The organism is Rhodococcus sp. AC861, from assembly GCF_979256035.1.
In genome coordinates, this window is the sequence record NZ_CEEDMW010000001.1 from 340,176 (window position 1) to 455,189 (window position 115,014).

Annotated in this window: 112 protein-coding genes and 2 riboswitches (2 of these 114 running past the window's edge); of the genes, 69 read left to right on the top strand and 43 right to left on the bottom strand. The window is 67.7% G+C overall.

From position 1 onward, the window contains the following. Positions 1-483 carry the beginning of an MMPL family transporter gene (locus tag AC0IX4_RS01600; RefSeq protein WP_471827801.1) on the bottom strand. 1,698 nt of this gene lie to the left of the window's left edge, so the window shows 483 of its 2,181 coding nt (coding positions 1-483); it begins with the start codon at positions 481-483; the stop codon falls past the left edge of the window. A gap of 102 nt (positions 484-585) precedes the next feature. On the opposite strand from AC0IX4_RS01600, the gene AC0IX4_RS01605 reads away from it, so the two are divergent. The 4 genes from AC0IX4_RS01605 (at position 586) to AC0IX4_RS01620 (ending at position 4,879) form a co-directional block, all read left to right on the top strand. Beyond that, a complete protein-coding gene (locus AC0IX4_RS01605) occupies positions 586-1,989 on the top strand; it encodes a guanine deaminase (protein ID WP_471827802.1) in 1,404 nt (467 codons plus the stop codon). A gap of 4 nt (positions 1,990-1,993) precedes the next feature. After that, positions 1,994-2,938, top strand: coding sequence for an antibiotic biosynthesis monooxygenase (locus AC0IX4_RS01610; protein ID WP_471827803.1), 945 nt, complete (start codon positions 1,994-1,996; stop codon positions 2,936-2,938). A gap of 64 nt (positions 2,939-3,002) precedes the next feature. Beyond that, the gene (locus tag AC0IX4_RS01615; protein WP_471827805.1) at positions 3,003-3,674 is read left to right on the top strand and encodes a GntR family transcriptional regulator; all 672 of its coding nucleotides are present in this window, start codon (positions 3,003-3,005) and stop codon (positions 3,672-3,674) included. Next, a complete protein-coding gene (locus AC0IX4_RS01620) occupies positions 3,671-4,879 on the top strand; it encodes an MFS transporter (RefSeq protein ID WP_471827806.1) in 1,209 nt (402 codons plus the stop codon). Before AC0IX4_RS01615 ends, AC0IX4_RS01620 begins: the two co-directional genes overlap by 4 nt. A gap of 16 nt (positions 4,880-4,895) precedes the next feature. On the opposite strand, the gene AC0IX4_RS01625 is transcribed toward AC0IX4_RS01620, so the two are convergent. Together AC0IX4_RS01625 and AC0IX4_RS01630 are read right to left on the bottom strand one after the other, a co-directional pair. Further along, the gene (locus AC0IX4_RS01625) at positions 4,896-6,215 is read right to left on the bottom strand and encodes a M1 family metallopeptidase (protein ID WP_471827807.1); all 1,320 of its coding nucleotides are present in this window, start codon (positions 6,213-6,215) and stop codon (positions 4,896-4,898) included. After that, entirely contained in the window at positions 6,212-10,072 is a 3,861-nt protein-coding gene (locus tag AC0IX4_RS01630) for a Pls/PosA family non-ribosomal peptide synthetase (protein WP_471828322.1), read from the bottom strand. Before AC0IX4_RS01630 ends, AC0IX4_RS01625 begins: the two co-directional genes overlap by 4 nt. A gap of 154 nt (positions 10,073-10,226) precedes the next feature. Then, positions 10,227-10,343: riboswitch (SAM riboswitch) on the top strand. 56 nt (positions 10,344-10,399) lie between these two features. Here AC0IX4_RS01630 and AC0IX4_RS01635 point away from each other — a divergent pair. Next, positions 10,400-11,656: an aminotransferase class V-fold PLP-dependent enzyme gene (locus AC0IX4_RS01635; protein ID WP_471827808.1), complete on the top strand. Its 1,257-nt coding sequence runs from the start codon at positions 10,400-10,402 to the stop codon at positions 11,654-11,656. 123 nt (positions 11,657-11,779) lie between these two features. Further along, positions 11,780-12,220, top strand: coding sequence for a hypothetical protein (locus AC0IX4_RS01640; protein WP_056071783.1), 441 nt, complete (start codon positions 11,780-11,782; stop codon positions 12,218-12,220). On the opposite strand, the gene AC0IX4_RS01645 is transcribed toward AC0IX4_RS01640, so the two are convergent. Beyond that, positions 12,221-12,703, bottom strand: coding sequence for a YbaK/EbsC family protein (locus AC0IX4_RS01645; protein WP_471827809.1), 483 nt, complete (start codon positions 12,701-12,703; stop codon positions 12,221-12,223). 72 nt (positions 12,704-12,775) lie between these two features. Between AC0IX4_RS01645 and AC0IX4_RS01650 the strand changes: the two genes are divergently transcribed. Continuing rightward, positions 12,776-13,627 (top strand): crotonase/enoyl-CoA hydratase family protein, encoded by an 852-nt coding sequence (locus tag AC0IX4_RS01650; RefSeq protein ID WP_471827810.1) that lies wholly within the window; start codon positions 12,776-12,778, stop codon positions 13,625-13,627. An 18-nt stretch (positions 13,628-13,645) separates the two neighbouring features. Here AC0IX4_RS01650 and AC0IX4_RS01655 read toward each other — a convergent pair whose 3' ends face one another. After that, the gene (locus AC0IX4_RS01655) at positions 13,646-14,098 is read right to left on the bottom strand and encodes a nitrogen regulation protein NR(II) (RefSeq protein WP_056071777.1); all 453 of its coding nucleotides are present in this window, start codon (positions 14,096-14,098) and stop codon (positions 13,646-13,648) included. A gap of 163 nt (positions 14,099-14,261) precedes the next feature. Further along, on the bottom strand, positions 14,262-14,753 hold the full coding sequence (locus AC0IX4_RS01660; RefSeq protein WP_042574218.1) for an inorganic diphosphatase: 492 nt from the start codon (positions 14,751-14,753) through the stop codon (positions 14,262-14,264). A gap of 146 nt (positions 14,754-14,899) precedes the next feature. Between AC0IX4_RS01660 and dacB the strand changes: the two genes are divergently transcribed. From dacB to AC0IX4_RS01775, 23 genes are all read left to right on the top strand, one after another. Continuing rightward, positions 14,900-16,291 carry a D-alanyl-D-alanine carboxypeptidase/D-alanyl-D-alanine endopeptidase gene (dacB, locus tag AC0IX4_RS01665; protein ID WP_471827811.1) on the top strand — a complete coding sequence of 464 codons (1,392 nt, stop codon included), beginning with the start codon at positions 14,900-14,902 and terminating at the stop codon, positions 16,289-16,291. A 35-nt stretch (positions 16,292-16,326) separates the two neighbouring features. Beyond that, positions 16,327-17,358, top strand: a complete 1,032-nt coding sequence (locus AC0IX4_RS01670) for a zinc-dependent metalloprotease (RefSeq protein ID WP_471827812.1) — start codon at positions 16,327-16,329, stop codon at positions 17,356-17,358. After that, positions 17,355-18,353, top strand: a complete 999-nt coding sequence (tilS, locus tag AC0IX4_RS01675; RefSeq protein WP_471827813.1) for a tRNA lysidine(34) synthetase TilS — start codon at positions 17,355-17,357, stop codon at positions 18,351-18,353. The genes AC0IX4_RS01670 and tilS overlap by 4 nt, the downstream gene beginning before the upstream one ends. Before the next feature lie 10 nt (positions 18,354-18,363). Continuing rightward, complete coding sequence (hpt, locus tag AC0IX4_RS01680) at positions 18,364-18,918, top strand: hypoxanthine phosphoribosyltransferase (RefSeq protein WP_042574214.1); 555 nt, start codon at positions 18,364-18,366, stop codon at positions 18,916-18,918. A 5-nt stretch (positions 18,919-18,923) separates the two neighbouring features. Further along, entirely contained in the window at positions 18,924-20,270 is a 1,347-nt protein-coding gene (locus AC0IX4_RS01685) for an amidase (protein ID WP_471827814.1), read from the top strand. Positions 20,271-20,498: 228 nt separating this feature from the next. Further along, positions 20,499-23,102, top strand: a complete 2,604-nt coding sequence (ftsH, locus tag AC0IX4_RS01690) for an ATP-dependent zinc metalloprotease FtsH (RefSeq protein WP_471827815.1) — start codon at positions 20,499-20,501, stop codon at positions 23,100-23,102. Between the two features lie 113 nt (positions 23,103-23,215). After that, positions 23,216-23,794: a GTP cyclohydrolase I FolE gene (folE, locus tag AC0IX4_RS01695; protein ID WP_042574283.1), complete on the top strand. Its 579-nt coding sequence runs from the start codon at positions 23,216-23,218 to the stop codon at positions 23,792-23,794. A gap of 47 nt (positions 23,795-23,841) precedes the next feature. Continuing rightward, on the top strand, positions 23,842-24,669 hold the full coding sequence (gene folP, locus AC0IX4_RS01700) for a dihydropteroate synthase (RefSeq protein ID WP_471828323.1): 828 nt from the start codon (positions 23,842-23,844) through the stop codon (positions 24,667-24,669). Then, on the top strand, positions 24,666-25,031 hold the full coding sequence (gene folB, locus AC0IX4_RS01705) for a dihydroneopterin aldolase (protein ID WP_471827816.1): 366 nt from the start codon (positions 24,666-24,668) through the stop codon (positions 25,029-25,031). Before folP ends, folB begins: the two co-directional genes overlap by 4 nt. Further along, positions 25,028-25,516 carry a 2-amino-4-hydroxy-6-hydroxymethyldihydropteridine diphosphokinase gene (gene folK, locus AC0IX4_RS01710; protein WP_042574210.1) on the top strand — a complete coding sequence of 163 codons (489 nt, stop codon included), beginning with the start codon at positions 25,028-25,030 and terminating at the stop codon, positions 25,514-25,516. Before folB ends, folK begins: the two co-directional genes overlap by 4 nt. Then, complete coding sequence (locus AC0IX4_RS01715) at positions 25,513-25,980, top strand: DUF3180 domain-containing protein (protein ID WP_042574209.1); 468 nt, start codon at positions 25,513-25,515, stop codon at positions 25,978-25,980. The genes folK and AC0IX4_RS01715 overlap by 4 nt, the downstream gene beginning before the upstream one ends. A gap of 59 nt (positions 25,981-26,039) precedes the next feature. Then, positions 26,040-27,218, top strand: coding sequence for a DUF6779 domain-containing protein (locus AC0IX4_RS01720; RefSeq protein ID WP_042574208.1), 1,179 nt, complete (start codon positions 26,040-26,042; stop codon positions 27,216-27,218). 114 nt (positions 27,219-27,332) lie between these two features. After that, on the top strand, positions 27,333-28,247 hold the full coding sequence (locus AC0IX4_RS01725; protein ID WP_042574281.1) for a Rossmann-like and DUF2520 domain-containing protein: 915 nt from the start codon (positions 27,333-27,335) through the stop codon (positions 28,245-28,247). Further along, entirely contained in the window at positions 28,244-29,173 is a 930-nt protein-coding gene (gene panC / locus AC0IX4_RS01730; RefSeq protein ID WP_471827817.1) for a pantoate--beta-alanine ligase, read from the top strand. Before AC0IX4_RS01725 ends, panC begins: the two co-directional genes overlap by 4 nt. Before the next feature lie 28 nt (positions 29,174-29,201). Next, positions 29,202-29,642 (top strand): aspartate 1-decarboxylase, encoded by a 441-nt coding sequence (panD, locus tag AC0IX4_RS01735; protein ID WP_056071759.1) that lies wholly within the window; start codon positions 29,202-29,204, stop codon positions 29,640-29,642. Continuing rightward, positions 29,642-30,436: a type III pantothenate kinase gene (locus tag AC0IX4_RS01740; RefSeq protein WP_471827818.1), complete on the top strand. Its 795-nt coding sequence runs from the start codon at positions 29,642-29,644 to the stop codon at positions 30,434-30,436. The genes panD and AC0IX4_RS01740 overlap by 1 nt, the downstream gene beginning before the upstream one ends. Positions 30,437-30,610: 174 nt before the next feature. Beyond that, positions 30,611-31,123 carry a cysteine dioxygenase gene (locus AC0IX4_RS01745; RefSeq protein WP_471827819.1) on the top strand — a complete coding sequence of 171 codons (513 nt, stop codon included), beginning with the start codon at positions 30,611-30,613 and terminating at the stop codon, positions 31,121-31,123. A gap of 11 nt (positions 31,124-31,134) precedes the next feature. After that, positions 31,135-31,557, top strand: a complete 423-nt coding sequence (locus tag AC0IX4_RS01750; protein ID WP_042574279.1) for a rhodanese-like domain-containing protein — start codon at positions 31,135-31,137, stop codon at positions 31,555-31,557. 47 nt (positions 31,558-31,604) lie between these two features. Further along, a complete protein-coding gene (gene lysS / locus AC0IX4_RS01755; protein WP_471827820.1) occupies positions 31,605-33,122 on the top strand; it encodes a lysine--tRNA ligase in 1,518 nt (505 codons plus the stop codon). Positions 33,123-33,232: 110 nt separating this feature from the next. Beyond that, on the top strand, positions 33,233-33,586 hold the full coding sequence (locus AC0IX4_RS01760; RefSeq protein ID WP_042574278.1) for a histone-like nucleoid-structuring protein Lsr2: 354 nt from the start codon (positions 33,233-33,235) through the stop codon (positions 33,584-33,586). 357 nt (positions 33,587-33,943) lie between these two features. Next, complete coding sequence (locus AC0IX4_RS01765) at positions 33,944-36,478, top strand: ATP-dependent Clp protease ATP-binding subunit (protein WP_042574203.1); 2,535 nt, start codon at positions 33,944-33,946, stop codon at positions 36,476-36,478. 102 nt (positions 36,479-36,580) lie between these two features. Further along, positions 36,581-37,330 carry a VOC family protein gene (locus AC0IX4_RS01770; RefSeq protein ID WP_471827821.1) on the top strand — a complete coding sequence of 250 codons (750 nt, stop codon included), beginning with the start codon at positions 36,581-36,583 and terminating at the stop codon, positions 37,328-37,330. Positions 37,331-37,396: 66 nt separating this feature from the next. Continuing rightward, a complete protein-coding gene (locus tag AC0IX4_RS01775) occupies positions 37,397-37,834 on the top strand; it encodes an OsmC family protein (protein WP_042574201.1) in 438 nt (145 codons plus the stop codon). Here the strand turns inward: AC0IX4_RS01775 and AC0IX4_RS01780 are convergent. Continuing rightward, positions 37,831-39,219, bottom strand: coding sequence for a serine hydrolase (locus AC0IX4_RS01780; RefSeq protein WP_471827822.1), 1,389 nt, complete (start codon positions 39,217-39,219; stop codon positions 37,831-37,833). The two genes, AC0IX4_RS01775 and AC0IX4_RS01780, sit on opposite strands and share 4 nt — an antisense overlap. A 118-nt stretch (positions 39,220-39,337) precedes the next feature. Beyond that, positions 39,338-39,649 carry an antibiotic biosynthesis monooxygenase family protein gene (locus AC0IX4_RS01785; protein ID WP_042574200.1) on the bottom strand — a complete coding sequence of 104 codons (312 nt, stop codon included), beginning with the start codon at positions 39,647-39,649 and terminating at the stop codon, positions 39,338-39,340. 40 nt (positions 39,650-39,689) lie between these two features. On the opposite strand from AC0IX4_RS01785, the gene AC0IX4_RS01790 reads away from it, so the two are divergent. Then, positions 39,690-40,481: an alpha/beta fold hydrolase gene (locus tag AC0IX4_RS01790; protein WP_471827823.1), complete on the top strand. Its 792-nt coding sequence runs from the start codon at positions 39,690-39,692 to the stop codon at positions 40,479-40,481. Here AC0IX4_RS01790 and AC0IX4_RS01795 read toward each other — a convergent pair. Beyond that, complete coding sequence (locus AC0IX4_RS01795) at positions 40,410-41,282, bottom strand: HhH-GPD family protein (RefSeq protein ID WP_056071750.1); 873 nt, start codon at positions 41,280-41,282, stop codon at positions 40,410-40,412. The two genes, AC0IX4_RS01790 and AC0IX4_RS01795, sit on opposite strands and share 72 nt — an antisense overlap. Before the next feature lie 70 nt (positions 41,283-41,352). Between AC0IX4_RS01795 and AC0IX4_RS01800 the strand changes: the two genes are divergently transcribed. Together AC0IX4_RS01800 and AC0IX4_RS01805 are read left to right on the top strand one after the other, a co-directional pair. Continuing rightward, complete coding sequence (locus AC0IX4_RS01800; protein ID WP_042574198.1) at positions 41,353-42,045, top strand: carbonic anhydrase; 693 nt, start codon at positions 41,353-41,355, stop codon at positions 42,043-42,045. A gap of 42 nt (positions 42,046-42,087) precedes the next feature. Beyond that, entirely contained in the window at positions 42,088-42,798 is a 711-nt protein-coding gene (locus AC0IX4_RS01805; protein ID WP_042574197.1) for a hypothetical protein, read from the top strand. Between the two features lie 320 nt (positions 42,799-43,118). Here AC0IX4_RS01805 and disA read toward each other — a convergent pair whose 3' ends face one another. The 3 genes from disA to AC0IX4_RS01820 form a co-directional block, all read right to left on the bottom strand. Beyond that, positions 43,119-44,213: a DNA integrity scanning diadenylate cyclase DisA gene (disA, locus tag AC0IX4_RS01810; RefSeq protein ID WP_042574275.1), complete on the bottom strand. Its 1,095-nt coding sequence runs from the start codon at positions 44,211-44,213 to the stop codon at positions 43,119-43,121. 76 nt (positions 44,214-44,289) lie between these two features. Then, positions 44,290-45,732, bottom strand: a complete 1,443-nt coding sequence (radA, locus tag AC0IX4_RS01815) for a DNA repair protein RadA (RefSeq protein WP_471827824.1) — start codon at positions 45,730-45,732, stop codon at positions 44,290-44,292. Positions 45,733-45,788: 56 nt separating this feature from the next. Further along, the gene (locus AC0IX4_RS01820; protein ID WP_056072904.1) at positions 45,789-46,370 is read right to left on the bottom strand and encodes a copper chaperone PCu(A)C domain-containing protein; all 582 of its coding nucleotides are present in this window, start codon (positions 46,368-46,370) and stop codon (positions 45,789-45,791) included. A gap of 260 nt (positions 46,371-46,630) precedes the next feature. Here AC0IX4_RS01820 and AC0IX4_RS01825 point away from each other — a divergent pair, with 260 nt between their 5' ends. The 8 genes from AC0IX4_RS01825 to AC0IX4_RS01860 all read left to right on the top strand — a co-directional run bounded on the left by AC0IX4_RS01825 (position 46,631) and on the right by AC0IX4_RS01860 (position 52,941). Continuing rightward, complete coding sequence (locus tag AC0IX4_RS01825) at positions 46,631-47,119, top strand: CarD family transcriptional regulator (RefSeq protein WP_042574195.1); 489 nt, start codon at positions 46,631-46,633, stop codon at positions 47,117-47,119. Between the two features lie 9 nt (positions 47,120-47,128). After that, a complete protein-coding gene (ispD, locus tag AC0IX4_RS01830) occupies positions 47,129-47,800 on the top strand; it encodes a 2-C-methyl-D-erythritol 4-phosphate cytidylyltransferase (protein WP_471827825.1) in 672 nt (223 codons plus the stop codon). Between the two features lie 11 nt (positions 47,801-47,811). Further along, positions 47,812-48,306: a 2-C-methyl-D-erythritol 2,4-cyclodiphosphate synthase gene (gene ispF, locus AC0IX4_RS01835; protein ID WP_042574194.1), complete on the top strand. Its 495-nt coding sequence runs from the start codon at positions 47,812-47,814 to the stop codon at positions 48,304-48,306. 11 nt (positions 48,307-48,317) lie between these two features. Continuing rightward, on the top strand, positions 48,318-49,724 hold the full coding sequence (cysS, locus tag AC0IX4_RS01840; protein WP_471827826.1) for a cysteine--tRNA ligase: 1,407 nt from the start codon (positions 48,318-48,320) through the stop codon (positions 49,722-49,724). Beyond that, the gene (rlmB, locus tag AC0IX4_RS01845; RefSeq protein WP_042574192.1) at positions 49,724-50,707 is read left to right on the top strand and encodes a 23S rRNA (guanosine(2251)-2'-O)-methyltransferase RlmB; all 984 of its coding nucleotides are present in this window, start codon (positions 49,724-49,726) and stop codon (positions 50,705-50,707) included. Before cysS ends, rlmB begins: the two co-directional genes overlap by 1 nt. Before the next feature lie 150 nt (positions 50,708-50,857). Further along, positions 50,858-51,406: a dihydrofolate reductase family protein gene (locus AC0IX4_RS01850; protein ID WP_471827827.1), complete on the top strand. Its 549-nt coding sequence runs from the start codon at positions 50,858-50,860 to the stop codon at positions 51,404-51,406. Between the two features lie 19 nt (positions 51,407-51,425). Then, positions 51,426-52,262, top strand: coding sequence for a DUF4436 family protein (locus AC0IX4_RS01855; RefSeq protein ID WP_471827828.1), 837 nt, complete (start codon positions 51,426-51,428; stop codon positions 52,260-52,262). Between the two features lie 49 nt (positions 52,263-52,311). Beyond that, positions 52,312-52,941, top strand: coding sequence for an SOUL family heme-binding protein (locus AC0IX4_RS01860; protein WP_042574190.1), 630 nt, complete (start codon positions 52,312-52,314; stop codon positions 52,939-52,941). Here AC0IX4_RS01860 and AC0IX4_RS01865 read toward each other — a convergent pair whose 3' ends face one another. The 7 genes from AC0IX4_RS01865 to AC0IX4_RS01895 all read right to left on the bottom strand — a co-directional run bounded on the left by AC0IX4_RS01865 (position 52,942) and on the right by AC0IX4_RS01895 (position 59,037). After that, positions 52,942-53,787: a 5-oxoprolinase subunit C family protein gene (locus AC0IX4_RS01865; RefSeq protein ID WP_056071724.1), complete on the bottom strand. Its 846-nt coding sequence runs from the start codon at positions 53,785-53,787 to the stop codon at positions 52,942-52,944. Then, on the bottom strand, positions 53,787-54,374 hold the full coding sequence (locus AC0IX4_RS01870) for a 5-oxoprolinase subunit B family protein (protein WP_442971129.1): 588 nt from the start codon (positions 54,372-54,374) through the stop codon (positions 53,787-53,789). The genes AC0IX4_RS01865 and AC0IX4_RS01870 overlap by 1 nt, the downstream gene beginning before the upstream one ends. A 2-nt stretch (positions 54,375-54,376) precedes the next feature. Beyond that, entirely contained in the window at positions 54,377-55,135 is a 759-nt protein-coding gene (locus tag AC0IX4_RS01875; protein ID WP_056071718.1) for a LamB/YcsF family protein, read from the bottom strand. A gap of 90 nt (positions 55,136-55,225) precedes the next feature. Next, the gene (locus tag AC0IX4_RS01880) at positions 55,226-56,320 is read right to left on the bottom strand and encodes a Fic family protein (protein WP_042574186.1); all 1,095 of its coding nucleotides are present in this window, start codon (positions 56,318-56,320) and stop codon (positions 55,226-55,228) included. Between the two features lie 104 nt (positions 56,321-56,424). Next, a complete protein-coding gene (locus AC0IX4_RS01885; protein ID WP_042574185.1) occupies positions 56,425-57,294 on the bottom strand; it encodes a metal ABC transporter permease in 870 nt (289 codons plus the stop codon). A 5-nt stretch (positions 57,295-57,299) separates the two neighbouring features. After that, a complete protein-coding gene (locus AC0IX4_RS01890; RefSeq protein ID WP_042574184.1) occupies positions 57,300-58,109 on the bottom strand; it encodes a metal ABC transporter ATP-binding protein in 810 nt (269 codons plus the stop codon). Positions 58,110-58,122: 13 nt separating this feature from the next. After that, positions 58,123-59,037 carry a metal ABC transporter solute-binding protein, Zn/Mn family gene (locus AC0IX4_RS01895; RefSeq protein ID WP_042574271.1) on the bottom strand — a complete coding sequence of 305 codons (915 nt, stop codon included), beginning with the start codon at positions 59,035-59,037 and terminating at the stop codon, positions 58,123-58,125. A gap of 184 nt (positions 59,038-59,221) precedes the next feature. On the opposite strand from AC0IX4_RS01895, the gene AC0IX4_RS01900 reads away from it, so the two are divergent. Beyond that, the gene (locus AC0IX4_RS01900) at positions 59,222-60,310 is read left to right on the top strand and encodes a LacI family DNA-binding transcriptional regulator (protein ID WP_471827829.1); all 1,089 of its coding nucleotides are present in this window, start codon (positions 59,222-59,224) and stop codon (positions 60,308-60,310) included. Here AC0IX4_RS01900 and otsB read toward each other — a convergent pair. Further along, positions 60,307-62,859 carry a trehalose-phosphatase gene (otsB, locus tag AC0IX4_RS01905; RefSeq protein WP_471827830.1) on the bottom strand — a complete coding sequence of 851 codons (2,553 nt, stop codon included), beginning with the start codon at positions 62,857-62,859 and terminating at the stop codon, positions 60,307-60,309. The two genes, AC0IX4_RS01900 and otsB, sit on opposite strands and share 4 nt — an antisense overlap. Positions 62,860-63,145: 286 nt before the next feature. On the opposite strand from otsB, the gene AC0IX4_RS01910 reads away from it, so the two are divergent. Both AC0IX4_RS01910 and AC0IX4_RS01915 read left to right on the top strand, forming a co-directional pair. Next, the gene (locus AC0IX4_RS01910; protein ID WP_042574181.1) at positions 63,146-63,439 is read left to right on the top strand and encodes a WhiB family transcriptional regulator; all 294 of its coding nucleotides are present in this window, start codon (positions 63,146-63,148) and stop codon (positions 63,437-63,439) included. Positions 63,440-63,568: 129 nt separating this feature from the next. Further along, complete coding sequence (locus tag AC0IX4_RS01915) at positions 63,569-63,826, top strand: DUF2277 domain-containing protein (RefSeq protein WP_471827831.1); 258 nt, start codon at positions 63,569-63,571, stop codon at positions 63,824-63,826. Positions 63,827-63,833: 7 nt separating this feature from the next. On the opposite strand, the gene AC0IX4_RS01920 is transcribed toward AC0IX4_RS01915, so the two are convergent. Then, entirely contained in the window at positions 63,834-65,000 is a 1,167-nt protein-coding gene (locus AC0IX4_RS01920; RefSeq protein WP_471827832.1) for a globin domain-containing protein, read from the bottom strand. A 193-nt stretch (positions 65,001-65,193) separates the two neighbouring features. On the opposite strand from AC0IX4_RS01920, the gene clpB reads away from it, so the two are divergent. After that, complete coding sequence (gene clpB / locus AC0IX4_RS01925; protein ID WP_042574178.1) at positions 65,194-67,740, top strand: ATP-dependent chaperone ClpB; 2,547 nt, start codon at positions 65,194-65,196, stop codon at positions 67,738-67,740. A gap of 1 nt (position 67,741) precedes the next feature. Here clpB and AC0IX4_RS01930 read toward each other — a convergent pair whose 3' ends face one another. Genes AC0IX4_RS01930 through AC0IX4_RS01940 form a run of 3 tightly spaced genes read right to left on the bottom strand, consistent with a single transcriptional unit; the run spans position 67,742 to position 72,375 of the window. Further along, positions 67,742-68,914 carry a GTP-binding protein gene (locus tag AC0IX4_RS01930; protein ID WP_471827833.1) on the bottom strand — a complete coding sequence of 391 codons (1,173 nt, stop codon included), beginning with the start codon at positions 68,912-68,914 and terminating at the stop codon, positions 67,742-67,744. Between the two features lie 22 nt (positions 68,915-68,936). Then, positions 68,937-70,724 (bottom strand): EAL domain-containing protein, encoded by a 1,788-nt coding sequence (locus AC0IX4_RS01935; protein ID WP_471827834.1) that lies wholly within the window; start codon positions 70,722-70,724, stop codon positions 68,937-68,939. A 46-nt stretch (positions 70,725-70,770) separates the two neighbouring features. Then, entirely contained in the window at positions 70,771-72,375 is a 1,605-nt protein-coding gene (locus AC0IX4_RS01940) for an MFS transporter (protein WP_471827835.1), read from the bottom strand. A 129-nt stretch (positions 72,376-72,504) separates the two neighbouring features. Here AC0IX4_RS01940 and AC0IX4_RS01945 point away from each other — a divergent pair, with 129 nt between their 5' ends. Next, positions 72,505-73,071 (top strand): TetR/AcrR family transcriptional regulator, encoded by a 567-nt coding sequence (locus AC0IX4_RS01945; protein ID WP_471827836.1) that lies wholly within the window; start codon positions 72,505-72,507, stop codon positions 73,069-73,071. Positions 73,072-73,798: 727 nt separating this feature from the next. Here the strand turns inward: AC0IX4_RS01945 and AC0IX4_RS01950 are convergent. Beyond that, positions 73,799-75,205, bottom strand: coding sequence for an amino acid permease (locus AC0IX4_RS01950; RefSeq protein ID WP_471827837.1), 1,407 nt, complete (start codon positions 75,203-75,205; stop codon positions 73,799-73,801). Between the two features lie 136 nt (positions 75,206-75,341). On the opposite strand from AC0IX4_RS01950, the gene AC0IX4_RS01955 reads away from it, so the two are divergent. Then, positions 75,342-76,178: a DUF5666 domain-containing protein gene (locus AC0IX4_RS01955; RefSeq protein WP_471827838.1), complete on the top strand. Its 837-nt coding sequence runs from the start codon at positions 75,342-75,344 to the stop codon at positions 76,176-76,178. Positions 76,179-76,226: 48 nt separating this feature from the next. Here the strand turns inward: AC0IX4_RS01955 and AC0IX4_RS01960 are convergent, their stop codons facing one another. Continuing rightward, positions 76,227-81,692: an ATP-binding protein gene (locus AC0IX4_RS01960; RefSeq protein ID WP_042574173.1), complete on the bottom strand. Its 5,466-nt coding sequence runs from the start codon at positions 81,690-81,692 to the stop codon at positions 76,227-76,229. A 214-nt stretch (positions 81,693-81,906) separates the two neighbouring features. Between AC0IX4_RS01960 and AC0IX4_RS01965 the strand changes: the two genes are divergently transcribed. The 4 genes from AC0IX4_RS01965 to pyrE all read left to right on the top strand — a co-directional run bounded on the left by AC0IX4_RS01965 (position 81,907) and on the right by pyrE (position 84,590). Then, positions 81,907-82,536 (top strand): type III secretion system chaperone family protein, encoded by a 630-nt coding sequence (locus tag AC0IX4_RS01965; protein ID WP_471828324.1) that lies wholly within the window; start codon positions 81,907-81,909, stop codon positions 82,534-82,536. A gap of 55 nt (positions 82,537-82,591) precedes the next feature. Further along, positions 82,592-83,389 (top strand): SDR family NAD(P)-dependent oxidoreductase, encoded by a 798-nt coding sequence (locus tag AC0IX4_RS01970; protein ID WP_056071676.1) that lies wholly within the window; start codon positions 82,592-82,594, stop codon positions 83,387-83,389. 69 nt (positions 83,390-83,458) lie between these two features. Further along, entirely contained in the window at positions 83,459-84,043 is a 585-nt protein-coding gene (locus tag AC0IX4_RS01975; protein ID WP_042574171.1) for a hypothetical protein, read from the top strand. Positions 84,044-84,053: 10 nt separating this feature from the next. Further along, positions 84,054-84,590 (top strand): orotate phosphoribosyltransferase, encoded by a 537-nt coding sequence (pyrE, locus tag AC0IX4_RS01980; protein WP_042574170.1) that lies wholly within the window; start codon positions 84,054-84,056, stop codon positions 84,588-84,590. Positions 84,591-84,593: 3 nt separating this feature from the next. Here the strand turns inward: pyrE and thiD are convergent, their stop codons facing one another. From thiD to AC0IX4_RS02010, 6 genes are all read right to left on the bottom strand, one after another. Further along, positions 84,594-85,382: a bifunctional hydroxymethylpyrimidine kinase/phosphomethylpyrimidine kinase gene (gene thiD, locus AC0IX4_RS01985; protein ID WP_471827839.1), complete on the bottom strand. Its 789-nt coding sequence runs from the start codon at positions 85,380-85,382 to the stop codon at positions 84,594-84,596. 68 nt (positions 85,383-85,450) lie between these two features. Then, positions 85,451-86,914, bottom strand: coding sequence for a hypothetical protein (locus AC0IX4_RS01990; protein WP_471827840.1), 1,464 nt, complete (start codon positions 86,912-86,914; stop codon positions 85,451-85,453). 190 nt (positions 86,915-87,104) lie between these two features. Continuing rightward, positions 87,105-87,713, bottom strand: coding sequence for a class F sortase (locus tag AC0IX4_RS01995; protein WP_471827841.1), 609 nt, complete (start codon positions 87,711-87,713; stop codon positions 87,105-87,107). Continuing rightward, positions 87,700-89,541 (bottom strand): hypothetical protein, encoded by a 1,842-nt coding sequence (locus AC0IX4_RS02000; RefSeq protein ID WP_471827842.1) that lies wholly within the window; start codon positions 89,539-89,541, stop codon positions 87,700-87,702. Before AC0IX4_RS02000 ends, AC0IX4_RS01995 begins: the two co-directional genes overlap by 14 nt. Before the next feature lie 154 nt (positions 89,542-89,695). Beyond that, positions 89,696-90,943, bottom strand: a complete 1,248-nt coding sequence (locus AC0IX4_RS02005) for an MFS transporter (RefSeq protein ID WP_042574165.1) — start codon at positions 90,941-90,943, stop codon at positions 89,696-89,698. Then, entirely contained in the window at positions 90,940-91,401 is a 462-nt protein-coding gene (locus AC0IX4_RS02010; RefSeq protein WP_471827843.1) for a MarR family winged helix-turn-helix transcriptional regulator, read from the bottom strand. The genes AC0IX4_RS02005 and AC0IX4_RS02010 overlap by 4 nt, the downstream gene beginning before the upstream one ends. 55 nt (positions 91,402-91,456) lie before the next feature. Here AC0IX4_RS02010 and AC0IX4_RS02015 point away from each other — a divergent pair, with 55 nt between their 5' ends. Continuing rightward, the gene (locus tag AC0IX4_RS02015) at positions 91,457-92,083 is read left to right on the top strand and encodes a lysoplasmalogenase (RefSeq protein ID WP_471827844.1); all 627 of its coding nucleotides are present in this window, start codon (positions 91,457-91,459) and stop codon (positions 92,081-92,083) included. Here AC0IX4_RS02015 and AC0IX4_RS02020 read toward each other — a convergent pair. Both AC0IX4_RS02020 and AC0IX4_RS02025 read right to left on the bottom strand, forming a co-directional pair. Then, a complete protein-coding gene (locus tag AC0IX4_RS02020; RefSeq protein ID WP_471827845.1) occupies positions 92,067-92,570 on the bottom strand; it encodes a methylated-DNA--[protein]-cysteine S-methyltransferase in 504 nt (167 codons plus the stop codon). The two genes, AC0IX4_RS02015 and AC0IX4_RS02020, sit on opposite strands and share 17 nt — an antisense overlap. Further along, entirely contained in the window at positions 92,567-92,992 is a 426-nt protein-coding gene (locus tag AC0IX4_RS02025; RefSeq protein WP_471827846.1) for a hypothetical protein, read from the bottom strand. The genes AC0IX4_RS02020 and AC0IX4_RS02025 overlap by 4 nt, the downstream gene beginning before the upstream one ends. Before the next feature lie 98 nt (positions 92,993-93,090). Between AC0IX4_RS02025 and AC0IX4_RS02030 the strand changes: the two genes are divergently transcribed. From AC0IX4_RS02030 to AC0IX4_RS02040, 3 genes are read left to right on the top strand one after another with little or no spacing between them, the layout of a single operon-like run. Next, positions 93,091-93,879, top strand: coding sequence for an SDR family oxidoreductase (locus AC0IX4_RS02030; protein ID WP_042574160.1), 789 nt, complete (start codon positions 93,091-93,093; stop codon positions 93,877-93,879). A 1-nt stretch (position 93,880) separates the two neighbouring features. Beyond that, complete coding sequence (locus AC0IX4_RS02035) at positions 93,881-94,555, top strand: TrmH family RNA methyltransferase (protein WP_471827847.1); 675 nt, start codon at positions 93,881-93,883, stop codon at positions 94,553-94,555. 32 nt (positions 94,556-94,587) lie between these two features. Further along, entirely contained in the window at positions 94,588-95,697 is a 1,110-nt protein-coding gene (locus AC0IX4_RS02040) for a glycoside hydrolase family 76 protein (protein ID WP_471827848.1), read from the top strand. Here the strand turns inward: AC0IX4_RS02040 and AC0IX4_RS02045 are convergent. Together AC0IX4_RS02045 and AC0IX4_RS02050 are read right to left on the bottom strand one after the other, a co-directional pair. Then, the gene (locus AC0IX4_RS02045; protein ID WP_082518211.1) at positions 95,694-96,371 is read right to left on the bottom strand and encodes a DedA family protein; all 678 of its coding nucleotides are present in this window, start codon (positions 96,369-96,371) and stop codon (positions 95,694-95,696) included. The two genes, AC0IX4_RS02040 and AC0IX4_RS02045, sit on opposite strands and share 4 nt — an antisense overlap. Before the next feature lie 14 nt (positions 96,372-96,385). Next, a complete protein-coding gene (locus AC0IX4_RS02050; protein WP_471827849.1) occupies positions 96,386-97,147 on the bottom strand; it encodes a VTT domain-containing protein in 762 nt (253 codons plus the stop codon). Positions 97,148-97,316: 169 nt separating this feature from the next. On the opposite strand from AC0IX4_RS02050, the gene fbaA reads away from it, so the two are divergent. Beyond that, positions 97,317-98,357 (top strand): class II fructose-bisphosphate aldolase, encoded by a 1,041-nt coding sequence (fbaA, locus tag AC0IX4_RS02055; RefSeq protein ID WP_042574156.1) that lies wholly within the window; start codon positions 97,317-97,319, stop codon positions 98,355-98,357. Between the two features lie 9 nt (positions 98,358-98,366). Here fbaA and AC0IX4_RS02060 read toward each other — a convergent pair whose 3' ends face one another. Further along, on the bottom strand, positions 98,367-98,888 hold the full coding sequence (locus AC0IX4_RS02060; RefSeq protein WP_471827850.1) for an Rv0361 family membrane protein: 522 nt from the start codon (positions 98,886-98,888) through the stop codon (positions 98,367-98,369). A gap of 58 nt (positions 98,889-98,946) precedes the next feature. Between AC0IX4_RS02060 and AC0IX4_RS02065 the strand changes: the two genes are divergently transcribed. The 7 genes from AC0IX4_RS02065 (at position 98,947) to AC0IX4_RS02095 (ending at position 105,369) form a co-directional block, all read left to right on the top strand. Further along, a complete protein-coding gene (locus AC0IX4_RS02065) occupies positions 98,947-99,363 on the top strand; it encodes a DUF3151 domain-containing protein (protein ID WP_042574155.1) in 417 nt (138 codons plus the stop codon). Between the two features lie 15 nt (positions 99,364-99,378). Beyond that, positions 99,379-100,551 carry an FUSC family protein gene (locus AC0IX4_RS02070; RefSeq protein WP_082042991.1) on the top strand — a complete coding sequence of 391 codons (1,173 nt, stop codon included), beginning with the start codon at positions 99,379-99,381 and terminating at the stop codon, positions 100,549-100,551. A 1,133-nt stretch (positions 100,552-101,684) separates the two neighbouring features. Then, positions 101,685-102,596, top strand: coding sequence for a cation diffusion facilitator family transporter (locus tag AC0IX4_RS02075; RefSeq protein ID WP_042574153.1), 912 nt, complete (start codon positions 101,685-101,687; stop codon positions 102,594-102,596). A 6-nt stretch (positions 102,597-102,602) separates the two neighbouring features. Further along, positions 102,603-102,741: riboswitch (cobalamin riboswitch) on the top strand. Positions 102,742-102,771: 30 nt separating this feature from the next. Continuing rightward, a complete protein-coding gene (locus AC0IX4_RS02080) occupies positions 102,772-103,455 on the top strand; it encodes an energy-coupling factor ABC transporter permease (RefSeq protein ID WP_042574152.1) in 684 nt (227 codons plus the stop codon). After that, the gene (locus AC0IX4_RS02085; RefSeq protein ID WP_471827851.1) at positions 103,448-103,774 is read left to right on the top strand and encodes an energy-coupling factor ABC transporter substrate-binding protein; all 327 of its coding nucleotides are present in this window, start codon (positions 103,448-103,450) and stop codon (positions 103,772-103,774) included. The genes AC0IX4_RS02080 and AC0IX4_RS02085 overlap by 8 nt, the downstream gene beginning before the upstream one ends. Then, positions 103,775-104,527: a cobalt ECF transporter T component CbiQ gene (gene cbiQ / locus AC0IX4_RS02090; protein ID WP_471827852.1), complete on the top strand. Its 753-nt coding sequence runs from the start codon at positions 103,775-103,777 to the stop codon at positions 104,525-104,527. It abuts the gene before it with no gap. Then, on the top strand, positions 104,524-105,369 hold the full coding sequence (locus AC0IX4_RS02095; protein WP_471827853.1) for an energy-coupling factor ABC transporter ATP-binding protein: 846 nt from the start codon (positions 104,524-104,526) through the stop codon (positions 105,367-105,369). The genes cbiQ and AC0IX4_RS02095 overlap by 4 nt, the downstream gene beginning before the upstream one ends. Before the next feature lies 1 nt (position 105,370). Here the strand turns inward: AC0IX4_RS02095 and AC0IX4_RS02100 are convergent, their stop codons facing one another. Next, complete coding sequence (locus AC0IX4_RS02100) at positions 105,371-106,033, bottom strand: hypothetical protein (RefSeq protein ID WP_042574148.1); 663 nt, start codon at positions 106,031-106,033, stop codon at positions 105,371-105,373. 292 nt (positions 106,034-106,325) lie between these two features. Here AC0IX4_RS02100 and AC0IX4_RS02105 point away from each other — a divergent pair, with 292 nt between their 5' ends. The 3 genes from AC0IX4_RS02105 to yczR all read left to right on the top strand — a co-directional run bounded on the left by AC0IX4_RS02105 (position 106,326) and on the right by yczR (position 109,594). Next, entirely contained in the window at positions 106,326-107,615 is a 1,290-nt protein-coding gene (locus AC0IX4_RS02105) for an adenylosuccinate synthase (protein ID WP_042574264.1), read from the top strand. A gap of 137 nt (positions 107,616-107,752) precedes the next feature. Beyond that, on the top strand, positions 107,753-108,115 hold the full coding sequence (locus tag AC0IX4_RS02110) for an LGFP repeat-containing protein (RefSeq protein ID WP_042574263.1): 363 nt from the start codon (positions 107,753-107,755) through the stop codon (positions 108,113-108,115). A 15-nt stretch (positions 108,116-108,130) separates the two neighbouring features. Next, positions 108,131-109,594, top strand: a complete 1,464-nt coding sequence (gene yczR / locus AC0IX4_RS02115; RefSeq protein WP_056071634.1) for a MocR-like transcription factor YczR — start codon at positions 108,131-108,133, stop codon at positions 109,592-109,594. 26 nt (positions 109,595-109,620) lie between these two features. On the opposite strand, the gene AC0IX4_RS02120 is transcribed toward yczR, so the two are convergent. Beyond that, positions 109,621-109,770, bottom strand: a complete 150-nt coding sequence (locus AC0IX4_RS02120; RefSeq protein WP_156388287.1) for a hypothetical protein — start codon at positions 109,768-109,770, stop codon at positions 109,621-109,623. Between the two features lie 189 nt (positions 109,771-109,959). Here AC0IX4_RS02120 and AC0IX4_RS02125 point away from each other — a divergent pair, with 189 nt between their 5' ends. After that, the gene (locus AC0IX4_RS02125; protein WP_042574262.1) at positions 109,960-110,187 is read left to right on the top strand and encodes a DUF3072 domain-containing protein; all 228 of its coding nucleotides are present in this window, start codon (positions 109,960-109,962) and stop codon (positions 110,185-110,187) included. Here the strand turns inward: AC0IX4_RS02125 and AC0IX4_RS02130 are convergent. Then, positions 110,184-110,573, bottom strand: a complete 390-nt coding sequence (locus AC0IX4_RS02130) for a winged helix-turn-helix transcriptional regulator (RefSeq protein ID WP_042574146.1) — start codon at positions 110,571-110,573, stop codon at positions 110,184-110,186. The two genes, AC0IX4_RS02125 and AC0IX4_RS02130, sit on opposite strands and share 4 nt — an antisense overlap. Before the next feature lie 129 nt (positions 110,574-110,702). On the opposite strand from AC0IX4_RS02130, the gene AC0IX4_RS02135 reads away from it, so the two are divergent. Both AC0IX4_RS02135 and AC0IX4_RS02140 read left to right on the top strand, forming a co-directional pair. Next, a complete protein-coding gene (locus AC0IX4_RS02135; RefSeq protein ID WP_056071632.1) occupies positions 110,703-111,560 on the top strand; it encodes an SDR family oxidoreductase in 858 nt (285 codons plus the stop codon). A gap of 199 nt (positions 111,561-111,759) precedes the next feature. After that, on the top strand, positions 111,760-112,098 hold the full coding sequence (locus tag AC0IX4_RS02140) for an STAS domain-containing protein (RefSeq protein WP_471827854.1): 339 nt from the start codon (positions 111,760-111,762) through the stop codon (positions 112,096-112,098). Here AC0IX4_RS02140 and AC0IX4_RS02145 read toward each other — a convergent pair. The 3 genes in view from AC0IX4_RS02145 to AC0IX4_RS02155 are tightly spaced (at most 39 nt apart) and all read right to left on the bottom strand, a layout consistent with a single transcriptional unit that may run on beyond the window. Then, positions 112,082-113,263: a zinc-dependent alcohol dehydrogenase gene (locus AC0IX4_RS02145; RefSeq protein WP_471827855.1), complete on the bottom strand. Its 1,182-nt coding sequence runs from the start codon at positions 113,261-113,263 to the stop codon at positions 112,082-112,084. The two genes, AC0IX4_RS02140 and AC0IX4_RS02145, sit on opposite strands and share 17 nt — an antisense overlap. A gap of 12 nt (positions 113,264-113,275) precedes the next feature. Then, positions 113,276-114,190: a glucose 1-dehydrogenase gene (locus tag AC0IX4_RS02150; RefSeq protein ID WP_042574261.1), complete on the bottom strand. Its 915-nt coding sequence runs from the start codon at positions 114,188-114,190 to the stop codon at positions 113,276-113,278. 39 nt (positions 114,191-114,229) lie between these two features. Further along, a protein-coding gene (locus tag AC0IX4_RS02155) for an NAD(P)H-binding protein (RefSeq protein WP_056071623.1) crosses the window boundary here: on the bottom strand, positions 114,230-115,014 show its 3' portion. It continues 274 nt past the right edge of the window; 785 of the gene's 1,059 nt are visible here — the last part of the coding sequence; its start codon lies beyond the right edge, outside the window; it ends in the stop codon at positions 114,230-114,232.

Genomic DNA, 115,014 nt, shown 5'->3' on the forward strand with positions numbered 1-115,014 from the left:
GCCGGCGGGGAGGACGTCGAGTTTCTCACCGGCTGCTGTCGTCGCGGTGTCGAGAACCTCCTGCTCGGTGGCGGCCAGTTCGTCTCCCGCTACCTCCGCACCGTCCTTGTTCGCCACCAGCGGGACGTAGAGCGCGGCGGTGCGACCGTCCTCGGAGTACTGCGGCGGAGTCATGGCCGTCGCATCGACGCCCTCGATTTCGGTGAGCGCCTGCCGCGCCGCCAGGACGGTGGCTCGGTCGTCGTCCGTGAGGGGTTCGGGGCTGTCGAACATGACGAACCCGGGGATGGTCTGTACCGACAGGAACCCTGCACTCTCGGTGTTCACGCGGGTCGATTCGGCGGACCCGGGCAGGTACGACGCGTTGTCGTTCTTCTGCACCTCGGAGAGTTTTCCTTGGAAGGGTCCACCGATGAGTCCGCCGAGGAACACCAGCACGGCGACGATCACGACGGAGATGACGGGGCGACGCGCAGAGGTCATGGACGAGTACACCACCGCAGGCTCGTGATGGCGAGCACAGTCGGGGATCGATCGCCCGACCGCCGCCGTGCGGGAACGGCTCGGATTTGTTTCACTATCGCTGTGACTCACCACATACATCGGGGCCGGATATTCCACATCGCCGGTCAGCCGGTAGTGACAGGTGCTCGAGAAGCTCTGGTCTTCGAGGACGACGGTGCTCTCGTCCTCGATCCCGACGGTCTCGTCGCCTGGTGCGGAGACCACTCACAATTGCCGACCGAGTACGAGTCGGCCACGGTGACCGACCACCGGCCGGGCTTCGTGCTGCCGGGTTTCGTGGACACCCACATCCACTTCCCTCAGACCTATGCCGGCGATTCCTACGGCGGTGGGCAGCTGCTGGAATGGCTCGAGCGGTGCATCTTCCCGTCCGAGTCGAAGTTCGAGGACCCCGCGTTCGGACGCGCCGCGGCAGTCGAATTCACGAACCAGCGTGTGCGGGCGGGCACCACCGCCGCCATGGTGTTCGGCTCGGCCTTTCCGCCGGCGCAGGACGCGTTGTTCGAGGAGACCAGGCGCCGCGGCCTGCGCATCGTGAGCGGTCGCGGGATCCAGACGCGGGGCCCCGACTCCGCCGGACCTCTCTGCACCAGCGAGCAGGCTGCACTCGACCTGACGGCCGCGGAGGTCGAGAAGTGGCACGCGGCGGATACCGGCGACGTGGACACCGCGCTGTTGCACGTCGCTCTGGTACCCCGGTTCTCGCTCTCGGTGACCACGGCGACGCTTGCGGGTCTCGGCGAGATGTACAGCGATCTGCGTGGTCGCGGCGTGTACGTACACACCCACCTCAACGAGAACAATCGCCCCGGAACCGGTGAGGTCGACGCCACGAAGGCCGACTACGAGGTCGACTCCTACCTGGACACGTACGACGGAAAGTTCCTGCCGGGGTCGAGGATCGGCGGTGAAACCCTGCTGGGTCGGCGCACGATCATGGCGCACGCGGTGCACTGTCAGGACGGCGAGTTGGCGCGTATGGCCGAGACGGGTACGTCCATCTCGCATTGCCCGGTGTCACAACTGTTCCTCGGCTCGGGAACCATGCCGTGGAAGCGCACCGTGGCGTCCGGGGTCAACATCTCGCTCGGAACTGACCACGGAGGTGGCGACGAGTGGTTGATCTCCCGAGTCGCGAACGATGCCTTCAAGGTGCACATCACCGAACCGGGTGACGACGGTGTGTCCATGCACCCCGCGGAGATGTTGTTCGTGGCCACCCTCGGCGGTGCTCGCGCTCTCGACATGGAGAACCGATTCGGCAACTTCGACGTCGGCAAGGAAGCAGACTTCGTGGTGATCGATCCCGAGCGCTGGCCCGCCCTGAACAACGCAGTGACGCACGGAGCGCGTGCCGACGACGCCGAGATGGCTCGCGATCAGACGTTGTTCGCTTTATTGATGCAACTACGCGAACCGGCGATCGCGCACGTGTACGTGCAGGGCCGGAAGATCGACGCGTAGAACAGTGAGCACTGCAACGGTTCTGGTGGTCTGTCACCCCACGTCGGTCGACGAGATGCGCGCCTGGGCCACGGAGGTCGAGGCCGTTGCGGCGTCCGCAGCGGGATTCGTCGGACTCCATCTCGCGCAGGAGGGTGCTTCGGCAGTGGTGCTGAGGTTCGACGGTGCCGACCGGCTGACGTCGTTCCTCGACTCCCCGGAATGGACGCGACTGGTCGAAGCCGGTGCCGCGCACGGGGTGATGCGCAGGTTCGGCGACGTGGTGATCGTCGACGGGGGTGCACCCCCGACCGGAGTCGAGGTCTTCGTCCACGAGGTGACAACGTCCTCCCGAGACGAATTCCTCGCGGCTCAGCGTCATCTGACGACGATGGGGGCCGATGCGTCCGGGCACGAGTTCTCGCTGGTGTACGGCCCGGATGCGCTGCCCGGTGGAACGGAGGCATGGGTCTCCGTCGTGAAGTTCCGCACCGATACCCAGCTCGCGACGTGGTTGAGCTCCGCCGATCGCGGCTCCGCGTTGTCCATGGTGCGACCGCATCTCACGCGGGACTTCTCGACCTCCGCCGATATCGATCGCTTCGGATCGATCGTGCGCGTGCGGGACGGCGAATCCGAGGTCACGCCGAACTGGAAATCGGCCATGATGGTGCTCCTCGTGCTGTATCCGACGGTGATGCTGCTCTCGCGTTTCCTCGGCCCGCACCTCGACGCCGTGGGGATCGACCCGTGGCTGTCGATGTGGCTGAGCCAGATCGTGTCCGTCGGCGCCATGACGTGGTTCCTGATGCCGTGGGCGACCCGCGGCTTCGCCTGGTGGCTCGACCCGGAGCGCGGGGCCGGCCGGCGCGTGTCGGTTCTGGGTGCGCTGGTGGTTGCCGGCGTGTATGCGGTGACGCTGACGCTCTTCGCCTCGGTGCAGTGGCTGCAGTTCTGGGATTACGTCTGACTCGACTGTGTGGTCGGCCACTCCGGGGTGGTCGACCAGCAGGAACACTGCTTAGATACAAGACGTGCGCAACACAGATGCAACCGTCTCGTCGTCCGATCGGGCGTACGCGACGGTCAAGGAACTCATCGTCTCCGGCGAGCTGCCGGGTGGTGAGCTGATCAGCGAGGGGCAGATCGCCGAGCGCACCGGCACCAGCCGCACCCCCGTCCGCGAAGCGTTCCTGCGACTCGCGGCCGAAGGATGGATGCGGCTCTACCCCAAACGCGGTGCCCTGGTCGTTCCGGTGGCACCGGACGAAGCGACACACCTGGTCGCCGCTCGACGACTGGTCGAGACCGGGTCACTCGAGGCATTCGCCCAGGACGCGGGGAGCCGAGCCTCCGCCACCACGCAGATGCGGGAGAGCCTCGACCGGCAGCGCGTGCTCGCCGACGCGGGCGACTCTCTCGGCTTCGCCGCCGAGGATGCAGACTTCCACACCGTCGTCGTCACGCACGGGGACAACCCCCTGCTGTCGACCTTCTACTCAGGATTGCGTGACCGGCAGCGCCGCATGACCGCGAACTCCGTGGCTCGCAACCCGGACGTGCTGTCGTCGATCATCGACGACCACACACGTCTCACCGAACTCGTCGAGCAGGGAGACGTCGCCGGCTACGACGCCGCCCTCGTCGACCACATGGCCGCAACGCACTCTCTGGCGTCGCGGCGGACAAGGACAGAATCCCGATGACCGTTCTGGATCGCGGAACCACCACCCGCACGTGGCTGCCCGTCGCACTGGGCATGCTCGCCGTCGCGTGGGGTGGCAACGAATTCACGCCGCTGCTCGTCATGTACCGCGAGGGCCACGGCTTCTCGCCCGTCATCGTCGACGTGTTCCTCTTCGCCTACGTCGTCGGCATCGTTCCGGCGCTGCTGATCGGCGGCCCGCTCTCCGATCGCTACGGTCGACGCCCCCTGATGCTCCCCGCGCCGGCCATCGCGGCGGCCGGGTCGATCATCATCGCCCTCGGATCGCACACCGCCCCGCTCCTGGCCACGGGCCGCGTGCTCAGCGGTGTCGCTCTCGGGTTGGGCATGGCGGTCGGCGGAAGCTGGCTCAAGGAGCTCTCTACCGACACGGTCGGAGCGGGTGCTCGCCGCGCCGCGATGTCGCTGACCGGCGGATTCGCCGTCGGCGCCGGTGTCGCCGGAGTGCTGGCGCAGTGGGCGCCGTGGCCCGAAGTCCTGCCCTACCTGGTGCACGTCGCTCTCGCGGCGATCGCCACAGCCGTCCTGATCGGTGTCCCGGAAACGCGGATGCGCAGCGAGAACACCAATTCGCTGATCGACGACCTGAAGATCCCGTCGGCGGGTCACCGCCGTTTCCTCACCGTGGTTCTCCCCACCGCGCCCTGGGTCTTCACCGCGGCCAGTGTCGCCTACGCGGTGCTGCCCGGCCTGATGGCGGATCATTCGGGATCGTTCCCCATCGCGTTCTCCGCACTGCTCGGTGTCGTCGCCCTGTCGTCCGGCTTCGCCATCCAGGCAGTGGGCCGACGGATCGACACCCCGCACAATGCACGGGCGATCATGGTTGCGCTCGCGATCATCGTGGTCGGAATGACACTGGTCTCCGTCGCGGCGGACGTTCTCACCGTGCCGATGGCGCTGCTCGCTGCGGCGGTGCTCGGTTGCGGGTACGGCATGGCGATGGTGTCGGGACTGCAGGAGGTCCAGCGCATCGCCGGACCGAACGACCTGGCCGGACTGACCGCCGTGTTCTACTCCGTCACCTATCTCGGCTTCGCCGTCCCGGCCATCCTGGCGGTGGTGGTCGAGCAGTTCCCCGGTTCGGTCACCTACCCGGAACTCTTCGTCGCCGGCGCAGTCCTGGCGGCGTTGACCCTGGTGTTCGTGGGTCTGAAGGACGCCAGCTGGAGAAAGGCGCGCTGATCGGGGTCGACCCCGGTCAGGGCAGGCGGGGAAGCCGCTTCTTCCGCAGCCACGACTCCCAGAAGTCGTCGTCGCTGCCGTACTTCTTCGCCAGAGCGACGAAGTCGGCAGTGGCCACGGTCGAGTGCCGGAACGTGGTGGTCCACTCACGCAGCAGATCGAAGAACGGTCCGTCGCCGAGAGTGCGCCGAAGAGCATGCAGCGCAAGGGCTCCGCGCTTGTAGACACGGTCGTCGAACATGTCGTCCGGTGTCGGATCCGCCAGGACGAGGTCCTGCGGAAGCGACGACAGCCGACTGTGCGCACGCGTGGCTTCCTGATGCGCGGACGGGCCGTTCGAGTTCTCGGACCAGATCCACTCGGAGTAGCAGGCGAATCCCTCGTGCAGCCAGATGTCGCTCCACCGACCGATGGTGAGGCTGTTGCCGAACCACTGGTGCGCGAGCTCGTGCGCGACCAGACGTTCGTACCCGCGGTCACCGGCGCAGTGGTTGGCGCCGAAGATCGACAAGGTCTGTGCCTCGATGGGGATTTCGAGTTCGTCGTCGGTGACGACGACGGCGTAGGAGTCGAACGGATACGGCCCGAACGACTCGACGAAGGTCTCCATCATCTGCTGCTGGCGACCGAAGTCGTGGTCGAAGTTGCGCCGCAGACGCGCGGGCAGGACGGCGTCGACGGGAACCGGTGTGTTGCAGACCCGATGCCTCTCGTACAGGCCGATCTGAACCGTGGCCAGGTAGGTCGCCATCGGCTCCGGCTGCTCGTAGACCCACGTGGTGCGCGAGGACTTCACGTACGTGTGCGTCAGAGTTCCGTTGGACACGACGTGGTACGGCGAATCGGTCGTGATCGAGATGGTGTATGCCGCTTTGGAACTCGGGTGATCGTCGCACGGGAACCACGACGCTGCGCCGTTCGGCTGACTCGCGACGATGGCACCGTCGGTCAGTTCCTCCCAGCCGACTTCGCCCCAGACGCCCTTGATGGGTGCCGGGTTGCCGCTGTAGGCCACGGTGAGAACGAACGGGGTGCCCTCGGCGATCGGTCGCTGCACCTTCACGGTGAGCTTCGCGCCGCGGTGGGTGAAGCGCACACCGCGCATTCCCGCGATCCCGACCTTCGACGGCGACAACGCCGGACCCATGTCCAGGGAGAATTCGGAGATCTGTCGAGTGGTCACCGCGTGGACGACGGCTTTGCCCGACAATCGATTCGAGTGCACCTTGTATTCGAGGGACAGCTCGTATCGATCGACGGAGTAGCCCCGGTTGCCGTTCTGCGGCAGGTACGGGTCGATCGGGGAATCCCGTGCCGCGCCGACGTCCTGGGTCATTTCTCGGTCCAGGGCGCGATGGGGTTGCCCTGCCACCGGCTGGACTCCGGCACGGTGTCACCGCGCATGACCAACGACGCCGGACCGACGGTCGCTCCTGCGCCGATTCCTGCCGCGGGGAGTGCGACGCAATGCGGGCCCAGAGTGGCGCCCGCCCCCAACGTGACCGTGTCCATGCTCATGATCCGATCATGGAACAGATGTGTCTGCACGACGCACCCTCTGTTGACGGTTGCGCCGTCGCCGAGTGTGATGAGGTCTGCCTCGGGCAACCAGTAGGTCTCACACCAGACTCCCTTCCCGATGTGTGCGCCGAGCCATCGGAGCCACAGGTTCAGAACCGGTGTTCCCTCCGCTGCCCGAGCGAACCACGGCGCCGCGACGACCTCCACAAATGTGTCGGCAACCTCGTTGCGCCACACGAACGAGCTCCACAGCGGGTGTTCCACCGCACCGATCCGACCGACCAGTGACCACTTCGCGGCGGCCGAGACGATCGCGGCGACAGCTCCCGCCACCAGTAGGACAACGCCGCTGAGGAGCGCGGCCGCCCAGTAACCGATCTCGCCGGCAATGGCGGTGAGGGCCGCGAGGACGCCGAAGCCGACGGCGAACGACACGACGACCGGGACGAGGCGACATGTCTCGACGACGGCGCGCGCGATCTTCAGCTTCCGCGGCGGATCGAAGGTGCGCGTGGTGTCCGACGAGTTGGGGGCGCGGCGCAGGCGTACGGGCGGGCTGCCCAGCCACGACGAACCGGACTTCGCCTTGGCCGGCGCCGCGGACAGCACCGCGACCAGACCGTTCTTGGGCACTCGACGTCCGGCGGCCGCCATCCCCGAGTTGCCGAGGAACGCACGCTTGCCCACCTTGGCTTCACCGAGGTGCATCCATCCGCCACCGAGTTCGTAGCTGGCGATCATCGTGTCGTCGGCAAGGAAGGCGCCGTCTCCGACGGTGGTGAACTTGGGAACCATCAGCACCGTCGACGCTTCGACGTCCTTGCCGATGTCGGCACCCAGCAGTCGCAGCCATCCCGGTGTCAGCAGGCTCGCATACAGCGGGAACAGGAACGTCCGAGCGGAGTCCATCAGGCGTTCCGTCGCCCACACCTGCCACCCGATCCGGCTGCGGACCGCGTGGTGCCCCGGTACGAGTCCGATGGACAGCAACCGGACCGATGCCAGAGTGATCGCCGCGAACACGATCAGCGAGATCAGGGCCGCCGGAGCGACGAGCGCGAATCCGAGACCGACGGCCCCGAGTCCCGTTCCGGCGTCCGAGATGCCGACGACGACGAGCAGCAGACCCGCGGCGATCGACACCAGGGGCAGCCCCGACAGCAGCAGCGAGGTGAATCCGTAGACGGGCACCCATCCCCGTCCGCGCGGGGGCGCCGCGTCGGGCCACGGATGGGTGGCCTTGCCGACCTTCGCGGCCGGGGATCCCGACCACTGCTGACCGGCCTTGACCTTGCCCGAGACGGCGGACCCGGCGGTGATCTCGGCGTTGCGGCCGATGCGCGCCCCGGGCAGAAGTGTCGAACGCGCCCCGACCGTCGCGCCGGCTCCGACCTCGATCGAGCCGATGTGGACGACGTCGCCGTCGATCCAGTACCCCGACAGGTCGACCTCCGGTTCGAGCGCGCACCCGTCACCGAGAGTGAGCATGCCCGTCACCGGGGGCAACGTGTGCAGGTCGACGTCGCGCCCGACCGTCGCACCGAGAGCCCTTGCGTAGTAGACCATCCACGGTGCCCCGGACAGGTTCGATGCGCCGCTGGCGTCGGTGAGGCGATTGGCCGCCCACAACCTGAGGTGGACGCTCCCGCCGCGCGGGTGCGAACCCTCGGTCACGCCGCGCATGAGCGCGCGAGATCCGACGACGGACACAGCCATGCGTCCGACCGGGGTGACGAACAGCAGGAAGCCGAGTGCCAGCCACCACCACGACAGGGTGGGCAACCACGCGTGCGGGGAGACAGTCGACGCAAGGTTGGCCACGACGCCGAGCCAGGTGACCCATTGCAGCCCGGTCAGCGTCGTCAACGGCAGGGTGGCCAGTACCTGCGCGAGTTGCGCCGACCGCGGGGTCGGCGTCACGATCCGCTTCTCCGTCACGGGTGGCGGAACCAGTGAGTCGAGCAGCGCCACCAGCGAACCCAGCCGCGGGTGGTCGTAGAGTTGGGCCACGGTGATCTCGGGGAACCGCTCGCGCAGGCGAGTCACGAGCAGAGCCGCGGACAGCGAGCCGCCACCTGCTGCGAAGAAGTCGGCGTCCAGTGACCCGATCTCGGAGCCGAGCACGTCGCTCCACAACTCGGCCACCCATCCGGCCGTTCCGGCGAGAGCCGAGTCCTCGACGGGACCTCCGCGTCGGGGTAGCGGCCAGGGGAGCGCGGCGCGGTCCACCTTGCCGGACGTCCGCGTCGGCAGCTCGTCCACCAGTGCCAGTCGCGGAACCATCGCGGCCGGAAGTTGCTCTGCCAGAAGCTCTCGCGCGCGGACGGTGTCGAAGTCGGGGTCCGTGCTGACGAGGTACCCGACCAGGACAGGCGTGCCCGATCCGGTGGTGCGTACCGCTGCCGCCGCGCCGCTCACGCCGGGCAGGGACTGCAGCGCGTTGTCCACCTCACCCAACTCGATGCGTCGTCCGCCGACCTTCACCTGGTCGTCGGCACGGCCTTGGAACAGCAGCCCCTCCAGCTCGAGGCGCACGAGATCGCCACTGCGGTAGGCGCGTTCCCAGCCGAGGGACTCCATGGGTGCATACTTCTCGGCATCCTTCACCGGATCGAGGTAGCGGGCGAGCCCGACACCTCCGATCACGAGTTCGCCGACATCGCCGATCTGCACGGGTCGATCGTCGGGACCGATGACCGCCAGATCCCAACCGTCGAGGGGCAGGCCGATGCGGACCGGGCCGACGCCGTCCATCAGGGCGGCGCACGCGACGACGGTCGCCTCGGTGGGGCCGTACGTGTTCCACACTTCACGACCCGGAACAGCAAGGCGCTCAGCAAGATCGGGTGGGCAGGCCTCACCGCCGAAGATCAGCAGTCGAACGTCCTCCAATGCCTCGCGTGGCCACAGTGCGGCCAGCGTGGGCACCGTCGACACGACGCTGATGTCGCGGGCGACCAGCCACGGGCCGAGGTCCATGCCGCTGCGCACGAGCGAGCGGGGCGCGGGCACCAGGCAGGCGCCACTACGCCACGCCAGCCACATCTCTTCGCACGACGCATCGAAGGCCACCGAGAGCCCGGCCAGGACGCGGTCACCCGGACCCATCGGTCGATCCTGGAGGAACAGCCGTGCCTCGGCGTCGACGAAGGCAGCGGCATTGCGGTTGCTCACCGCGACGCCCTTGGGCTTACCCGTCGACCCCGAGGTGAAGATGACCCACGCATCGTCGTCGGGAGTGGGACGACCGACGTCGCGACCGGTACTCGGCGCGCCGGTGCTGGTGACTCCACCGGCGGAGATGATGGCCGTGACGCCCGCCTCGGAGAACACCATCTCGGCGCGCTCGTCCGGATCGTCGACATCCACGGGCACGTACGCGGCACCGGCGGCGATCACCGACAGGATCGCCGCGTACAGGGAGTAGCTCCCCGACGGCATCCGCACGCCGACGCGGTCCCCGGCGCAGACGCCGTGGCGCGCGAGCCAGCCCGCCCCCTCGTCGATGTTGTCCATGAGTTCGGCGTAGCTGACCGTGGTCGTGCCGTCGTCGAGTGCAGGCGCATCGGGCCAGGAACGCGCGGTGGCCTCCAGGATGTCCACGAGGGTGCGCTCCGGCGCGGCCAGATGGGAGCGGACGTACTCCTCGGGAATGCTGATCTGCAGGGACAAGTCGGGCGGCCTCTCGGGGTGAACAGCACTTCTCACATTCGTGACGACACGTTATTGCACGGCTAGTTTGCGGGTTGGTGAACAACTCCGCTGTACGGCCGACACGACGAGAACGAGTTGACAACTCGCGCTCCGCTTTGCCATTCTGCTCTCAGGTCACGAGTACCAGCATCAAGCCCCGGCTAGCTGGTCGGCAACCCTCCTCCGCGGTGGGGTGCTCCGGGTGACGACCAGGCTGCGTTCCGAGCACGGAACGCCGCAAGCGCGGATCGACGCTCACCTACTCGGCTATCGCCGTGCGTCGATCCCTCGACGGAGGGATTTCTCATGACCAGCACCCTGCAACGCCCGATCGCGTCGATCCACGGCAGCGAGCACGAGGTCACATGCACCGACGGACGTGTCGTCCGCTGTGCGGACTTCGATTACGCGGCGAGCGCCCCCGCACTGGACAGCGTCGTCGATCGAGTGCGAGAAGTGTTGCCCTACTGCGCAAGTGTGCATCGAGGCGCCGGATACAAGTCGCGTGTCTGCACCGCGGAGTACGAGGCCGCTCGGAACACCGTGCACGCGTTCTGCGGAGCGGACGACGACGATGTCGTGGTGTTCACCCGCAACACGACCGACGCTCTGAACTTGTTGGCGCGCTGCGTCCCCGGTGACACGGTGGTGCTGGACATCGAGCACCACGCGAACCTTCTTCCCTGGCGCAATCGCCGTGTCGTGCGGTCCGCGACCACGGTGCGCGAAACCCTCGACCGGTTGCGAGTGGAGTTGGCAACGAAACCCGCTGCGCTGCTGGCGATCACCGGCGCGTCCAACGTGACCGGTGAAGTGCTTCCGCTGGCGGAACTGGCGTCGCTCGCGCATTCGTTCGGCACACGGATCCTCGTCGACGGTGCTCAGCTGGTTCCGCACCGTCCGGTCGACCTCACCGCGACCGGAATCGATTACCTTGCCTTCAGCGGTCACAAGCTGTATGCACCGTTCGGTGCCGGAGTGCTTGTGGGACGCCGTGATTGGCTCGACGTAGCAGAGCCCTACCTGGCGGGTGGGGGAGCGACGCAGCACGTCGGAATCGACGACGCCTCGGCTCGGGAGAGCGTCGACATCCGGTGGGCCCCGTCGCCGGAGCGACACGAGGGCGGCACGCCGAATCTGCTGGGAGCGGTAGCGCTCGCCGCAGCGTGCGACGAGATCGAGCGCATCGGTTTCGACGCCGTCGCCGACCACGATCACGAGTGCACCGCGGCGCTGATCCGCGGCCTGAGCGCGGTGGACGGGGTGCAGGTTCTGCGTGTCTGGTCCGACTCGGAGGACATCGTCGGCATCGTCTCCTTCGCAGTGGCCGGCGTCGATCCATCCGTTCTGGCCACGGCGCTCGCCGACGATCACGGCATCGCGGTGCGAGCCGGCAAGTTCTGCGCGCATCCGTTGCTGGATCGTCTCGGTGTCTCCGGCGGCGCCGTCCGCGCGAGCATCGGCCTGGGTACGACGCAGGGAGACGTCGACCGAGTCGTCGAGGCGGTCGCTGTGACGTGCCTCTCACTGCGGCGCCGCGTCACCACGGGGTCGTTAGCATGAGCAGCGTGATGAGAGGTGGGTTGTGGCATCGGCGACACGTCGACTACTGCCGCGCCACGTCGAGTGCGTGTCCGGTCCGCTGACCACCCGACACGCTCTCCTCATCGACTGACTGGATCTCCCATGACCACCGTTCCACTCGACGCCCTCGTCGCTCTCGACCCGTCCGTAGCCGCGCAGGGAGCCGACATCGCGCCGCTGCAGTCGGACATCGTGCGCTTCTCTGCGGCGGACTTGTCCGAGGCGCAGAACAAGTACGCGCGCCTCAAGGCGGACCACCCCGACTCGCGCGTGTTCGTCGATCTCGACGTCCACATCGCATCCGACGCCCGTACGGCGCGTCGAGACGTGCTCGCGTCGGAGACGAAGCCCCGCGACGGCGTGCTGCAGTACGTCGGAACCGCGTCCGGGCTCGCAGGTCTGATCGCGGACATCGTCGCGGTCGACGTCGCGGACGGCGTGATCCTGCGGCCGATCGTCGATCGGTCGGCCGACGATGTCGTGCGGTCCATCGACGCCGATGTCGTTCCTGCACTGGCGATCCGGCGCGTTCGAGCGTCCTGATCAGACGTCCGGGCCGACGTCCACGGCAAGCCCGGCGGTGATGCGCAGCAATTCCGAGTACGTCGTACGGAACGTCGTGTTCGGGTGGCCCGCTGCCGCCCACAACTGCGGGAACGCCGCGAGGGCGGTGTCGACGTAGGTGGGCAGATTGGTGGGGTGACCCACCGGAGCGATACCGCCGACGGGTTGGCCGGTGGCGTCCTCGGCCACATCCCGAGGTGCGCGGGTGAGGATGCCGTCGACGCGTCGGCCCGTGGCGTCGAGGTCGACGTTGTGGGCGCCGGACACCAGGAACAGCACCGGATCGTCGTCGAGAAGCATCACCAGTGACTTGGTCACGGCACCCAGCTCGATCCCGCTCGCCGCAGCCGCCTGACGTGCGGTGTGCATCGGTTCCGGCCGGGTCACGACGACGCCGTGGTGACCGCGCGATATCAGGACGTCCGCGACGTGGGCCGCGCCGGGATGAGGAATCCGGGTCATGGTCGAAGGATATCGGCCGCGGCGGCCCGTCACCGGGTACTGGCCGTCCGGTGTGCTGTCTATCCTTCGAGGATGACTACTGCCTATTCGACAGCCCCGTCCGGTGACGCGTGGAAAGCCTTCACCGTGTCAGCCGAGAACCACGTCGCGACGGTGACTCTCGTCGGTCCCGGCAAGGGCAACGCGATGGGGCCCGACTTCTGGTCCGAACTACCGCTGATCTTTTCCGCGATCGATGCCGATCCGGAGGTTCGAGCAGTCGTACTCGCGGGATCGGGACGCAACTTCAGCTACGGCCTCGACCTGCCCGCCATGGCCGGCGACTTCGGAGCCGTCATGGGTGACAAGGCTCAGGCCGGTCCGCGCAGCACGTTCCACGACATGATCAAGCGGATGCAGGCGTCGATCAACGCTGTCGCCGATTGCCGCAAGCCCGTCGTCGCCGCCGTGCAGGGGTGGTGCATCGGAGGTGGCATCGACCTGATCTCGGCGGCCGACATCCGATACGCCAGTGCAGATGCGAAGTTCAGTGTCCGCGAGGTGAAAGTGGCCATCGTCGCCGACATGGGGTCCTTCGCGCGACTGCCCGCCATCATCGGCGACGGTCATCTGCGGGAGCTGGCACTGACGGGCCGCGACATCGACGCGGCGCGCGCACTGCACATCGGCCTGGTGAACGACGTCGTCGACGACGTCGACGCGATGCTGGAGCATGCGCGTCGCACCGCGGCCGAGATCGCCGCGAACCCGCCCCTGGTCGTGCACGGGATCAAGTCGGTGTTGGATCACAATCGCGTTGCGGCCGTAGATGATTCGCTGCGGTACGTCGCAGCGTGGAACGCCGCGTTCCTGCCGTCCGAGGATCTGGCCGAAGCGATCACATCCGTCTTCGAGAAGCGCCCCCCGAAGTTCGAGGGCAAGTAAGCGCCCGGAACGGCCCGATCAGCGGAAAGCGCTCTTCGGGTCGTTCCACAGCTGGTCGGTGAAGTCTTCGAGAACGACCAGCACGACGGAATCCTCCGCGCGACGCAGGATCGACTTGCTCGCGCGCACCTGCAGGATGTCGCCCTTCGAGTCGCTCATCCGCCACAGCGAATCCGCGCGGGTAGCGACGGTGGTCAGGAAGGTCTCGGCGATGTTGACGCCGAGCGGCTCGCTGGCCGGAAAGATGTCCTGGAGCGACAGTGCGTCGTCCGAGCGTGGGTTCTCCTCGTCGAAGCCCATGAGCTCGTCGAAGGCCTCGTTGGCGAACACCACGGAACCGCCGGGCTCGACTGCCAGCACCGGGACGGGAATGCGGTCCAGCACCACGGTGACCGGCAGTGACGGGAACTGAGTAGGGGTGGAGATAGCCTCCGAAGAGGAGTTTCTCCGGTCGCTGACAGCGTCACTCATCGCTCGTACCGCACCCTATCGTCGTCGATCGCGTCGTCGGTGTATCCGTCGATGTCTCTCGTGCACATCTCCGCCGGAGACGTCCGGGAGCGATGCTATCAGCGGAGCATGCAACCCGGACCGAAGAACAGCCAGGGTCCGGGTTGCCTGCGCGAACGGTGGATCAGTGGGCGCCGTTGTTCTTCAGACGCTCGATCGACGCGGTGACCTCGGCTTCGGCTTCCGCGCGGCCGACCCAGTCGGATCCGGTGACGTGCTTGTTGGGCTCGAGGTCCTTGTAATGCACGAAGAAGTGCTCGATGGCGTCGAGTTCGAACTTGGAGACGTCCGACAGATCCTGGATGTGATCCCACCGCGGGTCTCCCGCGGGAACGCACAGCACCTTGTCGTCGCCGCCGGCCTCGTCGACCATCTTGAACATCGCGACCGGGCGGGCCTCGACGAGGACGCCGGGGAAGACCGACTCCGGCAGCAGGACGAAGGCGTCCAGCGGATCGCCGTCCTCACCCAGGGTGTTCTCGATGAATCCGTAGTCCGCGGGATATCCCATCGCCGTGTAGAGGTAGCGGTCCAGGCGCAGGCGCCCGGATTCGTGATCGACCTCGTACTTGTTGCGCTGACCCTTGGGGATCTCGATGGTCACGTCGAACTTCACGTGCTCTGTCCTTTGCTCGGTGGCCACGTTCGTCTGGCGGCGCCCTGTTCACAGGCACCGGTGGTCAGACAGTAACCGTCCGCCCAGTCTCGGTTCGAGTGAAGGGTCGATAGGCTGCAGCGAGTGACCGACGAGCGAGGAGTGACGTGAGTTCAGGTAAGCGTCCCACCGGGCCGAGGCTCCGCACGCGGATCGGACTGGTCGTCGCGGCGCTCGCGATCCTCGTCGCGGCCGTGGTGGGCGTCGCTCTGATCACCCCGACGTTCATCGACGACACCGGTACCGACGTGGCGCTCGCACCGGAACCGGCGCCGATTCTCCCCGCTCCCGCGGTGGTCCCCGTGTCGCCGGACGCTCCCGCGCCGAGTCCTGCGGGACTGCAAGCGGTATTGACGCCGGCGTTGCAGAACCCGGACCTCGGCCGCTTCACCGGCACCGTCGCCGATGCCGCCACCGGGCAGGTGCTGTGGAGCGTCGACGCGGACTCCCCGATGACTCCGGCGTCGACGACGAAGATCCTGACCGCCGCCGCAGCGATGATGGCTCTACCGGCCGATCACCGTGTCACCACGAAAGTGGTTGCCGGTGATGCGCCCGGCCAGGTCGTCCTGACCGGCGAGGGAGATCCGACCCTCACCGCGGAGCCTGTCGGCCGACCCGGTTTCTACGACGGCGGTGCGCGTATCGACGATCTGGCCGAGCAGATTCGCAAGACCGGGACGGCGGTCACCTCGATCGCCGTCGACGGCAGCGCGTACACCGGGCCGTCGTCCGCACAGGGCTGGTTCCCGGCAGACGTCGCCGCGGGATACATCGCTCCCATCGAACCCGTCACGCTCGACGGTGGACGCAGCGTTCCCACCGTGGACGAATCGCCGCGCAGCGCGACTCCAGGCCTCGATGCGGGCCGAGCGCTCGCGCGCGCCCTGGGCCTCGACCCCGCGATCGTGACGGACGGGCGAGCTCAGCAGGGAGCCGGATCGCTCGCGACCGTGCAGTCGGCGCCGCTGCGGCAGCGACTCTCCCAGATGCTCGGGTTCTCCGACAACGTCCTCGCCGAGGCCGTCGGCCGCGAGGTGGCGGAGTCGCAGGGCGGCCCGGCCTCGTTCGACGGCGCGACGGCAGCCGTGCTGAGCGTGCTGACGAAGAACGGCGTGGACGTGTCCGGTGTCGTCCTCGAGGACACCAGCGGTCTGTCCGTCGACAATCTGATCCCGTCGCGCGTCCTCGGGCAGATCGTCACGACGGCAGCCGGCGGCGGCGAGCAGACGCTGCGTCCGATGCTCGACTACCTCCCCGTGGCCGGCGCCACCGGCACTCTCGCCGCCCGGTACGCCTCCGGCGACCGCACCGCGGCCGGCTGGTTGCGGGCCAAGACGGGAACGCTCTCGACCGCCAGTGCGTTGGCCGGATACGTCGTCGATCAGAGTGGTCGCGTCCTGACCTTCGCTCTCATGTCCAACGATCGGCCACCCGAGGTCGGTCGACCCGCGCTCGACGCGCTCGCGTCGACGCTCAGGTCGTGTGGATGCACGTGAGCGAGCAGGCGATCCGAAGAGGGTAGGTACGCGGTATGGGTGATTCCGGTGTGATCGATTGGGGTTTCGCCGCGCGGTCGGGAGCCCGGTTGGCTCCGAGCGGTCCGAAGATGACGCAGTACACCGAGGACGCCGCGCTGGCCGAGTTGGCCGACGCGTCCGTTCGAGCGGAGGGCCCTGTCCGTGAGGTCACCGGACTGGCTGACGGCCTCCCCGTTCCCGCTGCTCGGGTCATCGACCGGCCGGAGTGGATCGAGGCGGCGTCGGAGTCGATGAGACACCTGGTGAGCGTCACCGACGGGGGATCCGACGAGGGGTCGTCCTTCCTCGGCGGCAAGCCCGGCGGACTCCAGGCAGGTGCGATGCTGGCCTTCCTGTCGACGGCGATCCTGGGGCAGTACGACCCGTTCACCGGTCCCGACGGCACGCTGCTGCTGGTGGCGCCGAACATCGTCGCCGTCGAACGATCCCTGCGACTGCGACCCAGTGACTTCCGCCTGTGGGTGTGCCTCCACGAGGTGACGCACCGCGTCCAGTTCTCGTCGTCGCCCTGGTTGGCGACGTACATGAAGGACACGGTCGGAGTGCTCCAGGACGGTGCCGACGAGCCGATGTCCGACGTCGTCGCACGGTTGACCGAGGCGGTCCGCGCCCGAGGTCGCAGCGGTGGTGACGGCGGCATCATCGGGCTGCTCCGCGCGACGCAGGCACCGGCGCAGCAGGAGGCTCTCGACCGACTTCTGGTGCTCGGAACGTTGCTCGAGGGCCACGCCGACCACGTCATGGATGCTGTCGGTCCCGCCGTCGTGCCGTCGGTGACGGCCATCCGGCAAGCCTTCGACCGCCGCCGGACCCGCAAGCAGAACCCGGTGCAGCGCATCCTTCGCGCCCTCCTGGGTATGGACGCGAAGATGGCGCAGTACGTGCGCGGCAAGGCGTTCGTGGACGCCGTGGTCGAGCAGGTCGGGATGGAGCAGTTCAATACCATCTGGACCGATGCCGACACGCTGCCGTTGATGTCGGAGATCGAGTCCCCCGAGCGGTGGACGGCGCGCGTACTGGGATGACGGGGCAGCCGCCGCACTTCCCGGAGGGGCCGAATCTACTGCTCGTCCGGCACGCAGTCCGGTCGTGGATCACCGATCGATCGGTGAACGATGCTGTGTGCGTAGGCCTTTCGGGAGGAGCGGATTCCCTGGCGCTCACCGCCGCGTGCGTCGCGGAGGGTATTCGAGTGCGAGCGCTGGTGGTGGATCATGCTCTGCAACCCGGGTCGGCCGACATCGCGGAGGCCGCTGCGGTGCGTGCGCGCGACCTGGGATGCGACTCCGCGGAGGTCGTGACCGTCGTCGTCGACGGTCCCGGCGGACCCGAGGCCGCCGCGCGACGGGCGCGGTATGCGGCGCTGGACTCCGTTCGCGGCGAGTCGCCGATCCTGCTGGGACACACGCTCGACGACCAGGCCGAAACGGTTCTCCTCGGTCTCGCCCGCGGATCCGGTCCGCGATCGCTGCGCGGGATGGCCCCGTGGGATGCGCCCTACGGCCGCCCCCTGCTCGGAGTGCGGCGGAGTGCCACGGTCGGTGCGTGCGCGGAGCTGGGACTCGACCCGTGGCAGGACCCGCAGAATACCGACCCGTCGTTCACCAGAGTCCGGCTGCGCCACGAAGTGCTCCCTTTGCTGGAGGACGTGCTCCGGGGCGGGGTCGCCGACGCGCTCGCCAGAACCGCCGAGCAGCTACGGGAGGACGGTGACGTGCTCGACGCGCGAGCTGCCGAGCTGCTGGACCTGACCGTCGACCACGGGGCGCTGGAACTGGCGCCGTTGTCCGACGTTCCGGCCGCGATACGCCGTCGTGTCGTCCGGGACTGGTTGGGTACCCACGAGGTGCCGGTGCGCAGCGACGGACAGCTGCGAGCGGTGGACGATCTGATCGGGCGGTGGCGCGGGCAGGGCGGCGTCGCGGTGGCCGGCGGCACTCACGGCGAGAGGTTGGTTGCGGTGAGGCGACGTGGCAAGCTCCACCTTGTCCGGCAGACAGACCGAACCAGGCTCGAATGAAGGGACACCCGTGTACGAGGGCGACATCGCATCGATCCTGATCTCCGAAGAGGAGATCGAAACGCGTATCGCCGAGCTGGCCGAGGAGATCGCCCAGCGCTATCCCGTCGGTGGGCCCGAAGGCGATCTGTTGCTCGTCGGAGTCCTCAAGGGCGCCATCATGTTCATGACGGATTTCGCACGCGCCCTTCCCATTCCGAGCCAGCTCGAATTCATGGCGGTCAGCTCGTACGGGTCGTCGACGTCGTCGTCGGGCGTCGTGCGGATCCTCAAGGATCTCGACCGCGACATCCACGGACGCAACGTGCTCATCGTCGAGGACATCATCGACTCCGGGCTCACGCTGTCCTGGCTGATGAAGAACCTCACCACCCGGCAGCCCGCCTCCCTCGAGGTGGTCACCCTGCTGCGCAAGCCCGACGCGGTCAAGGTCGACGTCGAGGTCGCCAACGTCGGCTTCGACATTCCCAACGAGTTCGTCGTCGGCTACGGCCTCGACTACGACGAGCGGTATCGCGACCTTCCCTACATCGGACTACTGGAACCGCGGGTCTACGGAGGCTGACTGCCATGGTGGCGACAGGTGGAGCACGGACGGCGACCGAGATCGCGGGGGACGTCAGGTCCGGCCGCGTCCAACCGGCTGCCGTCGCGCAGCAGGCGCTCGACGCCATCGCCTCTCGCGACGGCGCGATCGGAGCGTTCGTCGAGGTCCGGCCCGACGAGGTTCTCCGTGAGGCCGACGCCGTCGCGGTCCGGGCCGATCTGCAGTCGCTCCCGTTGGCCGGTGTGCCCGTCGCGATCAAGGACAACGTCTCCGTCACCGGCTACCCGATGCGCAACGGATCCGTTGCCACCTCACCGGATGCCGCGACGTCGGACCACCCCGTCGTGGCACGCCTGCGCGCGGCCGGCGCCGTCGTCGTCGGACTGACGTCGGTCCCGGAACTCTGCCTCTGGGGCGCGACGGACGGCGCGGGCGGTATCACCCGGAACCCGTGGAACCTCGACCTCACACCCGGCGGATCGTCCGGTGGTGCCGGCGCCGCGGTGGCGTCGGGAATGGTGCCGATCGCGCACGGGAACGACGGTATGGGCTCCGTCCGCATCCCCGCCGCGAACTGCGGCCTCGTCGGTATCAAGCCCGGGCGCGGGGTGGTCCCGTCGCAGCTGGGGCGCAACTCGTGGTTCGGGATGTCCGAGAACGGTCCGCTGACCACGACGGTCGCCGACGCGGCCCTGATGCTGTCGGTGATGGCCGACGATCCGTCGTTGGCCTACGTCGACCGGCCGGAGTCCGTCCGGATCGGTGTCGCGGCCGGCTCACCGTCCCCGGTGGTCCGGGTCGACGAACACTTCCGCCGGGCGACCCTGGACACCGCACGACTTCTCGACGGCGACGGTCACCGCACGACGACCGCGGAGCTCCCGTATCCGGCGAGCCCGCTCGGGCAGATCGCGAGATGGACCGCCGGCGGCGCCGACGACGCGACAGGACTCGACCGCTCGGCCCTGCAGAAGCGGACGCGTCGTCACATCGCGGTGGGGCGCCGGTTGGAACGGTTCGTGAAGCCGTCGCAGATCGCATCTCTGGAACGGCACATGCGGACGTACTTCACGGACGTCGACGTGGTCCTGACGCCCGCCCTGGCGACACCGCCCATCCGTGCGATCGACTGGAGCACCCGCGGCTGGCTCGCCAACATGGCGGCCAATATCCGGTACGCGCCGTTCGCCGCTCCCTGGAACCTGCTCGGGTGGCCGGCGATCAGCGTTCCTGCCGGTATCCACCCGGAGTCGGGCACTCCTCTCGCCGTGCAACTCGCGGGGCCGCCGGGGTCGGAGCGCCTGTTGCTGGCGTTGGCCGCGCAGATCGAGCTGGCCCGTCCGTGGCCACGGACCGCCCCTGTGAGGTAGCAGTCACCACGCCTGCGACATGGTCGCGGCGGGAACCGAGGGGGCTCCCCGGTCGTTGTCCGGATATCGCGCTCCGCCGAGCCGTCCGCATCCGCGGTAACCTGGCTTGTCCGGTGCGCAGTCGGCGTGCGGCTCTGCCGCGTTCGTCGACGTCCACAGTTCGATCCGAATATTCGACTACGACTAACACCTGTTCGTGAGTCCTACTGCCATCGAGGGCGACGCTGTATGAATCGCAAGACTTTGTTCCGCAACCTGGCGATAGTCGCCGGCATCCTGCTGGTGATCTTCGCCTTCAGCTACTTCGGCGACGACACCCGTGGCTGGAAGGGCGTCGACACCTCTGTCGCGATCGCGCAGCTCGACGACCAGAACGTGTCGTCGGCGCAGATCGACGACCGTGAGCAGCAGGTTCGCCTCACGCTGAAGAGCGGCAACGCGGCCACGGACAACTCGACGCAGATCATCGCGCAGTACCCCGATGCGGTGTCCCAGCAGGTCTTCGACAAGGTCGCTCAGTCCGGTGCCGAGAGCTACGACACCCAGGTCACCCAGGAGAGCTGGTTCACCTCGATCCTGGTGTTCCTGCTGCCGATGATCATCCTGCTCGGCATCTTCGTGTTCGTCATGTCCCGCATGCAGGGCGGCGGTCGAGGCGGTGTCATGGGCTTCGGCAAGTCCAAGGCCAAGCAGCTCACCAAGGACATGCCCAAGACGACGTTCGCCGACGTGGCAGGGGCGAACGAAGCCGTCGAGGAGCTCTACGAGATCAAGGACTTCCTGCAGAACCCGGCTCGCTACCAGGCTCTCGGTGCCAAGATCCCGCGCGGTGTGCTGCTCTACGGCCCTCCCGGAACCGGTAAGACGCTGCTCGCCCGCGCTGTCGCCGGTGAGGCCGGTGTCCCCTTCTTCACCATCTCCGGCTCCGACTTCGTCGAGATGTTCGTCGGTGTCGGTGCGTCGCGTGTGCGTGACCTCTTCGAGCAGGCCAAGCAGAACAGCCCGTGCATCATCTTCGTCGACGAGATCGACGCCGTCGGACGTCAGCGTGGCGCCGGTCTCGGTGGTGGCCACGACGAGCGTGAGCAGACCCTCAACCAGCTGCTCGTGGAGATGGACGGGTTCGGTGAGCGCACCGGCGTCATCCTGATCGCCGCGACCAACCGTCCCGATATCCTCGACCCCGCGCTGCTGCGCCCCGGCCGCTTCGACCGACAGATTCCCGTCGGTGCTCCCGACCTCGCCGGACGCCGCGCGATCCTGGCCGTGCACTCGAAGGGCAAGCCGATCGCGCAGGACGCCGACCTCGAGGGTCTGGCGAAGCGCACAGTGGGCATGTCGGGCGCGGACCTCGCGAACGTCATCAACGAGGCCGCACTGCTGACCGCTCGTGAGAACGGCACCGTGGTCACCGAGGCTGCTCTCGAGGAGTCGGTGGATCGCGTCATCGGCGGACCTCGCCGCAAGAGCCGCATCATCAGCGAGCACGAGCGCAAGATCACCGCGTACCACGAGGGTGGTCACACCCTCGCTGCGTGGGCGATGCCCGACATCGAGCCGATCTACAAGGTCACCATCCTCGCCCGCGGCCGCACGGGTGGACACGCGATGACGGTGCCGGAGGACGACAAGGGCCTGATGACGCGATCCGAGATGATCGCTCGACTCGTCATGGCGATGGGTGGCCGCGCCGCCGAGGAGCTCGTCTTCCACGAGCCCACCACGGGAGCATCGTCCGACATCGATCAGGCGACGAAGATCGCTCGCGCGATGGTCACCGAGTACGGCATGAGCAGCAAGCTCGGCGCCGTCCGCTACGGCCAGGAGCAGGGCGATCCGTTCCTGGGCCGGTCGATGGGCGTGCAGTCCGACTACTCGCACGAGGTCGCTCGCGAGATCGACGGCGAGGTGCGCAACCTCATCGAAGCCGCGCACACCGAGGCGTGGGCCATCCTGAACGACTACCGCGACGTCCTCGACATCCTGGCCACCGAGCTGCTCGAGCGCGAGACACTCACCCGCAAGGACCTCGAGAAGATCTTCACCGGCGTCGAGAAGCGTCCCCGCATCACCGCGTTCAACGACTTCGGTGATCGAGTTCCGTCGTCCAAGCCGCCGGTGAAGACGCCGCGTGAGCTCGCGACCGAACGCGGCGAGCCGTGGCCGCCCGTCTCGACGGTGAAGCAGCCCAGCTACGCCGGCAACGGTCAGGGCAGCTCGGAGCCCGACGCGCATGCGCGCAACGGGTCCAACGGTCACGGACAGAACGGCCATGGCCAGAACGGTCAAGGTCAGAACGGTCAGGGCGGTGCTCACCGCGGTGGGCGTCCGGGACCGTCGCTTCCCGACTACGGCGCACCCGCAGGGTGGTCCGCACCCGGTTGGCCTCCGCGTGAGAACGACGCTCCGCACTACCCCGAGCCGCAGGGCTACGGCCAGCCCCAGCCCTACGGGCAGCCGCAGGGGTATGGGCAGCCGCAAGGCTATGGCCAGCCGCAGGGCTACGGGGAACCGCAGGGTTACGGGCAGCCGCAGGGCTACTCGGAGCCGCGCTACCCGGAGCCGCAGTACCCGGAGCCGCAGTACCCGGAGCCGAGGCCGTACCAGGAGCCCGAGCCGCAGCCCTATCAGGAGCCGTTCGGCCAGCAGCCCGATCAGGGTTACGGGAACCAGGGATACGGAACACCGGCCCAGCCAGAGCCCCGGTACCGCAACCCTCAGAATCCCGAGGGCCAGTACCAGCCTCCGCGTGGAGAGTCCGAGGATCCTCAGCCTCCGCAGGAGAACCGACCTCCCGAGACCCAGCGGTGGGAAGGGCCGGACGCGCGCTAAGGTCTGCGCTCGCTCCTTCCCGACAACTATCGCGCCTCCCCGAAGGGACCCCCGTGTCCGTCAACCATGCCGATCAGACCGATGCACCCACGAATTCCGAGCCGCTGTCGGTCATGTCGGGTCGAGCATTCGACCAGGCGCGTGCCGAAGCAGCCGTGCGTGAGTTGCTGCTCGCGGTGGGTGAAGACCCCGAGCGCGAGGGACTGCGCGACACACCCGCTCGTGTCGCCCGCGCGTACAAGGAAGTATTCGGCGGACTGTTCGTGGATCCGGACGAGGTCCTCGGCACCACGTTCGACGAGTCGCACCGTGAACTCGTCCTCGTCCGCGACATCCCCATGTACTCCACGTGCGAACACCACCTGGTGTCGTTCCACGGCGTCGCGCACGTGGGCTACATCCCCGGCAAGTCCGGCCGGGTGACGGGCCTGTCCAAGCTGGCGCGCGTCGTCGACCTGTACGCCAAGCGTCCCCAGGTCCAGGAGCGACTCACCTCCCAGGTCGCGGACGCGATGATGCGCAAGTTGGAGCCACGGGGTGTCATCGTCGTGATGGAGGCCGAGCACCTGTGCATGGCCATGCGAGGCATCCGGAAGCCGGGCGCCAGCACCACCACGTCCGCGGTGCGCGGTGTGTTCCAGTCCAGCGCGGTCTCACGGTCCGAAGCGCTGGATCTCATCCTTCGCAAGTAGGACGTCGGCACGTGTTCACGCTTCCGCGTCGCGACGGCCCCGTCGTCATGGGCGTCGTCAACGTCACCGCTGATTCCTTCTCCGACGGTGGCCGCTACCTCGACGTAAACGCAGCGGTGCAGCACGGCCTCGACCTGCATGCCGCCGGTGTCGACATCGTCGATGTGGGCGGAGAGTCGACCAGGCCCGGCGCAGATCGTGTCGACCCGGTCGTCGAAGCGCGACGTGTAGCACCGGTGATCGCGGAACTCGCGGCACAGGGCGTGTGCGTCAGCGTCGACACGATGCGGGCGTCGGTCGCGGAGTCCGCGATCGAGGCCGGGGTGTCCATCGTCAACGACGTGTCCGGTGGGCGGGCCGATCCGAACATGGCGGGAACTGTCGCCGACGGCGGTGTCGCGTGGGTGCTGATGCACTGGCGATCGAATGTCGACTGGACTCACCGGCCCGGTGCGGCCGAGGAACACGACTACGGCGACATCGTCGAGGACGTGCGGGCCGGTCTGCTGCACCAAGTCGACGCAGCCGTCGCGGCAGGAGTCGACAGTGAGCGCATCGTGCTCGACCCGGGCCTGGGATTCGCGAAGAACGCCCATCACAACTGGGCTCTGCTCGGTCGGCTCGACAGGCTGATCGACACCGGGATCCCGGTCCTGGTCGGGGCGTCGCGCAAGAGATTCCTGGGCACCCTGCTGCAGGAGGACGGGGTACCGAGACCTCCGCACGAACGAGATGCCGCGACCGCCGCCATCTCCCTGCTCTCGGCCGAGGCCGGCGCGTGGGGAGTCCGGGTGCACGATGCGCGGAGCACACTGGACGCACTGGCCGTCCATCGCCGGTGGCACACCGCGACCAGGAAGGAAGGCACGACATGACGGATCGGATAGAGCTGCGCGGCTTGACAGTTCGCGGCAATCACGGTGTCTTCGATCACGAGAAGCGCGACGGACAGGATTTCGTCGTGGACCTGGTGGTGCACATGGATCTGGCGCCCGCCGCGTCCTCGGACGACCTCGCCGAGACGGCGCACTACGGCGAACTGGCGGAGGCTGCCGCCGCTGTCATCGCGGGACCGACGCGCGATCTCATCGAGACCGTGGCGGGGGAGATCGCCGACGGTGTCCTGAAGGATCCACGCGTCGAACGCGTCGAGGTCACGCTCCACAAGCCGTCCGCGCCGATCCCGTTGACGTTCGCGGACGTCGCGGTGGTGCTGACGCGGTCGAGGCCGGCGTGAGTCGGGCAGTGCTGTCGATCGGCAGCAACATCGGCGATCGTGAAAGTCACCTCCGCGGCGTGGTCGACTCGCTCGGCGACGCCGTCGTCGGTGTGTCGTCCCTGTACTCCACCGCGCCGTGGGGTGGTATCGATCAGCAGGACTTCCTCAACGCGGTCGTCGTCGTCGACGATCCGGACCTGGACTGCTGGGGCTGGCTGCTGGCCGGCCAGGAACTCGAGCGCATCGCCCACCGCGAGCGGATCGTGCGGTGGGGTCCGCGGACCGTGGATGTCGATGTGATCGTGTGCGACGACGTGTGCAGCGACGATCCCGAGTTGATACTTCCGCATCCCCGCGCTCACGAACGGGCCTTCGTCCTGGTTCCCTGGCTCGACGTCGAACCCGATGCGACTCTCGGTGACACGCCCGTCCGCGAGCTGCTGGAGAAGTTGCCGGAGTCCGAACGCGTCGGCGTTCATCCGACGGACCTGCGCCTGACGTGACGGCTACACGCGTGCGAGACCTGCTGGCTCTCGCGGTCCTCGCCGGGGTGGCGACCTGGATCCTCGTCTCGACCTTCTACGGGTCGGTCCCGCCGGTGTCACCGTTCGCGGGGGCGTCGCTGTATCCCGTCGCCGCGCTGCTGGTCGGAGTCGGACTCCTGGTCCGATCGCGCGTTCGCGGTCGACGGGTCGGCCCCGGCCCCGGTCAGCTGCATCCGATCACGGTGGCGCGTGCCGCTGCCCTCGCGAAAGCCGCAGCACTGGTCGGCGCTGCTGCCGCCGGAGTGTGGGCCGGTTTCCTCGTCCACCTGCTGCCGCTGCGGTCGACATTGCGCGCTGCGAGCGAGGACACACCGGGTGCGGTCGTCGGTTTGGTGGCCGGTATCGCGGCCGTCGCCGCCGCGCTCTGGCTCGAACACAGCTGCCGGACACCCGACGACACACCCGACGAACCTGCACAGTGAGACACCCCGGTCATGCTTGGTGAAGTCCGACAGCACGTCGAGCCGTTACCCTGGGAATCATGACGGACACAGGGCGACCCAAGGCCAACCGTCGCACGAAGCGCGGCGAGAACCACACAGCGCTCGCCGGTCTGGTGCTTCTCGGTGTCATCGCCAGCGTCCTGCTCATTCTCAGTGACAGTGTTCCGCTTCTGCGAGTAGGTATCGTCGCCGCCCTCTGGGCCGCGATCCTCGGTGCGTTCGCGATGACCAAGTACCGACGCGACGCCGCCGTGGACCAGATGAAGGCCCGCGATCTCCAGACCGTGTACGAACTCCAGCTCGAGCGTGAGATCGCCGCCCGCCGCGAGTACGAGCTGGGTGTCGAGTCACGCGTGCGGGGTGAGATCGGCGCGGATGCGGACGAGATGCGCGCTCTCCGTGCGGAATTGGCGTCGTTGAGGCGCAGTCTCGAGATGCTGTTCGACGGGGAGCTGCCCGATGACCGCGCTGCCATCGCCGGCGAGGCGCTGCGCATGCGCGAGTTGGCCGACCGTTCGTACAGTGGGTACGAACCCGCTCCGTCGGGTCTGTACGTCCCGGGTTCCCGCGGACGTCCCCCGAGTTTTGCGCCGGACCCCTCGTACGGACCGGCCGGCTTCGCGACGCCGTTCGACGACCCGGTCACCGCGGAGACCTCGGTCATCGGTGGCGAGTTCGACCACGACGGAACGTTCCACCCCATGCCGCAGGCCGGCCGAGTACCTCAGAACGCGCAGACGGAGGCTCGCACCCAGCAGGCGCCCGTTCCGCAGTGGATCCCGTCGAACCATCGCGCCGACAGCGTTCCCGCCGCCCCCGAGCCGGAACCCCTACCCGAGCCCGAACCTCTGCCCGAACCGGAACCCACGCCCGAACCGGAGTCCACGCCCGAACCTTTGCCGGAACCCGAGCCCACGCCCGAGGTGACGCCGCCGGTCGAGCTTCCCGCCGACGAGGAGCCGGCTGAGGTCGTCCCGGTGGACGACACCCCTGTACTCGACAACCCTGTGGACGACACGCCTGTGGCCGAGCCCGCGAACGACGCGCCGGCGGCAGGTGGCCGACGCCGCCGCGCCGAGCCGGACGAGGACTCCGACGCTGCGGACCCCGGTTCGGGTGCCCATTCGAGCGGTCGGTCCGTCGCCGACATTCTTGCCGGCATGGGAAGCGGCGACGCGTCCCCGTCGGCCGGACGCCGTCGTCGTCGAGCGGACTAGTCACCTGCCGGTGTGACCGGCGTCGCATGGCGACAGCTCGGGTTCGGCCGCTACTGTTGGCCCCGTTGGTCCGGTACCCGCCGAGCGGGACTGGAACGAACCCCCGAGAGGACGATCTTGACCTCCGATCCTGCTCCCGCGCGCCTGTCCGTGGGTGTCGTGTCCGCGGGCCGCGTCGGTACCGCCATGGGCGAAGCGCTCGAGCGCGTCGGCCACGTGGTGTTCGGATGTGCGGCCGTCTCCGACGCGTCCTTGCGCCGTGCCGAGTCCCGACTGCCCGACGCCGTGGTGATGCCCGCCGTCGATGTCGCTCGCCGCAGCGAACTGCTGCTTCTCGCCGTTCCGGACCAGGAACTCGACGCCCTGGTGCGGGGGCTCGCGAGCACCGATGCGGTCTCGCCCGGAACTCTGGTGATGCACACGTCGGGCGCCAACGGCGTCGACATTCTCGCGCCGCTCGCCGGACGCGGTGTCGTCACGATGGCCGTGCATCCGGCGATGACGTTCAGCGGACAGCCCGAGGACACCGACCGGTTGTCGTCGGCCTGCTTCGGTATCACCGCCGGTGACGAGATCGGTCAGGCCATCGCGCAGGCGTTGGTGCTCGAGATCGGCGGCGAACCCGTCGGGGTGCGGGAGGACGAGCGGACGCTGTACCACGCTGCCCTCGCGCACGGTTCGAATCATCTGGTCACCTTGGTCGCCGACGCGCTCGATGCTTTGCGCAGTGCGTTGTCGGCCACGGAACTGACCGGGCAGCAGCCGATCGAGCAACGTCCCGGAGGCGTCGCGGAGCGCGTCATGGCTCCACTTCTGTCCGCAGCTCTGGACAACGTGCTGCGCAGTGGGCAGAGCGCGCTCACCGGCCCGGTGGCGCGAGGGGACGGAGCCACCGTCGAGAAGCACCTGGACGTCCTGACGGCTCTGGACCCGAGGATCGCCGCCGGGTATCGAGCTCTGGCACTCCGGACCGCCGAGCGCGCCGGGGCGGATCAGTCCATCGTGAACATCCTGAGGAGGAACTCGTGAGCACACTCGACGGCGCCTATGTGCCGGGGGAGACGACGGTGCACCACTCGCCGGCCGTCGTCGGCGCCGTGACGCGTGCGCTGCGGTCCGCTGGTCGCCGCGTCGCCTTGGTGCCCACGATGGGCGCGCTGCACGCGGGACACGTGCAGTTGATGGAGATGGCGAAGCGCAGTGGCGCCGTGGTGGTGGTCTCGATCTTCGTCAATCCGTTGCAGTTCGGTGCGGGCGAGGACCTGGACGCGTATCCGCGCACCCTCGACGCCGATCTCGACATCCTCCGCCGGGCAGGTGTCGAGCTGGTCTTCGCTCCCAGCGTCTCGGACATGTACCCGAACGACCCGCGCACCACCGTTCATCCCGGACCCCTGGGCTCCGAGCTCGAAGGTGCTTCGCGCCCCGGCCATTTCGCGGGCATGCTGACAGTGGTGGCCAAGTTGCTCAACATCGTTCGTCCGACGGCGGCCTACTTCGGCGAGAAGGACTACCAGCAGTTGGTGCTCATCCACCAGATGGTCCGTGACCTGGACATGGACGTCGACATACTCGGTGTTCCGATCGTGCGGGAGTCGGACGGGCTCGCGCTGTCCTCGCGCAACCGGTACCTCGACGAGAACCAACGCTCGATCGCCGTGGCGTTGTCGGCCGCGCTGGTCGCGGGCACGCACGCTGCGGAGGGCGGGTCCGATGCCGTTCTCGCTGCGGCGCAGTCGGTTCTGGACTCGGTACCGGAGATCGACGTCGACTACCTCGAGGTGCGAGGCGCGGACCTGCGTGACGCGCCGGAGGAGGGCGACGGACGACTGCTCGTCGCTGCGCGCGTGGGCAGCACCCGGCTCCTGGACAACGTCGGCGTGGCCCTGGGAACCGGCTTCCAGGGCCGCGATCCCGAATCAGCCGATGCCCAGCGCCATCTCGGCCATTCCTGAACCCCCGACTCGAACAGGACCCACACCCATGCTCCGCACCATGATGACGTCGAAGATCCACCGCGCCACCGTCACGCACGCCGATCTGCACTACGTCGGGTCCGTCACCATCGACCAGGACCTTCTCGACGCCGCCTCGTTGCTCGAAGGCGAGCAGGTGACCATCGTCGACATCGACAACGGTGCCCGCCTCGAGACCTACGCGATCGCCGGACAACGCGGCTCCGGTGTCATCGGGATCAACGGTGCCGCAGCGCATCTGGTGAAGCCGGGGGACCTGGTCATCATCATCGCCTACGGCATCCTCGATCCTGTCGAACTCGAGTCGTACGCGCCGAACGTCGTGTTCGTCGATGCGGACAACCGGCCTGTCCATCTGGGGTCCGACCCGGCGGACAGCCCCGCCGGATCCGGGCTGATCTCACCCCGCACTCTCGGACCCGCGACGCGTGACACGGTCACCGTCTGATGTTGCTCACCGTCGACGTCCGCAACACCAACATCGTGCTGGGGGTGTTCACGGGTAGTGGGGTCCATGCACGTCTGACGCGTCAGCGGCGGATGCGGACGGACGCATCGATGACCGCGGACGAGTTGGCGTTGACGTTCGGCGGATTGCTGGGAACCGACGTCGAGACCATCACCGGGGTGGCCGCGCTGTCGACTGTTCCGTCGGTGCTGCGCGAGATCCGCACGATGCTCACCCGGTACTGGTCGCATGTTCCGCACGTGGTCGTCGAGCCGGGTGTCCGCACGGGTGTGCCTCTGCTGGTGGACAATCCGAAGGATGTCGGGGCGGACCGCATCGTCAACAGCCTCGCCGCCCACCACCTCTTCGGTGCGCCGTGCATCGTCGTCGACTTCGGGACGTCCGTGTGTGTCGACGTCGTCTCCGCGAAGGGCGAGTTCCTCGGGGGGTCCATCGCTCCAGGCCTCGAGATCTCCATGGACGCCCTTGCGTCGCGGTCCGCCGCTCTCCGGAAGGTCGAATTGCTCAGGCCCCGAGGGGTTCTGGGTAAGAACACGGTCGAGGCCATGCAGTCGGGTGCGGTGTTCGGCTTCGCAGGTCTCGTGGACGGCATCGTGGACCGCATCTGCCGCGAGGTGCCGGGATTCGACGGGGACGACGTCGTCGTCGTGGCCACGGGGGACAGTGCTGCGTTGATCATGGACGACTCGTCGTCCATCGACCGACTCGAACCCGATCTCACGCTCGAGGGTCTGCGTCTGGTCTACGAGCGCAACCAGGCACGCAGGCGCTGAGGGGTCGGATCGGTGGAGGTGGCGCGTCGTCACGAGGTGTGCCACACTTTCCACGTGACTCATCGCACGGGAACTCGGGAGTGTTGTCGGGGCTGACGCCTGCCCTGATTCGTCACCACACCTTCCTGGAGTTCTGCCGTGCTGTCCCCTTCTGTTGCTGTACCCGTCTCTCTCGTGTCCCCGACGCCTCTGCGTCCGGCGGACCTCCTGCGCCTCACCGATCAGGGTGCGGCCGACGTCCTCGACGGCCGCCACGATGCTCTGCTGCCCCCGGGCGGAGTGTTCCCCAGATCCGAACGATGGTGCGTCCGACTACATTCGGACGATCTGGTCGATCTCTGGTTGATCAGTTGGGTCCCCGACAAGTCGACCGAACTGCATGATCACGCCGGCTCCCTCGGCGCCCTGACCGTGCTCAGCGGGTCCCTGAGCGAATATCGCTGGAACGGTGACGGGTTGCATCACCGTCGCCTCGACGCGGGGGACCAGGCGTCGTTCCCGCTGGGCTGGGTCCACGACGTCACCCACGCTCCCGCCGGCGATCCGATCACGGTTACCGGTCCGACGCTGAGCGTGCACGCCTACTCGCCGCCGCTCACGGCCATGTCCTACTACGGCATCTCCGACGACGGCGGTCTGCGTCGTGTCCGCTCCGTTCTGACCGATCTTCCCGAGGGAGACGCCTGATGAGTACCGCGATCACCATCGACGACATGCTCGCCCGCGCTCGATCGACCTACCGCCGCACCGAGGTGTCCGAACTTGCCGACGCGGTCGCCCGCGGCGCGGTCCTGGTCGACATCCGTCCGCAGGCCCAGCGGGCCGTCGAAGGCACGATGCCGGGTGCCTTGGCCATCGAGCGCAACGTCCTGGAATGGCGCTGCGACCCGACCAGCAGTGCCCGCCTGGCCACCGCTGTCGACCACGACGTCGAGTGGATCATCCTGTGCTCCGAGGGATACACGTCCTCGCTGGCGGCCGCCGCGCTCCAGGAACTGGGCCTGTGGAAGTCGTCCGACGTCGTCGGGGGATACCGAGCCATCGTCGCTGCCGGCCTGACCGGCGTCGTGAGCAGTGCTCGGCATTGCCTCCGTGAGGGTCGCGCGCTCGTCTCGCATTGACGCCGTGAAGTTTGTCGCCTATCGCGGTTTCTATAGGCTGACCATTCGTGACCGACGCCCAGCCTGCACATGATCAGCACGACGACATCCCCGAACAGGTCCGCATCCGTCGCGAGAAGCGCGCGCGGCTGATCGAGTCCGGGCGCGAGGCCTACCCGGTGTCGGTGGGGCGGACACACTCGCTCGCCGAGGTCCGGGCCGCCCACCCGGCACTCGAGCCGGACACGCACACCGGCGACCAGGTCGGCGTCGCCGGGCGCGTGATCTTCCTGCGCAACACCGGCAAGCTGTGCTTCGCGACGCTGCAGGACGGTGACGGAACCCAGCTGCAGGCCATGATCTCCCTGGCGGGTGTCGGTGAGGATGCGCTGGCCCGGTGGAAGTCGGACGTGGACCTCGGCGACATGATCTTCGTCCGCGGTGAGGTGATCAGCTCCCGTCGCGGTGAGCTGAGCGTGATGGCGGACGACTGGGCGATGGCGGCGAAGTCGCTGCGGCCGCTGCCGGTCGCCCACAAGGAGATGAACGAGGAATCGCGGGTTCGTCAGCGCTACGTCGATCTGATCGTCCGCCCCGAAGCGCGGGAGAACGCCCGTCGACGCGTCGCGGCCCTGCGCGCGCTGCGCGACGGACTCGAACGGCGCGGGTTCCTCGAGATCGAGACGCCGATGCTGCAGACGTTGCACGGCGGCGCCGCGGCTCGGCCGTTCACGACGCACTCGAACGCGCTGGACATCGACCTGTTCCTGCGGATCGCACCGGAGCTGTTCCTCAAGCGTGCCGTCGTGGGCGGGATCGATCGCGTCTTCGAGATCAACCGCAACTTCCGTAACGAGGGCGTCGACTCCACGCACTCGCCGGAGTTCGCGATGCTCGAGACGTACGAGGCCTACGGAACGTACGACGACTCGGCCGTGATGACGCGCGAGCTCATCCAGGAGGTCGTGCAGTCCGTGTACGGGACTCTCGAGGTGACATTGGCAGACGGATCGTCCTACGACTTCTCCGGCGAGTGGACCACCATCGAGATGTATCCGTCGCTGTCGGCGGCCATCGGGACCGAGGTGACCCCGCAGACGTCGCTCGACGACCTGCTGGCGTTGGCCGACCGCGTCGGCCTCGCGGTGCCGTCGGGCAAGGGCTGGGGCCACGGCAAGCTCGTCGAGGAGTTGTGGGAGCACAGCTGCGGCGACCAGTTGCACACTCCGACCTTCGTGCGGAACTTCCCGGTGGAGACGTCCCCGCTGGTGCGTGCGCACCGAAGCATCCCTGGTGTGGTCGAGAAGTGGGACCTCTACGTTCGCGGCTTCGAGCTGGCGACGGGCTACTCCGAGCTGATCGACCCCGTCGTCCAGCGGGAACGGTTCGTCGACCAGGCCAGGTTGGCGTCCGCCGGCGACGACGAGGCGATGGTTCTGGACGAGGACTTCCTGACGGCGATGGAGTACGCGATGCCGCCGACAACGGGTACCGGAATGGGCATCGATCGGCTCCTGATGGCTCTGACCGGCCTCGGTATTCGCGAGACCATCCTCTTTCCAATGGTGCGTCCGGACCGAAGTTGACCTTCCGCATTTAACATTCCGGACCGCGGGTGGTCGACTTGCCGGAATGCGCGCTATATTTAGGTCTCGGCGAATCGGGTCGCCGTGTCCTGAGGGGGGGAATGCGTCGAATGGTCAAAAAAGTGACGGTCACGCTGGTCGACGATGTGGATAACGTGCCGGCCGACGAGACGGTGTCCATCGGTCTGGACGGCACGTGGTTCGAGTTGGACCTGTCCAATTCCAATGCCAATGAGCTGCGGAAAGTCATGGACCAGTGGATCCAGCACGCCCGGCGTGTGTCGACCAGGTCCACCGGGGGCGGCGCCGCGTCCGCCACGGCGAGCGGCGCGCGTACGCGTGGGGCGGCGGACCGCGCACGCAGTGCGGCGATCCGCGAATGGGCGCGTACGCAGGGATTCGAGATCAGTGCTCGCGGCCGCATTTCCTCGGAGATCGTACGGGCCTGGGAACTGTCTTCCTGATTGCAATCGGTCATCACTGGCGTCATTGTCATTCAGATGAATGACAATGACCCCAATGAAACGGACAAATGTGCATGACATCTCATGGTCGGCAGCCATTGCATACGAGTCTCCACGGATGTAGAGGACGCTCGACCGAGGCTCCTGAGCGCAGCTCCACCGCCTGGTAACGAATCCGCGCTCCGGCGCGTTGACTCCACATGACACCGGTGCCGGACTTTTCGAGTCCGTTCGCCGTCGGATGAACTTCCCCGGCGGAGCGGCACTCGGCAGTCACGGCAACTAGAGTGGGACTCGGGCTCGAGGTTCGGACTAGAGGGTCCGACGCCTGCCCCGTCATCAGTGTGAGGGAGAGCGATGTTCGAGAGGTTCACCGACCGCGCACGGCGCGTCGTCGTCCTGGCCCAAGAAGAGGCCCGGATGCTCAACCACAATTACATCGGCACGGAGCACATCCTGCTGGGCCTCATCCACGAGGGTGAAGGCGTAGCGGCGAAGTCTCTGGAGTCGCTCGGGATCTCCCTCGAGGGTGTTCGCAGCCAGGTCGAGGAAATCATCGGCCAGGGCCAGCAGGCACCGTCCGGGCACATCCCGTTCACTCCGCGTGCCAAGAAGGTCCTCGAGCTCAGCCTGCGTGAGGCGCTGCAGCTCGGACACAACTACATCGGCACCGAGCACATCCTGCTCGGCCTCATCCGCGAGGGTGAGGGCGTGGCCGCCCAGGTGCTGGTCAAGCTCGGCGCCGACCTCAACCGCGTGCGCCAGCAGGTCATCCAGCTGCTGTCGGGCTACCAGGGCAAGGAGCCCAGCGAGTCCGGGAGCGGACGCGGCGAGGCGGGCACTCCGTCCACGTCGCTGGTCCTCGACCAGTTCGGCCGCAACCTCACGCAGGCCGCACTCGAAGGCAAGCTCGACCCGGTCATCGGTCGTGCGAAGGAAATCGAGCGCGTCATGCAGGTGCTCAGCCGCCGCACCAAGAACAACCCGGTGCTCATCGGTGAGCCCGGCGTCGGCAAGACCGCCGTCGTCGAAGGTCTCGCGCAGGCCATCGTCAACGGCGAGGTCCCCGAGACACTCAAGGACAAGCAGCTCTACACCCTGGACCTCGGTTCACTGGTGGCCGGCAGCCGGTACCGCGGTGACTTCGAGGAGCGCCTGAAGAAGGTGCTCAAGGAGATCAACACCCGCGGCGACATCATCCTGTTCATCGACGAGCTGCACACGCTCGTCGGCGCAGGTGCTGCCGAGGGCGCCATCGACGCTGCGTCGATCCTCAAGCCGAAGTTGGCTCGTGGTGAGCTGCAGACCATCGGTGCGACCACGCTCGACGAGTACCGCAAGTACATCGAGAAGGACGCCGCACTCGAGCGTCGTTTCCAGCCCGTCCAGGTGGGCGAGCCGTCCGTCGATCACACCATCGAGATCCTCAAGGGTCTGCGTGACCGGTACGAGGCGCATCACCGCGTCTCGATCACCGACAGCGCGCTCGTCGCCGCGGCGACGCTGGCCGACCGGTACATCAACGACCGGTTCCTGCCCGACAAGGCGATCGACCTCATCGACGAGGCAGGTGCGCGCATGCGCATCCGCCGGATGACTGCACCGCCGGACCTGCGCGAGTTCGACGACAAGATCGCCGATGCCCGTCGTGAGAAGGAATCCGCGATCGACGCGCAGGACTTCGAGAAGGCCGCGAACCTGCGCGACAAGGAGAAGCAGCTCGTCGCCCAGCGTGCCGAGCGCGAGAAGCAGTGGCGCAGCGGTGACCTCGATGTCATCGCCGAGGTGGACGACAACGAGATCGCCGAGGTTCTGGGTAACTGGACCGGCATCCCCGTCTTCAAGCTGACCGAGGAGGAGACCACCCGTCTCCTGCGCATGGAGGACGAACTCCACAAGCGCATCATCGGCCAGGTCGAAGCGGTCAAGGCCGTCTCCAAGGCGATCCGTCGTACCCGCGCCGGTCTGAAGGACCCCAAGCGTCCGTCGGGCTCGTTCATCTTCGCCGGCCCGTCCGGTGTAGGTAAGACCGAGCTGTCGAAGGCGCTGGCAAACTTCCTGTTCGGCGAGGACGACGCGCTCATCCAGATCGACATGGGCGAGTTCCACGACCGGTTCACCGCATCGCGACTGTTCGGTGCGCCTCCCGGATACGTGGGCTACGAAGAGGGTGGCCAGCTCACCGAGAAGGTGCGCCGCAAGCCGTTCTCCGTGGTGCTGTTCGACGAGATCGAGAAGGCTCACCAGGAGATCTACAACACGCTCCTGCAGGTCCTCGAGGACGGCCGTCTCACCGACGGTCAGGGTCGCACGGTCGACTTCAAGAACACCGTGCTGATCTTCACCTCGAACCTCGGTACCTCGGACATCTCCAAGGCCGTCGGCCTCGGCTTCTCCTCGGGTGAGGGCAGTGGCTCGAACTACGAGCGCATGAAGCTCAAGGTGCACGACGAGCTGAAGAAGCACTTCCGCCCCGAGTTCCTGAACCGCATCGACGACATCGTCGTCTTCCACCAGCTCACCAAGGACGAGATCATCCAGATGGTCGATCTCATGCTGGCGCGAGTGGAGGTTGCGCTCAAGAACAAGGACATGGCCATCGAGGTCACGGACAAGGGCAAGTCGCTTCTGGCCAAGCGTGGATTCGACCCGGTGTTGGGTGCGCGGCCGCTGCGTCGCACCATCCAGCGCGAGATCGAGGATCAGCTGTCCGAGAAGATCCTGTTCGGCGAGATCGAGCCGGGTCAGATCGTGCTGGTCGACGTCGACAACTGGGACGGCGAAGGACAGGGCGAAGACGCAGTCTTCACCTTCCGCGGCGAGAAGAAGCCGATCAGCCTTCCCGACGACTTGACCGTCGACTTGGCGAAGTCGGGCGAGAGCTCCGAGTAGTACATACGCACAGCGACGGGCGGGACCTTCACGGGTCCCGCCCGTTCTGCGTTCGTGGTGTCTTGGCGATGACTTCGGAGGCCGGCCGGAGTCGGTACCGGTATGGCTACAGCAAGCGTGAACAGCATCCTGCTCTCCAGCGACGACCCCGCGGCGCTCGCGCGGTGGTACGGGGAGGTCTTCGAGGCGCCCGTGAGCGACGACGCGGGTCCCTACCCGGTCGTCGACCTCGATGGCTTCCTCATCATGTTCGACCGACGCGACGACGTGTCGGGGCCGAACCGCGACGGCGCCCGCACGATCCTGAACGTCGAACCCGACGATCCCGCCGCGGTGGCCGAACGCATCGACGCTCTCGGCGGCGAGTGGGTCAGCCCCCTCGAGAACCGGGACGGCCACCTCTTCGCGACGGCGAAGGACCCCGATGGGAACTGGATCCAGCTGGTACGTCTCAGTGACGAGGCGGAGGTCGAGATGGGTCAGCCGACGACACCGTTCCCGGGTTTCGCGGTACGCGACATCGACGAGACCGCCGAGTTCTACTCGACCGTCCTGGGGATGCGGGTGATGCGCAACAGCATGGGCATCCTCATGATCCGCATCGACCGTCGCACGACGGCGATCGCGTACCCGAAGCCCGATCACGAGCCCGCGGCGTTCACCATCCTGAACATCCCGGTGACCGACATCGACACGGCCGTCGCGGAGCTCGCGGCGAAGGGCGTCGCCTTCCTGCGATACGACGGTTTCCCGCAGGAGGAGAACGGAGTCATGAAGAACAACGGCCCGTCGATCGCCTGGTTCACCGACCCGTCGGGGAACGTGATCTCGGTGATCTCTCGCGAAGGCTGACCCCCTGTCGGGTCGAGCTGTCTACGCTGGTGATCGACAGTGATCCGACTCGATACAAGGACGGCAATGCCTACACGCACAGCACGGACAGCATGGAACGGTTCGCTCGAGGAGGGCTCGGGACAGGTCGAGCTCTCCAGCTCCAAGGTCGGCACGTACGACGTGTCGTTCCCCAAGCGTGCGGCGGACGACGCCGGCGGCACGACCAGCCCCGAAGAGCTCATCGCCGCGGCGCACTCGTCCTGCTACGCCATGCAGCTCTCGGCCGTCATCGCCGAGGCCGGTGGCACCCCGCAGAGCCTCGACGTCACCGCCGAGGTGTCGCTCGGACCGGACGAGGTCGGCTTCAAGCTGACCGGCATCAAGATCACGGTGCGCGGTGAAGTCGACGGTCTGGACGCCGACGGTTTCGCCAAGGCTGCCCAGAACGCCAAGGAGACCTGCCCGGTGAGCAAGGCGCTGACGGGTGTCGAGATCACGCTCGACGCCGCTCTCGAGAGCTAACGCAACAGCTCGAACGTCCCCTGGACGACGGCGAACGCATAGGCGTTGTCCAGGGGGCCGACGGTCTCGTCCGAAGCCAGCTGCGTCGCCACGACCCAGTCCTGACCCGATGCGTCCGTCAGCAACCACGACCCGGACACGTCGCCCGCGGCGTTGCCGTTCTTGTAGCCGACATACGGCCAGCGAGCGGGATCGACCTCGGCGCCAGGGTTCAGCGCGAGAATCTGTCGCACCACGTCGCTCTGCGGGCCCACGGTCAGCGCTGCGTATGCCCGGCAGATGTCGTTCGCGCTGCCGAACCATTCGACTCCGTCGGGAGTGCCGGGCCGAGTGACGATGCCCTCGTAGTCCAGATCCGCCGTTGCAGCGTCGACCGGCTGACTGTCGATCGTGCGAGACTCGATGCTCGCGAGGATGTCGCGCCGTGTCTGTGTATCGGCCCCGCGCCACTGCTCGCGCAGATCCGGGAGACCCCACCCGAGCAGGAAGAACTCGCGGGTGGTGGGGAACGGTGTCAGCGCCGCCGGATCCGAGTGACCCATGGTGCTCACCTCGGCTTCCACCGCGTCCCGCCCGATGCGGTCGATGATCAGGTCGGTGGCGGTGTTGTCGCTGATCGCGATCATCGCCTCTGCCGCCTCGCGGACGGTGACCGGAGTTCCCTCGGGCGCGAACTGCAACTGTCCCGACGGGGCGGACTTGCGCGCGTCGGTGACGGTGAGCTGCTCGTCCCACGACACCGACCCGTTGCCGACGGCCCGTGCGAGTGCTCCCAGGACGTACAGCTTGGACACCGACGCCAACGGCAGACTCTCGTCGGCGTTCAATTCGTGAACGGGGGCGCAGCGCCCGTCCGTCACGCGTGAGGCGACGTAGGACGTCCGGGCGCCGAGAGAGCCGAGGGCGGTGTCGGCGGCGGCGAACGAGGTGACGGTCGACGCGTCGGGAAGCGCCTGGATGCCGGACAGTAATCCGGTCTCGGTGGCGCGCAGGCGCAGCGTCAGCGGTGCCCCGCGGCCCGTGGTGAGGGCGACCGTCGACTCGAGTCCGTTCTCGGACCGCTCGCCGACAGTGATGGGGCCACTGGAGATGATCTGCGCGACGGGCCCGACCAGGCCGCCCACCTGGGCGAGTGCCTCCGCCAACTCGGGCGCGGCCAGCGCGTCGATGGCGGCCGGATCGAGCGCAGTGGGATCCGGGGCCGTGATCCACCCGAGCATCGTGTCGGTGACCGTGGTGATCGGAGATGCCGCGTCGGAACCGTCGGCGGGCGCGGTGCTCGCCTCGGTAGTCGGCGCACTGTCGCGTGCCGCGCCGGACTCGAGAAGGGGATCGACTCCGCCGCAGCCGGCGAGAGACAGAGTGACTGCGACGGCAGCGGCCACGATGGCGTACCTGCGTGGCGTGTGCTGCAAAGCCGTGCCTCGTTTCGGGTCGGATGCCGGTATCGCGACCCTACCGGGCACCTGTGGTCGGTTTGCCGGGGCGTCGAAATGGGGTCGGTCAGTCGCGACGAGCGGGCACGTCGAGAACGACGTCGAACTCGAGCAGGGACGCACCCGAGGACACGGGCTTCGCGCGCTCGCCCGAATGAGCGGCGCGCGCCGGTCCGGCGGCCCACGCCTGGAAGGACTCCTCGTCCTCCCACTGCGTGACGACGAAGTACCGGCTCTCACCCTTGACGGGGCGGAGCAGCTGGAACCCCAGGAAACCGGGCGAGCCGTCGACGGACTGCGCGCGTGCGGCGAACCGCTTCTCGAGTTCTGCACCGGCGCCCTCGGGCACCTCGATGGCGTTGATCTTGACCACTGGCATGGCTCGAGGCTACCTGCGTGGCTCGCGATACGGTGGCGGCGTGCTGCGCGACGAAGGCGGTTCCGGTGTTCCCGTGATACTTCTGCACGGGCTCATGGGCGGGCCCGACACGTGGCGACGACAGATTCCGTGGCTGCGAGATCACGGCCGTGTCTTCACCGTCCGAGCCGCGGGACACGGTCGCCCGGCTCCGGCGGACCTGTCCACCGAGGCGTTCGTCGACGAGTTGTCCACGGCACTGGCCGGATTCGACTCGCTGGTGCTCGTCGGTCATTCGATGGGCGCACTCCACGCCTGGTGCTACGCGGCCCGCGAGCCCGGTCGTGTGCGCGGACTCGTCGTGGAGGACATGGCGCCCGACTTCCGCGGGCGCACCTCCGACGCGTGGGCCGCCGTCATCAGGGCGTGGCCGCACCCGTTCGCCGACGAGGATGCCGTGAGGGGTTACTTCGGAAACGTTGCGGGACAATACTTCCTGGACTCGTTCGAGCGCGGTGACGACGGGTGGAGGCTGCACGGCGACGTCGATACGTTCCAGGCGATCTCCGACGAGTGGGGACGGCGGGAGTTCTGGCAGCAGTGGCGCGACGTGCGCGCCCCGACTCTGGTGCTGGAGGCCGAGCACACGGTGACTCCCACCGGTCAGATGCGGGAGATGGCCGCGGTGGCAGCAGATTCGAGGTATGAGCTGATCGGCGGCGCCGGTCACCTGATCCACGACGAGCGTCCCGTGGAGTACCGGCTCGCGGTGGAGAACTTCCTACGAGCCCTCCCCGGCGAGCGTGAACTCGCCACCGGCCGTCTGCTCGACCAACCCGTCCGTGAGCAGTGAGGCCAGGGCCCGCTCGCGCTGTCCCGGATCGGTGAGCCACACCAGGTCCAGGGTCTGCTTCGGCACGGGGACCGTCGTCGACCGCAGTACGTCCATCAACTTCCCACGCACCTGACGGTCGGTGCCGGCGAACTTCTGCACCTTCTTCGCAGGTCCCTCGTGCGCCGGACGACCGGCATCGACCCAGGCGCACGACGGGAGGGGGCACAGCGCGCAGGCAGGCTTGCGAGCCGTGCAGATGACCGCGCCCAGTTCCATCAGCGCCGCACTCAGCGTCGCCGCCGTCGCGACGTCGTCCGGCAGTAGAGCCTCCACGTCCGCGAGATCCTGTGTGATCCGGGGGTTTCCGGGTTCTGCCAGGCCGTGCACCGCGCGGGCGACGACGCGTCGCACATTGGTGTCCACGACGGGAACCCGCTGGCCGTAGGCGAAACAGGCGACGGCCCTCGCCGTGTAGGCGCCGACGCCGGGAAGGGTCAGCAGGGTGTCGACGTCCCGGGGTGTCTCGTCACCGTGGCGTTCGGCGAGGACGGCTGCGCACTCGTGCAACCTCGCTGCACGGCGCGGGTACCCCAACTTCCCCCAGGCGCGGATGACGTCGGCGCGTGACGACGCGGCCATCGCCGACGGCACCGGCCACCGCTGCACCCACTCGAGCCAGATCGGCGCCACCCGCACGACGGGCGTCTGCTGGAGCATGACCTCGCTCATCAGGATCTGCCAGCCGCTGACGTCCGGGCGTCGCCACGGCAGGTCGCGGGCATCGCGCGTGAACCAGTCGACCAAGACATCGGTGTCCACTGTCTGTGATTCCTCCCGGAAGTCGGGGCCGCCACCGGCGGGTGACTCATATTTCGGTAACAATGACTACATGCCTAACTCGAGTCCCCGCTCAGCATGGAACGCGCTCGTCGAGGGTAATCGCCGGTTCGTCGACGGCCGCCCGGAGCATCCCAGCCAGGGGGTGGATCACCGCGCGTCGCTCGTCGACGGCCAACACCCCACCGCGATCGTCTTCGGGTGCTCCGATTCCCGCGTCGCGGCCGAGATCATCTTCGACCAGGGCCTCGGCGACATGTTCGTCGTCCGTACAGCCGGCCAGGTCGTCGACTCGGCCGTCCTCGGTTCCCTTGAGTTCGGCGCCGAGGTCCTCGACGCGCCCCTGATCGTCATTCTCGGTCACGACAGTTGCGGCGCCGTCAAGGCGACCATCAACGCGCTGGACGAGGGAACCGTCCCCGGTGGCTTCATCCGCGACATCGTCGAGCGGGTCACGCCGTCCGTCCTCAACGCCCATCGCCTGGGGTACACGCGCGCCGACGACGTCGAGGCGCGCCACGTCCTCGAGACCGGGAAGCTGCTGATCGATCGGTCGTCGATCCTCGAGAAGCGCGTCGCCGCGGGCAAGCTCGCCATCGTCGGCCTGACGTACAAACTGGCCGACGGCAAGGTCGAATTCCAGGGCGCGCTGGGCGACATCGGACACGTCGAGATGGGGTCGACCGACCGGACCGACGCGAGTGATCTGCTCACCTCGTCGGCGACGGCGAGCGACACGCCGTAGTAGGTGCCGCTCGGTCACCGCGTCGGCACATACGGTTGATCTGTGCTCGAGCCGAACGGACCCCTGCCTCCCGAGATCTACTGGCGACGCCGCGCGCTCGCGATCGGTGGCGCAGTCGTGGTCATCGGGCTGGTCGTGTGGCTCATCGTCTCTCTGACCGGCGGGGGATCCCAGGATTCCCAGTCCGCCGCAGCATCGGCGTCCCTCGCGCCGTCCGCAGCCACCACGTACCGCCCCGATGCTTCTGCCACGGGCGGTTCGGCTCCGGCCGGCGGCTCGGGTGGCGGCGGGGGAGGCGGTGCAGCAGCACCGTCGGGATCCACCACTCCAGCCACGACGACATCTGCCGCTCCGGTCGCCCCCGGCCAGTGCGCCGACCAGTCACTTGCCGTGAAGGCGTCGCCCGACCAGCCGACCTACCCCGCGGGCCAGGAGCCGGCGTTCACCGTCGTCGTCACCAACATCGGCACCTCCGCCTGCGAGCGCGATCTGGGATCGGGCCTGCAGCAGGTGCTGGTGTACACCCTCGAGGGTCAGCGTCTGTGGTCCAACGTCGACTGCTTCCCGACCACCACACCCGACCTCCGCACCCTGCAGCCCGGTGAGCAGGCCCCCTTCTCGGTCAAGTGGTCCGCCACCACCTCCGAGCCGGGTTGCGCCGCACCGCGTAACCCGGTCGGCCCGGGCGGGTACAGCGTCGTCGGTCAGCTGGGTCAGCTCCGCAGCTCCCCGGAGACGTTCAACATCACCTGAGGCTGAGCACCGTCGCTGTATTCGCGAGCAAGTTCTGTTCCCGCGGGAGTTTCCCTTTCCCGCGGGTGCTGCAGTTGCCGCGGGACCACGAAACGCCCGCGGTAACCGGGTAGCGCTGGCACTGCAACGTCCGCAGAACTGCTCGAGGTCACCCGTAGTAGCGAACTGTTCCCTGAATCGGGTCGAACACCGGCGGCTCATCGAAGTCGGCTTGTGACGTCTCGGACTTCACTCCGTCATCGGTCGGCTGCACGACCGCGGGCAGCACTCGCCACCGAGCGCGTGGATCGTCGTCACCGACGCCTGTCTCCGGCATCAGCTCAGTCGAACGGGCCGGAGATGCTGGCTTCTGCCATGCGGGACAGGCCTTCTCGGATGTGTCGCGCCCACAGGCCGCCGATGCCGTCTACCGACTGCAGGTCCGCTGCAGTCGCGGCCAGCAGTGTCTGCAGCGTGCCGAAGTGCCCGACCAGTTTGTGGACCTGATGGAACTGCAGCCGAGGAACCCGCGTCAACAGTCGGTAGCCGCGGGGGCTCATCGGTGCGTCGAGGGCTTCGATGGTGGCCGGGTAGCCGAACGCGCGCGCGAGGACTGTGAGGTCGAGCAGGTCGACGTCCGTGAGCCGGTCGAGCGCTGCGAGTGATCGTTCGACGGCAGCGGTGGTAGGTGTTTCGTTGCCGGCGAGGTAGTCGCGGACGACGAGCTGCCGGGCAGAGTCGTTGTCGCCCACCAACTCTTCGAGCTGGAGCGCCAATTGTCTTCCATCGGTACCGAGTTCGAGGACGTTCTGCTCGATCTCCACCGACACCCGGCGCACCATCTCGAGACGCTGGGCAACGGTCAGCGCGTCGCGCAGCGTCACCGAATCCTCGATCTCCGTCAGCGACAGTTGACGGGTGACCTCGTCGAGCCGGGCGCTGTACCGCTCCAGTGTCGCGACGGCCTGATTGGCGCGCGAAAGGATCGTCGCCGACCCCTCGATCACGTGGCGGGTTCCGCCGACGTAGACGCTGAGAATGCTCATGGACTGGCTGACGGAAATCACCGGGTACCCCGTGTGGATGGCCGTACGTTCGGCTGCGCGGTGCCGGGTTCCCGACTCGACGGTGGGGATGGTGTGGTCCGGCACCAGTTGGACGTTGGCTCGCACGATGCGCGATCCGTCGGTGGACAGGACGACGGCGCCGTCCATCTTCGACAGTTCGCGCAGGCGGGTGGGTGCGAACTCGACGTCGAGCACGAAGCCGCCGTCGCAGATGGCTTCGACGTGCTCGTCGTATCCGAGGACGATGAGTCCACCGGTGCGTCCACGCAGGATCCGTTCGAGCCCGTCGCGCAACGTGGTGCCCGGCGCGAGATCGGCGATGGCGTCACGAAGCGAGGTCAGGGGAGCCGCTGCCGCGGAACGCGGGATCGTGTCGGGGGTGGAAACGGTATCGGTCACCGAGTCGAACCCCCCTGCCGTCGTTCCGGATTTCACGCGTGCAGAGTCAGGGTACCGGCACGTCGGCCGACTTTCTCCTGCGGTCGAATGCGCCCTGCATGGCACCGAAGACATCGGTGACCCGCGTGACCCGCATTCCGGGCGGATCACCGGCCGTGTCGTCGCGGGCGCCGCGGCGCTGGTCGGCGGGAACGATGGCCGAGGTGAAGCCCAGGCGCGCGGCCTCTGCCAGCCGGCGATCGACGCCGACGACGCGGCGCACCTCACCGGCGAGGCCGACCTCTCCCAGGACGACCATGCCGGCGGGGAGGGCCGTGTCCTTCGCGGCGGATGCGACGGCCAAGGCCAGCGCCAGGTCGACCGTCGGCTCGGTGGTTCTCATTCCGCCGATGGTGGCGGCGTAGACCTCTTTGCTGCTCAGCTGCACCGAGCATCGTCGTTCGAGCACGGCCAGGATCATCGACACCCGAGCCGCGTCGAGACCGCTGACGGCCCGCCGTGGCGTCGGCATGTGCGACGGGGCGACCAGGGCCTGGACCTCGGCGAGCAAGGCGCGCTTGCCGTCCATCGTGACCGTGACAGCGGTGCCGGGCACCGAATCGGCGCGGTGATGGAGGAAGAGGCCGGACGGGTCGCTGACCCCGTGGATGCCACCTTCGCGCAGTTCGAAGCAGCCCACCTCGTCGGCGGCGCCGAACCGGTTCTTGACTCCTCGGACCATCCGCAGGGTCGAGTGCTTGTCACCCTCGAAGTGCAGGACCACGTCGACGAGGTGTTCGAGCGAGCGCGGACCGGCGACTGCGCCGTCCTTGGTGACGTGCCCGACGAGGATCACGGCCGTGCCGCTGCCCTTGGCGAGCGAGGTCAACGCGGACGTGATGGCTCGGACCTGGGTGACACCGCCGATGACGCCGTCGACGTCGGACGCCTGCATCGTCTGCACCGAGTCGACCACGACGAGGGTGGGAGCGACCTGCTCGACGTGGCCGAAGATGGTGGCCAGGTCGTTCTCGGCGGCGAGATAGACGCGTTCGTGGACGGCGCCCGTACGGTCCGCCCGCAGACGCACCTGACCCGCGGATTCCTCACCGGTGACATAGAGAGCGATGTCCTGCGGGCTGCGCTCGGCCCATTGCTTCACCACCTCGAGCAGCAGCGTCGACTTGCCGACGCCGGGTTCACCGGCCAGCAGGACGACCGAACCGGGAACGATGCCGCCGCCGAGTACGCGGTCGAGCTCGTCGACCCCGGTGGGGCGAGCGACCGACGCGGTGCTGGAGACCTGCGTGAGCGGGAGCGCGGGGGACGTCGGCACCATCGACGAGGAGCCGGCCCTGACACCGCTCGAACCGGGCCGGGCGCTGACGGGTGCGAGAAGGGTGACCTCGTCCATCGAGCCCCACGTCTCGCACTCGGGGCAACGGCCCACCCACTTGGCGACGGTGTGCATACACGCCGAACAGCGATAACTGGTGCGAGGTCTGGCCACGATTCGAGAGACTAGAGGGAGCTACCGACAGGTCGCGTCGTGCGACCCGAGCGGACTCAGCCTTCCGCTTCGCCTTCCATGCGCGGGGTGGTGCCCGGATCGACCGGAACGTTGACGACGACGTCGCCCGCCTCGGCGAAGGTGAAGGTGACCGGCACCGTCAGGCCCGGGCGCACGTTCTCGGACAGGTCCTCGAGCACGGCGGTGACCGACTGCGAGCCTTCCTCGGCGGTGGGGTCCTGCTCGGCGGAGACACCGGAGGCGACCGATGCCTGCGCGGGGATCTCGATGGAGGTACCTCCGGTGGCGCCGGTGACGGTCACCTCGGACGCCCCTTCGGTCTCGATGCCCGTCAGTCGGTCCGCCGTGGTCTCGCTGGTGTTGATCGCGGTGAAGATCAGTTCCGCGCGGCCACCGGGCTCGAGGGAGAACTCACCCGAGCTGGGGTAGGCGACGTGCACGTTGCGCATGGAGATCGTGCCCTGGTCCGTACCGTTGCCGTTGACGGCGGCGACCTGCATCGCGGTCTGTGAGACCTTGCCGGCGCTGCAGGCGGACAGGCCGATCACTGCGCCGAGGGCGAGAGCGACCGCCGTCGCGACTCTGGCAGGCCGAAACGGGGCGTTGGTTGCGGTCACTGGGTCGTCCTCCACTGGTCGTTCACGTCGGTTGTGCCGGCGGGCGGCTACCACTACAGCAGCGTAGTAGTTCGATGCCGGGGGTCGTAGGTCGGGTGACGAGTGTCGCGGCCGGGGGCACCTAAACCCCTGCTCGATACATGTATCGCGGCCGCTGTCAAGTACGCGCCGAAGTGCCCTGTGCCCCTGACCTGCACCGTTGGAGCGACCCTCCCGGGAGAGCGTGTTAAACTGGCCATATCGAAAGGGGCACCGAACACATGATTTTCAAGGTCGGAGACACCGTCGTTTACCCGCACCACGGAGCGGCGCTGATCGAAGCTATCGAGACGCGAACCATCAAGGGCGAGGCCAAGGAATATCTCGTTCTGAAGGTTGCGCAGGGTGATCTCACCGTTCGAGTTCCTGCCGACAATGCCGAGTACGTGGGCGTCCGGGACGTCGTCGGCCAGGAGGGTCTGGACAAGGTGTTCCAGGTTCTCCGCGCGCCGCACACGGAGGAGCCCACCAACTGGTCGCGTCGGTACAAGGCCAATCTGGAGAAGCTCGCATCCGGTGACGTGAACAAGGTCGCCGAGGTCGTTCGTGACCTCTGGCGTCGTGAGCAGGACCGCGGACTCTCCGCGGGCGAGAAGCGCATGCTGGCGAAGGCTCGTCAGATCCTGGTCGGGGAGCTCGCACTGGCCGAGGGAACCGACGAGGTCCGCGCGGACAACATGCTCGACGAGGTCCTGGCCGCGGCTTCCTGACGGCCGCGCGTGACTGACGTCGTCGCGCTCGTTCCGGCTGCCGGAATGGGCGTGCGCCTCGGTGAGAACATGCCGAAGGCGTTCGTGGAACTCGCGGGACGCACATTGCTCGAGTGGGCGCTGGACGGTCTCACGACCTCCGGCGCCCTTTCTCGTGTGATCGTGATCGTCCCGGAGGTGTTGCGCGAGCGCACGATCGAGCTCTGCGCCTCCGTCGCGGTGGAGGTCGACGTGGTCGTCGGCGGCGCCGAACGTACCGACTCCGTGCGCGCCGGACTGGTCGCCGCAGGTCACGCCGACATCGTGCTGGTGCACGACGCGGCGCGATGCCTCACACCGCCGTCGTTGATCCTTCGCGTGGTGGACGCTGTCGCAGCGGGCGCTCGGGCCGTCGTGCCCGTCCTTCCCGTCGTCGACACGATGAAGTCCGTCGATTCCGCCGGCGTCGTCACCGGGACCGTCGACCGAGCGACGTTGCGCTCGGTGCAGACACCGCAGGGGTTCGACGGGGACACGCTGCGTCGGGCATACGCCGAATTCCCCGAATCGGCGACCGATGATGCCGGGCTGGTCGAACGACTGGGTGTCGACGTGCACACCGTGCGCGGCGACGCCGACGCTTTCAAGATCACCACCCCCATGGACCTGATTCTGGCGCGGGCGCTCATCGCTCGCCCGTGAGAGGACGAGCAATGCGAGTCGGCATCGGATCCGACGTCCACCCCGTCGAGGCCGGACGGGACTGCTGGATGGCCGGACTGCTGTTCGAGGACGCCGACGGTTGTGCCGGTCACTCCGACGGTGACGTCGCCGCGCACGCGCTGTGCGATGCGCTGCTGTCCGCGGCCGGCATCGGCGACCTGGGATCGGTCTTCGGAACCGGCAGGCCCGAGTGGGACGGCGTCAGCGGAGCGACGATGTTGATGCATGTGCGCCAACTTCTCGCCGAGAACTCTCTCCGCGTCGGCAACGCTGCCGTGCAGGTCATCGGCAACCGTCCGCGAATCGGTCCTCGCCGCCTCGAGGCGCAGACGTTGCTGTCGAACATCCTCGGCGGACCGGTGTCGGTGTCCGCCACCACGACCGACGGCCTGGGACTGACAGGGCGCGGTGAGGGCGTCGCGGCCATCGCGACGGCCCTGGTGCTGGACCAGCACGTGGTGCTCGATCAGCAGAATCCCCGGTAGGATCGGCCGTCGTGACCCTGCGCTTCTACGACACCGCGACCAGGGCCGTGCGTGAGTTCACTCCGCTGGCCCCCGGACACGCATCGGTGTATCTGTGTGGCGCCACGGTCCAGGGCCACCCCCACATCGGTCACGTCCGCAGTGGTGTGGCGTTCGACGTGCTGCGACGGTGGCTCACCGCGTCGGGATACGACGTCGCCTTCGTCCGCAACGTCACCGACATCGACGACAAGATCTTGAACAAGGCAGCCGACGCCGGCCGGCCGTGGTGGGAATGGGCGGCGACGTACGAGCGCTCATTCACCGCCGCCTACGACGCGCTGGGTGTCCTTCCCCCGTCCGCTGAGCCGCGAGCGACCGGACACATCACGCAGATGGTCGAGCTCATCGGCCGCCTGATCGACGCGGGTCACGCCTACGCCGCTGCCGGCGACGTCTACTTCGACGTCCGCAGCTACGACGCCTACGGAGCACTGTCCGGGCACAAGCTCGACGACGTGCATCAAGGCGAGAGCATCGGTGCGGGCAAGCGGGATCCGCGCGACTTCACGCTGTGGAAGACGGCCAAGCCCGGCGAGCCCTCGTGGCCGACGCCGTGGGGGCCGGGCCGACCGGGGTGGCACATCGAGTGCTCCGCCATGGCCGAGACGTACCTGGGATCGGCGTTCGACATCCACTGCGGCGGACTCGACCTGGTGTTCCCGCACCACGAGAACGAGCTTGCCCAATCACGTGCTGCCGGTGACGGTTTCGCCCAGTACTGGTTGCACAACGGCTGGGTCACGATGAGCGGCGAGAAGATGTCGAAGTCGCTCGGCAACGTCGTCTCCATCCCGACCATGCTCGAGACGGTGCGCCCGCAGGAGCTGCGCTACTACCTCGGCAGCGCGCACTACCGGTCGATGCTCGAGTACTCCGCGGAGGCACTTCAGGAAGCTGCTGCCGGTTACCGCAGCATCGAGTCGTTCGTGACCAAGACTGCCGAGCGGGCAGGCGAGGTCCCCGTCGGCACGTGGACGCAGGCGTTCGCAGAGGCGCTCGACGAGGATCTGTCGGTGCCCAAGGCGCTCGCCGAGATCCACGGTCTCCGTCGCGAGGGCAACAGCGCCCTGGCCGCGGGAGAGCTGGACAAGGCCGTCGAGGCCGCGTCGTCGATACGCGCGATGACCGCGATCCTCGGCGTCGATCCCCTCGATCCGCACTGGGCGGCCGGTTCCGCGGACGCGTCGGCGGAACGCGCGGCACTGGACCTGCTGATCGCGGACGATCTGGAATTGCGCAGCGCGGCGAAGGCCGGCAAGGACTGGCCGACGGCCGATCGTATTCGTGACCGCCTCGCCCGCGCGGGCGTGGAGGTCACCGACACCCCGAACGGCCCGGAATGGTCGATCGCACAGCCGGAAGGCACGGAGAAGTAATGGCAGGCAATTCGAGTCGGCGTGGCGCAGTGCGCAAGTCCGGCACCAAGAAGGGTCAGGTCGTCGGATCCGGCGGCAAGCGTTCCAAGGGACTCGAGGGTCGCGGGGCCACCCCGGCTGCAGCGGACCGCACCAAGGCCGCGCGCCGTGGACGCACCACGACTCGCGACACGACCTCCGGTGGTGGGCGGGGTCAGTCCGCCGGCGGTGGACGCGGTCGTCCGCCGGTGCGCAAGCCCGAGGACGGTCCCGAGAACGTGCTGGGCCGTAACCCGGTGCTCGAATGTCTGCGCGCGGGAGTGCCGGCGACGGCGCTGTACGTCGCATCCGGCACTGAAGCCGACGACCGGCTGAAGGAGAGCGTGCAGATCGCTGCGGACAACGGCATCTCGATCCTCGAGGTGTCCCGCATCGATCTGGACCGGATGAGCGCCAACGGCATGCACCAGGGCATCGCGCTGCAGGTGCCGCCGTACCGCTACGCGCACCCCGACGATCTCCTCTCGCAGGCGCGTCAGCGTCAGGAGCCGGCTCTGTTGGTTGCTCTCGACAACATCACCGACCCCCGCAACCTCGGCGCCGTCGTCCGGTCCGTCGCAGCGTTCGGTGGACACGGCGTGGTCATCCCGCAGCGGCGCAGTGCGTCCGTCACGGCCGTCGCGTGGCGCACCAGCGCCGGCGCGGCAGCGCGTCTCCCCGTCGCCCGCGCGACCAATCTGACTCGCACGCTGAAGGATTGGGCCGACAAGGGTGTCATGGTCGTCGGTCTCGACGCCGACGGCGACACCTCGCTGGACGACTTCGACGGCACCGGGCCGATCGTGGTGGTCGTCGGTTCCGAGGGCAAGGGTCTGTCCCGCCTGGTCCGCGACAACTGCGACAGCATCCTGTCCATCCCGATGGCCGGGCCGGTGGAGTCGCTCAACGCTTCCGTCGCAGCGGGAGTCGTACTCGCAGGGATCGCACGCCAGCGCCGAGGCTGATCCGACTCAGCGGACGCGGATGGGGGGCGCACACCCCTTGCCTGAACCGCACACCCTCTGCAGTCGGCGGTGAGGGGTGTGCGCTCACCGGAGAGGGTGTGCACACTCCGCAGCGCGATCGGTGTCGGTGGGCGGGTGCAGAATGGCCCCGTGACCAGGACCACCTACTTCACCGCCAGCACCCTCGACGGTTACCTCGCCGACGAGAACGACTCTCTCGAGTGGCTCTTCCGCCAGGACATCGACAGCGCCGGCCCGATGAACTACGACGACTTCATCGCCGGCATCGGCGCGATCGTCATGGGTGCCACGACGTACGCGTGGATCCTCGAGCACAACGCGTCGACCGGTGAGGCGTGGACGTACGACATGCCGGCCTGGGTGGTGACCCATCGAGACTTCGAGGCCTCCGAGCACGACGTCCGGTTCGTACAGGGTGACGTGGCCGACCTGTGGCCGGCGATAGAGGAGTCCGCCGGCGGCAAGGACGTCTGGATCGTGGGTGGCGGTGATCTGGCCGCACAGTTCGCCGAGGCCGGCCACCTGGACCGGATCGTCGTCTCGATCGCACCGGTCACTCTCGGTGCGGGCAGGCCGCTGTTCCCGCGTCGGTTCGATCTCCGACTCGTGGACTTCGCGCGCAACGGCGCGTTCCTCTGCGCGGAGTACGACGTGCTGGAACCGCACGCGCAGACCTGAGTCCTGTCATCATCTGTCCATGACGACGGTGGGTCGCAGAGCGCGCGGTGTGGTCCTGGCAGTGGTCGTGGTCGCCGCCTACGTCGCGGTGATCCTGACCTACGCGCTCGGGAGTTCGACGGGAGCGCCGGACCTCCGCGAGCCCGCCCCCGGAAGAGCCCTCGTCTACCTCGACGTCGACACCGTCTCCGGTGAGAAGTTCTCGCTCGACGCGCGGGTGTCCGTCTATCCGGGTGAGGGGTTGACCGATGACGACGGCAACCTGGTCGACGACCTGATAGTCGACGTCACCCCGACGGCGAGTGCCGGGACGCTCACCTTCCCGAGCGGGACCAGGGTGGGTCCGCTGCCGGTCTCCCTGTACGCCGACGGCGACATCCGGCACTGGCCGTTCGACACCTACGACGCGTCGTCGATCCAGGTGCGAGTGTTCTCGAACGCAGCCACCGGACGGGTGGCCGTGCCGTCGGAGATCGTGGTGACGGACTCCCTGACATCGTGGAGTGTCGAGGCCGTCGATATCGACGCGTCGTCGGCGCAGGCCTTCGACATCCGGGTGTCCCGCACGGTCGGAACCACGATCTTCGACATCGCGATCTGCGTTGTCCTGGTGGTGCTTCCGATGTGCACGCTGTTCGTGTCGATCCAGACTCTGCGCCGCCGCAAACAGTTCCTGCCGCCGATCATGACGTGGTTCGCGGTGACGCTGTTCGCGGTGCTCCCCATCCGGAATCTGTTCCCCGGCGCTCCGCCGATCGGGTCGTGGGTGGATTACACGGTGGTCCTGTGGGTGGTGGCGGGCCTGGCGACGGCAATGGTGCTGTACGTCGTCGCGTGGTGGCGGCAGGGGCCCTAGGGGTGGGCGGCGACCGGGAGTCGGGCCGGTCCGCGCGTACCGTCGAGTCATGATCGAACGGCTGAGGACGACGGTGACGCAGGTGGCCGATGCCGCACTGGGGACCGTGGGGATTCGTGTGGGTACCGAGGAGCCACCGCACACCACCGAGACGCTCACGGGTGCTGTCGAGATCCGCCGATACGAACCCCGCATCGCCGCGGAAACCGTCGTGGACGCCGACGAGGAGCGTGCGCGCAACGAGGGTTTCCGCCGACTCGCGGGATACATCTTCGGAGGAAATCGGGGTGCCGACAGCATCGCGATGACGGCGCCCGTGGCCCAGTCGGCCTCGCGCGGACAGAGCATCGCGATGACCGCACCTGTGTCGCGCGAGGCGAGCGACGAGGGGTGGGTGGTCCGCTTCTTCATGCCGTCGCGATGGACGATGGACACTCTTCCGGCGCCGAAGGATGATCGGGTGCGCCTGGTGGAGGTGCCGGCCGAGACGGTGGCGGTGCTGCGATTCAGCGGTGACCGCGGTGCGCAGGCCGTGGCGGCACGCACCACGGAGCTGCTGGACACCCTGAAGTCCCGCGGCATCGACACGACCGGGGAGCCGATGTCGTGGTTCTACGATCCGCCCTGGACGGTGTCGTTCCGCCGCCGCAACGAGGTGGCCGTTCCCGTCGCCCGGTGATCAGACGCTGAAGCGGATCGTTCGTCCCGGAGCGCACTGCGCCGCGGATCCGAGATCTGCCGACGCCACGACGGCGATCACCGGGTAACCACCGGTCACCGGATGATCGGCGAGGAACAGCACGGGCTGTCCCGACGGCGGTACCTGCAGCGCGCCGGTCACCATGCCCTCGCTCGGGAGCTCGTCGTTCCGCGACCGTGGCAGCGGCTCGGCGCCCTCGAGCCTCATGCCGACACGGTCGGAGTCGGTCCCGACCGTCCACGGCTGGGTCGTCAGCAATTCGAGAGCGTGGTCGGTGAACCAGTCCGCCCGCGGGCCGGGGATCACCCGCAGGGTGGTGCGGTGCTCGAACGGGTACGGATTCACGTCCGCTCGAGGCCAGTCCTCGGCGTCGTGACCGACCGGCAGCACGGCGCCGGCCGTCACTCGCTCGGGTCCGATGCCGGACAGCGAGTCCGTGGACCGGCTGCCCAGCACGGGGGTTACGTCTATCCCGCCGCGGACGGCAACGTACGAGCGCAGTCCCACCGGCGACCAGTCGAGGCGGATCTCGGCGCCCGACGGCACCACGACGACGGCGCCGTGCCCCTGCGGTGCGCCGTCCACCGTGAACGGGGCCGGAGCCCCCGTCACCGCCAGAACCACCTCGGCGCGTGCGCGCAGCACCAGTCCACCGAGCGTCACCTCGAGCGTCGCGGCGTCGATCATGTTCCCCACCAAACGATTCGCCGCGTCGTGCGAGCGTCGATCGGCCGCGCCGGACGTGCCGACACCGAGCGAGGACCACCCGGTGCGTCCTCGGTCCTGCACGGTCGTCAGCGGCCCGGTTGCCAGTACCTCGAGCATCACATCACCGCGCGGAACTGCACCCGTGTGCCGGGCGCGAGCAGCGCGGGGTCGTCGCGGTTCACGTCCCACAGCGCCGCATCGGTGCTGCCGATGATCTGCCATCCGCCGGGCGACGACGTCGGGTACACCCCGGTGTACTCGCCGGCCAACGCCACGGATCCCGCCGGCACCGAGGTGCGCGGATCGGCGCGGCGCGGGATCGACAGTGGCTCGGATCCGACCAGGTACGCGAAGCCGGGGGAGAAGCCACAGAACGCGGCAGTCCATACTTGGCCGGTGTGCACGGCGACGATGTCCAGTCCCGTTGTCGCGCAGACATCGTCGAGGTCGGGGCCGTCGTACCGCACGTCGATCGTGATCGTGTCACCGGAGCCGCCGAGCACCTCCGCCGGCGGCGTCTCACGGAGCCACGACGCCACCCGCGACGGCTCCGCATCCTCGGTCATCGTCACCAACACGGTGCTCGCGGCAGGAATCAGTTCGACGACACCGGGGTGCCCGCTCGCCCAGCCGGCATGGTGAGCGGCGACGGCGCGGACGTCATCGAGGTCGACCAGCAGGGCGTGATCACCGGCCGGTGAGATCTTCACGACACGAAGGGGGTCAGGGTGATGCCGTTGCGCGACAACACGTCACGTACTGCCAGCGCCATGTCGACCGCAGCGGGAGTGTCGCCGTGCAGGCACACCGAGTCGGCCGACACCGGGACGTCCACCCCGTCGACCGACGCCACCACGCCCTCGGTGACCATGCGGAGAACGCGTGCGGCCACCTCGTCGACGTCGGAGAGAACCGCGCCGTTCTCCCGTCGCGAGACCAGGGTTCCCTCCGCGGTGTACCCGCGGTCGGCGAACGCCTCGGTGACGGTGCGCAGGCCGGCGTCGGCGGCGATGTCGAGGAACACCGATCCGGGTAACCCGAGCACGGGGAGCGAGGCGTCGTACGCCAGTACGGCGTCGACGACGGCACGGGCCTGCACCTCGTGACGGACGATCGTGTTGTACAGCGCGCCATGCGGTTTGACGTAGCGCACGGACCCGCCGACGCTGCGTGCCAGGCCGTCGAGCGCACCGATCTGGTAGATGACGTCGGCGCGGAGATCCTCCGCGGTCACGTCGACGAAGCGCCGTCCGAATCCCACGAGGTCGTGATACCCCACCTGCGCGCCGATACGCACGTCGGCGGCGACAGCGTCGGAGCAGGTTCGCAGCAGCGTGGACGGATCGCCGGCGTGGAACCCGCACGCGATGTTGGCGCTGGTGACGATGCGCAGCATGGCGGCGTCGTCGCCGAGTGTCCAGGCGCCGAAGCCTTCGCCGAGATCGGAGTTGAGGTCGATACCCACTCGTCCACACTAGGCGAGACCAGGGCGTGTCTCATGTGTAAAAAAAGGTCGGGTTTTTTGACACGTTTCGTCGACGTGTGAAGTTTCTTGCTACTGGCGGTCGTGGGGTCGCACGAGCAGTCGGAGAAACTCTCGGTTGATGAACAGTCGGTCCCGCCCGACCTTGCTCTCTTGCAACATCCCTGCGCCGACAAGTGCTGAGAGCCAACTTGTCGCTGTCGGTCGGGACACGCCACATCTCGAGACGACCGTGCTGATTCGGCAGTACGGCTGCTCGAAGAGAACTGACTGGAATTCGGAATCTGCACCGCCCTTGGAGACTGCGCGCGCCCGGTGGCTGAAGTCTTCCTGGAGTGCGCGGATGGCGTGCACCGTGTGAAGCGTGTCGTTGGACGTCCGTTCGACACCGGCGAGAACGTACAGAACCCACGCTTCCCACGCCGCGTCCGACGTGACCTCGAGCAGCAATCGGTAGTAGTCGTTCTTGGTGTCGATGATGTACCGCGAGAGGTAGAGCACCGGCATTCTGAGGAGCCCGGCTTCGATCAAGAGCATGACGTTGAGGATTCGTCCGGTCCGCCCGTTGCCGTCGGCGAAGGGGTGAATTGCCTCGAACTGATAGTGGGCGACGGCCATCCGGACCAACGGGTCCATGCCGTCGTCATCGTGTATGAATCGTTCCCACGCGCTGAGCTTCTCCTCGATCAGCGCACGCCCTTCGGGTGGGCTGTACACGACCTCGCCGGTGGTCGGGTTGCCGATACGCGTGCCGGGAATTGTCCGGACCTGCATCTCTCGGCCCTTGATGATGCTGCATACATCGATCGCAGTGGACGTCGTCAAGCCTCGCTCGGTGGTTCGATCGAAACCGATTTTCAGAGCAGTCCGATATCTGAGGGTCTCACGGGTGGCGGGGTCGGCACCGGCATCGTCGTCCAGGTGCCGGAAGAGTTCGTCCGTCGTGGTGACGATGTTCTCGATCTCCGAGCTGGCTTGAGCTTCGAGGATCGGAATGGAGTTGATGAGCACCGTCGGATTCGGTATCGATACGACCGCCTGATCCAGCTTCGCGAGTGCAGTGTTTGCCGCGATGGCAGCCTTGAGGACTGCGCGGGTCTCGAGCTCGTCGGCGCCGGGAGGTGGAGGAAGCTCGTTGAACGGGATGTCGGGTTGCCACGCTGCCATGCGGAGACGATGACACGCTGACTGATATATGTAAAGAAAGTGCTCAATTTTTTACATATCAGCCAGAAGTGCAAACTTTCTTCCTCGGTCTCCCCACTCGTCTGTCAGGCGACGATGGTCTTGCGTGCCGGGGTGCGACGACCCACCGCCCGGCAGACGAGGTAGATCACGAACGAGATGGTGGTGACGAACGTCGACACGGGGACGCCCGGCGCGAGGGAGAGCAGGATGCCGCCCACCGCGGCGGTCTCGGCGAACAGGATCGACAGCCAGGTGGCGGTGACCGGGTTGGCCGTCACCCGCGACGCCGCGGCGGCGGGGGTGATCAGGAGCGAGAGCACCAGGAGGGCGCCGACGATCTGCACTCCCAGCGCGCAGGCGACGCCGACGAGAACGGCGAAGACGATGGACAGCAGTCGCATCGGGACACCACGTGCCTCGGCGCCCTCGGGATCGGTGCTGGCGAACAGCAGCGGCCGGTAGACCACGAACAGCACCACGATGACGACGAGGGCGACGGCAAGCAACAGCGTGAGACCGGTGCTGCCGACGCCGACGATCTGGCCGACGAGCAACGAGAAGCTGGTGCCGGTGCGGCCGGGATAGGCCCACAGGAACAGCACCGACAGGCCGAGTCCGAAGCTCATGATGACGCCGATGACGGAGTCGCGCTCACGGGCTCTGCGTCCGAGCAGCGCGAACAGCACGGCGGCGATGACAGATCCCAGGATGGCACCGACGCCGACCGCGAGGCCGACGAGCAGGGCTGCCGAGGCGCCGGTCAGGGACAGCTCGGACGAGCCGTGCACGGCGAAGGACCACTGACGGCTGACGATCAGCGGACCCAGTGCGCCCGCCAGGACACCGAGGATGGCGGCGGCGATCAGTGCTTGCTGCACGAAGTCGTAGCCGAGGAGGTCGGCGGTGGTGCCGAAGTCGAGAGCTTTGCTCAGTGCGTCGATGACCTTGTCCACTGGCCTCAGATTTCGTTGTCGAGATGGTGTGCGCAGTCGCCGCCCGCGGCACCGAGAGCGTCCATGGCGTCGCCGGTTCCGACCACGACGAGACGGCCGCGCACGCGAAGCACCTCGACGTCGGTGTCGTACAGCTCCGAGAGCACCTCGGACGTCATGACGTCCTCGGTGGTGCCGATGCGGAACTTGCCGTCGACGAGGTAGACGATGCGGTCGACGATCGGCAGGATCGGATTGATCTCGTGCGTCACGAAGACGACGGACGTGCTGTGCGAGCGTCGGCGTTGATCGATCAGGTGCGCGACGACCTGCTGGTTGGCCAGGTCGAGGCTCAGGAGCGGCTCGTCGCAGAGCAGCACGTCCGGGTCGCCGACCAGTGCCTGTGCGACGCGCAGACGTTGCTGTTCTCCACCGCTCATCTGCCCCAGGGGCGCATCGGCGAAGGCCTGTGCGCCGACCGAGGCGATGGCGGCGTCGACGGCCTCGCGGCGGGCGTGACGCCCACGGAACCCGATGCCCCAGCGGTGGCCGTCCCACCCGAGTCCGACGAAGTCGCGGCCGCGCAGCGGCACTCCCTCGTCGATCGCCTTCTGCTGGGGGATGTAGCCGATGGACGAGCGTCCGCCGGCGATGCTGGCGGTTCCGGAGGTGAGGGACGTCTGCCCGAGAAGCACCTTGAGCAGGGACGTCTTTCCCGACCCGTTGGGGCCGAGGACGGCGACGAATTCTCCCGGTGCGACGGTCAGGTCGAGATCGGACCACAGGACACGCTCGCCGTACGCGAGCGTCGCCCCGGTCAATTGGACGGACGTCATCGCCGCACTCGCGTCACGAGGTGACACCCAGCGCGTCCGCGAGGTCCTGCGCGGCGGTGCGCTGCCACGAGACGTAGTCCTGCCCGGCGGGCAGGGTCTCGGTGACCTCGACGACGGTGATGCCGTTCTCCTCGGCGATGCGGCGGACATCGGCCGTCACGGCGTCCTCGGTCTGGATGTTGTAGACCAGGACGTCGACACCCTTGCTGCTGAACAGGTCGCGCGTGGCAGCGACAGCGGCGGGCGAGGGATCGTTGCCCTCCTCGATGGCGTCCTCGAAGTCCTCGGGGGTCTTGTCGTCCACCCCGGCTCCTTCCAGCAGGTAGTGCGCGATCGGCTCCGTCTGCGCGACGGGTGCGCCCGGCTTCTGCTGGGCGATGCGATCCGTGATGTCGGTGATCTCGTGGATGTCGTCGTGGAACGCCGCGGCGTTCTCGGTGTAGTACGCCGCGTTGTCGGGGTCGACCTTACCGAGTTCCTCGGCGATCGCCTCCGCGGTGGCCGCGGCGATCTCGGGGTCGTACCAGACGTGCTCGTTGGTCTCGCCCGAATGGTCGTGGGCACCCGCCTCGTCGGCATGGTCGGCGTCGTCCGCGTGCCCCTCGAGCAGCGAGTACGCGTCGACGGAGGGCACGTCTCCCGCGGAGGCGAGAACGTCGTCGACGAACTCGTCGTAACCGCCGCCGTTGTAGACGACGAGGGATGCCTCCGACAGCGCAGCGGCGTCGCCCGGGCTGGCCTCGTAGGAATGTGGGTCGGCCGACGGGTCGGCGATGATCGCGGTGACGTCGGCGCGGTCGCCCGCGACGGACTCGGCGACGGAGCCCCACACGTTCGTCGACGCGACGACGGTCGGTCGCCCACCTTCGGCACTGCCACCGTCCGAGGAACTGCATCCGACCAGCGCCGTCGCCGTGAGGGCTGTCATGCCGAGCGCGGCGACAGCGGTGCGAAGGGGGATTCGGGCGGGTGCGTACACGGCGGGTGCTCCTGGGTTGTTGGTCTGTTATCGCTAATGGAAACCGTTGTCACGACCATACCGGCCGACCTGCCCGAAGACGAAACCGTCCCGTAGGCGACGTCGACGACTCGGAGCGGATACCGTCTCCTGCATGGCGAGGTCCACGGAACCGCGACGGATGGCCACGCTCGCCTCGCTGGCCGCCGAGCTCAACATCTCGCGTACCACCGTGTCCAACGCCTACAACCGCCCCGACCAGCTCTCGCCCGAGATGCGTCTACGGATCCTGGACGCGGCGCGCGCCCGCGGATACCCCGGCCCGGACCCCGTGGCCAGGTCGTTGCGGACCCGGCGCGCCGGCGCCGTGGGCCTGGTGCTCACCGAGGCGCTCAGCTATTCGTTCTCCGACCCGGCGGCCGTGCAGTTCCTGACGGGTCTCGCGGAGTCCTGCGAGCAGGCGGGCCGCGGCCTCCTTCTGATTCCCGCCGGTCCGGCCTCCACTCCCGAGGATGCTGCCGCCGTCGTCCAGCAGGCGGGTGTCGACGCGTTCGTCGTGTACTCGGTGTCGGACGACGATCCGCACCTGACCGCCGTGCGCGAGCGTCATCTGCCCACGGTCCTCTGCGATCAGCCGCGCGACGCCGCCGAGACGTCACTGGTCGGCATCGACGACAGGGCTGCGATGCGCGAGATCGCGGAACAGGTTCTTGCACAGGGACATACGCGCATCGCCGTGCTGTGTATGCGACTGCGTCGTGATCGACACGACGGTCCCGTAGACCGGGACCGGCGGGGCGCCATCACCTTCCACGTGCAGCGTGAGCGCATCGCCGGGATCGCGGATGCGATGACGGCGGCAGGCGTCGACCCCGACGTGGTCGTGGTGGAGCGCTTCGAGCACAGCCGCGCGGCGGGTCGCTCCGCCGCCGCCGAGGCGTTGAGGGCCGCGCCCGGCGCCACAGCGTTGATCTGTACGTCCGACGTCCTCGCGCTGGGAGCGCTCGATCACCTCGACTCCCTCGGCATCGACGTCCCGGGGCGGATGTCCGTCACCGGTTTCGACGGTGTCGACGAGGCCGTCCGCGTGGGGCTGACGACCGTCCGTCAGCCCGTGTTGGAGAAGGGGCGTCTGGTCGGCGAGATCGTGCTGGGCGTCAGCCACTCAGGGGTGGACCGGACCGAGCACCTCCCGACGCATCTGCTCGCCGGGGTGACGCTCGGCCCGGTGCGGACCGGCTAGCGGGCCAGCAGCTGGGCGCACCGCAGCAGCCCGAGGTGGCTGTAGGCCTGCGGGTGGTTGCCGAGCGAGCGTTCGGCGACAGGGTCGTATTCCTCGCTCAACAATCCCGTCGGACCTGCCGCGGCGACGAGCTGGGTGAACAGAGCTTCCGCCGGAAGTCGTTGCCCGATCAGCAGATACGCTTCCACCAGCCATGCCGCGCACAGGTGGAAACCGCCCTCGCCGCCGGGAAGGCCGTCGTCGTGGTGGTACCGGTACACCGTGGCGCCGCTGCGGAGTTCCGCCTCGGTGGCGACCACCGTGGCGGCGAAACGCGGATCACTGGGATCGATCAGACCGGACAGGCCGATGTGCAGGGTCGCGGCGTCGAGATCGGTGCCGCCGTACGCAGCGGTGAAGGACTGCGCCTCCTCGCTCCATCCCTTGTCCAGCACCTGTCGACGGATGACGTCGCGTAGCGTGCTCCACCCGAGTTGGGCGTCGCGGCTGTAGGTATCGGCGAGCCTGATGGCGCGATCGACCGTCAACCAGCACATCACCTTGGAGTAGACGTGGTGGCGCGGATTGCCGCGGATCTCCCAGATGCCGTTGTCGGGTTCGGACCATCTCCGTTCGACGGCGTCGACCATGGCGCACACGAGGTCCCAGTCCTGATCGGTCAGGATCTCGGTGTGTTCGGTGATGCCGCTCGCGGTGCGCGAGTCGGCCAGCGTCGTGATCAGGTCCACGATCGGACCGAACACATCGAGCTGCACCTGCTGATTCGCCGCGTTGCCGACGCGCACCGGACGAGACCCCGCGTAGCCGGGGAGCGCGTCGATGACGGCCTCGGGCGGCAGCGACTGGCCCCACAGCGTGTAGAGCGGATGCAACCGCTCGGGTCCGGTGACCGTCTGCAGGACGTCGTGCACCCACAGCAGGTAGTTCTCGGCTTCGGATCGCGAGCCGAGCGACACCAGTGCCGATGCGGTCAGGGCGGCGTCGCGCAGCCAGCAGTAGCGGTAGTCCCAGTTGCGGACGCCACCGATCTCCTCGGGAAGCGACGTGGTGGCGGCGGCCATGATGGCGCCCGAGTCGGCGTGCACCAGACCGCGCAGCGTCAGTGCGGACCGCTTCATCAGGTCGGGCTTGAGCTGCGGCAGGGTGAGTCCGGCCGCCCAGTCGTGCCAGTACGACTCGGCCTGCGCGCGGCGCTCGGGCTCCGGAACTTCCGACGGTCCCAGATCCGATGTACCGCAACGCAGTTCGAGCACGACCGGTCCGCCCGACGGATCGATCTCGGCGCGGGCGGTTTCCTGCCCGTGCTCGGTGGTCACGGTCCAGGAGATACCGGGTGCGCGCAGCACCATCGGATCGTTGGTGCCGAACACTCGGAGGCCGCCGTCCTCGGCCTGGAGCCGCACGCGTGCCTGGCCGAACTCGGGGCGGGGAGCGAACGTGACCACTGCCTTCGCCTTGCCCGTGATTACGCGCGTGAAGTCGGTGCGGTCCCGCGGGACGTCGTGCGCGAGGTAGTCGTCGACCTGCAGGCTCGCCCACCGTGTCTGCACCGTCATGGTGCTGTCGAGGTACTGCTGACTGAGCGGCAGCGACGCACGCGCCGGTCCGACGGTGAAGTGGCCGGCCTCGTCGCCTCCGAGAAGGTGCGCGAACGCGGCTGCGGAATCGGGCTCCGGGTGACACAGCCAGGTCAGTCCGGCCTCCGGAGTCAACAGCGCGACCGATCGTGGGCTGGCGAGCATCGTCAGCCGCTCGATGCGGGGAGCGTCCGCACCCGACAGCCAACGGCGGCGCTCCTCGTAGAGGAAGGCGAGCGCGGCGGCGACCTCCTCGGTGCTCTCGACGCGGTACTTGGCCAGCGATTCGCCGTCACCGACCTTGACACCCACGTCGGGACCGTGGAGGCGTCGGAAAGCCTTCTCGTCGGTGACGTCGTCGCCGAAGAAGACCGCGGCGGACGCCCCGTCCTGATGGCGCAGGATGTCCAGTGCCTGGCCCTTGTCGGTGACGATCACGGCGAGCTCGATGACGGACTTGCCCTCGGTGACCTGCACGCCGTCCCAGGTGGCGGCGCCGGCGCGAACCTCGTCGAGCGCTCGCGCGCCCGCCTCCGGGTCGGCGTTGCGCACATGGAGGGCCGCGCTGGCGGGTTTGGTCTCGACCGAGATGTGCTCGGCGCGGGAGGCGATCGACCTCAGTTCGGAGACGACTCGTTCGAGAAGAGCCGTGGCCTCGCTACCGAGTTCGGTGACGAAGCCGGCGTCGAACTCGGAGCCGTGGCTTCCGACGAGCTGCACCTCGACGGGCAGGCGGGAGAGGATCGCCAGATCCCGCAGTGCGCGCCCGGAGATGACCGCTGCCTGTGTGCCGTCCAGGCCGGCGAGTGCACGCAGCGCTCGAACCGACTCCGGGAGCGGGAACGCCTTCTGCGGGTCCGACACGAACGGCGCCATGGTGCCGTCGTAGTCCGACGCGACCAGCAGTCTCGGGACCCGCGCGACACCGACGAGTGCGCGGCGGAGATCGAGTGGGAGGTCCACTGCACTCACAGCGCACACCCGTGACGGCGGCGACCTGTACGGCAGCGAGCGGGACGACAACCAGGGCTTCTCACGAGGTCAAACTTAAGGGAGAGCGGGCCGTCGCGCCGCATCGGGGATCGAGGCTCAGCAGTTGTGCACCCGGCGATGTCGGCGGGTTCGGCGATTATCTGTAACTCGTCGATACGTCCTGGAGGTGTCTCCCGAATATGCGGCATTAACTTTTTGGACGATTGTTCGTAATGTAATACTGACAGCGTGACGTCGCATACGAGGCGAACTAACGAGGAGCGTCATGTCCAAGCCTGTCGAGTTACCCGAACCTATAGCCACGACCTGGGAGTGGCAACTGCACGGACTGTGCCGCGGGATGGATTCCGCAGTGTTCTTCCATCCGGAAGGTGAACGGGGACATAAGAGAACGGCCCGTGAGGAGCAGGCGAAGCGCGTCTGCCAACAATGCCCGGTGATGCAGCGGTGCCGCGAGTACGCGGTGGCCGCGGGGGAACCGTACGGCGTCTGGGGCGGATTGTCGGCTCCCGAGCGTTCGCTGATCGAAGGACTCCAGGATGTCCGCGCAATCGGTTGAACGAATGAATTCACGGTGATCGAAAACGGCGTAAAGCTTGGAATGTCAGAATATTCGAGCTAAACACCTGTACGTCGTAAACCCGATGGTCGTTGTCCGGGTCTGGCTGCAGGTCTACGCTCGCCTGGCATGTGCAGAAACATCACCGAGCTGCGCGGCCTCGAGCCCGCGGCGACGGACGAGGAGATCGAAGCGGCTGCCCGGCAGTTCGTGCGCAAGGTCAGCGGGCTGCGGACCGTCTCGGATGCCAACCGTGCCGCGTTCGAGTCGGCGGTCGCCGAGGTGACGGAGACGACGACCCGACTGTTGGGTGTCCTGCCGCCCCGGAAGCAACCGCCACAGACAGTGCCGCCGCTACGGCGACTGGCGCACGCGTATCCGCACTGACCCGGGTTCAGCCCAGGGGATCGTGCTGGACGTTCTGCATCGGGGTTCCCACCCGACGCAGCGCGTACAGCGTCGTGCGGACCATCGACGGTGACCCGCACACCTGGATCTGCCGGTCCGCCCACGATCCGAACCGTGTGACCACCTGACCGAGCTTGCCCACCATCGTGTGGTTGAGGCCGGGCGGGAACTCCCGCGCCGGGCCGGGACGCCACCACGGCTCTTCCGGGTGCTCGACAACGGGGACGACGGTGAGCCACGGGTTGGTCCGGGCCAGATCCCACAGGGTGTCCAGGTCGTAGAGGTCGCTCGGATACTCGCCGCCGACGAACAGGTGGACCCGCGGAGTGTGACTGCGCATCGCCATCGCCATGAGCTGGGCACGCAGCGGCGCGATCCCGGTTCCCCCGGCGACCATCAGCACGTCCGGGCTGCCGGGCGCGGTGTCCAGGCTGAGACCGCCCAGGGGTGGGCCGAGCAACCATCGGTCGCCGACCACCGTCTCGGACACGATGGCGGGACTGACCCACCCGGCGGAGACCCGGCGGACGTGGAACTCGATGCCGCGGTAGTCGTTCGGCGCAATCGCGGGGGACAGGTATCGCCACATGCGCGGCCGCTGCGGGATCTGGACGCTGAGGTACTGGCCGGCCTCGAACGGGATGTCGTCGTCGGTCTGCAACCGGACGACGGCGAGATCCTCGAGAAGCCGGTGATGCTCGACGACGGTGGCTCCCCAGTAGGGCGGCAGGTCCTCGGTGTCCGCGCCCACGGCCATCGAATTGCAGATGATCGACACGACGCGAGCCCACGCATCGTCCGTGTCCGACGTCCACGTCGACTCGTCACCCGAGATGCGGAACGCCTCGACCAGCGCGTTCCGTGCGGCCAGGAAGTGCGCTCCGGTGAGTCCGTGCTTGCGGTGGTCGCGACCCAGCTGGTGCAGGAACGGCAGGAACTCGCTGTCGTCGAGGTGTGTGACCACGTAGTCGACGGCACGGACGAGGCGGTGCCTCTGCTGGTCCATCGCCGCCGGGAAGTAGCCGCGGAAGTCGGGATGTTCGGCGAAGAGGCGCGCGTAGAAGGCCTTGGCGACGGACTCGGCGCCGTCGTCCGCCTTCAGCGCGGCAGCTACTCCGGCACGCACGTGCGCGAGGGCCTGTGCGTCGAGCAATGGGCACCTTCATCGTGTTCGAGTGACGGGTGGGGTTCATCCTCGAGACTACTGGTCCTCACCGACGTGCGGCGAGCCTCCCGCTGTCCTGCGTGTTGGACCGTCAACTAACTTGAGCGGAATAGACTCAAGTCCGGTATGGTTGATCGCGGCGACGCCAGGTTCGACATGCTTGACAGAAGGAAGGTGACCGGTGGACTCGTTCACACCCACAACGAAGACCCAGGCAGCGCTCACCGCTGCACTGCAATCAGCATCGGCAGCGGGAAACCCGGACATCCGGCCGGCTCATCTGCTCGTCGCTCTGCTCGACCAGACCGACGGCATCGCAGGTCCCCTCCTGAAAGCTGTCGGCGTCGATCCCGCCGTCGTGCGCAAGGACGCTCAGTCCCTGGTCGACCGCATGCCGTCGGCGACCGGGTCGACCACGCAACCCCAACTGGGGCGCGAGGCTCTGGCCGCCATCACCGCGGCCCAGCATCTGGCCACCGAACTCGACGACGAGTACGTCTCCACCGAACACATGGTGGTCGGACTCGCGACGGGTGACTCCGACGTCGCTCGCATCCTGCAGGGCCACGGCGCGACGTCCGCAGCACTGCGCGACGCATTCACCACGGTCCGCGGCAGTGCGCGTGTGACCAGTCCCGATCCGGAGGGCACCTACCAGGCTCTCGAGAAGTATTCGACCGATCTGACCGACGCCGCGCGCAGCGGCAAGCTGGACCCGGTCATCGGGCGCGACACCGAGATCCGTCGCGTCGTGCAGGTCCTGTCCCGTCGCACCAAGAACAACCCGGTATTGATCGGTGAACCCGGTGTCGGCAAGACCGCCATCGTCGAAGGCCTCGCCCAGCGCATCATCGCCGGCGACGTGCCGGAGAGTCTGCGCGGCAAGACCGTCGTGTCCCTCGACCTCGGATCGATGGTCGCCGGCGCGAAGTATCGCGGTGAATTCGAGGAGCGACTCAAGGCCGTCCTGGACGACATCAAGAACTCGGCCGGACAGGTCATCACGTTCATCGACGAGCTGCACACCATCGTCGGCGCCGGCGCGACCGGTGAATCCGCGATGGATGCGGGCAACATGATCAAGCCGATGCTCGCCCGCGGTGAGCTGCGGCTCGTCGGTGCGACCACTCTCGACGAGTACCGGAAGTACATCGAGAAGGACGCGGCCCTCGAGCGCCGGTTCCAGCAGGTGATGGTCGGGGAGCCGTCCGTCGACGACGCCGTCGGCATCCTCCGCGGACTCAAGGAGCGGTACGAGGTGCACCACGGTGTGCGCATCACCGACTCCGCGTTGGTCGCCGCGGCGACGTTGTCCGACCGCTACATCACGTCGAGGTTCCTGCCAGACAAGGCGATCGACCTCGTGGACGAGGCCGCGTCGCGTCTGCGCATGGAGATCGATTCGCGGCCTGTCGAGATCGACGAGATCGAACGCGTCGTGCGTCGGCTCGAGATCGAGGAGATGGCGCTGGCCAAGGAGACCGACGACGCGTCGAAGGCTCGCCTCGAGAAGCTGCGCGGAGAACTGGCCGACAGCAAGGAGAAGCTCGCCGAGCTCAGCACGCGGTGGCAGAACGAGAAGAACGCCATCGATTCCGTCCGAGATCTCAAGGAGCAGTTGGAGTCTCTGCGCGGAGAGTCCGAGCGCGCCGAGCGCGACGGTGATCTGGGCAAGGCCGCCGAACTGCGATACGGACGCATCCCGTCGCTCGAGAAGGAGCTCGCGGAGAAGACCGCGGCCACCGTCCCGCAAGGCGACGTGATGCTCAAGGAGGAGGTCGGGCCGGACGACGTCGCCGACGTCGTCGCCGCATGGACCGGCATCCCCGCCGGGCGCATGCTCGAAGGCGAGACCGCCAAGCTCCTGCGCATGGAGGACGAGCTGGGCAAGCGCGTGGTCGGCCAGGCCGACGCCGTGCAGGCAGTGTCCGATGCGGTCCGCCGGGCTCGTGCCGGCGTCTCCGACCCCAACCGTCCGACCGGATCGTTCCTCTTCCTGGGCCCGACGGGTGTGGGCAAGACGGAACTCGCGAAGACGTTGGCGGACTTCCTGTTCGACGACGAGCGCGCGATGATCCGCATCGACATGAGCGAGTACAGCGAGAAGCACTCGGTGGCCCGTCTGGTCGGTGCTCCTCCGGGATACGTCGGGTACGAGGCCGGTGGCCAGCTGACCGAAGCGGTGCGGCGTCGCCCCTACACGGTGGTGCTGTTCGACGAGGTCGAGAAGGCTCACCCGGACGTCTTCGACATCCTGCTCGCCGTCCTCGACGAAGGCCGTCTGACCGACGGTCAGGGTCGGACCGTCGACTTCCGCAACACGATCCTGATCCTCACCTCGAACCTCGGTGCGGGTGGCGACAGGGAGCACGTGATGGCGGCGGTGCGCAGCGCGTTCAAGCCCGAATTCGTCAACAGGCTCGACGATGTCGTGGTCTTCGACCCGCTGAGCGAGGAGCAGTTGGAGTCGATCGTCGACATCCAGCTCGAACAGCTGCAGCGTCGGTTGTCGACACGCAGGCTCACACTCGACGTCACCCCGTCCGCTCGGTTCTGGCTGGCCGTCCGCGGATACGACGCGCAGTACGGCGCACGTCCGTTGCGTCGATTGATCCAGCAGGCGATCGGCGATCAGCTGGCCAAGCTGTTGCTCGCCGGCACGATCGTCGACGGCGACACCGTCGTGGTGGGTGTCTCCGAGGGCGGAGATGCGCTCGAACTGAGCTGATCTACAGCGCGTGAGCGTGCATATCGACAGTCCACGTGGGCAGCGGGTCCGGATAGCCTCTCCAGGCGTCCGGGCCCGCTGCTATTTCGTCGTCCGTCAGAACTGCCGCGCGGAGAATCGACTCGACGTCCGTGTCCTGCAACCGGATACCGATGACGACGATCTCCTGGCCCGCCGGCACGTCGATCTCGCTCCACGGCTGTGCGCCGTCGATCGTCAGGGCCGGTCCCGCCTGTGACCACACCGCCGCTCGGTCCGGCCTGCTCGCGATCCAGCAGAAACCCTTGCTGCGCAACACACCCTGTAGTCCGTCGAGTGCGGACGCGAGCCGGGTCGGATGGAAGGGACGATCGGAAACGAAGACGGTGCTCGAGATCCCGAACTCCTGCGTCTCCGGAAGGTGGGTGCCGGCGATCTCGTCGTCCCAGCCCGGTGCGTGCAGGGCTGCCTCCGGGTCGTAGAGGCCCGTGTTCAGCACGCGCAGGGGGTCCACCGCTCCACGCGTCGTCACGACGACGTCGGCACGCGGATTCAGTCGTCGCACAGCAGCTTCGGTGGCACCCGCCAGCGCCTCGGAGACGAGGTCGGTTTTCGTCAACAGAACGATGTCCGCGAACTCGACCTGGTCGACCAGCAGATCCGAGATCGATCGTTCGTCACCGTCGGCCACGTCGAGGTCGCGAGTGTCGAGGGTGTCGCCTCGGGAGATCTCGGCCAGGAAGGTCGACGTGTCGACGACGGTCACCATGGTGTCCAACCTGGCCAGCGTGCCGAGGCTGACGGGGGAGTCGCCGTCGGCACCGTCGAAAGTCCAGTCGAACGATGCGGCGACGGGCATGGGTTCGGATACTCCCGTCGATTCGATCAGCAGATAGTCGATGTCACCTGCCGATGCCAACTCGCCGACAGCCTCGATCAGGTCCTCTCTGAGCGTGCAGCAGATGCAGCCGTTGGTGAGTTCGACGAGACGTTCCTCCGTGCGGTGAACGCTGGTCGTACCGGTGACGGAACCGTCGAGAAGTCGCGCGTCGATGTTGATCTCACTCATGTCGTTGACGATCACCGCGACTCGTAGACCGTCGCGGTTCGCCAGGATGTGCTCCATCACGGTCGTCTTCCCCGCACCGAGGAATCCGGACAGGACGGTGACGGGCAGCAGGGATCGTGAGGTCATGCCTTAATGATAATCGTTGTCATCAACGGCGGATGGGCGGGGTGGTCGTCCTCAGCGCCGATGCCGCGGGCAGCGGCCTGCCCAGCAGATATCCCTGCACCATGTCCGCGCCCACCTCACGGGCCGTCGCCAGTTCCTCGGGAGTCTCCACGCCCTCGAAGATGCAGATCGCGCCGATCTCACGGCTGAAGGTCGAGACGGAGATCGCCGCCGCCCGGCGCATCGGGTCGGAATCGATCCCGCGCACGATCGAGGCGTCGAGCTTGACCACGTCCGGACGCAGCTCGACCAGCTGCCGGAGCCCCGAATATCCCGATCCGACGTCGTCGACGGAGATGAGAACCCCTGCGCGTCTGAGCATGTCGACCGCGACGCCCATGCCGTCGTAGTCCTCGATGCGGTCACGCTCGGTGACCTCGACGACCCACTGTCGGCGGACCATGTGGTCGACGAGACTGCCGGCGAGGTCGGTGGACAGAATCGTGTCGGCGGATGCATTGACCGCGACGAACGCCCCGTCGGGCAAGGGTGCCGACGCCGTGATGGCGGCGTCGATGGCGCAGACCTCGAGCTCGACCCGCAGTCCGACGGTGTTCGCGTCGATGAACCACGTCTGCGGAGATCCGTGCCCGTCGGGGAAGCGGGACAACGCCTCGTATCCGACGACGTCGCCGGTGCCGGCGGTACAGACCGGCTGGAACACGATGTCCGGCCCGCCGTCGGCGATCAGCGCCGAGATGCGGTCGTGGATGGACTGATCGGCGGTCGAACCCTGCAGCCGCGCCGCATGACGCCGATGCATCGTGGCTTCCGCTCGGGTCATCAGACGGTGCAAGGTCGACCCGGCGTCCGCGTGTGGATCCACGGCTTCGGTGATCGATCCCGTCGTCAGGGTGACCGGTGCGCTGCGCAACGTCGTCGATTCGAGCGCGACGCCGAGTGCTCGGCTCTCCTCGCGGCCCGACTCCTCGCTCCGTGCGCGATGTACGCACAGGAACTCGGACGTGGACAGCCGGGCCAGAAGTGCCTCGGTCGGCGACGCATCGACGAGTCGCTCGGCGATCTCCACGAGCACCTCGACGGAACTGTCGCGGCCGAAACGCTGATCGACGTCGGCGAAATCCGCGACATCTACGACGGTGGCGGCCATCGTCCACGGTCCGTGCGAGCCCTGGGCGCTCTGCGACATCGACGACATCCGGTTGTAGAGACCGCGTCGGGTCAGCAGGCCCGTCAGCGGATCGCGTTGCGCCGCATCGACCTGTCGCCGGAGGAAGGCGACATACATGCGGATGGCGAACGGCGTCGCGAACATGCTGCCCAGGGCCAGGGTGCGCGAGAGCGTCACCCACACCTCCGTGCCGTCCCGCAGGGACAGAACCGTCAACACTCCCAGGACGCACAAGGAGTACGCCACGTGCAGGACCAAGGTCCTGGTGCCGGTGAACGCCGCCGCGAACAAGGACACCAGGACCAGGACGGCGATGGACGGCATCGACAGGAAGGCCGACTGGAACATCGCCATGACGGCGACGACTCCGATGTCCGCGTAGATCACGTACGCCGTCTCGAAGTGCGGCAGACGTTTCTCGGTGAGCCAACCCAGCGCCACCGGGATGGTGGTGAGCGAGAAGATCAGGATGAGTATCGCGCCGCCGGGGCGTAAGAACTGCGACGGCATGAGAACCAGTCCGCACACCCCGACGATCAACGTGCTGACGGCGATGACCGCTCGTGAGCGCTCCGCCGGCCTGGGTGTCAGCGCGAGGAAGGACAGCGCGGGATCGGGGCTGATCCGCTGTGATCTCACGAGGCTCGTTTCCGCGGTCGGCACTGTCGACGGGTCGAGCCAGACCTTACCGCCGGGATACCCGCGCTGCGGCCAGAACCGAGTCGGCGGCGGGCTTCCACGGCATGAAGATCGCCACTGCCACAGCGCACGCCAGGCACGCGGACACCGTGACGTACGACGCGAACTGGAATCCTTCGAGGCTCGCGGACTTCATCGCAAGTATCAGATCGGCCTTCTGCTGCTCGAACAGCGACGGTGTGGGCCGTTTCGCCATCTCGATCACGGCGATGACGGTTTCCCGAGCAAAACCCTTCTCGCCGTCCGTCATCAGCGTCGACGGCACCGCGTCGACCAAGGGAGAGACACGGGACGTGTAGATCGACGCCACGATCGAACCGAGAACCGCCACGCCGAGGGTGCCGCCGATCTCGCGCGTCGTGTCGTTGACGGCCGATCCTGCTCCCGCACCGTCGAGGTCGACGGCCGACATGATCGAATCCGTCGCCGGTCCTTGGACTATCGCGAGTCCGAGACCCATCAGCACCATCGAGAGCAGCACGGGACCGAAGTACGGGGTGTCCACCGTCGTCTGTCCGGCGATGAACATTCCGGCGCTGACGATCATCAGTCCGACGACGATGACGGCGGTCGTTCCGATGCGCTGGGCGATGAGAGTCGCCACGGGGGCACCGACGGCGACGGCCACGGCGAACGGGAGCGAGTGCAGACCGAATTCGAGCGGCGAGTATTCGCGGACGCCCTGGAAGTACTGCGTGATCATGAACAGGAACCCGAACATCGAGAAGTATCCGACGGCGATGGACAAGGCCGGGAGCGAGAAGCGTCTGTTCGAGAACAGCGACAGATCGAGAACAGGAGCGTCGGTTCGCTTCTCCCAGAGGATGAATCCGGCGATCGCGACGGCCGACAGCAGGTATCCCGCGAGGGAGTAGGCCGAGAGCCACCCGCGGTGCGGTGCTTCGATGATGGTCCACACCAGGGCGGTGATGGCGACGAGAGACGAGATCAGCCCGATGGTGTCGAATCGTCCGACATGTTCGGCGCGTGATTCCGGGATGAACGCACGTGCGGCGGCGGCCACCAGAAGCGCGACGGGGACGTTGATCCAGAACACCGAGTGCCACGAGAAGTGCTCCAGCAGATAGCCTCCCGCTGTCGGGCCGATGGCGATGGCGAAGCCGGCCATCGCGGTCCAGGCGGCGATGGCAAGGGCCTTCTCACGAGGATCGGTGAAGATCGTGATGATCATGGCCAACGTCGCAGGGAAAACGGCAGCGGCGAACACGCCCATGACGGCCCGTGCTGCGACGACCTGTCCGAGGTCGGACGAGAGCGCGCCGACGATGGACAGTGCGGCGACACCCAGCAGGCCGATGATCATGACGCGGCGACGGCCGTAGCGGTCCCCGAGGTGACCGAGTGCGAGGAGGAAGCCGGCGAAGGTCAGCGTGTACGCGTCGACCACCCACTGCAGTCCGCTCATCGATGTCTGCAGTTGCACGCCGATCGACGGCAGCGCGACGTTGACGATGGTGTTGTCGAGCACGACGAGAAGTTCTGCCGCGCAGATGACGAGGAGTGCCACGGCGCGACCTCGTCCCGACAGTCCCAGTCGTACGGGTTCGAGTGATGCGTGATGACGTGCCATGGGCCCTCGCTCCGAGTAGAGTTATGCGAACTGGCATAGAAGTGGAACGAAAGCTAGCTGTGTCGGGAAGTAACGGTCAACGACATGTGACGGCACGCACAGAACAGTGATCGAGGGGTCCTACACCACATGGCACGGACGTCGACGCGGCAGAAGATGATCAACAGCGCGGTGGAACTGCTCCGTGAGAGGGGCGCATCGGTGACGGTGGACGCGGTGCTCGAACGGAGCGGAGCGCCCAGAGGCTCTGTCTACCATCACTTTCCCGGCGGACGCGCCCAGATTCTCACCGAGGCGCTGGACGCGGCGGGCTCCGTGATCACCGGGTTCATCGAGTACTCCGCCGTGGACGGTCCGGTCGTGGCGCTGCACCGATTCGCTGACTTCTGGAAGACCACACTGGTGGACAGCGACTACATCGCCGGGTGCCCGGTAGCTGGAGCGACCCTCGGCGGCGGTGACGACAGCGACGCGATGCGCACAGGATCCGCCGCGATATTCGGCCGGTGGATCGACGCCATGACGGCAGCCCTCGAACGCGAGGGCGTCGACTCCGACAGGGCCCGAAGGCTGGCATCGATGTCCATCTCGGCCTTCGAGGGCGCCATCCTGCTGGCCAGGACCATGCGGAGCGTCGAACCGATCGACGATGTCGTCGACGAACTGAACCTGATGCTCGAGTCGTTGGCGCGCTGAGGGTGGGTGCGGTTGACGCAGGGGCGCTGCAGGGGGTGTGCACACCGCTGCCTTGGGTGCTCAGCTGTGCCGGGACGTGGGTGGCGGCGCTGCTGGTGGTGTGCACACGGGTCCGGTGAAGCGCACACCCTCTACCGCTGGCTGCAGCAGGTGTGCGGTTGGGGTAGTGGGTGTGCAGTCACCTGCCGTGGGTGCGCAGCGGTGCCTGGAGCCCACATCGACGTCGACGGGTGCGCTGCCAATGGCGTGCGCCTTGCCCGTGAGTGCTCAGCGATGCCGAGACGCGGGCCTCCGCGCTGCCGGGTGTGCTGCTGGTGGTGTGCACACGGGTTCGGTGAAGCGCACACCCTCTACAGCTGACTGCAACAGGTGTGCGGTTGACGTAGGGGGTGTGCACTCACCTGCCGTGAGTGCTCAGGGATTCCTGGAGCCCACACCCTTCGCCGTCGGGTGCGTTGCCGAGGGTGCGCACACCCCCACCGCGAAGCGCACACCTTCACCGCCGACTGGACATGGTGCGCGGTTCACGCAGCAGGTGTACGCACACGTTCGGTGAGGCGCAGTCCGGTGCCGGCCGCACTCCTCCAGAAGCGCACACCCCCTCCGCAAAGCGCACACCCTCTACCGCCGGCTGCAAAGGGTGTGCAGTTCACGCAGCAGGTGTGCACACCCCCTGCAGGCCGCGACGACACCCCCTGTAGGGCCGCGACGAACCCCACGAACCGACTCAGACCCGCACTGCCTCCCGCGAGGTCACGCGTCGCTGGCGCAGGATGCCGGCGACGACGGTGACGGCTGCCAGCACTGCGGACAGGCCTATCGCTGTGCGCTGCTCCGGCATGATCACCATCATCACCAGAACGAACACGATGAAGCAGATGGCGAGATAGGTCAGCCACGGGTACAGCCACATGCGCACCGGGGGCCGTCGATTCTCGCGATCGAGGGTGCGGCGCAACACGAGCTGGCTTGCCGCGATGGCCAGGTAGACGAACAGGGCGACGGCGCCCGTGGTCGCCAGCAGGTAGCCGAACAACTTTTCCGGCAACGCGTAGTTGCCCACCACGGCAACGAAACCCAGTGCGGTCGACGCCAATACGGACACGTACGGAACGCCGCGACCGGAGACCTTGCGCACCACTGCCGGGGCATCGCCGCGCTCGGACAGCGAGAAGAGCATGCGGCTCGCCGTGTAGAGCGCAGAGTTCAGGCACGACGCCACCGCGGTGAGGATGACGACGTCCATGATGCGATCCGCGTGCGGGATGTTCATCTGGCCCAGAACGAATTGATACGAACCGGTTTCGGCGTCGAGCTCCATGGACGGAACCAGCGCGACGACGATGAAGATCGAGCCGAGGTAGAAGATCATGATGCGCCAGATGACGGAGTTGACGGCCCGCGTGATGCCCTTCTTCGGGTCCGGCGACTCGGCCGCGGCGATGGTGACGATCTCGGTGCCCATGAAGGAGAACATCGTCGTCAACATGGCGGCGATGACCGCCCCGAAGCCGTACGGCATGAAGCCGCCGTTGGCCCACAGGTTCGAGATGCCGCTGACGTCGCTCCCGGGCAGCAGGCCGAGAATCGCGAGCACACCCAGAACGATGAATCCGATGATCGCGACGACCTTGATCAGCGCGAACCAGAACTCGAACTCACCGTAATTGCCGACGCTCAGAAGATTGGTGACGGTGAGGACAAGTGTGATGGCCAACGCCCAGATCCACTGGTCGCCGCCGATCCACGACGACATGATCAGCGCACCGGCGGTGGCCTCGACGGGAATGACCAGCACCCAGAACCACCAGTACAGCCACCCGACGGAGAATCCGGCCCAATGTCCCAGTGCCCTCGTGGCATACGTGGAGAACGAGCCGGTGTCCGGATTCGCGGTGGCCATCTCGCCGAGCATCCGCATCACGAGGACGACGAGTATTCCGGCGAACAGATAGGACAGCAGCACCGCAGGACCGGCGAGGTTGATCGCCGTGGCGGAGCCGACGAACAGTCCGGCCCCGATCACTCCGGCGATGGAGATCATCGTGATGTGCCGTGGTTTCAGGCTGGTGCCCAGTGAACCGGGTTGGCCGGTCGAGGCGACCGGGTCCGCGTCCTTGTTGTCTATCGACATGGGAAGTCTCCTTGTGAGAAGCGAACCTTCCGAGTCGATCACATCGGACCGGTCGTCGCATGGTCACGGGACATCTCGTCCGGTATGCCCGAATAGGACCCGATTCGCCCACGCGCGGCGGGTCTACCCTGGTCGCATGACCACGCCGCGTGACAACGACGATTCGGCTCGTGACCGCGATCAGCCGACCGAGTACCTCGAGACAGGTCATCCGGGGTACACCTCGGACCCGACTCAGGCGTACGGCCGGCAGGAATACCGTCCGACCGAGGCATTGCCGACCGGCGACTACTACGGCAACCAGCAGGGCTACCCCCAGCAGAACTACACCGGCCAGCAGGGCTACCCGCAGCAGAACTACACCGGTCAGCAGGGCTATCCGCAGCAGAACTACACCGGTCAGCAGGGCTACCCCCAGCAGGGCTATCCGCAACAGCCCCCGCAGTACGGCGAGGCGCCCTTCCTCGACGACGGCAACGGCAACGGCAAGAACCCGAAGTCACCGAAGACCGCGCTGATCGTCCTCGCGGCCCTGGTCGTCCTCGCGGTGGTGGGATTCGGGGCGTACCTGGTCTTCGACTCGCAGTCGTCCTCCCGCACTGCCGCGCCGGCCATCACGCCGCGCTCCGCGGCTCCTACGACGACGCCGCCGACCACGACACTTCCCGCGCCGACGTCCGGGTCACTACCGGGACTGGACAGCATTCCCGGCGGTCTGGGGGAGGCGTTGGGATCGCAGGGCGCCTCCATCGGCACGATCACCTCCAACGACGGCACGACGATCGTCATGGACGGCATCGGCGGATCGTCGGTGACGGTGGTGACCGACGCGAACACCCAGATCGTGGCGCTGGGGGCGTCGACGGTCGCGGATCTGCAGCCGGGAACGTCGATCGTCGTGCAGGGCACACCGCTTGCCGACGGCCGCATCACCGCCGAGGTCATCGTCAGTACCGGTATCGGCTTCAACTGAAACAGCCGCGCCCTCCGATGAGCGGAGGGCGCGGCTGTTCGCGTGCTTCTACTGACGTGCCATTCCGCGTTCGATGGCCGCGACGATCTGCGGGCGCAGTTCGGCGGCGGCGACTATGTGGTGCACCGATCCGACGGTCCGGGCGCGCTCGATGTTGTGAACGGCCTCGAACTCCGATGCCACCTCACCGAGCTTCTCCGAGCGGACCGCGGTGCGCGTGGCCGACAGTTCGACCTGCAGGCGGGCGCGCTCGGTGTCGTCCTCGGAGGAGTTCATGCGTGCCTCGAGGTCGCGGACCGACGGGTCCGCCGCGGTGCGCTTGTTGACGTCGCGGGTGAACACGACGGCTGCGGCCGGGGCGCCGCCGAGAACGGAGGCGAAGGAGCCCTCGACTGCGAGCACCTCCATGTTCTCGTTCAGCGCACCGGAGAACACGACGAAGGCGCCGCCGTGGTAGCGGGAGACGACGCAGAACACGATCGGGCCGTCGAAATTGACGATGGCACGGCCGATTTCGGCGCCGTACTCCAACTGGAGGTTGCGCAGCGACTCGGGTGATCCGTCGAAGCCGGACAGGTTCGCCAGCACCACCAGGGGCCGGTTGCCGCTGGCCGCGTTGATCGCGCGAGCCGTCTTCTTCGACGAGCGCGGGAACAGCGTTCCCGACGTCCACTGGTCCGGGCCGTCGGCCGGGAACCATCCCTTGCGGGGGATGGCCCTGGACTCGATGCCGATGACGGACACCGGGTATCCGGCGAGGTGCGCGTCGAAGACGACCGAGGTGTCGGCGTCGGCCATGTCGGCCCAGCGCTCGAGCACCGCGTGATCCTGGTCGACGACGGCGCGCATGACGGTGCGGATGTCGAACGGCTTCTTGCGCTCCGGGTTGGTGGCGGAGGAGAAGATGTCGCCGACGGTCTTGAAGTCGCTGGACGGGTGCACGTGCGGGTAGGTCCGGACGTCGCGGTCCACGGGGTCGACCGTCGTCGTGCGACGCGGGAAGCGTTCTCCCGGTGCGCGATACGCGTGGTCGTAGTGCGCGAACAGGACGTCGCACGCTGCACCGAGGTTGGGCGCCCAGTACTGCGCCTGACCGTTGGGGCCCATGACGCGGTCGTAGCCGCCGATGCCGAAGTTGTCCTCCGCCGACACACCACCCGAGTAGTCCAGTGACTGCTTGCCGGTGAGCACCATGGCGCTCTCCGGGGTCATCACCAGGATGCCCTTGGTGTGCATGAGCATCGTCGCCTCGGCGTTCCAGTACGGCTGGGCGCCGACGTTGATGCCGGCGACGATCACGTTGATCTCGTGGCCTGCCTGCGTGAAGGTGATGATGCGGCGTAGTGCCCGCGACACCCAGTCCATGTTCTCGGTGCCGCTGCCCATCGAGATGGTGGCACCGGAGGACAGTGCGAACCATTCGACCGGGACGTTCATCTCCTCGGCCAGGTCGATCGCGGCGACGACGCGAGCGCACTCGGCCTCCGCCACCGTGCCCAGGGCCTTCGTGGGATCACCGAACAGGGCGACGCGGGTGATGCCCTCGGGGTACAGCGCGGTCGGCGTCGATACCAGGCCGACGATGATGCCCGCGGTGTTCTGACCGTACGGCCGGGAGATGGGTTGCAGCGCACCGCTCTCGTCGAGGTCGTACTCGACGAAGGATCCGTCGCGCTTGGTCAGCACCGGGATCAGCTCGTACGGGTAGACCGTGCCGCGGGCCTGCGAACGCTGCACGTTCTGGGTGTACGTGTCCAGCGGACGCATGGGCTCGGTCGGCGGATCGGTGATCTTGGTGACGACGCCGGTGCCCGGACGGTAGGAGAAGCGCAGAGCCTGGGGGGTCGGCTCCGCTCCCGGACGCACCGGGACGCGGGCGAGCATCGTGATCTCCTCGAGGCCGGCGGCCACGGTGAGGGGCGCGAGATGCCGTGCGACAGTGCGCAACTTGTCCAGCGGCAGGTCGAGCACGGGCCACACGTAGAGGACGACGCGGTTGTGGTCGAGTCGTCGGTTGCCGCGTCGAGCCTGTGCCCGGCGGATGCCGTCGAGGCACGCGGAGATCGTGCGCTCGAACGCCGGGACCGAGACGACGTTGCCCTGGGCGTCGAACTGCACCGCGGCATCGCGGATCTCGGCCAACGCGACCAGGCGCTCGTCCTTCGGGTTGTCCTTGGACACCAGATCGAACAGGTACGTGCCGGGTGCCGACGGGATGCGGGTGCCGTCGAAGTTCTTCAAGCGCCACAGATCGAGTCGCTGTCCGGTGAGGGGATGCAGGTCGCGCAGGGACATGTCCTCGGTGAGGACGCCCCCCTGCGGACGGAACGTCACCTGTCGCGAGATGCCGGTGCCCTTCCCGAACACCGTGACGGTGACGCGTCGCCACGTGGTGGTGACGTCGTGCGCGGCGATCTCTGCGCGCAGTTCCTCGACGACCTGGTCGCCGTTCTCCGGGGCCGTCGGCCACGCGAGGTAGACGTCGACGGCGAGGTTCTCGGGGGCCGGTCCCGCGGTCTCCGCCAACGCGGACAGGGTGGCGGACAGTCCGTCGCGGTCGGTCATCGTCGAGAGCAGGTTGACCTTGCCCCCGACGAGGGTGAAGGTTCCCGACACATAGTGCCGCCCTTCGCGATCGAACGCCTTCACGTCCTCGAAGTTGCGGATCTCGTAGTACTGGCGCGTGATCACCTCGAGCAGCGCGCCGGGATCGGACATGCGCTGCGAGAGCAGCTCGACCAACGGCTCGCCCGTGGCGACGAGGGCGTCGATACGCTCCTGGTGGTCGTCCGCGTCGGGGTTCTCGGACAGGTACTGAAGGCTGCCGCGGACACCGTCGTAGACCTGCTCGCGGGCCTTGCGGATCTGCGGCTCGTCGAACAACTGGAAGCGCAGGTTGCGGGCGACGTCTCCGATGACCGGGTACCGCACCTGCGTGGCGACGACGAGGCGGTCGAGCACCTCGCCGACGGCGCCGTCGGCATCCGGGGCGACCGACGGGTCGGCGATCCAGCGCTCGAGGAGCGCGGCGATGGCCGGGACCTGGTTCTCGATGCGCTGCTGCGCCAGGAACAGTCGGTAGACGGCTTCCTCGAGATCCGTGCCACGTTCGAGGTCGTTCTTGTCGTAGTGGCGCAGAACGCGAGTCAGCTTGTCGCGGAACTCGTCCGGCAACCCCTGCACGTCGGCGTCGAGAGACTGCAGGAACGAGTGGAAGTGCTCCCGCGGGCTGTGGACGCGCTCGTCGGTGTCCTCCTCGTCCATGGTCGGACGGTTACGGGTCAGCTCGCACATGTCGGCGAACGTCGTCAGCAGATCCAGCTCTGCCTTGACCAGCTCGCCGTCGCCGCGGGGGAGTGCGCCGCGCAGGGCGTCGTACTCGGCGATGGTGTCCAGAGCGCGAGAGGCACTGACGTCGTAGCCGCTGAGGAGAGCGCGCAGTTCGTCCAGACGAGCGAGCGCGTCGACCCGGTCGTCACGGACGGCGTCGGCACACGGTGAGCGGAACTCGACGCGTGCCGTGGTCGACGCGGCGGCCTGCTCGCCGATGGGATCGACGCGCAGCAGCGCAGCACCGTTGTCGACCTGAGCGTTGACGATGGCGAGAACTTCGCTGACCCGACCGGCGGTGGTGGCCCGGACTGCGGTCTCCATCTTCATCGCCTCGAGGACGACCAGCGTGGCGCCGGCCTCGACGACGTCACCGACGGCGACGGGTACGGCGACGACGACGGCGGGAGCCGGTGCGCGGACCAACCCGGCCTCGTCCTGGGAGATCTGGTGGCTGATGCCGTCGACCTCGACGAGGTACCCGGCCGGGCCGGGAACGGTGACGACGGAGTAGCGGGTGCCGTCGATGTCCGCGCGGCGCTCGAAGGTGCCCAGGCGCTCGACGTCGATGGTGATCTCGCGGTCGTCGACGGACACCAGGTAGCGGTGCGGACCGACCTGGCCGACGGTGATGCGGTAGCCCTGGCCCTGGTAGTTGAGCTCGACGGTCCGGCCGATGTCGTGGCTGGCGCGGGGACGTCCACCGCGTGCGGAATGCAGGAACTTGATGCGCTCTCGGGCCTCGTCCGCGTCGTAGGCGTCGACGGCCGCGGCGACGAGCGCGACGTCGGAGACGCGTGTCGGGCCCTCTGCGGTGCCGGCGCCCGTGCGATCGAGCCAGCCGGTGTCGGCCGTGGCGTCGATCAGTTCCTCGCGGTCGAGGAGGTCGAGCAGGAAGGATTTCGTGGTGGTGCCGCCGTCGATGACGACGGTGGTCTCGCGCAGTGCGGTTCGCAAGCGCGCCAACGCTTCCGAGCGGTCGCGTCCCCACGCGATGATCTTCGCGACCATCGAGTCGTAGTCGGGCGGGATGACGTCGCCCTGGGCGATGCCGGTGTCGACGCGCAGGCCGGATCCGAGGGGGAACTTGAGCAGCCGGACGGTGCCGGGGGCGGGAGCGAAGCCGTTGTCCGCGTCCTCCGCGTTGAGGCGGGCCTCGACGGCGTGGCCGAACTCGGACGGGCACTCGCCCTCGAGCGCATGGCCGCCGGCGACGAGGATCTGCAGCTTGACCAGGTCGAGGCCCGTCGTCACCTCGGTGATGGGGTGTTCGACCTGCAGGCGGGTGTTGACCTCGAGGAAGGTGAAGATCTTCTGCTCGGGCTGGTACAGGTACTCGACGGTGCCGGCGCCGTGGTAACCGGCCGCGCGGACCAGTTCGGCCGACGCGGTCCGCAACTCGTCTGCCTGCTCCTTGGTCAGGACGGCGGAGCTGGACTCCTCGATCACCTTCTGGTTGCGACGCTGGATGGAGCAGTCGCGGACGCCGGGGGCCCACACGTTGCCATGGGTGTCGGCGATGACCTGGACCTCGACGTGGCGTGCCTCGGTGACCAGACGCTCGAGGAAGACGACGGGATCGCCGAAGGAGCGCTCGGCTTCACCCTGCGTGCGCTCGAGAGCGAGTTCGAGCTCGTCCTCGGCGAAGACCTTGCGGATACCGCGGCCGCCGCCGCCGCTGCGCGCCTTGATGATGAGGGGGTAGCCGATGGCCGCGGCGTGACGACGCGCATCGGCTCGGGTCTCGACGGGACCACCACTCCACGGCGCGACCGGCACGCCGACCTTCTCGGCGAGGATCTTCGCCTCGACCTTGTCGCCCAGCAGACGCATCGATGCCGCGGACGGTCCGATGAACGTGATGCCCAGGCGTGAGCAGACGTCGGCGAAGGTCGGGTCCTCGGCCACGAAGCCCCAGCCGACCCACACGGCGTCGGCGCGCGCCTCGACGAGCGCACGTTCGAGTTCGGCGTAGTCGAGGTACGGGTTCTGCACGCCGGTCTTGTGCAGCGTGACGGCCTCGTCGGCCTGGCGTACGAACATCGCCTTGCGCTCGGCCTCGGTGTGGAGTGCGATGACACGCAGGGGTTCGGTGGAGCGAGATTCGCTGTTCAGTTCGCGTACTGCTCGGATGAGGCGCACTGCTGCTTCGCCTCGGTTGACTACTGCTATGCGTGTGAACATGCGCTCCGCCGTCTCGAATGGAATGTGTCGTCCGGCCCAGTGTGACGTCCTCACGGCGTACTGGCGAGTACATCCGAATATGGTGGCGTGAGGTAGTGATCGGTCACTGACCTCGGCAGATGCGTTACCAGTCGGTATACCGACGGGTAATGCAGCGGCGGGGCGGATCCTTGTGCCGCGCGCGGGAAAAGTACAGTGGAGGGCGATGACAGCGATGTGGTTCGGCCTTGCTCTGATCGCACTTCTGGGTGCGGTGGCTCTGCTGTACATCGACCGTGCCCGTCGCGGGCAGCAGGGACGCGTGCGCCAGATCTGGGCGAAAGCCCAGGGCTACCACTACGTTGCGGCCGATCGCGACCTCCCGGCGACCTTCGGTCGTGCGGTGATGGCGAACCAGGAATTCCTCGGTGCCGTGGACGTGGTCGAGGGTGTCCGGCGCGGCGAGGAGTTCGTTCTCTTCGACCTCGAGGACGCAGCGACGGTCATCGCGGTTCGACGCGAGGTGGGGTCGGACGTGGACATCGATCTGCGGTCCAGGACGACACCGCCTCCCAAGGACGCCGATATGCAGTTGCTCGGGTCGTTGGGGCCGCGCATCATCTTCGCGACCGATCTCGATGTGGCTCGCCGGGTCTGTGACCAGCGGATGGTCGCCTTCACGCACTCGGTTCCCGACGTGGTCCAGCTGCTGTGGAGCGAAGGTGAATGGACGCTGGGGACGGTGCCCATGGGGAGTGCGGGACGTGATTGGGACGCCGCGATCGACACTGTCACGCGGCTCTCGGGCCTTCTTCATGTCCTGCCGCCGTCCCGCCGTCGGACGACGCCCCGCGCCGAGAACTGACGAATTCGTCAGCCACCCTGTCGGGTGAGGAAGCTCACCGGCTAGTCTCGTCCGCATGTCGTCTCCGACGCCGCGCACGACGCGGCCCATCGCCCTCGTCACTGGCCCCACGTCCGGAATCGGCGGGGGATACGCCCGCAGACTCGCCGCCCGTGGCCACGATCTCGTCCTGGTCGCTCGGGACACCGCGCGCCTCGAGGCGCTGGCACAGGAACTGACCGACGCCTACGGCACGTCGTCGGAGATCCTCTCGGCCGACCTGTCTACCGACAGCGGACGCGCGATGGTCGTCGAGCGTCTGGAACAGGGCGTCGAGGTACTGGTCAACAACGCCGGGTTCGGAACGTCCGGCGAATTCTGGACGGCGGATCCGGCGGCACTTCAGCGCCAGCTCGACGTCAATGTCACGGCCGTCATGCAGTTCACGCGGGCCGCGCTGCCGTCGATGATCGCCGCGGCCTCGGGCACCGTCGTCAACGTCGCGAGCGTGGCCGGTCTCCTGTCCGGCCGCGGATCCACCTACTCGGCGTCCAAGGCGTACGTGGTGTCGTTCAGTGAAGGCCTCGCCGGTGGTCTGGCAGGAACGGGCGTGCGCATCCAGGCTCTGTGCCCCGGCTTCGTGCGGACCGAATTCCACGAGCGCGCGGGCATCGAGATGTCGACGATCCCGAAGTTCATGTACCTGTCCGTGGATCAGGTGGTGGATGCGTCGTTGAAGGACCTCGACAAGAACACGGTCCTGAGCATTCCGGGGCTTCAGTACAAATCACTGACTTCGGTGACGCGTCTGGTGCCTCGTTCCATCGCCCGTCGCGCAGCGTCGCTGGTAGGCAGCGCTCGCGGTCGAACATAGGCCTGTCGGCGGCGCGCCAACCCTCGACCTCGGGTCGACGGTGAGGCGCGACGTCGCTATGTTTCCAGTGTGACTGTTGTGGCCCTGGTGGCGTTCCTGATGATCATCGGCATCGTGTGGATCATGTCCGTCGTGCGTCGGACACGTCGATCCGCCGACACCGTGGCGGCCGGATTGCACTTGCTCGAGATCGAGCTGGATCGCCGCCGCGCGGTGATCCCCGACCTGGTGCGCGCCGCTGTCGACGCCGAGATCGACAGGGCTGCGGTCAACCAACTGGTCGGAGCGCGGTCCTGGTCCGCGATGATGCGGGACCGTCGTTCCGAGCTCGGTGATCGCGCCGCCGCCGAGAACGGACTGTCCGTCGCGCTGCACGACGTGGTGTTCGAGGGGCGCGCGAGTGGACCGACCGGCTGGGACTTCGCTGCTCCCGCAACGGAACTCGATCACATCGAGCACCGGATCGCAGGCGCGGTCCGCGTCTACAACACTCAGGCGTCGATTCTCCGGTCCCTCGCGGGGTCGCCTCTCTCGCGTCCGATCGTGCGCACTCTCGGCGTCCGTGCGCCCGACCTGTTCGCCGAGACCGTGGACATGTCCGGCGAGGGACCGCACGTGCCCGCCGTGAGGACACCGCAGCGAGCGACCCGCTAAGTTCTTCTGCGTGAGCGCTACCGAGAAGTCCGAACTGGCCGAGCTCGTCCGCGATCTGGCCGTGGTGCACGGCAAGGTGACCCTGTCGTCCGGCAAGGAAGCCGACTACTACGTCGATCTCCGCCGCGCGACGCTCCACCACCGCGCCGGGGCCCTGATCGGTCGACTCATGCGAGAACTCGTCCAGGACTGGGACTTCGACGCGGTCGGCGGACTCACCATGGGCGCCGACCCCGTGGCGATGGCCGTGATGCACGCGCCCGGTCGTGAGATCGACGCCTTCGTCGTCCGCAAGGCCGCCAAGGCGCACGGGATGCAGCGGCAGATCGAGGGCCCCGACATCGTCGGCAAGCGTGTGCTGGTCGTCGAGGACACCACCACGACCGGCAACTCACCGCTCACGGCCGTCGCAGCACTCCGTGACGCCGGCGCGACCGTGGTCGGCGTCGCCACGGTGGTCGACCGCGCCACCGGAGCCGACGCCGTCATCGCCGCCGAGGGTCTCGAATACCGCTCGCTGCTCGGGCTCGCGGACCTCGGTCTCTGACGGTTACTGCCAGCCGACTGCTGTGAAGGGTGCGGCGGTGGTGATCCGACCGACGATGCCGGCGTGCGCGAAGTCCTTCGCCGTCGCCACGGCGTCGTGGACCGATGCGCCCTTGGCCAGCTCCGCGGTGATAGCCGCCGCGAATGTGCACCCGGCTCCCGACACGCGCTCGTTGCCGATCTTCGGCGCACGGAACACCGTGACGTCCTCACCGTCGAACAGCACGTCGACGGCCTCGTCGCCGGGCAGGCCCGCGCCACCCTTGACCACCACGTAGCGGGGGCCGAGATCGGCGATACGGCGCGCTGCCTCGCCCAGGTCCTCGACGGTCTCGAGGGACTCCATGCCCGAGAGGGTCTGCGCCTCGAGCAAGTTGGGGGTGACCACGGTGGCCAGCGGCAGGATGTCGGCGCGCAGGGCGTTGTCGGTGTCCAGTGCGGCGCCGGGCTCCTGGCCCTTGCAGATCAGAACCGGGTCGACCACGATGTGGCGCCACGGCTGCTGTCGCAGTGAATCGGCAACGGTCGCAACGGTACCCGGTGTCCCGAGCATCCCGATCTTGACCACGTCGAGCGAGTGGGCGGCCGTGGCCGCCTCGATCTGATCGGCGATGACGGCGCCGTCGACAGGGACGAAACGGTGGCCCCAGTCGGCTTTCGGGTCGAACGAGACGATGCACGTGATGGTGCCGACGCCGTAGACACCGAGACGTTCGAAAGTCTTCAGGTCGGCCTGGATTCCGGCGCCTCCGGTGGCTTCCGATCCAGCGATCACGTAGGCGAGTGTCGGCATGATGGGGGCTCCTGAGGTGAGATGGTTCCACCAGTATCTCAGGAGCCCCCGCCGCTACTCGGGGTGTGTCAGGAGTTCGACTTCTTGCGACGCGACAGCGCGACCGCACCGCCGACGCCTGCTGCCGCGACCAGCGCGACGCCGGCGCCGATGGCGACGGTCGACGTTCCGCCGTCCTCCTCGCTCGCGGGTGCGGCGAGGCCGGTCTCGGACGACACCAGCGAGATCTCGGGCAGCTCGCCCGCGACGATGACGTTGCCCTTCTCGTCGTCGGTGAAGTAGTCGACGACCTTGAACGTGCGGGTCGGTCCGTCGACGTAGAAGCCGATCAGACGGACGCCCGACGCGGTCACCTCGACGGTGGTGCTGTCGATGGCCGCAACCTCGACGTCCTCCTTCGTCTCGTCGCCGACCTCGAGCGTGACGGTCTCCTTGGCGGCGTTCTCCGCGGCAGCCTCGTCGGCGGCCTTCTTGTCCGCGGCATCCTTCGCAGCTGCCTCGGCCTCGGCCTTCGCTGCTGCGGCGGCCTCGGCTGCTGCTGCCGCCTCGGCGCCACCGGCTGCTTCGAGCCGCTTCGCGTTCTCCTCGGCGACCGTGGCGGCCACCTGCGTCGTCGCGGCCTTCACGACGGCGGCGAAGAGCGTCGAGGCGCGGGCGTACGCGGACTGGATGGCGGTGGTGACCTTGGCGGCGTCGAGAGTCGCGACAGCGTAGCCGACGGCCTTCAGGGAGTCCTCGGCGGCCTTGGCTGCTTCTTCTGCAGCGGTGCGCGCTGCGGCTGCAGCCTCTGCCTTCGCGACGGCGTCCGCACGAGCTGCCTCGGCTTCGGTAGGGTCGGCGGCGGTGTCGCCCTCGGTCTCGTCGGCCTTGTCCTTGGCGGCGTCCGCCTCGGCCTGTGCCTTGTCGGCGTCCGTCTTCGTCTGTGCCGCTGCAGCTTCCGCGGCGTCGGCGTCTTCCTTGGCCTTGGCGGCGACGCCCGCGGCGACGATGCTCTCCTGCTCGGCGACCGACGCGGATTCCTCGGCCTTCGATGCCTCGAGCTCGGCCTTCGCCTCGTCGACCTCGGCCTCGGCAGCGGCGTCGCCGCCCTGCGCTGCGGCGATGGCGTCGTCGAGGAATGCCTGCGCCTTCTTGATGGCGTCGACGGCGGCCTTGGTGGCGTCCTTGGCTACCTGCAGTGCCTTCTTCTCGTCCTCGGTCAGCTTCGCGTCGATGTCGATCTTGATGGACGAGTTGCCCTCGTCGTCGACGACGACGGATCCGGTCACCTGCGGCAGCGGACGGGCGGGCGGAGCCGTGGTCGGCACGGTGGTCGAGGTGGACGGGTCCCCGGCTGCCGGAGCTTCCTCGGTGCTCGACGGCGCAGGAGCCTCGGTGGTGGTCGTCGCCGATTCGCTGCTCTCGGAGCTGTCACCCGGTGTGTCCTGGGCGAGTGCGACGGACGGTGCGGCAACGGCGAGAGATACCGCGAGCACGGCGCCGGCCGCGGCGAGGCGGGTCTTCCGGGCGCGAACGATGGACTTTTCCGACATGAATGGCCTTTCGATCACAGGAATCGACAGTGAATGCCGAACCCGAGAAGCGTGAGAATGGTGTGCGCGTCCCCCGACGAACAGAACGTACCTTCCGGTCCGCCCATCTCTTTACTCGGATTTTGCTTCGTCATCGAAGTGTGACCTTTGGTGCAGCCGATGTTCATGTGGTGTATGTGACTGTTGTGACTCACTTTCCGCTGTTGAGCTGCGCAACCACCACGTAGTTGTCCGCGGTCGGCTCGCCGTTCCGGACGTCGCAGTTGGCCAGGATCAGTCGGCCCGGGACCTGCGCCCGGAGCTCGTCGTCACCCAGCAGCGACCCTTTAGGCAATGGCCCGACCGTCTGCACGCGATAGGACAGCACGCCGTTCGGAGTCCTGAGGAGAACCGTGTCGTCGGGTGCGACGGCTTCCAGCGCGCGGAAGGGAGCGACGCGCGTCGAGTAGTTGTGACCGGCCACGACCACCGTCTCGGCCGTCTCGGTGCCGGGCATTCCGCTCTCGCCCCACCACGCCGGACGCTCGTCCGCGGGATTGAGCTCCTGACCGGTCGAGCCGCCCCGGACGATCGGATCGGGATACATCTCCGCGCTCAGGTACGTGGCGCCGTCGGGAGTGCGCAACTCGACCAGATTCGGTGGAGCCGGCGCGATGACGGACGACGGCTCGGCGGCCAGCTGGGAAGACACGGCAGACCGGGCGGGGGCGGACACCGACGTGTCCGCCCCGCACCCGGTCAGTGCGGCGCCGACCACCAGGGCCGACGCCAGGAGCGCAGTGTGTCTACTCCGACGCATCGTCGGACGCGCGGCGACGCATGAACACCACACCGCCGACCGCGGCCGCACCGAGAACGGCGGCGCCGCCCAGAAGCGCGGGAACTGCTGCGGATCCACCGGAGCCCTCACCGCTGCCCGAGTCGCCCAGTGCCAGATCGACAGCGGGCAACGAGCCGGCGACGACCGTGTTGCCCGCGTCGTCGGTGGTGAAGTAGTCGACGGTCTCGAAGGTGGCACCGTCGGCCGCGTCTCCGTCGAAGACACCGATCAGCTCGGTCCCGGTCTCGTCGACCGACACCGTGGTGTCGTCCACCTCGGTCACGGGCACATCGGTGGCGACGGTGTCACCGAGCTTGATCGTGATGGTGAACTTCGGGCCGCTCGCGGCGAGCTCGGCTGCCTTCGCCTTCAGGTCGGCGTCCGCCTTCGCTGCCGTATCGGCGGCAGTCTTGGCAGCGTCCGCGGCGGTCTTCGCCTCGGCCGCCGCGGTCTTCGCGGCCGCCAGATCGGTCTTCGCCTTCTCGGCTGCCGCAGCCGCCTGAGTCGACGCTTCCGCTGCCTTGGTAGCGGCCGCCTCGGCGTCCAGCGCCTTCTTCTCGGCGGCATCGGCCGCGGCCTGAGCACTGGTCTGATCGGTTGCCGCGGTGGCTGCTGCCGCAGCTGCCTTCTCGGACTCGGCCCGAGCTGCATCCGCGGTCGCCTTCAGTGCATCGGCGTCGGACCGGGCTTTCGCGGCGGCGGCCACGGCGGCGTCGTCGGCCGTCGTGGCGTCTGCGGCGATCGCTTCCAGTTGCGTCGCCAGCTCGGCGGCGCGGGTGGCCGCCACCTGCGCCGACGCGGCCTTCACGACGCTGGCAGCGAGGTCGGCCGCCTTCTGGCGCGCAGCCGACAGCGCCTTCGCGATGTCGGCGGCCTTGCGTGTCTCGAAGGCTGCGGCGACCGCAGCTGCCGCATCCCGCGCCTCTGCAGCGGCGGTCTCGGCGTCAGCACGAGCCTTGTCGGCAGCGGCCTGCTTCGTCGTCGCGTCCAGGCGTGCGGCGGCAGCGGCGGCGTTGTCCTCGGCGGACCCCGACGCTGCGGCCTTCGCTTCGAGATCCTTGGCGGCGGTGTCGGCCTTCTCGAAGTCGGCGGCCGCGGCGGTTGCCTTGTCGGCTGCGGCTTTCTCCGCATCCTTCGCCTTCGTGGCGTCTGCGTCGGCCTTCTTGGCCAGACCGGAGGCCACGAGCGCTTCCGCACGCGCCTTCGCCGCGTTCTCCGCAGACGTCGTCGCGTCGAGCGCGGCCTTCTTGGCGTCGACGTCGGCCTTGGTAGCCGCGTCGTTCGCATCGGTGAAGTTCGCCATCGCCTCGTCGTACTCCGCCCGTGCGATCGCGGATGCCTCGGCAGCAGCCTTGGATGCCTTGGCGGCGTCCTCGAGGGCCTTCTTCTCGGCGTCGGACAGCTGCGGAATGACGTCGACGGTGATGGTGGTGTTGCCCTGCTCGTCGACGACGACGGCCCCGGTGATCTGGGGGAGGGGTCGCACGGTCGAGGGGGCCTCGGGGACTACCGCCGGGGCGATTCCCTGAACGGGAGGGGCCGGGTCGACCACAACGGGTGCGGGAGCGACGGGTGCGGGGTCGACCGGAACTTCGCCGGCGGGCGCCTGCTGCTCCGGCGCGGTCTCGGTGCCCTCCTCGCCGACGGGGGGAGCGGGCGCATCGGAGGATTCCGAGGACTCGCCCGAACCCGTCCCGGGCTGCGCGACCGCTACGGCCGGCGCAGCGAGGGCGAGGGAGACGGCGAGGGCTGCACTCGCGGCGACGAGGCGTTTCCGACGAAACCTGACGATCGACTTTTCCGACATGCGAACCATCCTGGGGTCGTGGATATTCGGCGGTTCACCGCCGAACGAGAGAACACTGGTGCGGTGTTCGGTCCCCCGACCCGGTAGGAAACCTACCCGACGGTTCGCTCTGCAAGTGGCAATTCGATTACTTCCCCATCGGAAACAGTTGCTGTCAGTCGCCGACGGTGAGCGCTGTCGCCTCGTCGACGCTGTGCGGTGCAGGGTCGTGATCGTCGACGTGAGCAAGCACCTTCCGGCCGGTCGCCAGGACGCCGATGGCCACGAACGTGCAGGCAGCACCCACCCAGAACGGGACGTGAACGTTGGATTCGCCGAGCTTGCCGGCAAGGTAGGGCGCTGCCGCACCACCGGCGAATCGGACGAAGCTGTACGCCGCGGACGCAGTGGACCGCTCGACCGGTGCGGAGATCATGACGGTCTCGGTGATGAGCGTGTTGTTGACGCCGAGGAACAACCCGGCGAGCACGACGCACACGATCAGCACCGTCTTGTTCTCGGTGAACAGCGCCATCGCGGCGAGGTCCACGGCGAACAGCAGGAGCGCCAGCATCATCATGTTCAGCGTGCCGAACCGGCGCTGCAGACGAGGTGCGACGAACACCGATGCCACCGCCAGGGCGAGTCCCCAGCCGAAGAAGATGAAGCCGATGGCATAGGTCCCCAGGTCTAGAGGGAACGGGGTGTACGCGAGAAGCGTGAAGAAGCCGTAGTTGTAGAGCAGCGCGGTGATGCCGACGGTGAGCAGTCCGCGGTGGCGCAGTGCGCGGAACGGATCTGCGAGAGAGGTTCGATGCGTGGGCTTCTCGCCCTCGGGCAGCATGACGACGAGCAACACCACGGCCACGGCCATGAGCACGGCGACGCCGAAGAACGGTCCACGCCAGCTGATGCTGCCGAGAACTCCGCCTACCAGCGGCCCGGTCGCGATGCCGATACCCAGAGCGGCCTCGTACAGGATGATCGCGCGGGCGACTCCGCCGCTGGCGGCACCGACGATGGTGGCGAGGGCCGTGGCGATGAACAGGGCATTGCCGAGCCCCCAGCCGGCGCGGAATCCGACGATCTGGGCGATCGTGCTCGACGAGCCGGCGAGTGCGGCGAAGACGATGATGATCGCCAATCCGGCCAGCAACGTCTTCTTCGGCCCGAAGCGCGACGACACGACGCCGGTGACCAGCATCGCGACACCGGTGACCAACATGTAGGAGGTGAAGAGCAGCGACACCTGCGACGGTGTGGCGTCCAGCTGCTCGCCGATGGGCTTGAGGATGGGATCGACCAGGCCGATGCCCATGAACGCGATGACGCTCGCGAAGGCGACTGCCCAGACGGCCTTCGGCTGCTGCAGAAGGCTGGGCTGCTCGGTGGACTCGGCGGTCCTGTCTGTCGTCGATGTCACGACTGTTCCTCTCGTGCGGTGTTCTTGAGTACCGATCGCAGATCGTCGAGGCCCTCGACGATCCTGCGGAGCTGGGCTGGATCAGGTCGATGCAGGTGTTGCAGCAGTCCGTCGCCGATGGCACGTCGCGACTCGGCGAGCCACGTCCGACCCGACTCCGAGATCGCGACGACCACCGCGCGAGAATCCGTCGGATCGGAGGTGCGCGTGACGAGGCCCTGGTCGCCCAGCGTGCGCAGCAATGCTGTCGCGGACGGCTGCGAGCACCGGTCGAGGCGGGCGAACTCGCTCACGCGGATGGCGCCGTACTCGTCGAGCAGGGAGAGGGCGCGTGACCACGTCCGGGGGTGATCGGTCGGCGACACCGAGGCGGCGAGCCGGGTGAAGCGGGACGTCGACGTGACCAGCTCGGAGAGCAGTATTCGGAGTTCGTCGGTAGCAACTGTCTGCACGTCCATAACGTTACATTGGCTAACTATCGAAATCCAGTGGTCGACTGGCTACGGTGTCGTGATGCGCCTCACCGATGCGGCCTACGCCGATGCCGCCTACGCCGCCGCTGCCGTCGCCACCGTGGTCGGCGCCGCCACCCACCGGGCGCGTCTCCATGCCGTCGCCAAGCCGTTGTTGATGCCGATCCTGGCCGTGCGGTCCGGGGCGCACCGGCAACCGCTGCTCGCTCTCGGCCTCGGAGCCGCGACCCTCGGCGACATCGCGATGATCGACCCCGACGACGACCGACGGTTCACCCTCGGCGCGTCGTCGTTCGCGGTGATGCAGGGCTGCTGGTCGATCCTGCTGTACCGCAACGGCTCCCGGCCACACCGTGCCGACGTCGTACCGCGCGTACTCGGATGGGCTGTCGGCGCGGTCGTCGCCACGAGACGCTCGCCGACCGTCGCGCCGGTGTCGATGGCCTACGGAATCGCGCTGGGCACGATGTCGGTACTGGGCGCCGACGGGGATACGCGCGCCGTCGTCGGGTCGACGCTCTTCACCGTCTCCGACGCGCTGGTCCTGGCCCGGCGCGTGATCTCCGACGACCGCACCCGGACGGCGCTGGAAGCGGTGGTGCTGACGACCTACATCGCCGCGCAGTACGCGCTCGTCGACTCGCTGACCGTCAGCCGAAGAGGGTAGGAGAACCGGACTCGAGATCGAGGAGCAGACGTTTGCGCTCCACACCACCGGCGAAACCGGTGAGGCTGCCCGACATTCCGATGACGCGGTGACACGGCACGACGATCGACAGCGGGTTGCGAGCATTCGCGGACGCGACCGCCCGTACCGACGTCGGCCGCCCGATCGCCCGTGCCAGGTCGGAGTACGTCCAGGTCTCGCCGTACGGGATGGTGCGCAGCGCGGCCCACACCGACTGCTGGAACTCCGTTCCCACGGGGTCGAGGGTCAACCCGAACAGACGTCGGTCACCGGCGAAGTACTCCGACAACTGGGTCGTGATCTCCTCGAAGCCCTCACTGGATCCGAGTCCCAACCGTCCGACCGCCGGGGCGGGCTTGTGCTCGGGAAAGTAGACGCCCGCGAGCGCCGACCCGGTCCGGACGAGGGTGAGGTCGCCGACGGGTGTGTGGACGACGGTGTGGACTCTGTCGAGGGCGCCGGTCACATCCATATCCTCGTGCGATCGGCCGGATCGACCCTCACCGGGATCGTCGCACCCACCTCGAACGTGGACGACGGTTCGCGTCGTCGCACCAGTCCGGGATAGCTGTCGGAACCCGGAACCGTGATGACGACGTCCACCTCGGTCATCGGAGCGGTCGCGGTACCCACCGTGCGCACGTCCTCGATGACAGCCCACCCCTCGACTCCATCGCGGAGGAGTCGACGGTCCTCGGCGGTGGGACGGCCGGCGACCATCATCGCGAGTCCCAGCGCTGCGCCGAATCCGGCGACCAGACCGGCGATCTGGTACGGCACGGTTCCGTCCGGAGATCGGGGGAGCAGGACGAACACCCAGACCGCCAGGACGACGATGTAGGCGGCGGTGACGATCAGCAGCGCCCTACCGATGCGTTCGTGATTCATCAGTGGTTCCTTCCGGGCGACTGCTCGATCCTACTCGGCAGTAAGTTTTCTGCTCACCGCTCTGTTGCTGCTCAGCCCGACCCTTTACTGTTCATCTCATGTCTCAACCTACTGTCTTCATCACCGGCGCAGCAGCCGGCATCGGACGCGCTACCGCCCTGACGTTCGCCGCGGCCGGCTACCACGTCGGTGCCTACGACATCGACGAGACCGGGCTCGCCTCGCTGGCCAAGGAGATCGCCGCCAAGGGGTCGACCTCCACCACCGGAATCCTCGACGTCACCGACACCGCGCAGTTCACCGAGCGGCTGAAGGAGTTCGACGAGGCAGCGGGTGGACGACTGGACGTGTTGATCAACAACGCGGGCATCCTGATCGCCGGGCAGTTCGCCGAGCAGGCCATCGAGACGCACCGCAAGCAGTTCGACATCAACGTCGGAGGCGTGCTCAACGGTCTTCTCGAAGCGTTCCCGTACCTGAAGAAGACCCGCGGCGCCCAGGTGGTGAACCTGTGCTCGGCGTCCGCGATCTACGGCCAGCCCGAGCTCGCGACGTACGGCGCGACGAAGTTCGCCGTCCGCGGACTCACCGAGGCACTCGACCTCGAGTGGCACCGGCACGACATCGCGGTCAAGGCGATGTGGCCGCTGTTCGTCCAGACCGCCATGACCAAGGGCATCGAGACCGGCACCACCGGATCGCTGGGCGTCAAGCTCACCGCTCAGGACGTCGCCGACGCCATCTTCAAGTCGGTCCAGCCCTCGAAGCGGCTCTACCACAAGGTGCACTTCCCGGTCGGGATCCCGTCGAAGGCGCTGTCCATGGGCTCGCGTTTCTCCCCCGTGTGGCTGACCCGCGAGGTCAACCGCCGCCTGTCCCACACCTGAGTTGACCGAGAGCGACCGGAGCGACGAGGCGGGTGCCACCGAGTGGGGTGAGCACCCGCGCGGAGCACCCGCCTGGGACGTCGAGCGTGACGGACCCCGGCCCACCGATCCGCGCTACGATCCCGAACTTCTCGACGAGGGGGACCGGCGCAACGTCGTCGACGCGTATCGGTACTGGACACGCGAGGCCATCGTCGCGGACCTGGACACGCGTCGGCACCCGATGCACGTGGCCATCGAGAACTTCGCGCACGACGCCAACATCGGCACCGTGGTCCGAACGGCCAATGCGTTCGGAGCAGCCGTCGTGCACATCGTCGGACGACGTCGGTGGAATCGCCGCGGTGCGATGGTCACCGACCGCTATCAACACATCGAGCACCACGCCGACGTCGGCGAACTGATGGCCTACGCCGCCGAGGCCGGTCTGACCGTCGTCGCCGTCGACAACGTGCCGGGATCCGTGCCGCTCGAAACCGCCGTACTCCCGCGCGAGTGTCTGCTGCTGTTCGGGCAGGAAGGTCCCGGAGTGACACCGGACGCTCGCGCCGCCGCGTCGATGACGGTGTCCATCGCCCAGTTCGGATCGACACGCAGCATCAACGCCGGCGTCGCCGCGGGCATCACGATGCACACCTGGGTCAGGCAGCACGCCGATCCCGGCCTGGCCTGGTGAAGCCGCCAGGGTCGTACTGGCAAGATCGAACCATGCACGACACGTGGGCCTCCAGGGCGGACGCCGCAGAGGAGGCCGTCACGTCGCGGCACGTCCGACGATTGTGGGGTCTCCCCGGAACCGCACTGGGAGTGGTCGCGTGGCCACCGGTCCGCCGCGAACGGTTCTTCTTCCGCTGGCACTACTGGTGGCAGGCGCACCTCATCGACTGCGTCGTCGACGCCGAGCAGCGTGCGCCCACCGCGAAGCGTCGACGCCGACTCGGTCGCATCGCGCGCACGCACCGCCTGCGCAACATCACGGGCTGGACCAATTCCTACTACGACGACATGGCGTGGCTGGGACTGTCCCTCGAACGAGCGCAGCGACTCCACCTCATCGACAACCGCGGGGCGATCTCCGCCCTCGAGGGCGAGCTCTTCGACGCGTGGGACCCGGCGCACGGCGGCGGAATCCGCTGGTCGACCAAGTCCGACTTCTTCAACGTCCCCGCCAACGGACCGGCAGCCGTCCTGCTGGCCCGCACCGGCAAGCTCTGGCGCGCCCAGGCCATGGCCGACTGGATCGACGCGACGCTGGTGGATCCGGCCACGAACCTCGTCTTCGACGGCATCCACACCGACGGTCGCGTCGAGAAGCCGTTCTACTCGTACTGCCAGGGCGTCGTCCTCGGTGCGGAGACGGAACTCGCGATCCATCTGGGCGACGACAAGCACCGCGAACGGGTGCACCGACTCGTCGCCGCGGTCCGCGATCACATGACCGAGGACGGCGTCATCGCCGGCGGTGGCGGAGGCGACGGCGGACTCTTCAACGGAGTGCTGGCCCGCTACCTGGCCGTCGTGGCCACGCAGTTGCCGGGCGACACCGACGAGGATCGGGAAGCCCGTTCGATCGCGGCGGACATCGTCCTGGACTCGGCCGACGCCGCGTGGGACAACTGCCTGTCCATCGAAGGCCTTCCGCTGTTCGGCAGCAACTGGTCGGCGATTGCGACCCTGCCGTCGTTCGGGGCGTCGATCGCCCGGTTCGCCGGGGGAACGGTGACGTCGTCGTCCGTCCCGGAGCGTGACTTCTCCGTGCAGCTCGGCGGCTGGATGCTCATGGAGGCTGCGCACACCGTCGCCGCCCACGAGCTCTAGAGGTCGTGGACCTCGACGGTCTCGATCGGTCGCTTCATCTCCTTGCGGTACTGGTACAGACCGAAGGCGGTCCCCAGCACGATCGACACGATCATCAGCGTGAGCACGGTCGGGAACAGCCACGACACCTTGTCCAGCACCGCGCCGAAGTAGAAGCCGACCAGCAGCAGCACCGGTGCCCAGATGAGGGCTCCCAGCGTGCTGGCGATGGTGTAGCGGCGGTGGTTCATGCCGCCGGCGCCCGCGACCATCGGGCACAGCGTGCGCACCCAGGGGATCCAGCGCGCGATCAACACGGCCCAGAAGCCGTGCTTCTCCAGTAACCGGCTGACCTTGTCCAGGTTCTCGGTGTTGAAGTACTTGCCGTTCTTGCGCGCGACGAGGCGATGGCCTGTGCGCTTGCCGATCATGAAGCCGACCTGGTTGCCGGCGATCGCGGCGACGAACGCCCCGGCGGACAGCGCCCACACGTGGGAGGTGCCGGACGAGTGCGCGGCGAGACCGATGCCCGCGGTGATGAGAAGAGAATCACCGGGCAGGAAGAGCCCGACGATGACGGCGCACTCGAGGAAGACGAACGAGACGACGATCAGCCAGACCAGCGCGGGTCCGGCGGATTCGACGAAGTGCATCGCCCCGCCCTCGGCGAGCACGCTGCTACCAGCAAGAAACATATCGAGGCGACCGATCAGGAGGACGTGTCACGAGGCGCGCGCTCGGACCACTTGGAGGGTTCGATCTTGCCGTCGATCGTCCCGTCGAACGCGTCGACGGCTTCACCGAGCGGGGTGCGGCGTGAGGAGAAGATCCTCTTGCCCACCTCCCAGGCGATCGGGAGCACGGAGACCGCGACGATGATCAGGAAGATGATGTCGACGTTGTCGCGGATGACCGCGATCTGGCCCAGCAGGTAGCCGAGCAGGGTGACGCCGGCGCCCCAGACGATGCCGCCGACCACGTTGTAGATGAAGAAGGTGCGGTACCGCATGCCCGATGCGCCCGCCACGACCGGCGCGAACGTCCGCACGATGGGGACGAAGCGAGCCAGGAAGATGGTGATCGGGCCATGCTTCTCGAAGAATGCGTGCGACTCGTCGATGTACCGCTTCTTGAGGAAGCGCGCGTCGTCGGAGAACAGGCCCGTCCCGGCCTTCTTGCCGATGATGTAGCCGACCTGGTCGCCGAGCACCGCGGCGATGGGAATGGTCACCATCAGGACCCACAGGGGCGCGAACGGCTTGATCTCCTCGCTCTTCGACGCGGCGATCAGACCGGCCGTGAACAGCAGGGAATCACCGGGGAGCAGCGGGAACAGCAGACCGGACTCGATGAAGACCACCAGCAGCAGGCCGACCAGTACCCAGGTGCCGAAGGAGTTCAGCAGGTTCACGGGATCGAGGAACCCCGGGAGCAGGGCGAGGTCGGTCACGGAGGCGGCCACGGTAGTCACAAGCGCCCACAGTACCGGCGCCTCCGAGTACTTCTTCCGATGTAGTGCAACTCACCACGGCTACTCGCGAGTACGGCGGGCGGGGCACGGAGACCGGGTGAGAGTTGACATACTGCTAGATGACCGCGCCCAGACGGGCGCCCCGTTCGCTCACCGTGGAGGTTTCTTCGTGCCGATCGCAACTCCCGAGGTGTACGCCGAGATGCTCGGCCGCGCCAAGGAACACAAGTTCGCATTCCCCGCCATCAACTGCGTGGGCTCCGAGTCCATCAACGCCGCGATCAAGGGATTCGCCGACGCGGGAAGTGACGGCATCATCCAGTTCTCTACCGGCGGTGCCGAGTTCGGTTCCGGCCTCGGTGTGAAGGACATGGTCACCGGCGCAGTCGCCCTGGCCGAGTTCGCGCACGTCGTCGCCGCGAAGTACGACGTCACCATCGCGCTGCACACCGACCACTGCCCCAAGGACAAGCTGGACACCTACGTGCGTCCGCTCCTCGCGATCTCGCAGGAGCGTGTCGACGCCGGTCGCAACCCGCTCTTCCAGTCGCACATGTGGGACGGCTCCGCGGTGCCGATCGACGAGAACCTGGAGATCGCCAAGGATCTGCTGGCCAAGGCTGCCGCTGCGCGCATCATCCTCGAGATCGAGATCGGTGTGGTCGGCGGCGAGGAAGACGGCGTCGAGGCCGAGATCAACGACAAGCTCTACACCTCGAACGAGGACTTCCTCAAGACCGTCGAGGCGCTCGGCGCCGGCGATGCGGGTTCGCGTTACCTGCTGGCCGCCACCTTCGGCAATGTCCACGGCGTCTACAAGCCGGGCAACGTCAAGCTCAAGCCGTCCGTCCTCGCCGACGGCCAGAAGGTCGCCTCCGACAAGCTCGGTCTGGCAGCCGGATCCAAGCCGTTCGACTTCGTCTTCCACGGCGGATCGGGCTCGGCCAAGAGCGAGATCGAAGAGGCGCTCGAGTACGGCGTCGTCAAGATGAATGTCGACACCGACACCCAGTACGCCTTCACGCGTCCGATGGTCGGTCACTTCTTCTCCAACTACGACGGCGTCCTCAAGGTCGACGGCGAAGTCGGCAACAAGAAGGTCTACGACCCCCGCAGCTACCTCAAGAAGGCCGAGGCCGGCATGTCGGCTCGCGTCGTCGAGGCGTGCAACGACCTGAAGTCGGCCGGACGCAGCGTCTCCGCAGGCTGACGATCACTCTCAGGCGCAGACCTTCCAGGTCTCGCCGTCGAGCGCGAGATCGAACGTGCGCGCCGAGGGCTCCGCGCCCTCGGTGCGCGCGGTCACCTGAGCGATCGCCGTGGTCTGATCCGGCGGCTGCGCCTCGGTGATCTGCACGGTGTCGACGCTCTCCACCACCGGCACCGTCCCGGCGGCGACAGCCGCGTCGTGCGTCGCGGCGAAATCGGCGTCGGAAATTCCCCCGTAGAACGACGCCAGCGGTCCGCACGTCGCGGTGCGCAGTGTGGCCAGGTCGCCGTCGCGCAATGCCGTCGTGAAGGTGTCGATCGAGGTGCGGATCTTCTCGTCGTCGCTCGGCCCCGATGCCGACGCGCCGCCGCGAGTCAGCGCGAACGCCACGACACCGGCGATGGCCAGCAGCGCGACGAGTGCTGCGGCGATCCACGGCCCGCGTCGGCGACCCCCGGAGCGCGCCTTCTTCGGCGGAGAGCTCGGTTCGATGCGGCGCGGTGCGGCGGGGCGCGAGTTATCCGGGGACACGCGTGCACCTTATCCAGCGGCCGACGTCTCCCGCGCGCTCCGTGGGAGACTGTCGTACATGACTTCCTTCGGTGATCTGCTCGGTCCCCAGCCCACGTTGCTGCCCGGTGACGACGAGGCCGAGTCCGCTCTGCTGAACCACACCGCCCCCGAAGAGGTGGCGGCCGCACATCCCACCGCCTCCGTGGCGTGGGCCTACCTCGCCGAGGCCGCCCTCGAGGACGGCCGCACCATCACCGCATACGCCTACGCGCGAACGGGCTACCACCGCGGTCTGGACCAGTTGCGTCGTAACGGGTGGAAGGGCTTCGGGCCGGTTCCGTACAGCCACGAGCCCAACCGCGGATTCCTGCGCTGCGTCGCCGTCCTGGCGCGCGCCGCACAGTCCATCGGCGAGACCGACGAGTACGCCCGCTGCCTCGATCTGCTCGAGGATTGTGACCCGCGCGCCGCGGAACAGTTGGGCGTCGGCTAGAGCGTCCCGGCGTTCATGGCCCGTTTCCGGGACTACCCGCAGTTCACGAGGCCGCAGCTCGGCCTCCGCCAGCGCGGCCGCGCCCGTGTCGCGGCGTCGTCACGCAGGTTGAGGGTGTCGGGCCTGCCCGTCATCCAGTGCGCGCTGGCCGCCGGCCTGGCGTGGTTCGTGGCCACCGACATCGTCGGTCACCTCACCCCGTTCTTCGCGCCCATCGCCGCCGTCGTCTCGCTCGGTGTGTCCCTCGGTGCGCGCATGCGCCGCTCGGCCGAACTGGTGGTCGGCGTGACGGTCGGTATCGGTGTGGGCGATGCGATCATCGCCGGGATCGGCAGTGGTCCGTGGCAGATCGCGCTGGTCGTCGCCCTGGCGATGTCCACTGCGGTGTTCCTCGACGGTGGCGCGATCATCCCGATGCAGGCCGGTTCGTCGGCCGTGCTCGTGGCGACGCTGATTCCGCCCGGCAACTCCGGTGGCGTCGACCGCATGGTGGACGCACTGGTCGGCGGGCTCGTGGGTCTGGCCGTCGTCGCCGTCGTACCTACCCACCCGGTGCGCCGGGCGCGCAAGGATGCCGGCGCCGTCATCGCGACGGCCGGTCGGGTGCTGCAGTTGGTCGCCGACGGACTGATGGCCAACGACGCCGGCCCGATCGAGCAGGCGCTGAAGGCGGCGCGCGCGACCCAGCCCGCCATCGACACGATGCGCACCGACCTCAAGGGCGGGCGCGAGATCAGCCGGATCTCTCCCCTGTACTGGAGCAGCAAGCAACGGCTCGCGGAACTGGCCGCGACGGCCGATCCGCTGGACAACGCGGTCCGCAACATCCGGGTGCTCGCCCGCCGGTCGCTGTCCCTGGTGCGCGACGACGAGATCCTCGACCCGCGCCTGGTCGACCTGGTGGAGAAGCTCGCGCAGGCCACCGACGTCGTGCGGCACATGATGCTGGCCGACCCCGGCGAACAACCCGACCGCGCCGAGGCCGCCAGGGTGCTGCGACACGTCGCGGTCGGTGCCAAGGCGGAACTCATGCGCGACGCCGGTCTGTCCGCAGTCGTGGTGCTGGCGCAGATCCGTTCCATCGTCGTCGATCTGCTGCAGGTCGCCGGGTTGTCGCGCATCTCGGCCCTGGCGACGCTGCCTCCGACCGTCGAGCACCCCGCCGTGCCGCCGGAATTGTTCGACTGAACCTTCCCGCTGACCTTGCGTCTTCCCGCGGTCACTGCAACTACTGAGGGAAGCCGGAAGTCCAGCGGGAACTACCTGTGGACCAATTCTGATTGCTCCACAGGCAGCAGCCGGCACCACGGCGTGGCCGGCGGCGAGTCGCTCACACTCGTGCCATGACACTGCTGCACCGCTCGACGAGCGAGGTGACCGACGCGACGCTCCGGGGCCTCGTGAGCAGGGGTGAGCTGGTCAGAGTCAGCCGCGGCACGTACATCACTCGTCAGGAGTGGGCGGCGGCGTCGGCTGACGAGCGCTATCGGATGAGAGTGCTGAGCACCCTGTCGCGGCGATCGTCCGACGCCGTCGCAAGCCACGAATCGGCCGCAGTGCTGCACCGACTACCGATCCTCGCGCCGAACAGGACACACGTTCACATCAGCATGGACGGGCGCGGCGGGGGATCGACCAGTTCGACGGTCGCCGAGCATCGAGTGCCGCTCACGGCGTCGGCCATCATGCTCGTCGACGGTTTGGCGGTGACCACACCTGCACGGACCGCGCTCGACATTGCGTGCACGGTCCCGTTCGAGGCGGCGCTCTGCGCCGTCGAGTCAGCGCTGAGGTGTCACCGAGCCGATCTGCCCGGCACCCTCGAGCGCATGGGTCGTCGACGAGGTGTCGGGACAGCGCGGCGAGCTGTCGACATGGCGAGTCCGCTGACCGAGAGCATCGGGGAGTCCTGGAGTAGAGCTCTGATGATGCGGTGGCCCGAGGTTCCGGCGCCGAGGCTGCAACATGTCTTCCGTGACGTCGACGGTCGCGTCGTCGCACGGACGGACTTAGACTGGGACGGCACCCTGGTCGGCGAGTTCGACGGCATGGTGAAGTACGAGGGCGGGGCGTTGTCCGTCGTCCAGGAGAAGCTGCGCGAGGACGCTCTCCGAGCGCTCGGATGCCACGTGGTGCGGTGGACGTGGGCGGATCTGCGAGCGAACCCGAGAGGCTGCGACGTCTGCTGGCGGCAGCGATGGAACGGGCTTCCCGCTGACCTTCCGTCTTCCCGCGGTCACTGCAACCACGGAGGGAACCCAGAACTCCCGCGGGAACAGCTGGCTCCCCATATGCACGATCCTGCATGTATCGTCACGAGCATGGGAGCGGGGCACGGACACGCGCACACACCGGCACAGGGGGCCGGCGAGGGTCGGCTGCGGCGGATGGGGATCGCCTGGTTCGTCCTCGTCGCGTTCTTCGCGCTGGAGTTGACGGTCGGCCTGGTCATCGGGTCCCTCGGCCTGCTTGCCGACGCGGGCCACATGCTCACCGACATCATCGGGATGACGATGGGCCTCATCGCACTGAGCCTCGCGCGACGCGGAAGCAATTCTGCTGCACGGACATTCGGCTGGCACCGCGCAGAGGTGCTGACGGCCGTGGCCAATGCGGTGCTGCTGCTCGGTGTCGCGGTGTTCATCTTCGTCGAGGCGATCCGGCGTATCGGCGACCAGCCGGACATCCCCGGCCTCGCGATGGTGCTGACGGCCGCGGCGGGTCTGGTCGCGAACCTCGTGGTCATGCTGCTCATCCGCGCCGATGCGAAGGATTCGATCGCGGTTCGCGGTGCCTATCTCGAAGTTCTGGCGGACACGGTGGGCAGCGTCGGAGTGCTGATCGCGGGCGTCCTCCTGCTCGTCTTCGACTGGACGTGGGCGGACATCGTCGTCGGTATCGCCATCTCGCTGTGGGTGGTGCCGCGCGCGCTGTCGCTGGCGGGCCAGTCGCTGCGCATCCTCACCCAGGCGAGCCCGTCGAACGTGGACATCGCCGCCCTCGAGGCCGATCTCCGCGCGCTGCCCGGTGTCGTGGACGTGCACGACCTGCACGTGTGGACTCTGACCACCGGCATGGACGTGGCCACCGTGCACATCACCTCCGACGGCTCGGCGTCCGTGATGCTCGCCAGGGGAAAGACGGTGTTGTCCTCGTACGGTCTCGATCACGCGACCGTGCAGGTCGAACCTGCTGTTCACGGTCCGACATGCAGGGACGAACTCACCTGGTGACGGTGTGCGAGTATGACCGGAGCGGGTCACCAGCACTCGCTCCGTGCTGGTGAGGGGAACCCGGTGAGATTCCGGGACGGTCGCGCCACTGTGAACGGACTACCAGTCCGTGAGTCAGATCGCCGAGCCGTGCACGGTAACTCGAATCGGACGCGCAATCTGAGGAGTTCCACTCGTGCATATCGCCGAGGGTTTTCTGCCACCCGTTCACGCGGCAGTCTGGACGTGCGTCGCGGCGCCGTTCGTCGTTCACGGTGCTCGCGCCGTCGTCATCCAGGTCAGGGAGAACCCGAGCAGCAGGCTGCTTCTGGGCGCGGCGGGGGCGTTCACGTTCGTCCTGTCCGCGATCAAACTCCCGTCGGTGACCGGCAGCTCGAGCCACCCCACCGGAACCGGTTTGGGGGCGGTGCTGTTCAAGCCCCCGGTCATGGCGTTCCTCGGCACGGTGGTGCTGCTGTTCCAGGCCTTGCTGTTGGCCCACGGAGGCTTGACGACGCTCGGAGCCAACGCGTTCTCGATGGCCGTCGTCGGTCCGTGGGTGGGGTACGCCGCGTTCCGCCTCACCGGGATGCTGGGCGGAGGTCTGTCGCTCTCGGTGTTCTTCGCGATGATGCTGGCGGATCTGTCCACGTACTGCACGACGTCCGTGCAGATCGCGTTGGCGTTCCCCGATCCGCAGAGCGGCGTGCTCGGTGCCGTCACCAAGTTCCTGTCGATCTTCGCCGTCACCCAGATTCCTCTCGCCATCGCCGAGGGTCTGCTGGGTGTCCTGGTGTTCCGCGTCCTGCGCACCGTCGCGACGCCGGAACTGCTATCCCTGGGTGTGCTCCGACGGGAGAAGGGCGCCGTCGATGCGTAGGAACGTGTGGATCAACCTGCTGCTCGCGGGCGGGGTCGTGCTCATCGTCGGTGCAGCGCTGCTGCTCGACGCCGGCCGCAGCGGTGACCAGGAACGGTTCGTCGGATCCGATTCGGCGGCCACCTCACGGATCGAGGAGGACCACCCGGACTACGTCCCGTGGTTCACCTCGGTGTTCTCCCCGACGTCCAGTGAGGTCGAGTCGGGCCTGTTCGCGCTGCAGGCGGCGGTCGGCGGCGTGATCCTCGGATACGTGGTGGCGGCGCTGCGTGGACGTCGGAAGTTGGAAGCGTTGCGCGCCGAACTCGAGCGGACCTAGATGCAGGGTCTCGCGACCGACGACGCGGCGTGGGCCAGTGCGTGGCGCACGCGATCCGTCGCCGACAAGGCATTGCTGTCGCTCGGTCTCGTGGTGTGCGCGTTGCTGCTGCCGCCGTGGCCGGGGGCCGTCGTCGTCACCGCGGTCTCTCTGGGCGCTGTGACGGTCATGGCTCGAACGCCTCTGCGGCCGGTGCTGCGCGCACTCGCTGCACCTGCCGTGTTCATCGCGTTGGGCGCGGTCTCGGTCGCGATCACCGTCACGGCGACGCCCGACTGGAGCATCGGTGTCACGCAGGACAGCGTCGGTCGCGCCCTCGAGGTGTCCGGGCACGCAGTCGCCGGGACGTCGGCGGTGCTCCTGCTCGCCATGACGACTCCGATGATCGACATCCTGTCGGGACTGCGACGACTCCGGGTCCCGCAGGCGTGCATCGACGTCGCCGCCGTGATGTACCGGTTCCTGTTCGTGCTGCTGGTGTCGGTCCACACCATCCGTCAGTCGCAGTCCTCGCGGCTGGGCTACTCGTCGCCGCGGCGCTCGATGCAGTCGGCGGGTCTGCTGACGGCTGCCGTTCTGGTGAAGTCCTGGGATCGGGCGTCCCGACTCGAAGCGGGGCTGGCCGGGCGCGAGTTCGGTGACGCCGTGTCCGCCGATCCGATCGACGTGCAGCACAGTTCACCGGCTTTTCTGTCGGTCACGGTGCTGGTTCTCGCCGCGGTGGTCGCGGTGTCGCTCGGAGGTGCGCGATGAGCCATCGCACGATGACTGCTCGCGACATCGTCGTCCGCTATCAGGGCGGTCCGCCGGTCCTGCGGGGTGCGACGATCGACGTACCTGCGGCGCGACGGGTGTCGCTGTTGGGAGCCAACGGGTCGGGGAAGACGACTCTGCTGCGCTGTCTGTCGGGAGCTGTCGAGCCCGACGCCGGCCGTGTGGAGATCGACGACGTTCCGCTGCGGTATTCGCGGTCCGGCCTGCGCGCGCACCGACAGGAAGTGCAGTTGGTGCTGCAGGACCCCGACGATCAACTGTTCTCCGTCGACGTCTATCGCGACGTCGCGTACGGCCCGGTCAATCTGGGCCTCACCGCCGCGGAGATCCGCGACCGGACGGACGCCGCGCTCGACGTGATGGGTATCGACCATCTGCGGTCGCGCCCGACGCATCAGCTCTCCTACGGCGAGCGCAAGCGCGTGGCAACGGCGGGCGCCGTGGCGATGCGTCCCTGCATCCTGCTTCTCGACGAGCCCACTGCCGGCCTGGATCCGCAGGGTGTCGACGAGATGTTCGCCGCGCTGTCCCGCCTCGAGAACGCACACACGACGGTGGTGTTGTCGACACACGATGTCGCGCTCGCGCTCGAGTGGTCCCACTCGGTTGCCGTCGTCGTCGACGGCGTCGTGGTGCAGGGGGATCCGGTGACACTGCTGTCGGACGAGGACCTGGTGAGGCGGGCCCGTCTGCGGACTCCGTGGACGCTGGCGTTGGCGGCGGAGCTGGCGGCCGACGGGTTGCTGGATCCGAAGGCGCGGCCGCGCAACGCTGCCGAACTGCGTGAGTCCTTGGCGGCCTCGCGGAACGCCGGCGTCTAGGTCAGCGGACGAGCAGCCACTGCTTGTCGTGGCGGTAGATCGTCGACCGCGTGGTCTCGCGGGGAATGTCGACACCGTCCTTGGTCAGCCGCGCGGCGGTAGCACCCAGCTGCATCGCCCGGCCGGTGATCCAGCGCTTGCGGAACAGGCCACGCTTGCCCTGGACGCGTGCCCGCAGGCCGGGCATCTCCAGGGTGGGGGAGACCTCGATGCCGGGGACCTCACCGGAGAAGAGTCGGGTGTCGTCGACGTATGCCTCGCCGACCAGATGGCCTCGCGGACCGGAGACGGTGGCGAGCCCGACGACGGCGGAGCCGGCATCGTCCCGGATCAACGGGGTGGGGGACGCCTTGCCCGACAGCGCGACCTTCGCTGCGCGGGACCCGGTGCCGACGCGGAACAGGTGGCTGGCCTCGCTGGCCGATTCCGCGACGTACGCGAGTTCGATGTCGAGACGGTCGCGTCGCATGAGTCGGGTGAGGACGGCGGCGAGCGAGGCGTCGGTGCCCAGCACGATCAGACGCGGGTCGTGCAGTCCGTCGAGTTCCGCGAGCACCGCATCGCATTCTTCCCTCGACGGCACCTCGGGCACCGCGGTCAGCGGTAGCGAGGACAGCGCGATGGGCACCAGGGGCCTGCCGCACTGCAAGACGAACGGAGTCACGCGAAAGGGTCCTTTGTCATCGCTGAGGAGGGTCGTTGTCCACCATAATCAGGACTTCGGGGACGTGGACTCCGGAGTGAGCGTCGCGGGGTCTCGATTACGCGTCGCTTTGACTCGACCACCGCGACAGAAGACCAGGCAGTACGGTGTGCGGTCGGCTGCGAGCGGTGCCGTTCGGCCCGGGCGGTACACTGTGTCACCGGTCATGGTCGATGCACGACGTTCGTCGTGTCATCCTCACGAGCCGCAGCCCGGGACGGTCCGGCTGCTCATTCGAGTGATGGAGCAACACATGCCGGCAATCGTCCTCATCGGCGCCCAGTGGGGCGACGAGGGCAAGGGCAAGGCCACCGATCTCTTCGGCGAGCGGCTGCAGTGGGTGGTGCGCTACCAGGGTGGCAACAACGCCGGCCACACCGTCGTCCTGCCCAACGGTGACAAGTTCGCGCTGCACCTGATCCCGTCGGGAATCCTGTCCCCGGGCGTGAACAACGTGATCGGCAACGGCGTCGTGGTGGATCCGGGTGTGCTGCTCACCGAGCTCGACGGCCTCGAGAAGCGTGACGTCGACACCACGAAACTGCTGCTCAGCGCCGATGCGCACCTGATCATGCCGTACCACGTGGCCATCGACAAAGTCACTGAACGGTTCCTCGGAGCTCGCAAGATCGGCACCACGGGCCGCGGCATCGGCCCGTGCTACCAGGACAAGATCGCCCGCGTGGGAGTGCGCGCCGCGGATGTCCTGGACGAGAAGATCCTCACGCAGAAAGTCGAGGCGGCGCTGGAGTTCAAGAACCAGGTGCTGGCCAAGATCTACAACCGTCGCGCGCTGGATCCGGCAGCCGTCGTCGAGGAGGTTCTCGGCCAGGCCGAGGGCTTCAAGCACCGCATCTCCGACACCAGGCTCGCGCTGAACCAGGCGCTCGAGCGCGGGGAGACCGTGCTGCTCGAGGGTTCGCAGGGCACGTTGCTCGACGTCGACCACGGGACCTATCCGTTCGTGACGTCGTCCAACCCGACCGCGGGTGGCGCATCCGTCGGATCCGGTGTGGGTCCCGGCCGCATCACCACGGTCCTCGGCATCCTGAAGGCGTACACGACGCGTGTCGGCTCGGGCCCGTTCCCCACGGAGCTGTTCGACGAGTCGGGGGAGTACCTGGCCAAGCAGGGCGGCGAGGTGGGTGTCACCACCGGCCGCGCACGCCGCACCGGATGGTTCGATGCCGTCATCGCCCGCTATGCGACGCGGGTCAACGGCATCACGGACTACTTCCTCACCAAGCTGGACGTGCTGTCGTCACTCGACACCATCCCGATCTGCGTCGCGTACGACGTGGACGGCGTCCGCCACGACGACATGCCGATGACGCAGACCGGTTTCCACCACGCGAAGCCGATCTACGAGGAGATGCCGGGGTGGTGGGAAGACATCTCGGGCGCGCGCTCGTTCGAGGAGCTGCCCGTCAACGCCCAGAAGTACGTGTTGCGACTCGAGGAGCTGTCCGGGTCCCACATGTCGTACATCGGCGTCGGGCCGGGTCGGGATCAGACCATCGTGCGTCGGGACATTCTGGGCTGACCGGTCGATTTTTCCGGCTTGTCACAAATGTGATGACGAAAGTGCCTGCATAGCTCATACTGTGGCTCAGGCTCGCTATGAGACGGAACAGTTGGATCCGTTTCTCGGCGGGACCGAGTCACTGGAGGGTGGCCGCCATGGACAGCACGTACGTCGGACTCGAGGTCTTCGAGTGCCAGTTCGAGCGGTTCGCCCTGGAGCATTCGTGGATCGGCACCCGTGTCGGTGAACTGATGCTCGGTCCGCGCGGCGGCGGCATGCTCGAGTTCCAGCACGCGGTCGTGTTCGCGCTCCCCGAGGGTGGTGCGTTCGAGGTGCACGGCGAGATCCTCGCCTGGTATCTCGACCACGGCGGAGCCGGCGGCACGCTCGGGTATCCGGTGACCAATCAGAAGCGCACGCCTACCGGCCACGGCCGGTACAACGTGTTCGAGGGTGGCACCGTCGGGTGGCTACCGGGCACGGGCGCCTTCCTGATGGGATCCGCCCGCACGGCCTGAGCGATACTGGCTCTCATGGTGAGTCGAGTGATCGGTGCGGCGACGCTGGTGCGCGACCTCGGTCACTGGCGTCCGTCCGGCAAGCATCGGCCCGTGTACCGGGCGCTGGCCGACGGGATCCGCCTCCTGGTGCACGACGGCCGTATCCCGCTCGGGGTGGCGCTGCCCAGCGAACGCGACCTGGCCGGTGCGCTGACCCTGTCCCGGACGACCGTCACCAATACCTATGCGGCACTGCGGGACGAGGGCTACCTGCTCAGCAGGCAGGGCTCACGCAGCACGGTCGCACTTCCACCGGCGACCCGCCGTCCGAGTTCCGGTCGCGCCGTGAGCGCCGGGCAGCCCGGGCCGGCATCGGTGATCGACATGACCCATGCTGCGGTGACCGCACCCTCCGAGGAGGTCACGCGCGCGTATACCGCTGCGCTGGAAGCGCTTCCGGCGTACTACACCGGCCACGGTATCGAGCCCGTCGGGATCGTCGCCCTGCGTCGCGCGATCGCTCGACGCTACGACGAGCGTGGTCTCCCGACGTCGCCGGATCAGATCATGGTGACCTCCGGCGCGCAGCAGGCGTGGCGACTCCTGCTCGAGGTGTTGGTCTCGCCCGGCGATCGGGTCGTGGTCGATCATCCGACGTATCCCAATGCGCTGGAGGCCATCCGACGTACGGCAGCCCGCGCGGTACCGGTGCCGCTGCGCCCGTCCGGTGACTCCGCGCGACGGTGGGATCTGGACGCGATACGCGACGCGGCGTCGCAGACCGGGGCCCGGATGGCCTACGTTCTCCCCGACTTCCACAATCCGACGGGCGCACTGCTCGACGCGGACGGTCGAGCCGAACTGGCGTCGAATGCGCGTCGTACCGGCACGACCCTCGTGGTCGACGAGTCCATGGCCGATCTGTGGCTCGACGAGGCGCCCCCGCCGCCGGTGGCGTCGGTCGGGCATCCGTCGACGGTCGTGACCGTCGGGTCGGCCTCGAAGTCGTACTGGGGTGGACTGCGGGTCGGATGGATCCGGGCGGCACCGTCGCTGATCTCGCGCTTGGCGACGTCGCGGGCAGCCGTCGACATCGGCACGCCGATCATGGACCAGCTGGCGTGCGCGGCCCTCATCGAAAGGCACGACGAAGTGGTCGTCCCTCGCCGCGCCGAACTGCGGCGCAACCGTGATGCCCTGACGGCCGCGTTGGCGGACCGTCTTCCCGACTGGACCTACGACCGCGCGCCGGGCGGCCTGTCGCTGTGGTTGCAGATGCCGACGGCGACGTCCACGGCGCTGGCGGCCGTCGCACCGTCGCACGGGGTGGCGGTGGCGGCGGGTCCTCGTTTCGGAGTGGAGGGGGCTTTCGAGCGCTATGTCCGATTGCCCTATGCCGAGAACGGTGATCGTCTCATCGCTGCGGTGCACCGATTGGAAACGGCGTACATGTCGTTGGAACCGACCGCGGAGAATGCTTCTTCGGTCGTGCTGTAGATATCGGACCGTTATCGGCAGAACGGTCAGCGTGAACCGTGGAATTCCTGGTCGATCTCGGCGATGTCCCAGTCGTTCTGCGAGCCCAGCTCCTCGCGATCGGCACGAGATGCCGCGCGTCCGAGGAGCACAGCAATGGCCAGTGCGGCTCCGAACCAGAGCACTGCTATTGCCACGAAGACGATCACAACGCCGTTTGTAGCACCCCGGGCTGAAGATTTGCTGGGAAACGAGTGTGTTGCGCGGGTTTGTACGAAGTAAAGCGGCACGAATACGGCTCGGCGAGCCAATGGACCGCACCGTTGCCGTTTGTGGCGCACGTCGAGACGGTTTGCGAGGACGGCGCGATGGGTACAGTCGAACGTATGAGCGATGACAACACACCAGAGAACACCGGCGCTGTCGACCAGAGTGCCGAGAAGGATCCGTCCGACTGGGTGACCGGCGACGAGCCGCCCACCGGTCCCCAGCTGAGCTACCTGGAGACGCTCGCCCGTGAGGCCAAGGAGGACGTTCCGTCCGACCTGAACAAGGCGCAGGCGTCCGAGATGATCGACCGGCTGCAGTCCGAGACCGGTCGCGGCACCAGCTAGATCGTGGCCGTGCTGCGCGCGTCGTACTCGGCGCGCGCAGCCGTCACGGTCGCGATGTTCGACTGGACGAGGTCGATCAGACCCACCAGGTGGTCGGCGGCCGCACGCCCCAGATCCGTCAGGGTGTACTCCACCTTGGGCGGGATCTGCTCCAGCACCGTCCTGGTGACCAGACCGTCGCGCTCGAGACGTTGCAGCGTCTGGGACAGCATCCGCTCGCTCACTCCGTCCACGCGGCGTCGCAGCGCCCCGAAGCGGTAGGGGCCCTCCGCCAGCGCAGCGAGCGCCAGCACGCCCCATCGACCGGTGATGTCCTGCATCGTGTCGCGAGACGAGCAGTTGCGCGAGAACACGTCTGCTTCGAGTGTGGGATCGATGTCGGGCACTCGTTCAGAGTACCAGCCGAACAGTCACTGGTTACTGATGATGTTGCACTGTACGAAAAGTAAGTGCATAGTGGTCGACGAGCGGTTCGGACCGAGCCGCGTTCGCCTTTTCGACCCAGGAGACATGTCATGACCACATATGCGGTGACCGGAGCTACGGGCCAGTTCGGTTCGGCAGCCGTCCACGCACTTCTCGACCACGGTGTCGCGGCGAGCGACATCGTCGCCGTCGTCCGCAACGAGGCCAAGGCTGCCGATCTGGCCGCTCGCGGCGTGACCATTCGCGTCGCCGACTACGGCGATCCGGCGAGTTTGCGCGCCGCGTTCGACGGCGTCGACAAGCTGCTGCTCGTGTCGGGTTCGGAGGTCGGCAAGCGAGTTGCGCAGCACACCAACGTGATCGAGGCTGCCGAGGCCGCAGGTGTCTCACTCGTCGCGTACACCAGCCTGCTCAAGGCCGATACCAGCACGGTCAGTCTCGCTCCCGAACATATCGCCACCGAGGAGCGCCTGGCGTCGTCGTCGGTGCCGTCCGTCCTGCTTCGTAACGGGTGGTACTGGGAGAACTACGCCGCGTCGGTCGACCAGGCTTCGGCGACCGGAGCCATCATCGGCAGCGGTGGCCAGGGTGTCCTCGCGGGTGCGGCACGTGCCGACTACGCCACCGCTGCGGTGGCCGTCCTACTCTCCGACGATCAGGCCGGCAAGGTCTACGAGCTGGGTGGCGAGCGTCTGACCTACGACGGCGTGGCCGACGCGATCGCCGCGGTCATCGGCTCCGGCGTCACCTACAAGGATCTGTCCACCGACGAGCACGTCGGTGCGCTCGAAGGTGCAGGTCTGCCCACCCCGGTCGCGCAGATGCTCGCCAGCGCCGACGCGGGCATCGCACGCGGGGATCTGGACACCGAGTCCGGCGATCTGGCGAGGCTCCTCGGCCGCGAGCCCGTGTCGGCCGCCGATGCGTTGCGAGCCACCCGGAGCTGACACGGGAGCGGTACCGGCAGCTCGATCGGGGTGCCGGTACCGCCGTGACCCTTCTGTTACTTACCGTGATCTATTCGTGATCTTGCCGTCTGTGGGACCGTCACCCGGGTCCGGCAACATCATCGACACGGTGGTCCAGAGTCGGGCCCTTCGCTCAACACACCCGGTCGTGGCCGGGAAGCGCCGAAAAGGTACATCGATGACGTCACACACCCCGTCCACCGATCAACTCCCGATCTCCTTCACCATCGATGCCCCCGTCACCGGCTCGCCGACGCTCACCGTTCACGGCGACGTCGACCTGGTCACGGCTCTCGAGTTCGAAACCGCGCTACGACATCGGCTGGCGGTCTCCGCCCTCGTCCTCGATCTCGGCGGTGTCGAGTTCTTCAGCTCGGCCGGCGTGACGGCCATCGAGAACGCGCTGGCGGAGTCGCCGCACGCCATCGACAGCGTCATCGCGCCGTCGATGCGCGTACGGCGAACCCTTGGCGTCCTCGAGCTGGACCGCCTGGTCCCGATCACGGTCGGAGAATGATCTTCACCGCGCCGTCCTGCTTCTTCTGAAAGATGTCGTAGGCGTGCGGTGCGTCGGCCAACGGCAGTGTGTGCGTCGCGAAGTCGTCGACGCCGAGCGGATCCGCATCGGTCAGTAACGGCATGATGTCGTCGACCCACCGCTTCACGTTCGCCTGACCCATGTGGAGGCGGATCTGCTTGTCGAACATCGTCATCATCGGCAAGGGGTCCGCCGCGCCGCCGTAGACACCCGACAACGAGATGGTTCCGCCGCGCCGCACGATGTCGACGGCGGAGTACACGGCGTCGAGGCGATCAACTCCTGCCTTCTGCATCATCGGCTTCGCCAGTGCATCGGGAAGCAGGCCGGCGAGCTGCTGTGCCGCCTTGGCCACCGGGGAACCGTGCGCCTCCATGCCGACAGCATCGACGACGGAATCCGTTCCGCGGCCGTCGGTCAGGTCACGGATGGCATCCCCGACCTGTCCGCCGTGGGCGCGGAGATCGACGGTCTCGACACCGCGGGCGCGCGCCCGTTCGAGGCGCTCCGGCACCCTGTCGACGCCGATGACTCGATAGCCGAGGTGGATGCCGATGCGTGCGGCCATGTCGCCGATGGGGCCGAGTCCGAGAACCGTGAGTGTGCCGCCCTCGGGAACATCGGCGTACTGCACGGCCTGCCAAGCCGTCGGTAGGACATCGGACAGGTAGACGAACCGGGAGTCGTCGGGACCCTCCGGCACCGCGATGTGGGTGAAGTCGGCGTGCGGGACCCGGAGGTACTCGGCCTGGCCGCCGGGCACGGATCCGTACAGCTCGGAGTAGCCGAACAACGCTGCGCCCATGCCGGATTCGCGGACCTGCGTCGTCTCGCACTGCGTGTAGAGCAGCTTGTCGCACATGTAGCACGAGCCACAGGAGATCTGGAACGGGATGACCACACGGTCGCCGACCGACAGGTTCGACACCGCGCTTCCCACCTCACGCACGATGCCCATGGGCTCGTGGCCCAGGATGTCGCCCGCATTCATGAACGGGCCGAGCACCTCGTAGAGGTGCAGATCGGATCCGCAGATGTTGGTCGATGTCACTTCGATGATGGCGTCGGTGGGCTCCTGGATCACCGGATCCGGGACGGTATCGACTCGAACGTCACGCTTGCCGTGCCATGTCACTGCTTTCATGAGTGTTGCCTCTCAGAGAATGGGTGCGCCACCGGTGACACCGATGACCTGACCTGTGATGTAGCTGGATTCGCCCGACGCGAGGAACACGTAGGCGGGTGCGAGTTCGGCGGGTTGACCGGCGCGGCCCAGCGGTACCTGGTCACCGAAGCCGTCGACACTGTCGGACGGCATCGTCGCGGGAATCAGTGGGGTCCAGATCGGCCCCGGCGCAACGACATTGATGCGGATGCCGCGAGGCGCCACCTCGGACGCCAGTCCTTTCGAGAAGTTGATGATGCCGGCCTTGGTGGTGGCGTAGTCGAGCAGCTCCGGTGACGGGGACACCCCTTGCACCGAGGCGGTGTTGACGATGGTCGCGCCCGGCTCCATCACCGACACGGCCTTCTTCGACAACCAGAACAGTGCGTACAGATTCGTCTTGAGAACTCGGTCGAACTGCTCGGTGCTGATGTCGGCGATGCCGCCGCTCTGCGCCATCTGGAACGCGGCGTTGTTCACCAGGATGTCCAGACCGCCGAGTTCGCGGAACGCCGTGTCGATCAGATCGTTGCAGTGCTCTTCGCTGCGGATGTCGCCCGGAGCCTTCACCGCCCGCCGGCCGGCCTCCTCGACCAGGCGCGCCGTCTGCGTCGCGTCCTCCTCCTCGGCGTCGAGATAGGACAGGACGACGTCCGCGCCTTCGCGCGCGAAGGCCAGCGCGACGGCCCGGCCGATGCCGCTGTCGGCGCCGGTGATCAGCGCTTTGCGGCCCGTGAGTCGGCCCGATCCCCGGTAGGTGCTCTCCCCGTGGTCGGGTGTGGTCCGGAGGTCGCCGGTGAGTCCCGGATGCGAGATCGGTTCCTGCCCTTCGCGATCCGGTACTCCGTACGCAGTCGTCGGGTCACGTTTGGTGTACTGGTCGACTGTCTCTTCGGTATTCGTCATCTTCGGCGGGTACCCGAAGGACGACGCCGGAACCACCCGTCAGGACTTGGGATGCAGCATTGCCCGCGAGATCTTCCCGGTCGGGGAGTGGACGACGTCGCCGTCCTGCAGGCTGACCACGCCGCCGGCCCACGAGGGGTCGGTGTCGGCAGCGGACTGGGGATCGGTCGTTCCCTCCGCGTCCGTGCCGTCGTGGGTGCTGGTTTCAAGGGAGCGCCTGATCGACTCGTCGATCCCGACCAACTCGCCCACCGCGTCGGCGAAGGTGTCCGTCGCCGCGTTGCCTCGTCGGACGATCATGTCGTGGTGAAGGCTGTCGACCAGAGAGATCACGGTGCCCGGGGGCATGCCGGTGATGGTGGCGACCGCCCGCCCGACGACGGGTGTGGGGACCAGCGGTACTCGGAACTGCGGCCGCGCCAAGCCCGCGATGTCCGCGTAGCGCGAGAGCAGCTCGGGGTAGGTGAGCACCTCGGTTCCGCCGATGTCGAAGGATCCGGCGATCGGGTCGCCCTTCAGCGCGGCGGCAATGATCTGCAGGACATCGGTCGTGGCGATGGGCTGCACCTTGTTCACCATCCAACTGGGAACCGGGGTGACGGGCAGCCGCTCGACCATCTTGCGGACCAACTCGAACGACGTCGATCCCGCGCCCAGGATGATTGCCGCGCGCAGCACGGTGGCCGGCACCGACGAGTTGAGGAAGACCTCCTCGACCTGTAGGCGGGAGCGGATGTGATCGGACAGCTCGATGTCGTCGTCGGGAACGTGCCCGGAGAGATAGACGATGCGGCCGACGCCGTGCTTCTCCGCGGCCGCCGCGA

Coding starts and splice junctions, on each gene's coding strand:
- AC0IX4_RS01620 (WP_471827806.1), top strand. CDS start 3,671: ATGACCGTTCTGGATCGCGGAACCACCACCCGCACGTGGCTGCCCGTC.
- AC0IX4_RS01625 (WP_471827807.1), bottom strand. CDS start 6,215: ATGACCCAGGACGTCGGCGCGGCACGGGATTCCCCGATCGACCCGTAC.
- AC0IX4_RS01635 (WP_471827808.1), top strand. CDS start 10,400: ATGACCAGCACCCTGCAACGCCCGATCGCGTCGATCCACGGCAGCGAG.
- AC0IX4_RS01640 (WP_056071783.1), top strand. CDS start 11,780: ATGACCACCGTTCCACTCGACGCCCTCGTCGCTCTCGACCCGTCCGTA.
- AC0IX4_RS01645 (WP_471827809.1), bottom strand. CDS start 12,703: ATGACCCGGATTCCTCATCCCGGCGCGGCCCACGTCGCGGACGTCCTG.
- AC0IX4_RS01650 (WP_471827810.1), top strand. CDS start 12,776: ATGACTACTGCCTATTCGACAGCCCCGTCCGGTGACGCGTGGAAAGCC.
- AC0IX4_RS01655 (WP_056071777.1), bottom strand. CDS start 14,098: ATGAGTGACGCTGTCAGCGACCGGAGAAACTCCTCTTCGGAGGCTATC.
- AC0IX4_RS01670 (WP_471827812.1), top strand. CDS start 16,327: ATGGGTGATTCCGGTGTGATCGATTGGGGTTTCGCCGCGCGGTCGGGA.
- tilS (WP_471827813.1), top strand. CDS start 17,355: ATGACGGGGCAGCCGCCGCACTTCCCGGAGGGGCCGAATCTACTGCTC.
- AC0IX4_RS01685 (WP_471827814.1), top strand. CDS start 18,924: ATGGTGGCGACAGGTGGAGCACGGACGGCGACCGAGATCGCGGGGGAC.
- ftsH (WP_471827815.1), top strand. CDS start 20,499: ATGAATCGCAAGACTTTGTTCCGCAACCTGGCGATAGTCGCCGGCATC.
- folE (WP_042574283.1), top strand. CDS start 23,216: ATGTCGGGTCGAGCATTCGACCAGGCGCGTGCCGAAGCAGCCGTGCGT.
- folP (WP_471828323.1), top strand. CDS start 23,842: ATGGGCGTCGTCAACGTCACCGCTGATTCCTTCTCCGACGGTGGCCGC.
- folB (WP_471827816.1), top strand. CDS start 24,666: ATGACGGATCGGATAGAGCTGCGCGGCTTGACAGTTCGCGGCAATCAC.
- AC0IX4_RS01720 (WP_042574208.1), top strand. CDS start 26,040: ATGACGGACACAGGGCGACCCAAGGCCAACCGTCGCACGAAGCGCGGC.
- panD (WP_056071759.1), top strand. CDS start 29,202: ATGCTCCGCACCATGATGACGTCGAAGATCCACCGCGCCACCGTCACG.
- AC0IX4_RS01740 (WP_471827818.1), top strand. CDS start 29,642: ATGTTGCTCACCGTCGACGTCCGCAACACCAACATCGTGCTGGGGGTG.
- AC0IX4_RS01760 (WP_042574278.1), top strand. CDS start 33,233: ATGGTCAAAAAAGTGACGGTCACGCTGGTCGACGATGTGGATAACGTG.
- AC0IX4_RS01765 (WP_042574203.1), top strand. CDS start 33,944: ATGTTCGAGAGGTTCACCGACCGCGCACGGCGCGTCGTCGTCCTGGCC.
- AC0IX4_RS01770 (WP_471827821.1), top strand. CDS start 36,581: ATGGCTACAGCAAGCGTGAACAGCATCCTGCTCTCCAGCGACGACCCC.
- AC0IX4_RS01775 (WP_042574201.1), top strand. CDS start 37,397: ATGCCTACACGCACAGCACGGACAGCATGGAACGGTTCGCTCGAGGAG.
- AC0IX4_RS01785 (WP_042574200.1), bottom strand. CDS start 39,649: ATGCCAGTGGTCAAGATCAACGCCATCGAGGTGCCCGAGGGCGCCGGT.
- AC0IX4_RS01800 (WP_042574198.1), top strand. CDS start 41,353: ATGCCTAACTCGAGTCCCCGCTCAGCATGGAACGCGCTCGTCGAGGGT.
- AC0IX4_RS01825 (WP_042574195.1), top strand. CDS start 46,631: ATGATTTTCAAGGTCGGAGACACCGTCGTTTACCCGCACCACGGAGCG.
- ispF (WP_042574194.1), top strand. CDS start 47,812: ATGCGAGTCGGCATCGGATCCGACGTCCACCCCGTCGAGGCCGGACGG.
- rlmB (WP_042574192.1), top strand. CDS start 49,724: ATGGCAGGCAATTCGAGTCGGCGTGGCGCAGTGCGCAAGTCCGGCACC.
- AC0IX4_RS01855 (WP_471827828.1), top strand. CDS start 51,426: ATGACGACGGTGGGTCGCAGAGCGCGCGGTGTGGTCCTGGCAGTGGTC.
- AC0IX4_RS01860 (WP_042574190.1), top strand. CDS start 52,312: ATGATCGAACGGCTGAGGACGACGGTGACGCAGGTGGCCGATGCCGCA.
- AC0IX4_RS01865 (WP_056071724.1), bottom strand. CDS start 53,787: ATGCTCGAGGTACTGGCAACCGGGCCGCTGACGACCGTGCAGGACCGA.
- AC0IX4_RS01880 (WP_042574186.1), bottom strand. CDS start 56,320: ATGGCAGCGTGGCAACCCGACATCCCGTTCAACGAGCTTCCTCCACCT.
- AC0IX4_RS01890 (WP_042574184.1), bottom strand. CDS start 58,109: ATGACGTCCGTCCAATTGACCGGGGCGACGCTCGCGTACGGCGAGCGT.
- AC0IX4_RS01895 (WP_042574271.1), bottom strand. CDS start 59,037: ATGACAGCCCTCACGGCGACGGCGCTGGTCGGATGCAGTTCCTCGGAC.
- AC0IX4_RS01900 (WP_471827829.1), top strand. CDS start 59,222: ATGGCGAGGTCCACGGAACCGCGACGGATGGCCACGCTCGCCTCGCTG.
- AC0IX4_RS01910 (WP_042574181.1), top strand. CDS start 63,146: ATGTCCAAGCCTGTCGAGTTACCCGAACCTATAGCCACGACCTGGGAG.
- AC0IX4_RS01915 (WP_471827831.1), top strand. CDS start 63,569: ATGTGCAGAAACATCACCGAGCTGCGCGGCCTCGAGCCCGCGGCGACG.
- AC0IX4_RS01930 (WP_471827833.1), bottom strand. CDS start 68,914: ATGACCTCACGATCCCTGCTGCCCGTCACCGTCCTGTCCGGATTCCTC.
- AC0IX4_RS01940 (WP_471827835.1), bottom strand. CDS start 72,375: ATGGCACGTCATCACGCATCACTCGAACCCGTACGACTGGGACTGTCG.
- AC0IX4_RS01945 (WP_471827836.1), top strand. CDS start 72,505: ATGGCACGGACGTCGACGCGGCAGAAGATGATCAACAGCGCGGTGGAA.
- AC0IX4_RS01950 (WP_471827837.1), bottom strand. CDS start 75,205: ATGTCGATAGACAACAAGGACGCGGACCCGGTCGCCTCGACCGGCCAA.
- AC0IX4_RS01955 (WP_471827838.1), top strand. CDS start 75,342: ATGACCACGCCGCGTGACAACGACGATTCGGCTCGTGACCGCGATCAG.
- AC0IX4_RS01960 (WP_042574173.1), bottom strand. CDS start 81,692: ATGTTCACACGCATAGCAGTAGTCAACCGAGGCGAAGCAGCAGTGCGC.
- AC0IX4_RS01965 (WP_471828324.1), top strand. CDS start 81,907: ATGTGGTTCGGCCTTGCTCTGATCGCACTTCTGGGTGCGGTGGCTCTG.
- AC0IX4_RS01970 (WP_056071676.1), top strand. CDS start 82,592: ATGTCGTCTCCGACGCCGCGCACGACGCGGCCCATCGCCCTCGTCACT.
- thiD (WP_471827839.1), bottom strand. CDS start 85,382: ATGCCGACACTCGCCTACGTGATCGCTGGATCGGAAGCCACCGGAGGC.
- AC0IX4_RS01990 (WP_471827840.1), bottom strand. CDS start 86,914: ATGTCGGAAAAGTCCATCGTTCGCGCCCGGAAGACCCGCCTCGCCGCG.
- AC0IX4_RS01995 (WP_471827841.1), bottom strand. CDS start 87,713: ATGCGTCGGAGTAGACACACTGCGCTCCTGGCGTCGGCCCTGGTGGTC.
- AC0IX4_RS02000 (WP_471827842.1), bottom strand. CDS start 89,541: ATGTCGGAAAAGTCGATCGTCAGGTTTCGTCGGAAACGCCTCGTCGCC.
- AC0IX4_RS02010 (WP_471827843.1), bottom strand. CDS start 91,401: ATGGACGTGCAGACAGTTGCTACCGACGAACTCCGAATACTGCTCTCC.
- AC0IX4_RS02015 (WP_471827844.1), top strand. CDS start 91,457: ATGCGCCTCACCGATGCGGCCTACGCCGATGCCGCCTACGCCGCCGCT.
- AC0IX4_RS02025 (WP_471827846.1), bottom strand. CDS start 92,992: ATGAATCACGAACGCATCGGTAGGGCGCTGCTGATCGTCACCGCCGCC.
- AC0IX4_RS02030 (WP_042574160.1), top strand. CDS start 93,091: ATGTCTCAACCTACTGTCTTCATCACCGGCGCAGCAGCCGGCATCGGA.
- AC0IX4_RS02040 (WP_471827848.1), top strand. CDS start 94,588: ATGCACGACACGTGGGCCTCCAGGGCGGACGCCGCAGAGGAGGCCGTC.
- AC0IX4_RS02045 (WP_082518211.1), bottom strand. CDS start 96,371: ATGTTTCTTGCTGGTAGCAGCGTGCTCGCCGAGGGCGGGGCGATGCAC.
- AC0IX4_RS02065 (WP_042574155.1), top strand. CDS start 98,947: ATGACTTCCTTCGGTGATCTGCTCGGTCCCCAGCCCACGTTGCTGCCC.
- AC0IX4_RS02070 (WP_082042991.1), top strand. CDS start 99,379: ATGGCCCGTTTCCGGGACTACCCGCAGTTCACGAGGCCGCAGCTCGGC.
- AC0IX4_RS02075 (WP_042574153.1), top strand. CDS start 101,685: ATGGGAGCGGGGCACGGACACGCGCACACACCGGCACAGGGGGCCGGC.
- AC0IX4_RS02085 (WP_471827851.1), top strand. CDS start 103,448: ATGCGTAGGAACGTGTGGATCAACCTGCTGCTCGCGGGCGGGGTCGTG.
- cbiQ (WP_471827852.1), top strand. CDS start 103,775: ATGCAGGGTCTCGCGACCGACGACGCGGCGTGGGCCAGTGCGTGGCGC.
- AC0IX4_RS02095 (WP_471827853.1), top strand. CDS start 104,524: ATGAGCCATCGCACGATGACTGCTCGCGACATCGTCGTCCGCTATCAG.
- AC0IX4_RS02105 (WP_042574264.1), top strand. CDS start 106,326: ATGCCGGCAATCGTCCTCATCGGCGCCCAGTGGGGCGACGAGGGCAAG.
- AC0IX4_RS02110 (WP_042574263.1), top strand. CDS start 107,753: ATGGACAGCACGTACGTCGGACTCGAGGTCTTCGAGTGCCAGTTCGAG.
- yczR (WP_056071634.1), top strand. CDS start 108,131: ATGGTGAGTCGAGTGATCGGTGCGGCGACGCTGGTGCGCGACCTCGGT.
- AC0IX4_RS02125 (WP_042574262.1), top strand. CDS start 109,960: ATGAGCGATGACAACACACCAGAGAACACCGGCGCTGTCGACCAGAGT.
- AC0IX4_RS02135 (WP_056071632.1), top strand. CDS start 110,703: ATGACCACATATGCGGTGACCGGAGCTACGGGCCAGTTCGGTTCGGCA.
- AC0IX4_RS02140 (WP_471827854.1), top strand. CDS start 111,760: ATGACGTCACACACCCCGTCCACCGATCAACTCCCGATCTCCTTCACC.
- AC0IX4_RS02145 (WP_471827855.1), bottom strand. CDS start 113,263: ATGAAAGCAGTGACATGGCACGGCAAGCGTGACGTTCGAGTCGATACC.
- AC0IX4_RS02150 (WP_042574261.1), bottom strand. CDS start 114,190: ATGACGAATACCGAAGAGACAGTCGACCAGTACACCAAACGTGACCCG.